This window comes from Bartonella sp. B41 (genome assembly GCF_053795765.1).
The window spans coordinates 807397-922739 of record NZ_CP200037.1; the positions used below are offsets into that span (position 1 = coordinate 807397).

The following is a 115343-nucleotide window of genomic DNA, read 5'->3' on the forward strand; positions in this document are numbered from 1 at the left end:
TTCATTCTACTGGTGCAAAGATTTTACGCCGCCATGCAGAACTTGTCGGCTTAAAAAGCAACTTCACGATTCTCGATAGCGATGATGTTATTCGTCTCTTAAAACATCTTATCCAAGCTGAAGGACTTGATGATAAGCGTTGGCCAGCTCGTAACTTTGCAATGATGGTGAATTCTTGGAAAAATCAAGGACTCCTACCAGAGCATATTTCAGAAAGCGATGCTCACTCCTTTGGAAATGGCATGGGACGCAATCTTTATCATATCTATCAGGATCGATTAAAAAGACTCAACGCTTGTGATTTTGGTGATCTTCTTCTTCATTCTATCTATATCTTTCAATATAATCCTGACATTCTTCATGAATATCATTCAAAATTTCGCTACATTCTTGTAGATGAATATCAAGATACAAACACAGCACAATATCTTTGGCTTCGCCTTTTGGCACAAAGACCCAAGGAACAACTCGTTAATCTTTGTTGTGTTGGCGATGATGATCAATCCATTTACGGATGGCGTGGAGCAAAAATTGATAACATATTACGCTTTGAAAAAGATTTTCCCCCCGCAAAAATTATTCGTTTAGAGCGCAATTATAGATCAACATCCCACATTCTCAGAACTGCTTCTCACCTCATTTCTCACAATCAAGGAAGGCTTGGAAAAGAACTTTTTCCTGATCAAATAGATACCAAAGAAGAGAAAGTAAAAATTCATTCAGCATGGGATTCACAAGAAGAAGCTCGTGCAATTGGAGAAGAGATCGAACAGGCGCAACAAGCAGGATACTCCTTAAATAATATGGCTATATTAGTAAGAGCATCATTCCAAACACGCGAATTTGAAGAGCGATTTGCAATAATTGGCCTTAATTATCGCATCATAGGCGGTCCACGCTTTTATGAACGAATGGAAATACGTGATGCTATAGCTTACCTGCGTGTTGTTATCCAACCAGCAGATGATTTGGCTTTTGAACGTATCATCAATACACCTAAACGAGGCTTAGGAGAAGCAACTGTACGCTATCTTTACGAGAGTGCTCGTACACGCGCTATTCCTCTCTTTGCTGCTGCTGCTGAAATAATTGAAACAGATGAACTAAAACCAAAAATACGAAATGCTCTGCGAAAAGTTATTGAAAATTTCTACCGTTGGCAAAATATGCTGCAATACACATCCCATAAAGAGCTCGCTGAAATAATTCTTGATGATTCAGGATACACAACTATGTGGCTAGAAGATCGCTCCCCAGAAGCATCAACGCGACTAGAAAATCTCAAAGAAATGATCCGTTCTATGGAACAATTTGAAAATCTTCATAGCTTTTTAGAACATATCGCACTTGTTATGGATTCTGAAAATGATGAAAATATGGATGCGGTTAATATCATGACTCTGCATTCAGCTAAAGGACTTGAATTTGATACAGTTTTTCTTCCCGGTTGGGAAGAAGGCCTGTTTCCTCATCAACGCTCACTAGATGAGGGTGGCCGTTTAGGATTAGAGGAAGAGCGACGCCTAGCTTACGTAGGACTTACAAGAGCAAAAAAACATTTACATATATGGTTTGTATCCAATCGAAGAATTCACGGATTTTGGCAATCTACGATTCCATCACGTTTTCTTGATGAATTACCAAAAGAGCATATAGAAGTAGCAGAAACAGAAACATCTTACGGCAATTATGGGAAACCATGTTTTAAAAATCAGAATCCCTTTTATGATGAATATTCAACACGAAAATGGAAGCACGTACAAAAAAACATTAAAAAAGAAGATTTTTCCCAATCGATATCTGATGTACCATCAAATTTTTCAATTAACGACCGCATTTTCCATATAAAATTTGGTTACGGTCATATTTTAGCAATAGATGGCCATAAATTAACAATTCTGTTTGAAAAAGCTGGAAAAAAACGTGTCCTCGACAACTTTGTAACAAAATCTTGAAGAATATTACGAATTTTCCCTTTCAAGAAAAGATTTTATCTCGTTTTGAACACTACCTCCATTTGCTGATAAAAATCTCGATTGGCAAACTTTGTATATCAGACAATGCGTTATAAATTTTATCCAACGGCCAATTCCACCAAGCCATATCCAAAAGTATCTGAATGACATTATCCGAAAAACGCATCCGCAGCAATTTTGCAGGAACACCCGCAACAATCGCATAAGGCTCAACATCCTTCGTTATAACGGCGTTAGCACCAATAATTGCACCATGTCCAATTTTGATTCCAGGTAGAACAACCGCACCACGTCCAATCCATACATCATGTCCAACAACAACACGATTCGCACATCGATCTTCCCGAAAAGAATGATCTAATTCTATATAGCGAAAATATTCATTAGGACGATATGTAACTTTATGCGTTGAAAGTCTCTCTACAGGATGCCTGAGTGCATTCAAGCATACATAGGATGCAATGGAACAAAAACGGCCAATATCACTGTAAATCGCTTCACTATTACGCTCAAAATAGGAAAAATCTCCAACAGTTACATCACGTAAAATAACCCGCTCATTTACTTTTACATAACGCCCTAACTTACAACCATGCAACCGCGCCGTCGTATTAATACTGGGTTCACTATCACGAAATCGAAGATCTTTCACAGTATTCATTTATCTCTACCAACTATTTTCAGCAATAATCAGAAGGAAAAATACAAACTAAATCAATAAAATCAACCCTGAAACAGAGATTGCAAAATCAATTCACAAATGCTATGATTTTGCTATATTTCGAGGAGTAAAATTATGAAAAACGTGGTGCGCATCCTAGGGCTGGCAATAGTATTCGTTGCCGGTGTCTTTGTTTATGATACATTAAGAAATAAACCTCTAGGTGACAATTTTACGCTGATCGATTCCAATGGAAACACTGTTACTGAGGCCAATCTTCGAAGTCAACCTTCAGCGGTTTTCTTTGGTTTTACCATGTGCCCAGAAAGCTGTCCTACAACGCTGACCAATCTTGATCGTTGGCTTACAGAACTTGGATCTGATGCCGATAAGTTAGGAGCATGGTTTATCACTGTTGATCCTGAGCGCGATACACCAGAAGTGCTACACGATTACCTTAGCAATTTTAACAAAAACATTGTTGGTATTAGTGGAGATCCCGAAAAAGTTCATAAAATGGTGTCTTCCTTTGACATCATTGCTGAAAAGGTTCCTGGAACTGGCGATAACTACACCTATAATCATACAGCCGCGATCTTTTTACTAAAAAAAGGTGGAAAATTAGCGGACGTCATCCCATACGAAATCGAAGATGGTGACAGTGGATTAAAGGATGAAATTGCTATCGAGAAACTAAAAAAGCTCATCTCAAACTAAATTTAAGCGCTTCTTAAAGAAAGGACAGCGTGTCACAGCAAGTTCGTTTATATTATACTGTTTGCAAAAGTGAAGCAGAGCGCCTTTATGCGCTTATGGAATTAGCTTTCGAAGAAGAGGGATATCCTCTTGCTATTACAGAAGTAGATGAAAAAAATGCCATATATGAGCTTTCACTGTATGTAGATAGCAAAAACCAAGAAAGTTCTTCTAGATACTTTGCCTATGTTCTTGCAGTAAATTCTGATAAAATTGGCGTAGAAATTCTACCTGATATTGATTGGGTTAAACGGAGTCTTGAAGGTTTAAAACCTGTACGTTGTGGCGCTTTTTTTCTTCATGGAAACCACAATAAAGATGATATTCCACCTGATGTTTTACCAATAGAGATTGAGGCTAGTCAAGCTTTTGGAACAGGACATCATGGAACAACATCTGGCTGTTTAGAAATGATAACAAAAGTAATGCAAAGTGAAAATCCACAAAATGCCCTTGATCTTGGAACAGGCAGTGGAGTATTAGCCATTGGTATAGCAATGCTCAAACCTATTTCTGTATTGGCATCCGATATTGATCCAATTGCTATTCAAGTTGCGCAACATAACATACAGCTCAATGGTATGAAAAAATATATCACAGCTGTTACTGCAACAAGTTTTGACAATGACAAAATTATATCATGCTCGCCTTTTGATCTCATTGTTGCCAATATTCTTGCCAATCCTCTTATTGAACTTGCACAAGAAATGATACAAATGCTTCAAAAAGGGGGATCACTTATACTGTCTGGAATTCTTGAAGAACAGCATGCCCATGTTCTAGAAACTTATGTAAAACAAGGTCTAAAACATATTGAAACATACTACCGTCAAGGATGGGCTGTTATACATCTGAAATAAAAAGGACGTTTTGTTTTATGTACCAATCTTTTGAAGCGATAGTAAGCCCATCTTGTGCTGAAAAACGCATTGTTTCTCTTCGTAAAGAACTGGTTCGACTTGAACTAGATGGTTTTCTTGTTCCACACACTGACGAACATCAAGGAGAATACGTCCCACCACACGCTCAACGGCTAAGTTGGCTAACAGGATTTACCGGATCATCTGGTATTGCATTAATTTTAAAAAAGCAGGCTATCATATTCACAGATGGACGCTACAAACTTCAAGTTCGCCAACAAACTGACCCACATATTTTTGATTACGAAGATTTAGCAATATGCTCACCAGCGCAATGGCTCGAGCAAAATGCACAAAATCTTTCAATTGGCTTTGATCCATGGCTTCACACCATCTGTGCTACAAATACATTAAAAAAAGCATTAGAATTGAATGCAGGTGGCAAATTTGTAGAAACCCAACCTAATCCTATTGATTTGATCTGGCATGATCAACCAAAATCACCGCAATCTTCCTTATCACTTCACCCTTTTAAATATACTGGACGTAAAACAGATGAAAAGCTCACATTAATTTATGAGAACATACAGAAAGCCAATGCAGACGCTTTTATTTTTACAGACCCTTCTTCTATTGCATGGATATTTAATATACGTGGAAACGATATTCCTAACACGCCTCTTACCCTTTGTTTTTCTCTTATTACAATTAAAGAAAAACCAATTTTGTTTATCAACAGCAAAAAACTTGGAATAGAACAAAAACAATATCTGAAACAATATGCACAACTATATGAACCAGAACAACTAATTCCAAAAATCAAAGAATATGTTCACAAAAAAATGATATTCGCTCTAGACCCATGGCTAACATGCGAAAAATTGCGCACAGTTATTGAAAAAGAAGGGCATGCTTTTATTCCCCTCACCGATCCTGCTGCCTTGCCACGTGCCATTAAAAATGACACCGAATTAAATGGTGCACGCAATGCACATTTATGTGATGGTGTGGCGCTTATTCGTTTTTTCTCATGGCTGGACAAACAAATACCTAGCACAATAAGTGAAATCGTTGCTGCTCAAAAACTAGAAGAGTATCGAATAACAACCGCAAAAGAAATGGGCAAAAAACTTGAAAGTCTATCGTTTGATACAATCTCAGCAACAGGTGCAAATGGTGCAATTGTTCATTATCGAGTAACAACAAACACCAACAAATTTCTAAAAAACGGTGAGCTATATCTTGTTGATTCAGGAGGACAATATCGTGATGGTACTACAGATATCACACGTACAATAGCCATTGGAGATATCGGAGAAGAAGAAAAACGCTGTTTTACTCTTGTCCTCAAAGGCATGATTGCTCTCTCAACTGCAAAATTTCCAAAGGGAACACGTGGACAAGACATTGATGTTTTGGCACGCATCGCATTATGGAAATCTGGTTTTGATTATGCCCACGGCACTGGTCATGGAGTTGGATCCTATCTCTCTGTTCATGAAGGCCCCCAAAATCTTTCGCGTCATGGAAGTCAAGAGCTAATCCCTGGAATGATTATCTCCAATGAGCCAGGATATTACCGTGAAAATGCTTTCGGCATTCGTATTGAAAATTTGATGATTGTAAAAACAGCACAAAAAATTACTGGTGGAGATATCGAAATGCTATCATTTGAAACACTTACAAATTGTCCTATTGATAAACGGTTAATCCTCACAAATCTTTTGACACCGCAGGAGAGACAATGGCTCAATGATTATCACTCTCACGTTTATCAAATCAACAAGCCTTACTTGAATGAGGAAGATAAAAAATGGGCAAAAAAAGCTACACTACCTCTTTAAATAAGCTAAAAAATATCATATCTTCTTTCTTATTCTACAATGATACCGCTATTTTTATTCTTGAGAAAAAATTCACACTTTCCATAAAAACATGAAAAGATATTTTTTATACAAATAGCTTTTTATAAGACATTATAAAATAACTTACAAAATAAAACACACTGTAGCAATTTTAAAAAATTCAGACACGATGTCCTTTAACCAACTGCAACCAAGTTTCTTCATCCATAACCTCAACACCTAATTCTTTTGCTTTAGCCAATTTCGATCCTGCTCCAACTCCTGCAACAAGAAGATCCGTCTTTTTAGAAATAGAACTAGATGTTTTAGCACCTAATCGTTCTGCTAATGCTTTTGCTTCATCACGTGACATATGCACCAAAGTTCCTGTAAAAACAATTATTTTTCCTGCTATCGATGAGGAGCCTATTACCACCGTTTCTTCGTGAAGAGGCGTTACTTCCTTAAGCAAAGCAGATAAAATCTCACGATTATGGATCTCTTGATAAAAATCAACAATTGCCCTACCAACACGAAAGCCAATCCCTTCAATGCTAGTAAGTTCCATCCAAGCTTCATTACCTTCCTGCTTCATCTCATCATACGGCATAACAGCCTCTATTGCTACTTTTTCAAAAATAGTATAGCTCTGATAAACACGTGCAAGACGTCGTGCATTAACTTCCCCGACATGACGAATTCCTAATGCAAATAAAAAACGACTTAAAGGAATTTTTCTACGATCATTAATCGCGTCATAAAGCTTACGAACAGAAACAACACCAAAACCTTCCATATTTTCTAAACGCGTCAAAGATTTTTCTTGACGCCGTTGTAACGTGAAAATATCAGCTGGTGTGCGAATACAAAGCGCCTTGTCCTGAACATGAAAAAAGAACTCAACCTGCTTTTTCCCAAAACCATCAATATCAAAAGCATCCCTTGAAACAAAATGGCGAATACGTTCAATCGCTTGTGCTTGACAAATAAGCCCACCTGTACATCGACGCACAGACTCTCCTACTTCACGAACAGCATGGCTCCCACAAATTGGACATAAATGAGGAAAAACAAAAGCATCTGCTTTTTTAGAACGTTTTTCAATAATAACATCAACAATCTGAGGTATCACATCACCAGAACGTTGCACAATAACTGTATCTCCAACTCGAATATCACGCCCTTCACGAATAGCCTCACCTTTATGGCCAACCCCCTTAATATAGTCTTCATTATGCAAACTGGCATTCGTAATTACCACCCCTCCTACAGTAACAGGAGAAAGGCGTGCAACAGGAGTTAATGCTCCAGTTCTACCCACTTGAATGTCAATTCCTTCTAGAACTGCTACAGCTCTTTCTGCTGGAAATTTATGAGCAACTGCCCAACGTGGCGCACGAGAAACGAACCCTAAACGTGTTTGTAATGCCAAGTCATTAACTTTATAAACAACTCCATCAATATCATAGCTTAAAGAATGACGACACTTTTCAACATCATGATAATATGAAATAATTTCATCTAATGTTTTAAAAACTTTTGTTAATGAGTTGATAATAAATCCATATTCTTTTAATTTTTCCATCATTTCCATTTGGCTTTTTGCGAGAATTTCACTTACTTCACCCCAAGCATAAGCAAAAAATTTAAGTTTTCTATTGGCAGTTATTCGTGAATCAAGCTGACGTAAAGAACCAGCTGCAGCATTCCTAGGATTAGCAAAAGCTAATTTTCCTTCTTCTAGCTGACTCATATTAAGTACCTGAAAATCCTCTTTCGCCATATAAACTTCACCACGCACCTCAATGATATCAGGAAATTTACCATGCAAAATTTGTGGAATATCTGAAATTGTTCGCGCATTCGCTGTGACATTTTCGCCAACAACCCCATCACCACGCGTTACAGCACGCACAAGCCTCCCTTTCTCATAGCGCAAAGATAGAGATAAACCATCAATCTTTGGTTCAGCCGTAATTTCGAATATCTGTGTTTTTGAAAATCGTAAAAAACGACGAACGCGCTCAATAAATTCATGAACATCTTCAGGACTGAATACGTTATCAAGAGAAAGCATAATCTGTGCATGCACAGATTTCTCAAATTTTTCAGAAACTGGTGCACCAATCCTATATGATGGAGAATCTGGTCGAATTAACTCAGGAAATAGAGCTTCAATATACGAATTGCGACGACGAAGAGCATCATATTGTGCATCAGAAATTTCAGGCTGATCATTATTATTATAAAGAACATCATGACGCGCAATTTCTTTTGCCAACCACTCCAACTCTTTTTCTGCTTCTGAAACAGTTAATTTTTTTACAACATCCTTATCCATAAGCACAATTTAAAATCATAAATAATATAACCATACGACTCTTAACTCCTATTACTCTTTAAAAAATTAAAATACGCATATGTCATCTGTACTTGCCCTGTTTATTAATTTATATCTGTGCCAAAAGCTTTTTAGCCGCCGCCCGCGCCTCTTTAGTAATATGTTCTCCCGCCAGCATACGCGCAATTTCCTCCTCACGTTCGTTTTCTGTCATTTTATGAACAGCGGTAACAAAATGCCCCTTATCACCACTTTCAATTTTTGAAATAAGAAAATGACTGTGCGCTTTAGATGCAACCTGCGGAGCATGTGTAATAGCAAGAACCTGAATGCCTTCTGATAAACGCTTCAATCTCTGTCCAATAGCAGCAGCAACAGCCCCACCAACACCCGTATCAACTTCATCAAAAATTAGCGTGGGAGCCGACCCACGATCTGATAAAACAACCTTTAACGCTAATAAAAAACGAGATAACTCACCACCAGATGCAACACTGAGCATCGGCCCAGCTCGTGTCCCAGGATTTGTTCGAACCCAATATTCAATACGATCTATACCCTCTGCGCTGCGTTTTTCAGAATCACTTTGTATCTCAACAATAAATTCTGCTTTCTCCAGCTTCAATGCAGGCAACTCAAGCATAATTTTTTCAGATAGGTGATTAGCAGCTTCCCTACGCTTTATTGATAATTCTCGTGCAAGTATATCATATTTTTTTTGTGCATCTTGTGCCTCATTTTCAATGCACGTCAATACTATCTTAGCTTCTTCAAAATCAGCAAGTTCAGTATTCATTTTATTGCGCAACGTAAATAGGTCATCCGAAGACACATGATATTTACGAGCAACTCCTCGAAGAGCAAAAAGACGTTCTTCTATCTGTTCTAATTCACCAGTATCAAAATCCAATGCCTGCATTGCCACTTCAATACCTTCTTGTGCAGCAGCAAGCGCACACAATGCATCATCAATGGATTTCACAACAGGTGTAATCAAAGATTGCGACTCAGGAATTTTTCGTTCTAAACGTCTTACTAAATTAGAAAGAATGGGAATTGGAGATTTTGAACCACTCAAAAGATCATCAGCATCCTTAATGTCCGTCGCTATTTTTTCTAACCTAAGCATATCTGCACGACGAAGAGATAAGGCCTCTTCTTCACCAACTTGAAAATCAAACTTGTCGAGTTCTTCTACACATGCACGAAGATAGTCAATCTCACACACAGCATTCGCTACTTTGATACGCTGTTGTTGCAAACGTTCTTCAATGGACTGCCACAACTGATAACATCGGCGCAACTCTTCTGTTTCATTCTCAAGACCACCAAAAGCATCTAATAACTGCCGATGAGTAGAAACATCAATTAACGCACGATCATCATGCTGCCCGTGAATTTCGACCAACAAACGACCAATTTCACGCATAAATGCAACACTGCTAACCCTATCATTAACGAAAACACGGCTACGACCATCGCTTGATTGTACACGTCGTAAAATAATATCCCCTTCATCACAAAAATCATTCTCACGAATAATCTTACGCACAGGATGCGATATAGGAACATCAAAAACAGCTATTACCTGCCCCTGCACAGCACCATGGCGAACAAGAGAAGCATCACCACGCCCACCAAGAGCCAACGATAAGGCTTCAAGTAAAATAGACTTACCAGCACCCGTCTCTCCTGTTAAAACAGATAAACCCTCTGTAAAATAAATATCAAGCGTTTCGATCAAAACAATGTCGCGGATCAAAAGCTGTACCAGCATATAAAATCAACGTTCCTTATTCTTATTATCACCCATAGTCCGCGAAATCCAAGAAGATTCATGATCTTGTGGTAATATACCACTCTTCTTTAACAAATTATAAGATAATTTGTACCACTCACTTTTTGGATAATAACGTCCCAAAATAGCCGCCGCCGTCTGTGCTTCTGAAACTAAACCAAGAGCAAGATTAACTTCCGTTAAACGAAAAAATGCCTCTTCAACCTGCTTTGTATCTGAGTACTCTTCAATAACCGTACGAAACCTTCTACTAGCTGCAAGATAACGCCGTTCATTTTCATAATAACGGCCAACTTGCATCTCATGACCGGCAAGCTGTTCACGCCCAAAACGTATCTTAGCCTTAGCATCCTCAGTATACTTAGAATTTGGATAACGTTCTATCAAAATCTGCATCGCAGCAATAGCACGTTTAGTCTCTTTCTGATCACGCGTAACATCAAGAATTTGTCTAAAAGAAGAAAGGCCAATTATATAATAAGCGTAAGCTGAATCTTCCGACTGCGGATAAAGAGTAATATAGCGCCGAGCCATGCTAATCGCATCATCATACTGAGCAAGCTGATAGTTTGTAAAAGCACCCATAACGAGAGACTTACGACCCCAGTCAGTGTAAACATACTGTTTTTCAATCGCAAGAAACTTTTTAGAAGCTTCCTTGAAGCGCCCATTATTTAGATTAGCGACCGCTTGACTATACAAAACATCCGGAGGATCTATTTTCAAAACATATGCTGACGAATTAAAGGTATGTTTATCTTCAAACAAACAACCCGCTAATAAGAAAGAACTTCCCAAAAAAATCCCACTTAACACTCTTCGTACAATGTCAAATTTCCTATATGCTATACCTTCAATATGTGCGTGAGATACTACCATAGTTTCTTAACCTCCAAAGAACACCACCCTAAGCAATGAAGGCGTTCATCAAAAACCCATACCAAATCATCCCAAAATCAACCAAGCAAGCTACAAATCCAAATTACCCACTCTCCCTGTATTAAGGGGATAAGCTTCAATATTTTTTTTTCAACTTTTCTTTTTATTTATCTACAAATAACTTTCTTCATAATGCGACCTATTTGCCAAAACGGCTTTAACTAATTGTGAATTAACCTTATGCCCACTGCAATATGAACGAAACAATCCAATAAAAGGCGCACCAAGTAAAGCAGTATCTCCAATTGCATCGAGCATTTTATGTCTAACATATTCATCATTCCAATAAGGGCCACATGGATTCATGACTTTATCGTTAAGATCAATAATAAGAGAATTTTCTAAAGAAGCGCCCAAACCTTTTCCTGAAGCCCATAATTTTTCAACATCTCTAACAAAACCAAAAGTGCGCGCACGCGATAAATCATCTCGGAATTTTTCTGTGGTAAGATCAAAACTTAAATGCTGTTTACCAATAGCAGCAGAGGAAAAAGAAATTGTTACATCAAACCTACACCCATCAAACGGTACAAACTCCGCAACACTATCACCTATCTCAACCCGCAATGGCTTTTTTATGATTAAATAGGAACGCAGCACATCCTGTTGCACAATCCCAACCTCTTCAAAACCTTGACAATATTGCCATGAAGAACCATCCAAAATAGGTATTTCATTATTTGTTACTTCAATAACTAAATTATCTAGATTATAAGCAGCAATTGCAGCCATTAAATGCTCAATTGTTTCTACTCTTACATCCCCGTGCCCAAGCACCGTCGATAGTTCGGTTGTTCCTATCTGCGATGCATGTGCTTGAAATACTTGTTCTACCCCATTCACTCCACAACGTTTAAAAATAATACCGGACCCAGTGTCAGCTGGACAAACTTTTACCACAGACAAACATCCACTATGAATACCGTGACCCTCAAATATCACTTCCTTTTTAAGAGTAGACTGATATTTTTGCATCAAATTCATAATGTCACTTCACTGATCTTTATACCTTTTAAAAATACTTAAAAGAACTTAAAAATCATATCAACAGCAAACAACAGATCCATTTATAGCAATGGATTTTTTTACAAAAAATACAAAAACTCTTCCAAATCATGAAAAAAGCATAAAACTTTTCCTCTTTAAATTCTCACTCAATTAACATTAATGTGCCTGACGACGCAAAAATGCTGGTATTTCTAGCTGATCTTCTTCACTTATAAAAGTACGCTGATCTTGGGGAACACGCGGATGCAATTCACCAGAACGACGAGGAACATAAACAGAAGAATCTTGAGAATTTTTATTATAAACGTGAGTATCTTGTGAATGAGAAGATCTCACAGCGGGCTCTAACCGAGCTTCTGGTTCTTCTTCACGAGATATTAGGCTATGTTTTAAACGCTGCCAAAGGTTGCGAGGACCTTGATTAGCAGCAAAAGATCTCTCACTTTGATTGCGCGCAATAGAAGGAAAATCCTTTAACTCCGGCATACGCATTGGCTCTGAACGAAGTTGCATCTGCTGCACTTGCCGCTCCTTTTGCTTCACAATTCCTGTCATCTCATCGAGAATATGCGACGTTTCCTCCATACTCACTGCTGCAGCCATAGATCCACGACCAACCTGCATACGTGATGTATGCAATGTCTGTCCATATGCAGCATTAGACCCACAAGAAGAAGCTGCAGTATTCATACTACGTGCAGGAGTCACATCTGCAGGTTGTGCAAAAATTTGACTTTTGGGACGAAATTGTGATTCAGGCGATTTTTCCATCTCCATCTCAAGCGCTTCTACTACCTCTACCATTGTTTCAGACCGCGATGAGGTAGGATGAGAATGAAAAGAAGATGACTGCACCCCGAGATCGCTCTTCCGAATAGGAGAAGCAGGTCTCTGCAATTTAGGATGAGAAGGCTGAACCACCTCACTAGTTTCTCTATCAATCCCAGTTGCAACAACAGATACACGAATAGTTCCCTCCAATGACTCATCATCGATAGCACCAAAAATAACATTTGCATCAGCATCAACTTCTTCACGAATACGATTAGCAGCTTCATCTACCTCGAACAAAGTCATATCACGACCCCCAGTAATAGAAATTAATAAACCTCTAGCACCACGCATAGAGGTATCATCCAATAATGGATTCGCAATAGCTGCTTCAGCAGCAGATAAAGCACGCCCCTCCCCAGAGGCCTCACCAGTTCCCATCATTGCACGACCCATTTCGTGCATAACAGAACGAACATCAGCAAAATCAAGATTAATCAAACCTTCTTTAATCATCAAATCTGTAATAGAAGCAACGCCAGAATAAAGCACCTGATCTGCCATTGCGAAAGCATCGGCAAACGTTGTTTTTTCATCTGCAATACGGAAAAGATTCTGATTTGGAATAACAATTAAGGTATCAACTGCCTTTTGTAACTCTTCAATTCCATTCTCTGCTGTCTTCATACGACGGGCACCTTCAAACTGAAATGGCTTTGTCACAACACCAACAGTTAAAATACCTTTTTCACGTGCAGCACGAGCGACAACAGGAGCTGCCCCAGTTCCAGTCCCTCCCCCCATACCTGCGGTAATAAAAACCATATGAGAATCTGCAAGATGATCAATAATTTCATCAATACATTCATCCGCAGCAGCTTGCCCAACTTCTGGCAAAGCACCCGCACCCAAACCTTCTGTAACTGCCGCACCAAGCTGAATCACACGCTCAGCCTTAGACATAGCCAAAGCTTGTGCGTCCGTATTGGCAACAACAAAGTCAACTCCCTGAAGACCAGCATTAATCATATTATTCACGGCATTACCACCACCACCGCCAACCCCAAAAACGGTAATGCGTGGCTTCAATTCCGCGATATCCGGCCGATGCAGATTAATCGTCATTTTTCTTTCCTTCTCATTAAGACATCGCAAGCCAAAGCGATGAAAATTAACTTTATTTGAACAGACTTACTTAAAAGCTTTCACGCAACCATTGACCAACACGCCGAAAATATCCACGTGCATTAATTGATGAATGCTTCACCGCAGCCTGTACTGTCTTTTCCTCAAAACCCACTAATTGTGGATAAATTAACAATCCAACAGCAGATGAAAATGCCGCCCCCTTCGCAAAAGAAGGAAGCCTCGAAACACCCAAAGGTCTCCCTATGCGAACATTTCTCCCCAATATAGTACACGCCATCTCTGGCAACCCTGTTAATTGGCTTGCCCCCCCTGTCAAAATAACACGCTTACCAATAATGTAGCCAAAACCAGAACGGTTTAAACAATCACGCACCATCTCCAATATTTCTTCAACGCGCGCACGAACAATACGAGCAAGAACAGCACGTGGATACTGTGTCTCACAACGCTCGCTCCCAATCTCCGCCACATCAATAATACACCTATCATCAGCACTCGCTGAAAGTACTGAACCATACACAACCTTTAAACGCTCTGCTTCCTCAATAGACATAGAAAATCCCCGAGCAACATCAAGAGTCACATGATGTCCACCAACCGCAAATATATCAGCATGAACAAATTTCTCTTCAGAAAACACTGCCACTGTTGTTGTTCCACCACCAAAATCAATACATGCTGATCCCAAACGCGCTTCGTCATTAGTCAAAACAGAAAGTCCACTTGCAAAAGGAGCGGCAACCATTGCCTCAACACTCAAATGCGCACGGTTAATGCAAGCTTCTAAATTTCGCAAAGACGCTGTCTCTGCAGTTACCACATGTACATCCACGCCCAACAATTCCCCCACCATACCAACCGGATCAGAAATTCCTCTATCCCCATCCAACACATAAGATACTGGAACTGAATGCAAAATATGACGTTCAGTATCAAAAATTTTACGAGAAACATCTGCTAATGCCATACGAACATCACGCATAGTAACTTCACAACCGTTTAAGTGTGCCATACCATTAACAAAAGAACTTTGTAATCGATTTGAAGAAAAATTTACAATTACCGAATCTACAACCAAACCAGACATTTTTTCTGCCGCATCAACAGCCAACCTTATCGATTGCTCGGCAGCAACAATATCCATTACAACACCAGACTTGATACCTCGTGAACGCTGCACTCCAAATCCTAAAATCTCCACTGAATACCTACGACCATGCAAATGCTGCGTATGCTTTAAAGGACGCAAACAAGCAATTAGACAAACAATCTTACTTGATCCAACATCCAGAACCGTTAGAAAACGTGCCTTTTTCCCTCCTACAGGGTATAATCCTAACGGTCTCATAAGCTCCCCGCCTTTCCCGCCTTCAAAATGCGTTCTTCTTCCGCTATAGAAACCTCACGACGCTTCAATGCTTCATCAGACAAAGAAACTGTGATCCGATCAGCAAGACGTAAATCAATACTCAAAACATCACGCAAAAAAATATCCTCTGCTGCACCCATCCTAATAAAAGAAGAGACCCTTTCAAGCGCATTATTTTCAGGCAACATAATTCGCATTCCGTTGTCTAACACAAGATCCCACCGTCTATCACCAATACGTACATAAGCGCGAACGTGCCGATGAAGCTTCGGATATACCGAAAGTGCCTGAATAAATTTTGCAGCATTTTGCGCACCATAACCGACAACAAGTGGCAAACCTTGAACACTCCTTCCCCGAAACGGCATAATCACCCGTCCTGCGATATCAACAATATCCATCATACCATCATGCTGCCAAATAGCATAAGGTTCACGCTCCACTAATGAAATACGTACACGATTAGGATAAATTTTTTGAACACTAGCAGACTGAACCCAAACCTGCTGCTCCAAAATAGAACGCGCTCTATCGACATCAAAAGCAAATATTGATGGAAAAGAATAAAACCCTAAAAGTTTCAAAATTTCCTGTTTTATCATACGATTATTGCCACTAATCTCAACATTAGTAATCACAAAGCCAAAATTTGATATTGCAGCATTCATACCCCCCCCCATACGACCACTTGATAAAACTCCATAAAGCACCGTAACAAGGAAAAAAAACAAAACTGCAAAAGAACCAAAATGGCGAGGTATATGAATCTTAACAAATACAAACTCAGATATAAATCTAAGGAAACGACGATAAAGACGCGGCCAAACCGGTACTGATAATACCATCGGAACATTTACTTTAATAACATTCAACGCATACACGACGCGTCCTCCACCATCCACCGAACAATATCGCTATAAGTACGACCGCCTGCCTTTGCAATATCAGGGAAAAGAGACGTTGATGTCATACCGGGCTGCGTATTAATCTCAAGCCAAACTAATTCTCCCGCTTCTTCATCAAAACGAAAATCAGAACGACTAACACCTCGACAACCTATCGCCTGATGTGCTGCTAAAGACATTCTTTGCACTTTTTGGTAAATATTTGATGAAAGTTGTGCAGGACAAATATGAAAAGAGCCACCAGGTTCATATTTTGAACTATAATTATAAAATTGAAAACGATTATCAAACAAGATTTCACAAACATCCAAAGCCTGATTTCCTAAAACAGCACAAGTAAGCTCACGACCAGGAATATATTTTTCAACAATTATCTCATCTGAGTAATCCCACTCACCATCCGCTATATCACAAGGAGGAAAAGCCTCATGCCCACCCACAATTACAACGCCAAAACTCGACCCTTCACATACAGGCTTAATGACATAAGGAGGATCCATCACATGCGCCTTCCCCAAAGAAAAGCGACTTATAACACGAGAGGGAGCAACAGAAACACCAGCATTAGCAACAATAACTTTTGCCCTCCCTTTATCCATTGCTATTGCCGAAGCCATTACCCCTGAATGAGTATAAGGAATTTTTAAATATTCGAGAACACCCTGAATACAACCATTTTCACCAAATGATCCATGCAACGCATTAAAAGCAATATCAGGCTGCAATCTTTCAAGAACAGACACAATGTGACTGTCAACATCCACACGACTTACACGATACCCCTGAGCTTCAAGATCGTTGGCACAAGCAATACCTGAAGACAAACTTACAGACCGCTCAGAGGAAGCCCCCCCCATCAACACAGCTATGTGCTTATCATTCATAGCGACCCATTCTCCATTTTATACTACTATATATAGACAGAACATAAATTACTAACACTATATAGAGAAAAAACTAAGTTTTATCCTTGCGAATCAATAACCTAGCACTTTCGCTAATGAATCAGACTCAAAGGCATGACGCAAGAGTTTTCCTGTTAATTTATTGATTCTTAATGAATTTTTTTTATTATCTCTTTGAAATGACTCAATTTTTTTAAGTCAATAAAGTTAATCAAAAAAAGGAACAACACGACCTTGCTCAAATTGACCAATACGCTGTATTTCCCATTGTAATAAATGAGCGGAGTGAGAAAAAACACGAGCACGTACCATTTCGCCCAACGTTTCAAGATCATAACCCGTTGCACAACCTATATTAATCATAAAATTACAGTGCATCTCACTCATCTGAGCACCACCAACCTGTAAACCACGGCACCCCGCTTCATCAATAGCACGCCATGCTGGTATATCCCTAGGATTTCGAAAAGTAGAACCACCTGTCTTTTCACGAATGGGCTGCACTGTTTCACGGTGAAGAGCAACTTCATCCATAGCAGCACGAATACTGTCTTTATTTCCCTTCTCCCCTTCTAACAAGGCAGAAGTAAAAACAAAATCCTCGGGCACATTACAATGCCTATAAGAATAGTGCATATCCGTTAAACCTAAAACATGACGCTGTCCTTTACGATCAAGAGCATAAACTTCAACCACACGCGCAGACGTTTCAATACCATTGGCTCCTGCATTCATTCTCAATGCCCCTCCAAGACCACCAGGAATACCATGATAAAAATGAAAACCTGCAATTTCAGCCTCTAAAGCTGCCGCAGCTAAATGCTTGACCGCTGTCGCAGCCCCAACTAAAAAACGCGTTGGAGAAACTTGCCGCACTTGTCCAAAACCCTTTGCTGAAAGACGAATAACAACGCCAGGTATGCCTCCATCACGCACCAAAAGATTAGAGCCAATCCCCACAATTGTTACTGGAATATATTTGGGAATAATTTTTAAAAATAAAGCCAAATCCTCTTCATCAGTAGGTTGATAAAAAAGCTCAGCAAATCCACCAGCGCGAAACCACGTAACCTTACGCATATCAACATTAGAGGCAATTTTCCCCTTTATACCACTTAATATCGGCTGCAACTGAACCAACAAAGCTTCACCATCAATTAACTGAAAATTTATCATCACCATCAAGTTCCGCTAACTGGTCAGGTAAAGCACAAGCCCATTGTGTAATACTACCAGCACCAAGAAAAACTACATAATCGCCAGGCTTAGCAAATGCAGATATAATCGAAACAACATCTTCAAAACAATTAATCATACGCACATCACGGTGACCTGCCATTTTAATATGTTCTACCAACTTTTTGGTATCAAAACCAGCAATTGGCTCTTCACCAGCCGCATAAACTGGTGTAACCATCACTGTATCTGCATCATTAAAACAGGAAGCGAAATCGTCAAATAAATCACGCAAGCGTGAATAACGATGCGGCTGCACAATCGCAATAACACGTCTTTTCGCACTTTCACGAGCAGCTCGTAACACAGCTCTTATTTCAACAGGATGATGCCCATAATCATCGAATATATCAACACCATGCCAACTTCCTGTTTGTGTAAAACGCCGCTTTACTCCACCAAACTCCGCCAAACCTTTTCTAATACATTCATTTGAAATGCCAAGTTCATGAGCGATAGCAATTGCTGCTGTCGCATTAGAAACATTATGCTGTCCAGACATAGGCAAAATCAAATTTTTAAACTCAGTTTCTTTACCCGTTTTCCGAGAGCGAATAAAAACATCAAAATGCGTTTTCTGACCGTCCATCAAAAGGTTTAAAAAACGGACATCAGCCTGTGGATTTGCACCATAAGTAATCACCCAACGATCATCAATACGACTTGCCAACGCCTGAACTTCTGGATGATCAAGGCACAAAACAGCAAAACCATAAAAAGGAACATTCTCTACAAATTTCCGAAAAGCATCACGCACAGCACCAAAACTACCATAGTGATCTAAATGCTCACAATCGATATTGGTAACAACAGCAATATCAGCAGGTAATTTTAAAAATGTGCCATCACTTTCATCGGCCTCAACCACCATCCAATCACCCTCTCCCATCCGAGCATTGGTCCCATAATCATTAATAATACCTCCATTAATCACCATTGGATCCAAATTACCAGCATCAAGAAGCGCAGCAACCATTGACGTAGCAGTCGTTTTACCATGTGTCCCACCCACAGCAATTGCCCGACGAAAACGCATCAATTCAGCAAGCATTTCTGCACGCTTCACAACAGGCAAATGCCTTTCCTTTGCAGTAATATATTCAGGATTATTGTTTTTTATAGCAGTAGAAATAACTACAACTTCTGCATTGCCTAAATTTTCAGCACGATGACCAATATGAACATCTATTCCTCGACCTCTTAAACGTTCAACATTTGCATTATTAACTTGATCAGATCCCTGAACTTTGTAACCAAGATTATGAAACACCTCAGCAATTCCACTCATACCAATCCCACCAATTCCAACGAAGTGAATAAGTCCAATATCGAGTGGCAACTTCATCAAAAATACCCTTTAATATCTAATAACTTTTTCCCTGCAATGAATGCTTCAGCCATATCAGCAAGGCGAATAGTTGCATTAGGTTGTCCAACTTTTTTTGCAGCAAGTGCCTGTTTTTTCAGCAAATGCGGTTCACAACAGACTTGCGTCAAAAGAGAAGCAAGATTTTGTGCATTTAAATCTTTTTCAGATATAATTTGTGCGCCATTTACTGCAGCAAGCAATTCAGCATTTGATGCCTGATCATGGTCTAAAGCATGAGGGTATGGAATAAGCAAAGATGGACGACCAATAACAGCTATTTCACAAACAGATGAAGCGCCAGCACGCGACATAATAAAATGGGATCGCGCCATACGTTCAGCCATATCATCAAAAAAAAGAGAAACCTCTGCTTTCACACCCATATCACAATAAGCTTTTGCCAACTTTTTAGCGTTATCCCGAACTTGTTGAACAATCCGCAAACGTTTACGTATATCATCGTCTAACAAAACAATCGCTTCAGGTACAACTTGTGCAAAAAAAGAAGCCCCTTGACTACCACCAAAAACCAAGAAATAAAATGGCTGTTTGTCAATAGATGGAGAATAAGGAACCTTTGCTGCTTCAAGAACAGCTTCACGAACAGGATTACCAATCAAAAATGTTTTATGAGCATAAGCACTATTTGGCGGCAACAAACCACCAGCTATCGCATGTACAAAAATTGCCAATATTCGATTTGCGCGTCCCATAACAGCGTTTTGCTCATGGATAAATGTTACGTGCCTTGTTAAGGCTGCAATAAAAAGAGGAGGGAAAGCGGGATAGCCACCAAAACCACCAACAAGAACAGGACGCAATTTATAAAAAAGCACAAATGATTGCCCCATTCCCTTCAGCAAATACCAAAATGTTTTTATCAATAAAAAAGGATTCCGCCGTGAAAAAGTTGCTGATGAAACGACATGAATATGCTCTTCATTAAAGTGATGCACAAAACGCTTCGCTCTACCATCAGTCACTAAATGAACATCATACCCACGCCGTTCTAATTCAACAGCCAATGCTTCTGCTGGAAAAAGATGTCCCCCTGTACCACCCGCAGCCAAAACAATAACCTTCTTACGTGTCATAAGCGACACCCGAAACAGCAGAAGAAGAAAAGGCTGAAAGACGCGCTTCTGGCCAGCGACGTGTCAAACTAAGCAAAATACCCATTGAAATAGCAATTGCCAACATAGACGAGCCACCATAAGAAATAAATGGCAACGTCATACCTTTTGGAGGCATTAAATGAAGATTAACTGCCATATTAATCCATGATTGAAGACCTATCATCATTGCCATGCCAGTAATACCAAGACGCGTAAATGAATCGCGCGTATTTAATGCTATATGAAAGGAACGGATAACGATAAAACAAAAAAGCATCATAATCAATAAACAGAAAATGATACCATATTCTTCAGCAGCAACAGAAAAGATAAAATCCGTATGGCTATCTGGAATAATGCGCTTTACCGTCCCTTCACCAGGCCCTTGTCCAAACCAGCCACCATGTAAAATAGCTTCCCGACCGACATCTACTTGAAAAGTATCACCTTCACCCATCAAAAACCCATTAATACGTTCACGCACGTGATGAAGAAAAATATATGCTAAAATAATGCCCACAATGATTAAAATCAAAAGTAATAAAACAATAGTGATGGATACACCTGAAACAAAAAACACACCACTCCATGCCGCACTAACCAAAAGTGTTTGTCCAATATCAGGCTGTAAAATAAGGAGTACACAACAAAAAGCACAAAGTGCAGTAGCCAATGTATAACCAGGAATGATGCTGCGCCGTACATGTTCTGAAAAAAGCCAAGCAGACATAATGATAAAAGCTGGCTTCATAAACTCTGACGCTTGCACAGAAATACCAAACAATGGAATCCATCTCCTAGCCCCCTTCAACTCTAATCCAAAGAGTAAAGTTGCAACCATAAGAACAAGCGTTATAATCAACAAAAAAGCACATAAACGACGAATATTGCGAGGTGAAAAAAAAGAAACAATAATCATAGTAAAAAATGCAGGAATACTGAAAATAATATGCCAACGAACAAAATGAAAATTATCGGGAAGCCCGATTTTTTTTGCAATTATGGGACTTGCCGCAAAAGACAGCATAATTCCAATTCCCATCAGGATCAAACAAGAAGCAAATATGGAACGATCAATTGTCCACCACCAATTAGCAATAGGATCTCGATCTGCGCGAGTAACCATCATATTTACTTTACCTTTCTCATCATCTTACTTGAAGAGATATTGTCCCATCATCTTTAGAAGACATTTCCGAAACCAAATTACACGAAAAAAGATTCTGGAATATTAACAAAAAATCATTTTTTTATAATTTGTTCTTCTTTTAACTGTGCAACAAAAGAAACGAAATTTTCTCCACGAATTTCATAATTTTTAAATTGGTCATAACTTGCACAAGCTGGTGAAAAAAGAACAACAGCCTCTTTAGAACTAGAACAAACCGCATCAACAGCCGCTTCATAAACTGCATTTTCCAAAGTTAAACTCATCGAAAAAGGAAATGAAGATCCAATAACACTTGCAAATTCTTCTGCCGCAGTCCCAATCAAATAAGCTTTTCGAATTTTATGAAAAAATCTTTTAAGAGTATCAATCCCACCTTTTTTTGCTTGCCCTCCAACAATCCAAAAAATATCATCAAATGCAGAAAGTGCAAAAGACGATGCATCCGCATTAGTAGCCTTACTATCATTAACAAACAAAACCGATCCAATTTTACGCACCTGCTGCATACGATGTGCTAGCCCTTTATAACTCCTCAAGTACTGCTCTATATTCAGATCATTAATTTTTAAAGCTTGCAATGCTGCTAACGCCATAAGAGAATTTTGCGCGTTATGATGACCACGCAATGCTGTCATCCCAATGAGATCTGCTAATATACGACGACGCCCATGGTTAACAAAAAAAAGCTTTGTTTCATCTGCATAAAAACCGTCTTTGATAAAATGTTCCGTTGAAATTGCCTCAACCTTATGACCCTTATGAAGCAACTGTTTATACAACATCCTACAAACTGCATCATCAACTGAAATTAAAGCATGAGAAGCTCCAGAAACTAAACGCTTTTTTGCTTGTATATAACTGGAAAAATAACCATGTCGATCAATATGATCAGGTGTTACATTCAATAAAAGACCAACTGTCGGTCGAAGAGATGGTGTAAGATCAATCTGAAATGATGAACATTCGATAACATAGATACGTTTTTTAATAAATGGTTTCAGCGTCAATATTGCAGTTCCAATATTTCCACCCATCTGCACATCATAGCCCATTTCCTCCAAAAGATGAGATAACAAGGCTGTCGTTGTTGACTTTCCATTCGTCCCAGTAACAGCAACAAACGGAACATCCTGATCACAAAAACCGTGATGCTGTAAATAATGATTACGCGCACGAACAAATAACTCAATGTCACCAATGATTTCTATATCTGCTCGACGTGCTCTATCAACAATCCAATGAGGCTTTGGATAAGTTAAAGGGACACCAGGAGCTAAAATCAACGCAACAAATTCTGACCAGTTTTCATTTCGAAGATTGCACGTTGGGATATTTTTTTTACAAGCTGCCTGCACGCATGAAAAATCATCATCCCATGCAACCACTTCTGCACCACCCTGAATCAATGCTTGTGCTGAAGATAATCCAGACTTACTCAACCCAAACAGAGCAACTTTTTTTCCTTTATAACACTCAACAGGAATCAAAATATCACCGCAACTTAAGTGTTGAGAGACCAATCAAGGCAAGAACAATTGAAATGATCCAAAAGCGTATCACAACCTGACTTTCAGTCCAGCCTTTTTTTTCAAAATGATGGTGAATTGGTGCCATAAGAAACACACGCCTTTTTGTTAACTTAAAGTAGCCAACTTGAATAACAACAGAAAATCCTTCAAGAGCAAAAAGTCCACCAATGAAAGCAAAAACGATTTCATGCTTAGTTGCTACAGCAATAACGCCCAACAGCCCCCCAAGCGCCAATGAGCCAGTATCTCCCATAAAAATAGCTGCTGGAGGTGCATTAAACCATAAAAAACCGAGACCAGCACCAACAACAGCTCCCAATAAAACAGCCAATTCACCCGTCCCAGATACATAATGAATTTGCAAATAATCAGCAAAATTCATATTACCAGAAAGATAAGCAATCAAAGCAAGAGACAAAGCCGCGACCATAACAGGAACGATAGCAAGTCCATCAAGACCATCAGTCAGATTAACAGCATTACCAGTTCCAACAATAACGAAAGCAGAAAAAGGAAAGAAAAACCATCCTAAATCAATAAAATAATCTTTCACAAAAGGAACAGCTAACCCAGCAGAGCTAACCTGTAAGATAATAAAAACAGCAATTATTGCGATAAAAAATTCTAAACTTAACCTCGCTTTACCAGAAAACCCCTTATCCGTTTGCTTCGTAACCTTCAGATAATCATCATAAAAACCAATTGCCCCAAAAGAAAGCATGACAAACAACGATACCCAAAAATAAATATTTAATAAATTACACCACAAAAGAGCCGATACCACGATACCAATTAAAATCATTAATCCACCCATAGTAGGCGTTCCAGCTTTTTTAAAATGTGTTTGAGGACCATCAGCCCGTATTGGCTGTCCTTTCCCTTGACGCACTTTGAGAGAAGAAATGATACTAGGACCAAACAAAAATACAATTAACCCTGAAGTAAGCAGGGCAGCCACAGTACGGAAAGTAATATAACGAAAGACATTGACACCTGGAAGAAAATCGCTAAGCGAAGAAAAGAACAACATCATAATATAAGACCTATTAAAATTATCAAGAAACCACTTTATAACGATCCAAAATCGCAGCAACAATATTTGATGAATAAGCACTACGAGATGATTTAACCATCATTAAATCCCCGTGTAAGATTTCTGAAAAAATAAGCGGCAAAATCTTTTCAACATTCTCAGCGTAATGAACTTTGACATAAGCAGACAAATCCTTGGCTAAAAATCTCATTGCCTCACCAAACAAAAAAACCAAATTAGCACCAGATCCACATATTGGCCTTACTAAATCACGATGAAGCTTCTCACTGTACACCCCCAATTCAAGCATATCACCTAAAACAGCAACCCGACGCCCCTTCTCTCCTACTGAGCCAAGAGAAAGAAGTTTCAAAGCAGCCTGCATAGAAGCAGGGTTGGCATTGTAACTTTCATCGATCAAATGAAACCAACCACCATTTGGTAGAGACAGCCGATAACAAATACCGCGACCTTTTCTAAGAGAAAAACCACTTAAAGCAAACGCAATACGTTCAAAATCAATACCAATTTCCCCACAAACTGCAAAAACACCTAGACTATTTTGTACCGTATGTCGACCAGGAGCACCAACTTTAACTACTATATCACGACCAGAAATATGAACAATCATGCGGGAAGCATCTGGCAAAAGACAAACTTCCCTCACTCGATAATTAGCACGCTCACATTCGCCAAAACTTACAATCTTTTTGACACTATATTCCTCTGCTTTTTGAACCAAATGAGAAAAAAAGTCATCATCTGCATTTAAAATAGCAATTCCTTTCTCATCTAGCCCCTCAAAAATTTCAGCTTTTGCATTTGCAATTTCTAAAAGATTTTTGAAAAATCCTATATGTCCAGCAGCAACACAAGTGATCAGAGCCACATTCGGACGAACCAATTTCACTAGAGATGAAATCTCATTCTTGTGATTCATACCAATTTCAAATATACCATAATCGCTATCTTCAGGCATCCGCGCTAAAGTAAGCGGAACTCCCCAACAATTATTCAAAGAATTAAGATTAGCATGAACCTTCCCAACAGATTCAAGTGCTTGTTTAAGAATGTCCTTTGTTGTTGTTTTTCCGACAGAACCAGTTATAGCTATTACCTTAGCTCTTGAGCGCTTACGTGCTGCTTGTGCCAGCTTCTCCAATGCCTGTAAAACATCAGAAACAACAATAAATGGAAGAGATAATTTTTTCATTTTAGGTAAATTATCTTGTGCAATCACAATAGCTCCAGCACCTCTTTCATAAGCCTGTACAGCAAAATCATGACCATCAAAATGATCGCCTTTAATACAAAAAAAAACATCTCCTTTTACAAGTGTACGGCTATCAATAGAAATGCCAGAAAAAAACTCCGGCAGACGCCCAATAGCAAAACCATTCATTGCAATCAAAAGCATCCGTTTATCCCATAATACAGTCATTAATACCGCTCCTTTAAAGCAGAAAGAACATGTAAACGATCTGAAAAGGGATATGTTTCATGCCCTATAATTTGACCATTTTCATGCCCTTTTCCAGCTATAATCAATGTATCTCCAGCTTTAAGAAGACTAACTGCATAAGAAATAGCTTCACCCCGATCAGCTATTTCTATTGCCCCAGGCGCTGCCTGTAAAACATCTTTTCGAATACTTTCTGGTATTTCAGTACGAGGATTATCATCAGTTACAATGACAACATCAGCACCATTGGCAGCAATCTTTCCCATTAAAGGCCTTTTTCCTTTATCACGATCACCACCACAGCCAAAAACAAGAATTAAACGTTTCTGTGTAAAAGGACGAACAGAAAACAATACCTGTTCCAAAGCCTCTGGTTTATGCGCATAATCTACATAAATAGGAGAATTATCTTCTGTTTTACCAACCAACTCTAACCGACCAGGAGCTCCCTTCAAAATTTCAAGTGAACGAAAAACTTTATCAGGAGAAACACCTGTTTCCATCGCCAAACCTGCTGCTACGAGTGCATTTGTTACCTGAAAATATCCAGCTAAAGGTAAATTAAATGTATAAATATTATTACCCATTCGACACTCAACACACTGCTTTGAACGTTGATGTTCAACACGAGTAATTGTAATAAATTCCCCTTTTCTTCCAATTGTTAATACGCGACGGCGCGCTTGTGTAACACAATCAATAACCCTTTGCGAATATACATCATCTGAAAAAATCAAAGCAGGTGCATCTTGTGGTAAAAGCGTATTAAATAACTTCATTTTAGCCTGTAAATAATCTTCTACATCTACGTGATAATCCATATGATCACGCCCTAAATTAGTAAAAGCCGCTGCTGCTAAACGAACTCCATCAAGACGACTCTGATCAATTCCATGGGAAGATGCCTCAAGAGCAACATGCGTTACCCCATCCCCTGTCATCTCACATAAAAAACGATGTAGAGCAACTGGATCTGGAGTCGTGAGCGATCCATAATCATTTCGCTTAGGAGAAACAATACCAACTGTTCCTATACTGGCTGCACAAAATTTAGCATATTTCCAAATTTGCTGAAGAAAAGATGCAACAGACGTCTTCCCACTTGTACCTGTCACTGCCACCACAATTTCGGGCTGAGAACTGTAAAAACGTGCAGCCGCTATAGCCAGACTATGACGAACATCAAAAACACGCAAAACTGGAACAGATAAACTCTCGTAAACAAAACTATAATCTGTAACAATTACCCGAGCACCACGCTTTATAGCATCATTGACATACTCTCTACCATCTCCCTTTTTCCCCTGAACAGCTACAAAAACATAACCAGGCAATATTTGCCGAGAATCTGCACTTATACCCGTAATTTCAATAAAACCGAGACTATCTTCTTTGATATATTCCGTGAATAATGCTCCAAGTAACATGATCAAATACCTAACATTACATTTATGTTAATTTTTTACTATTGCTTTAAATAATTCCTTTTTGCCATGCCTATCCAAAATTGACTCGTACTCTTTTTTAAAATCTGATTTTATTCCTAAAAAACTTGCTGAACGATAAATAATATTAGCAAGCATCGGTGCAGCATTCATTGCTGCTGTTGCAGATTTTTTTCCATCTTCAGGATGTGGTTCATCAATAATTGTTAAAACAACATAGGAAGGATCATCAATAGGAAAAGCAGCAAGAAAACTATTGAAGTTTTTTGTCTTAGAATACTTTCCATTTTCAACTTTTTCAGCTGTACCAGTCTTACCACCAATGCGATAACCATCCACTTTTGCGTTACGTCCAGAACCGATATCACTATTTAACTTATAAAGATAACGCATATCTTGACTTGTTTTAGCATGTAAAACCTGCTCTGCATGTTTCAAAGCCTGTGATTTTGTGCGTTTTAAAAATGTGGGCGCAATCAACAAACCACCATTCATTAAAGCGGCAGCACCTACTGCCGTTTGCAAAGGAGTTGTCGCCATACCATGCCCGAAAGAAATTGTCATAGAGTGAATGTCTTGCCAATGTCGCGGCGCAACAGGATGAGCAACTTCTGGTAATTCTATCGTCATCCGATCAAGCAAACCAAGACGCTTCAAAAAGTCGCGGTGCCCATCAATTCCTATTGCCAGTGCTTCTTTGGCAGAACCAATGTTAGAAGAATAAATAAAAACCTCCCACAATGTTAAAGGGCGATTTTTTCCATGAAAATCACGAATAAAATAATTTTTACTCACTTGAATGGGTCGTGAAGCATCAATAATACTGTTTAAATGAAAGATATCTGAATCAAGTGCCATCGCAGTTGTAAAACTTTTAATAATAGATCCCATTTCAAAAATTCCAGCAGTCATACGATTTAAGCGATCACTTTTTAAAGCATCAACAGGATTTCCAGGATCAAAATCAGGTACAGATGCCATAGCTAAAACTTCACCAGTATGTATATTTAAAATAACTGCTCCTGCAGCAATCGCTTTATAACGCTTCATAGCCATTATAAGTTCATCACGCACTATCGTTTGAATCCGCACATCAATGGAAAGTTGAACCGGCTTTAATATAGCCTCAGTTGCAAGACCAACAGAACGCAAAACACTCAAACCAGTATCATCAATATATTTTTCTATGCCTGCTATACCCTGATTATCAACATTAACCATACCAAGAATATGTGAAGCTACAGATCCACCTAGATAAAAACGACGTATTTCAGTGCGAAAACCAATGCCTGGAATACCAAGCGCCATAATTTTTGTTTTCTGAGTTGGCGTTAACCCACGCTGAATCCAAGAGAATCCAGATTTTCTTTTTAATCTCTTGTATGTCTCCTGCCAATTAAGATTAGGCAAAACTGTTGAAAGTAGCTCTATTGTCTCATCAACATCAACAATGCGTCTTGGTTCAGCAAAAAGCGAATAAGTCGTAATATCTGTGGCCAACAAACGACCATTACGATCAATAATATCAGGACGCGCAGCCAACGAAGGTACCATCGGCCCCTTCGCTTCTTCAATTTGACCACCCTCAAGCCCATAAGAAACAAGAACCACTCCTATGACACCATAAAGCATGAAAAAAAAGAGTAAAGAAAAAAGCAGTCGTGCATAACCAGAATGGTGAGAATAAACAGATTTTTTTTTAGAATTTAATGAACTATTTAAGTGCTTTCCCTTCAAAGAAAATAGTTTCATTATCGCATACCCTTTTGAATAATATCACTCATATTTGAAATACGGTTATTGGCCAAAAAACCTTTACTCTCCTCTTCAAAAATATGTTGTTTTATCACTTCTTCAATTGGATCATATACACGCGCAGGAATATCTTCCAATCCGACAATTTGACGAGGCTGAATCGCCTCCAAACTGAGCTCTTTTTGATAACGTTTTGCAAGCCTTTGTATACGTGAAGGTTCTATCATCACGGCCCACTCAGCACGAAGCAAATTAACCATATTTTTTTCTGCAAAAATTTCGTGTTCAAGACGACGAACTTCGCCAACTCGTTTTTGAACATCATACTTCACCTTATAGGTAAGTCCTGCCATACAAATCATGATCATAACTAAAATCATATCCAATGTACGAAAAACTGTCATTTCTTTTTGTCTCCAAAATGGGCAATCTCTGCTAAACCAAACAGCTTCATATCTTCATCAGAACTATCTACTTCCGTACGTATACCAACACGCAACCTTGCAGAACGTGCACGAGGATTTTGTCGTAATTCGTCTTCGTTTGCTGTTATCCCGCCTTTAAACAAAGGAAAAAACGTTGCTGGAACTGTTTTAATCTCTGGAAGATAACGTGATCCCCTATGCCGTCCTGAACGATTTAAAAAAAATTTTTTAACCATACGATCCTCGAGAGAATGAAAACTTACAACACCTAAACGGCCTCCTGTTTTCAAAACACGTTCAGCTGCAAACAAACCGCGTGCAAGTTCGTTCATCTCATCATTAACGTACATCCGAAGAGCTTGAAACACGCGCGTTGCAGGATGAATTCGCTCTCTCGGATTGCTGCCAACAAGCGCTTCAATAGAATGAGCAAGATCACCCGTACGCAAAAAAGGACGAATACAACGGCGTTTTTCAATCATCCGTGCAATTCGTCCAGCATACCGCTCTTCTCCAAAGACCTTAAATATCCGAATTAAATCATCCACTTTTAAACAATTAACAACATCTCCAGCTGTAAAACCAGTTTGAGACATGCGCATATCCAACGGACCATCTTTTTTAAAAGAAAAACCTCTTTCAGCTTCATCAAGCTGCATTGAAGATACACCAATATCTAAAATAACTGCATCCACCTTTGTTTTAACAGCACGATCCAACTGTGAAAATGGAAGCTGTACTAAACGCAGGCGGGGAAAAAATTCATCAACAAGCTGTTGTCCATCACGAATTGCATTTGGATCACGATCAAGAGCGATAACATCAGCCCCCTCATTTAACAAAGCACGCGTATAACCACCAGCACCAAAAGTACCATCAATTACTTTCGCTCCAACTAATGGTGCAAGCTTAGCCAAAACTGGCCGTAACAACACCGGAATATGGCGCTCAACTCTATTCCCCTGTCCTGTCACAATAACCCGCCTTGATTTATATTTTTTCAAATCAATAACCATTAATGATAACTGATATCGTCACAACTTAAGACTAAATTCTCATATTGAATACTATGAAAAAAAATAAGCCGAAGTTAACCCAATGCACATATTGGCGCATTATACTTAAGGAAATGTTATGATTTAAAAAACACTTTCTATTTAGGCATGCAATCACACTATTTAAGCACGCAACAAAAAACACAAGCATCCACAAAAACTTACATGCAGAAAAGCTGCACATGTCACATTTTACATAGGCATCAGTCGGCCTGTAAGCCGGGTTCTGTATTGTAAAGCTTGCACCTTACATGGCAGCCATTCATCTAGGACGGATGTTACCATCCGCCTCGTGCAACCTACCCGAATGACTCGCCTGGAAACTGGCTGCAAGTCAAAACCTGCACGTCATTTCTATTTGGTCTTGCTCCCAGTGGGGTTTACCCTGCCACATTCATTACTGAATGCGCGGTGGGCTCTTACCCCACCCTTTCACCCTTACCTACAAAGCAGGCGGTTTACTTTCTGTGGCACTTTCCCTAGGGTCGCCCCCGCCGGGTATTACCCGGCACTGTTTTTCCATGGAGCCCGGACTTTCCTCACTTGTTTCCTTTGAGTACTAAACAAGCGCGGCTGCCCAGCCGACTGACCGATTGTTTATAAAATATTTTTCGTCAAGTGAAAATAGCCCCTTTGAGATATTTTATATATTAAACTACAAAACAAAACACCCTATCGTTTTAATGAAGCAAGATAAGTTTTAACTTTTGAGCAATATTTTGCTGAAATAGAGTTCATTTTTTTTGCAGCATGACCCGCGTTATATTTTAGGATCGTACCACATGTATTACCACCACTTAATTTGTACGCCTGTGCCAAATAACGCATACCATATTCAAGATTTGTCGCGGGATCATAAAGATCTTTCACAGAACCATTAAATCCAAGACCGCGTGCAGTGGAAGGTTTAATTTGCATTAACCCTATTTCACCAGCAGCCCCTTTGATACGAGCTTTATAACTACTCTCAACACTGACAACAGCATGCGCTAGATTAACAGGAACATTGTATTTAACTGCGAATTTTTGAATAAGAGACTCATAAGGACGAACAGGAGTCCCGTAAGTAACAATTACTGAACTTTCATTTGACCCAACAACATTTAACACCGCATGAGCAAAACTTCCATTAAATATAAAAAATACAGCAAATACTACAATAAAACTGATTTTTGAAAACCGCATTCTCTCTCTCTTTATTAAAAAAAATTCGGATAAAAACCGTAACAACTTCGCTGGCGCATTGTACGTAAAAAAATAGCTAAAGAACGGCCTGAAAATGAAAATATTAAGACAATTTCAAGATAACTTTTCGTGCAGTATAAAGACTAAGTGATATACCAATTTTATGTTTTATGCATCACAAAATGAAAAATTATAATCAATATTTAAACATACTCAACCAAAAACCAAACATACAAAAATATCAAATGCTAAATAGTTTTTAATGCCTTATCATAATTGATTTAACTCAGAATGCTATCATCAATAAATGCCACGCATACAAAAAAACCCGACTGAGGAAATCCCCAATCGGGCCAGACAATCTAAGGGATCCACGCGGGGGGGGGGGAGGAGGTTCCCTGACTGCCTTCCTGCACCAATCACCAAAGGCAATATGGTACAATACTTTCCCTATGAAATAAAATATTCTAAACAACAAGAAATTCTTATCATCTTTAGTAGAAAAAAATATAAAAAAGCTATAAACTGCCAAAAAATGAAAAAAATTAGGCAAAAAAATATTCAAAATGATCCAATTTGACGCAGACTTGTTTTAAAATATTCACAAAACATTCTCTACTCATGTCAACTTTTATTATAAATTTGTTAGGAAAACCTATCGCTATGAAAATGTCAAAACGACGTAAATCTGAAAATGCCTTTTAATTTATCAAAATCGTAGTAAAAAATGGATCATTGCATAAACTTACTCCAAATCATCTGGCTATAGTCATTCAAAATGATTGCTGATATGTTCGAAACAACCAACTGTTACAACACGACGACGATATAAAAGCAAATATCCCTTTCATTGCCATTGCTTTAACCAAACAAGTGAAGCGATAAAACAGCCAATTCCTGCAATATACTATCTAATTTAATGCACTCAACACTAAAATGAAATAAGGAAATTACCTTCCTTTTCCCGTAACGTAAGTAAAATGTTTTCAGTATGATTATACAAATTCTACCTTTTTTATCGTTTATATAATCTACAAGTAAATGTTGATCTACGCAAACCAAAGATCAACCGCACCCCTTCCACTGTTTTCATTTTATAAATTAGCGGAAAACAGCTTTTTAAAAATAACACCAATATTTTAAGCCATTGTTTTATTTTTGAATCTGAAATTTACAAAGCACATGATGATAAAAACGCAAATACCCTGATTCAGAGAAAACAGAGTATACAACCAAAAATGCTCATTTGTATGTAAAACATCCGCACTACATGTAATTTAAAAGTAATAATTTCCCACATACATCATCAACATTTTCTAATAAATCTCAAATAAAACAAGCAACACTAACGTGTCAATGGCTTATAATTAACACGCTTAAAATTAAGGGCATCTGAGCCAAAACGGCGAACCTTATCAACCTCATATTCCGCAAAATTGCCCTCAAACCACTCTACGTGACCGTTCCCCTCAAAAGCCAAAATATGAGTAGCTAATCGATCAAGAAACATACGATCATGCGATATAATAACTGCACATCCCGCAAAATTTTCTAACGCATCTTCCAACGCGCCTAATGTTTCTGTATCAAGATCATTAGTCGGTTCGTCGAGCAGAAGAACATTACCTCCCTCTTTCAAAAGTTTAGCTAAATGAACACGATTTCGCTGCCCACCCGATAAATTTGCTACTTTTTGCTGTTGATCTGCACCTTTAAAATTAAAGGCACTACAATAAGCGCGACTGTTCATCTCATATTGACCAAGCTTAATAATATCATTTCCGCCAGAAATTTCCTCCCACACTGTTTTATCACCGGCTAACGAATCACGACTCTGGTCGACATAACTCATCCGAACAGTTTCCCCTATGAGAACTTGACCAGAATCTTGCTGTTCACTCCCTGTTAATATTTTAAACAAGGTAGATTTCCCCATACCGTTAGCACCAATCACTCCAACAATACCACCAGCTGGAAGTTTAAAAGAAAGAGAATCTATCAACACACGCTCACCATACGCTTTTGACAAATTCTCAACTTCAATGACAACTTGTCCTAACCGCTCACCAATAGGAATAATGATTTGTGCTTCTCCTGGACGGCGTTCATGTGCAATCTGAACCAACTCATCATAAGCTTTAACTCGAGCCTTTGACTTTGCTTGTCGTCCTTTCGGGCTAGAAGCAATCCATTCCCTCTCACGCGACAATATACGCTGAAGAGCAGCATTTTCACGCCCTTCTTGAGCTATACGCTTCGCTTTAGCTTTTAAATAAGTAGAATAATTTCCCTCATAAGGAATACCTTTACCACGATCTAATTCTAAAATCCAACCCGTCACATTATCAAGAAAATAACGATCATGTGTAACTAAAAGAACAGCACCAGAATATTCGCGCAAATGCCTCTCAAGCCAAGATGTAGTTTCAGCATCCAAATGATTCGTTGGCTCATCCAACAATAATAAATCAGGTTTCGATAAAAGAAGTTTACAAAGTGCAACTCGCCTTTTCTCTCCTCCTGAAAGTTTTGTTACACTCTCATTTGCTGGTGGACAACCGAGAGCATCCATAGCCATTTTTACTTGTTCTTCTAAATCCCAAAGATTCTGACTATCAATAACATCTTGAAGCTGTGCACTTTCATCAGCTGTTTCTTCGCTATAATTCATCATCAACCCATTATAACGCTCTAAAATCGCCAGCTTATCTGCAACACCTTCCATTACATTGCCGCGTACATCCTTACTTGAATCAAGAATTGGCTCTTGCGGCAAATAACCGCAACGCGCCCCATCAGAAAGCCATGCCTCTCCTGTATACTCCTTATCTAACCCAGCCATAATACGTAAAATCGTTGATTTACCCGCACCATTTGGTCCTAAAATACCGATTTTTGCATCTGGATAAAAAGACAGATGAATATTTTCAAGAATTTTCTTATTGCCATGAACCTTATTGACTCCAGCCATATGATAGATAAATTTATGTCCCATAAACTTCTCTTTACACAAATTAAACATGCAACTTGCATTATTGAATGCATTAAAATAAAATTTAAAAAAACTTCGCTTTTCTCAAATTTTGCAGTAAGAAATACTTACATTTTAGTTAAAAACCTTTCACCTTACACTGATGTACATTTCCAATCTCAAAATCTTTACTAAAATTTAAATGCGAAAAATGACCCTTTCAAAGAGTAAAAAAATTCCCTTAATCATTCCTGAAACGTGTTATCAGCCATCATTTCTTTTTTCTATCCCCAATGTAAAATTATATTCTTATCGTATTAATCCAACCTTCCGATGCGATCCGATAACACAAAAAAAAACAATTCTCTATACCCCATCTCTTTTTGTGTTGTGGGCTTTACATTATGCCGTAGAAAATCCACATCTATTTTCATCACTTTTGTGTTATGGGAAACAATGGGATTCCTCTTTCGCCTTGATATACCTCAAATTACGCTTACAAAATGAACGCCATCTTTTGGGATCAGATGTACCAAGTCCTACGGTCATGAAAACCCTGCTCAAACACGTAGAGATTAGTAACTACAGCGCACTTCCTATAGGCAAATGGCTAAAATTAGTAAAAAATTATAAAACTAATTATAAAAAATTATCCATCCCTCTCTTTTGGCTCGATGATTATAAAAATAACACTGACTTTCACCAAATCATTTCAAAACTTTAAAATGGAACATAATCTTTAAAATCTAGCACCAAAAGAAAGCTGTTCATAGGAATATATTCATGGAAAAAGAAGCTTTACTTGTCATTGATGTTCAAAATGATTTTTTACCGGGTGGAGCACTTGCAGTACCACACGGAAACACCATTTTACCTGCTGTCAATAACCTTATAGACAAGTTTTATCACATCATTCTAACCCAAGATTGGCACCCAAGAAACCATTGTAGTTTTGCTTCTTCTTACCTTGGAAAAATGCCCTACGACACAGTAAATCTTGACTATGGCCCCCAAATACTGTGGCCTGATCATTGCATACAAGGAACACAAGGAGCAGAATTTCATAAATCTCTTAAAATTGAAAAAGCGCAACTTATTCTTCGAAAAGGATACAATCAAAAAATTGACAGCTATTCTGCCTTTTTTGAAAATGATCAAAAAACACCAACTGGTCTAGAAGTTTATCTTAAAGAAAATGGTTTTACAAAACTATTTGTATGCGGCTTGGCAACTGATTTTTGTGTCGGATTTTCTGCACTTCATGCAATACAATGTGGCTTTAAAGTAAGCATTTCATTAAACGCCTGTGCTGGAATTGATCTAAACGGATCACTTAAGACAATGCTTACAACCATGAATGAAATTGGCATAGAACTCCTTATGGGCTCGTAAAAGGATCCATCTTTTCATCTCATCTGCCCAAACAAAGAAAAATTTTAACCCATCTAAGCCAAACACGTTCATTTATCAACACGTTCATTTAAATGATGGTACTTAAAGCGAAAAGAAGAATAAAAAGCCATTCCGATAATACAAATACCAACCAGCCCTGTTAACACTTCAGGAACTGACATAATAATTTGCAGATACATGATCACTGCAAGTATCAAAATTGCATAAAAAGCACCGTGTTCTAAATAGCGATAATGCAATAACGTTCCTGACTCAACCAGCATGATCGTTATAGAACGAACATACAATGCGCCTATACCAAGTCCAATTGCAATAATAAAAAGGTTGTGTGAAAAAGCAAAAGCACCAACAACCCCGTCAAAAGAAAAACTAGCATCTAGAACTTCTAGATAGAGAAATGAACCTGCTCCTCCCTTAGCAACTCCAATTAAAACATTTTTTGAAGAATCCAAGAAAGATCCTATTATATCAATAATTATGAACGTCAAAAGCCCATAAAGCGCAGCAAACAAAAAAGTCATTCTATCTTCTACCGCAATCAATTCTAAAAAAAGCAAAATAAAAATTAGAATAATTACGGTATCAACGCCAGCAAAAGCTCCAAGCTTTTGAGCATTTTTTTCTATAAAAGCTAGCCAATGCACCTCTTTTCTTGGATCAAAAAAATATTTAAGACCAACCATCATGAGGAAAGTTCCTCCAAAAGCAGAAATACCTGTGTGAGCATCCGTTAAGATTGCAGCATATTGGTACGGTTCCCATATCGCTAATTTTATTGCTGAAATTGGGTTGCTCCCAATAGCAATAGCAACCACTAACAATGGAAAAACAATACGCATCCCAAATACTGCAATTAAAATTCCCCACACCAAAAAACGACGGCGCCACAGCTTATCCATCCTCTCAAGGATACGCGCATTGATAATAGAATTATCAAAAGACAAAGAAATTTCTAAAATTCCTAAAACACAACAAATGAAAAAATACTTAAGAAAACCGACAACAGTCCCTGTCTCAAACCAACCAATAATCCCACCCGCAAAGACACCGATAAATGTGAAAAAAAATGCCCACCCAAAGTAACTTAATAAGGGCATGATCTGTCCTTTAAATTTATTTTTTCAATTCATTTTATTTGTGCAAACCGAAAAATTATATCTATTCATACACAAATAAAACGCGCACAAAAAAATATATGAAATTTTTCAAAGAAAAAACAAGAAAATAATTGTTTAAGTATATCTTTCAGTTAAAATGAAGCTTGATTATTAGATAATATGCAATTTAATAAATTGAAAACTATTTTTTATACACTAAAATTAAAAAATAAATAAAAATAAAAGTTATGAATATTGACATTGCATAATGAGATATTAATACATAGTGAACCTTTATTGGCCAAAGCTTATACCATGATGATTTAATGAGGGAGATAATTCGTGGCACGTCCTGAAACTGAAGCAAAAACTATATTTGGAAAACGCTTACGTTACATACGCCTCGCTTTAGGAGATCCATCGCGCGAAGCACTTGCTAAAAGTTTTAGTATGACAAAAAACTCTATCGCTTTTTATGAGCGTGGAGAAAGAGAACCAAATCTTAGTGTATTACAAACATACCGCACATTATATGGGGTCAATATTAATTGGCTCTTAACTGGACAAGGCAAAATGTTTGATACAGAATACGCTAAGGGGGATTTTGATTGGAACTATTTTATCAAAAAAATTGAAGGGCTGGAAGAAATTCTCGCCAATAGTAACCATGGCGAAAAACCAAACAAAAAAATAGTTGAGGGTTCTTATGAAAAATTACAGCAATATCTGCTAATGCAAGGCTCATCCAATGGCCCGAGTCAAAAAACTGCAACCTCGCTAATTGACATGAAGTCAAAGATGACTAATTCTTATACACTCAGCCTGTTTATCGACCTACTTATTCGCAGCATATCACAAAAAGAGGTTATTGCTAACCAATAAATTCCTGTACTGCGAATAAATAACAAAACAAAGCCAAAAACCTTACCAGCATTCAAAGGGAAATATTCTGATTTTCTGCGTGCTGATAAGGTTATGGTTTTTGGAAAAGTTGCTTCTATAGATCTCTTAATAAAATTACAGTAAAATATACTGAATACATCTATATAATAAAAGTAAAATCTTTTTACTATAAATAAAGATACAATATAATCCTATATCTTATTGACAATTGATGTTTTTTATTACAAAATGTAACTTTCATAGAAATTCATTGTGAGATCAAAAAAAATAAGAAAAATATGTTGACTGCGTATTGTAGAGACATACTTAATTCCCATAGATCGGATGGGTTAATACTTATCTTGTAATCAGTGACTATTTATGAGGTAGGGAGCATGTATTTTGAAGTGTTTCAAGGAGTTCACAATCAATGGTACTGGCGTTTAATATCAGGCGATGAACAAAAAATTGCCTTTTCTAGTAAAGGTTATCCGACAAAACAAGATATCTTAGTAAATATTGAAATGATAAAAAAGATTACGTATACAGCCGTTATTAAAGAATTATAATCTTAATATTGTTTACAATTAAAATAAAAAATTTGTTCGATATATTGAATTATCGTTGTACTTTTATAGCATAGAAAAGAAGAATATCTTTGGGAAGTGGGGTATGTCGTTCTGCAATTGCCGCATACTTAAGAAATAACTAAAGAAAATCTTCTATAGTAATACATTTGGATCAACAAACAGGGCTATTACCAATAACCATCGATTAGATGATCGCCACACCAGTTGTTATCTTAAGGAATAACAAGACATTTTCGTCTTTTGTATAGTTTGTATAAAATGTTGCTTATTGTCTATAAAATTTCTTATTACAATACTCTTCTCATGCCGAAAATACGACAAACGAACCAAGAAAATAAACTCCATCCAAAAAGCGTGGGCCCGGAGGGACTCGAACCCCCAACCAAGCGGTTATGAGCCGCTGGCTCTAACCAATTGAGCTACAGGCCCCACGGAGCTTTTCTCTCTAAACTAAAATATTCTAGAACACAAGATCCTGCTTAAACTATAAACTATATTTTTATTTTTTTATCGGTTTTTTTCTGTAGCACTCTAATTTCTTTACAAAAATGCCAGAAAATGAGAAGTTAATACATTCATGAATAGAAGGAACAGACATGACAATAATTTTCCAATCATTAAACAGCCACTGGATTAGGGCGATTGTTATAGCTATAACATTGCTAACCACTTCACTTACCATACAGGCTGAAGAAAGAAAAGTAGGCCTCCAAACAATCACTGTGACCGCAACTGGCGAAAGCCAAGCAGCACCAGATATGGCAATTATTAATCTAGCTATTATTACAAAGGACAAAACTGCGCAAAAAGCACTAGCAGCCAATAATAAATCTATGAATGATGTGATAAATGCTTTTAAAAACAACGGAATTTCAGCAAACGATTTACAAACGTCAGACTTGTCTATTTACCAGTCTAGCCTGGATGGAACTCAAGATAAAAATGGCAAGGAAAACCTTTATAATGTTTCAAATTTTTTAACTGCACGCATTCGTGATCTTTCTAACGTTGGTAAAATATTTGATCAAGCAATGGCTTTAGGTGTTAACGCAGTTAATGGTATTATTTTCACAAATTCTGATACAAAGCTATTTTACCAAGAGGCACGTAAAAATGCCATTGCTGAAGCTATTGAAAAAGCAAGAACTATAGCACAAGCAGCCAATTTAAAACTTGGAAAAATCATTGAAATTACCGAAAGCGAAGGGAACAATAACCCAACTCCACGTTTTTTAATGAGTGCTGCAAAGAGCTCTTCAGAAACAAATTTCTTAAGTGGAGAAATGAATTACAACGTTAATGTTACCGTAGTATTTGCTATCGACTAAAGCTCACATCTCTACATAAAAGGAAATGTCATCGGACTTTACACAAAAGGCCGGTGATGTGCTATGAATAGGTCTCTTCAAACAACACTTTATCTTCATGAATTTCTATTTGTTCACGTGCAGAAAATTGCGTTGTATGTACCGTCTGACAATCCCCTGAAACCAATGGATGCCACCATTGAAGATCTTTTACTTCATAAATTAATCGATAAGCACAACTTTCTGGAAGCCAGCGAGTTACTTTAATCGTTTTCACATCCAACGATATACAATCTGGAATAATTGATGTGTGGTTAACATAATCCTTACACCGACAAGTTTCCTCATCCAAAAGACGACAAGCTACACTAGTTGCATAAACATCGCCAGTATCATCATCTTCCACTTTGTGTAAACAACAGAATTCACACCCATCACAAAGGCTTTCCCACTCAGAAGTAGAAATTTCTTCCAATTTCCTTACCTTCCAAAAAGGAGTCTCTTCGTTCATAAAAATAATCATTCCTTTTCAAAAAAAACACAAAAAACGTAGTATGCACTCTGAGAAATACATAAGTGCAAATAATACATTCAACCAATAAAGATTGCACACTTGGAAATGTGCAATCAAGAATCAAGAAAACTGCGCAGCTTACGTGAACGGCTTGGATGTTTCAACTTACGAAGTGCTTTTGCCTCAATCTGGCGAATACGCTCCCGTGTAACTGAAAACTGCTGCCCAACTTCTTCTAAGGTATGATCAGTATTCATCCCTATACCAAAACGCATTCGCAAAACACGCTCCTCTCGCGGTGTTAATGAGGCAAGTACACGTGTTGTCGTATCTCGTAAATTAGCTTGAATGGCCGCATCAATCGGCAACAACGCATTCCTATCTTCAATAAAATCACCTAAATGAGAATCGTCTTCATCACCAACAGGTGTCTCAAGAGAAATAGGCTCCTTTGCGATTTTAAGAACTTTTCGTACTTTTTCTAAAGGCATAGAAAGCTTGCTTGATAATTCCTCTGGCGTTGGCTCACGCCCAATTTCGTGTAAAATCTGGCGTGACGTACGAACAATTTTATTAATTGTCTCAATCATGTGAACAGGAATGCGAATAGTGCGTGCTTGATCAGCAATTGAGCGAGTAATTGCTTGACGAATCCACCATGTAGCATAAGTTGAGAACTTGTACCCACGCCGATATTCAAATTTATCCACAGCCTTCATCAAACCAATATTTCCTTCTTGGATAAGATCAAGAAACTGCAAACCACGGTTAGTGTATTTTTTTGCAATTGAAATCACAAGACGCAAATTAGCTTCTACCATTTCTTTTTTTGCAATTGTTGATTCACGCTCACCTTTTTGCACCTGTGTAACAATTCGACGAAATTCACCAATAGAGATGGCAGTTTCCTGTGCAAGATTTTGTATTTCACTGCGCAATTTTTGAATTGTTTTAGCTTCACGCCTTGAAAACTCTTTCCAACTATTCCCAGACAAAGTTGCAATATAATCTACCCAGTCAGCATCTAATTCACGACCTTGATATTCTTTCAAAAATTCCTCATGACCAACGCCATAATCATTAGCAATCCGCTTTAACTTACCTTCATTATGAATAAGCCTCTTATTGATATCATAAAGTTGCTCAACTAAAGCATCAATACGATTCTGATTTAAAGAAAGAGACTTAACTGCCTGAACTAATTCGCTCTTCAACTGAGTATATTTCTTTCTTTGAAGAGGCGAAAGAGCCCCCTCTTTACTCTCTGCCAAACTGCTCTCAACATGCTGATCTTGTAATTTGCGCAGTTTTACATAAGTTTCAGCAATAAAATCTAATGTTTCCATAACTTGAGGACAAAGCTCATTTTCCATTGCAGCAAGTGATAAGTTTGCCTCATCATCTTCGTCTTCATCATCCTCAATCCCCACATTGTCTTCCACATCTTCCATGCTACGGGAAGCAGAAAAGGACTTTTCTTTTTTTATTTTTTCAACTTCACTCCGTTCAATAACGGGAGCCTGCTTTGCTTCTGGACCGGCATAGGTCATTTCAAGATCAATAATTTCACGAAGAAGAACACGCTGCTCTTTCAATTCTTCACGCCAAATAATGAGAGCCTGAAAAGTTAAAGGACTTTCACAAAGCCCTGCAATCATCGTCTCACGCCCAGCTTCAATGCGCTTAGCAATAGCAATTTCACCTTCCCGTGAAAGTAATTCAACAGCTCCCATCTCACGCAAATACATACGCACTGGATCATCAGTACGATCTGTTGTTTCACGCTTAGATGTCGTAGCAAGAGCACCACTGGTAACCTCAACTAAATCACTGCCCTCTATTGAAGATTCCTCTTCATAACGCTCAGACTCGATCTCATCCTCATCATCCACAACATTGATACCCATCTCAGAAAACATAGCCAAGATATCTTCAATTTGTTCAGACGTAACCTCTTCTGAAGGAAGAACTGCATTCAGTTCATCCATCGTCACATAGCCATTTTTTTTGGCAAGTTTAACCATTTTTTTTATGGCATCATCAGAAAAATCGAGAAGAGGGCCATCCAAATTAATCTGCCCCGTTGCTTCTGTATTATCTTTCTGTTTAACCTTTGTGGCCATACCATCAACTCCACTTAATCACCACGCAACTCACGCATGACAAGCTTTTTGCATTCTCACTCAGCGTATCGACAATTTCTTACACGTAGCCCCTCTTAGAGGCACCTTACCTATCGGAAAAAACATACTTTGTACACGCTTTTCATTCACACAAAAACGCGGAAAAGCTTCAGAAGCTTCCCCGACACCTCTCAGCTTTTCTGAGATAATCTTTGCACCATATAGTAAGAACCAATTTCCCGCTTTTCCTAAAATTCAGTCGACACCCTTCACAAGTCAATCGCCACTTTCCATCAAAATGTCGATCTCAGCAAATTTCCTCATACTAAGCTTTAGGTGACTGATTCGCTTCAAAAAAGCGAATCATTTTATCTCATTTTGCTCATTCCCATCTATTTCTTCACAAAACCACTTCCAAATCCTTCAATTAGTGCTTCTATCGCTTGAATTTTCTCTAATTCTATTTTTGTCTCACGAAGAAGATCAAAAACTTCACTATCAGGATTTTCGACAAGTTGCTCTTCAATATCTTGTAATCTCTTATGTAGGTGGTGTTCCTTAAGATGCAAGTAGATAGCCTGTTTTAATACAGCACGAACATCTTCTATAGAAGATCCAACCAAAACAGCACGCATACCGATATTTTGTGCGAGTCTCCTCATACTCTCTAAAAGAGACTTTTGTCCCTTTTTTTCTAATAAACTGATCATTATCTCTTTATCGTGAAGCTGCTTACTTCCAAGAATTTCTAGCATTGATTGATGAAAACCCATTAATTGAGCATTTTGTAACTCTAGCTCAGCAAGAACTTCAAAGTTTTCATACCATAACTCGGGATAGTGAGCTAAAATCAGCAAAATGACCGCCTCGCGCAAAGGAATAGAATGCGAAGACGAATTGCGTACCATATCAGAATTTGCCAAGGTAGAAAAAGATTGATCTTTTAGAATCCCATTTTTTTGACCTTTCTGATATTGGCTAACACCTCTTCTTCTTGAAAAGGATGGACGAAAAAAATCAAAGAGACGTTTCTTTATATCTTGAAAATAATAACGGCGTATATCCTCATCTTTAATTGTAAAAATTTGCTGCTTAAGCTGTTTTTCTAGAGCTGCTCGCGCTTCCGGAGTCTCAAAATGCTTTCCGTAAGTAGCACGCAACCATAAAAGCTCAATTAATGGAATTGATTTTTGTAAAAAAGAAGCAAAAAGCTGCGCACCACCATTACAAACAATTTCATCTGGATCCTTTCCTTGCGGCAGTAAAACAAAGCGTACCGATACACCAACTTTTAAAAGTGGCAACACGCGGTCAGCAGCACGAAAAGCAGCTCTTAAGCCAGCATCATCTCCATCAAAGCACAAAATTGGATCAGGCCTTATCTGCCATAAAAGCCTAATTTGCTCTTCCGTCAAAGCTGTTCCCAATGGCGCTACTACCCCCTCAAAACCAACCTTATTTAATGCAATTACATCCATATAACCTTCAACAACAAGGACAGAATGCAATATATCACTATCACCAAAACGACAATTTTTGCGGACAGAAGCTGCATTGTACAATATGTTCCCTTTATGAAATAGAACTGTTTCAGGACTATTAAGATATTTTGCCCGCGTATCTTTATCCAACGTACGCCCTCCAAAAGCTATGACACGCCCGCGCAAATCTTCAATGGGAAACATAATACGATTTCTAAATCGATCATAAGGAACCATACCATCCTCACCCGATTGTAAAAGTCCACAGTCTTCCATTTGCTGTGTCGAAACACCACGCGCACCCAAAGCATCCCTTAAAGCCGTTTGCCTTGTTGAAGCAAAACCAATCTTAAAACGATCAGCTATCTTTGGAGTTATCCCACGCTCATAAAGATAACGACGTGCCTGAACACCTCCTTCATCACGTAAATTATGCTGAAAAAAATCAGCAGCCATCTTCATAACATTATAAAGATTATCCCTTTCTATTTGATGCTGATAATTCTGTGAATCAGAAGCGGGCAATTTAACACCCGCAAGGTCAGCTAAACGCTCCACGCTTTCTGAAAAACGCAACCCATCAAGCTCACAAAGGAAGGTGAAGATATCACCATTCGCTCCACAGCCAAAACAATAATAACGACCTTTATGATCATTACAATGAAAACTAGGAGTTCTTTCACTATGAAATGGGCAACAACACCAAAAATCTCCCCTCGAAGACTTACTTTTTTTGGAATCAAACGTTACCCTTTTGCCAATAACAATTGAAATTGGTAATCTGGTACGAATCTCATCAAGAACATCAGGTAGAAAACGCATTATCTCTCACAGAGTTTGAAATTATTTTTTCATGTTTAACTACTTTAAAATACAATTCTAATACTTCATCTTAGATCGTCGACGAATTTGCAAATGATCGATCCACAAAAAATTATATATGGAGACAAAAAAGTGACCAAATTTCTTGTTCAATATCCATTGCTAGAAACCATTGCTTGGCTCATTATTCTTACGCTTGTTGCACTTTTAGTCAATTTCTTAGCACGAAACCTTCTTGTCAAAGCAACAAAACGTCTTTCTACTTTTTTACCAAAAGATACAACTTCTGATATTGAATACTCCATACAATGTATAGCTCACATCGCTTCGATTCTTATTATTTCAGCCGGTGTCAATTTTGTACCAACACTGCCCAATGTACTGAGTACTATCATCCGCAATACTCTCAACGCCTTAATAATCTTTATCGTTGTCTTGATAATATCCGCTCTTTTCAATGTCATTAACACTCTTTATGAAAAACGACCAACAGCACGATTAAAACCAATAAAAAGTTATATTCAAATCGCTAAAATTACACTTTTTGCCATCGGCGCCATCTTAATGATAGCCACACTTCTCGACCGCTCACCCCTCATTCTCCTTTCCGGTCTTGGAGCAATGGTGGCTGTCCTTATACTAATTTTTCAAGATACACTACTTTCTCTCGTTGCAGGCATCCAAATTTCATCAACTGACATGGTACGTGTCGGAGATTGGATTGAAATCCCAAATCTCGGTGCAGACGGAGACGTCATTGAGATTGCACTCCATACTGTTAAAATTCAAAATTTTGATAAAACGATTGTTACAGTCCCTATCCGTAAACTGGTAACAGATCCCTTTAAAAATTGGCGTGGGATGGAAGAAGCAGGAGGAAGACGCATCAAAAGATCCTTGTTCATTGATCAATCTAGCATCCGATTTTACACAGAAAAGGAACTGGAATATCTCACACAATTTAATTTACTGGAAAACTATTTTACACAGAAAATACCAGAAATCAACGAATGGAATTCTCAATTAGATAAAAATAGCAATGTGCCAGCTAATACCCGTCGTTTAACCAATATTGGAACATTCCGCACTTATGTTTTAGCTTATTTGCAAAAGCACCCAAAGATCAAACAAAACATGACCTTGATAACACGACAATTGCCCCCCACTCCAAATGGACTACCTCTAGAAATCTATTGTTTTACTAATACAACCGTTTGGAAAGAATATGAGCAAATTCAATCTGATATTTTTGATCATCTCTACTCTATTCTTCCAGCTTTTGGTCTAAAAATTTTTCAAAATCCGAGTGGATATGATTTGGTACATACACTTGCAACACAGTAAAATAATGAATCAAACCGCTACAATCCGAAACCTATCTCCTATTCATAATATCAACGACAAAGAGACAAAACTACAAGCAATCTGAGCTTCTTTTTCATTTTACAAGATTATTAAATGTTATCAAGCATCCTTTCTTATTTGTTTGGATCACACGCACGACACATACTTCCTAGATCATATCCCCTAAACTTTAAAGAAATTTATATGTTACATTTCATCAAAAAATTTCTCCATAAATATTTATGCTCCCCAATGCCCACGAAATACCTCCTTTTTACGAAAAATTACAACATAAGTGATTTTCAACATCGTACATGAATTAATATTTAGTATATTGATGTTTATTTGTGAATTCGCAGATAAAATTTTAATGCATAACATATCAGTTTAAAAATCAGAAAACCTTGATCTTTACAAAGATCACCCTAGATAGAGTGAACAGTTGAGATTTAGGCAACAGGAGGGTGTAATGGAAAACATAAATGGCTGGATTGTAGCTATCGTCATCGGTGGTCTTGCGGGTTTTGCAGCTCAGTACTTCATGAAAAGCAAAACGGGGGTACTTTTAAACATTATCCTAGGTATTGTCGGAGCTGCATTAGCTAGCTTTGTATTTAGTCTTTTTGGCGTTAATTTCGCTGGCTGGATTGGTTACCTCATCTCAGGCTTTATTGGAGCTTGCATTCTTATATGGATCGGACGACGAGTTCGACTATAAAGAATTTACTCGTCTAAAAAAATACCTTTTGGAACTACTCGAAACTGCTGAAATATTTTCTCAACAATCTTGAAAATCATAGCAGTTTTTCAAAAGAATGAGCATTACTCTCGCATTTTGGCATCGCTATCATCACAATGCGAAGCAAATATGAGAAGCCCTTAGGCCCTTAGGACAGCATTTATCATACTTCCGTGTTATAAAAATTATACTCAATTGTTTTCAATTGTTAATAACAATACTTAACATATAGTTCATACAACATATTATCTTCTTATAATCCAAACTCAAAGGTCATCGCTCTGAGTGTAAAATATTCACACATTTCATTTCGATAATCAAATTAATTCAAAATCCTGTAAAAAATGAAATTTCTTTAAAATTAACATCAAAATAAAAAGTAATATGCTCTTCCTTCAAATCTTTCTGTTTGGAATCTTGCCGCACTTTCATTTTTACATTACAATTAAAGCAACACTGTATCGTCCAAAACAATATGTGAGCACAGATTAGGTGTAAAATGGAATGATATCTGATACTAAAAGCTCTATCTTTCCACATCTTAAGTGGATATCTGACCAAGATCCTCCCGCACCAGCTGATATACATGACTGGCTAATGGAACTTGGATCAATGACACATCGACTTAAAAATTACTGTGATCGTATACAGATTGAACCGCAACGTGAATATTTTATCACACGTAACGAATTGAAAGAGGAAGCTAAACATCTCCCTAGTAGTTCACTCTACTGGTTGCGCGAAGTTATACTGTTTGGAGACAACCAACCTTGGCTTCTTGGACGAACTGTAATCCCGCAGGAAACCCTCTCCGATCATAACCAATCATTGATGAGTTTAGGAACGAAACCATTAGGACATTATTTATTTAATAGTGGAAAACTAACCCGCGACTACATTCATATCGGTCAGAAGGATGAACTATGGGCGCGCCGCTCTCGCCTGAGATTAGCAAACAAACCATTGTTGCTAACTGAACTATTCTTAGCTGCTTCTCCACTATATAAAAACTGCACAAATAACAAAATTATACATTCGAAAAAAGTATGATTTAAAAATAGGTACCTTGTCGTCCCATTGTCAAAAGACACTTATTTTCCTAACCTTAACCTTTCACCTAAAACAGTCTTTTAAAGCGAACACCTTTTACAAATATTTCTGCTTAAATACCTTTTAAATAATTTGGTAAGATTCTTTGCAATTTTTCACGCAAACTCCTACTAACCTTAGAGAAATTTATTTGCCCTGCGTAATTCTCTTTTAGCCATGCCATAACCTTACCCACATCACGCAATCCCTTAGCCCTTGTTTGCATTAAAGCTTCATAAAGAGCTTGCTCAACTTCCAATTCATCAAACTGATGAGGAAGAAATTCAAGAATAATCTCTATTTCCTCTTGTTCTTTTTCTGCTAACTCCAAACGTCCAGATTCCTTATAAATACACACCTGCTTTTCACGCTGCTCAATCATTTTAGCTAAAACAGACTGCACTCGGAAATCATCAACCCCCATCTTCCCTTCATTACGATAAAGAATATCACGATCCCTTATAGTAACATCAATTAGACGAAGAGTAGAAACACGCGCCTTATCCTGCACCTGTAAAGCAACCTTAAGTGCCATATCGATCTGATCACGCAACATAAATTTACCCGTAACGTTTCTGTTCAAACCGAAAAGTAGATTTTAACTAATCCTTATACATTTTACAATGCATAATGAAAAATAATGAACTCACAGATATGAGAAAATCCCAAAACAGGACTTTACCTCTTCATAGAATATACCTATATTGGGTTACCCGTACTCTTAAGCATAAATGAAACATTACAATAATAGCACGCACAGCGCCTAATTTATGATTTTACTTTTTGTGCAATGCTGGATGTTGTGTTTTTCAGATAAAAATTATGGACACCACCATGACACAAGCTATCTCATCTCTCAATTCTTGGAGCGTGAACAAACCTACCGCCCTCTTAGTATTGGAAGACGGAACGATTATAAGAGGAAAGGGGGCAGGTGCCACGGGCATTGCAGAAGCTGAAGTGTGTTTTAACACTTCTATGACGGGCTATGAAGAAATCCTAACAGATCCATCGTATAAAAAACAAATCGTTAATTTTACTTTTCCCCACATCGGCAATGTAGGCACAAATAATGAAGATGTCGAAGACCTTACGCCTCATGATTTTCATGGCGCAATCGGTGCTATTTTCAAAGCAGATATCACTCAGCACTCCAATTATCGTGCGAATAAAGGTCTTAATAAATGGCTTAAAATGCGTAAAATTATTGCGCTCTGTAATATTGATACGAGAGCATTAACTATTCTCATTCGAAATAAAGGTGCGTTAAATGCTATAATTGCCCATGATCCAAATGGAAACTTTGATGTCAAAGCTCTAAAAGAACGTGCACAAAAGTGGACTGGTATTATCAATCTTGATCTTGCGAAAGAAGCAACGTTAAAGCAACCAATGGAATGGAATGAACAACCATGGATATGGAATAAAGGCTATAGTATAAACGACAAACGCAATTTTCATGTTGTCGCAATTGACTACGGTATTAAACGCAACATTCTTCGCATCATGGCTGCACATGGCGCACGCATAACCGTTGTACCTGCAAAAACAAGTGCTAAAAAAATTTTAGAAATGAAACCTGATGGTATTTTGCTTTCCAATGGACCGGGAGATCCAGAAGCAACAACCGATTATACCGTCCCAACTATTAAAAATCTCATTAAACACAATATACCGCTTTTCGGTATATGTTTCGGACACCAGCTTCTCGCTCTGACTGTTGGAGCCAAAACAATAAAAATGCACCAAGGACATCATGGCTCAAACCATCCTGTTAAAGATCTAGCCACTGGAAAAGTTGGAATTGTCTCAATGAACCATGGCTTTACTGTAGATAGAGAATCTTTACCAAAATATGTCGAGGAAACACACATTTCCCTCTTTGACAACTCAAATTGTGGAATTCAACTCACTGGAAAACCAATTTTTTCTGTTCAATATCACCCAGAAGCTTCTCCAGGGCCACAAGACAGCCACTATCTATTTCAACGTTTTTACAACTTTATTATGGATTACAAGAAAACACATTAACCGCACAGCTCAATCATTCAAGATTTTGAACCTTTTTTAAGCATCGTAACACATCACTTTAAATAACAAAATAACTCATCCCATCTCTTGAATTATGAGTCTTTTTTCATTTTCAACTGCTAAGCATAATACTTTTTACTTAGGATTTGTAATCTTAAATACAGAATATACCTGTATTATTAGTTATGTATAAATAGTATAAAATTACGAATGAAACATACTTTATTTATAAGTATAAGAATTATATTTATTGCAAGCAAAATAATTACATTACATGTTGTATGTATAATATTGAAATGAAACTTATATTGCATTTAACCTATGCTGTGATTTATTATTGTAACTATCAGTTCAAAAATAACTTTCTCAATACAGAAAAATACCACTTTTGTTGGATACCAACCGATTCATTATTAATTCAAAAACGGTGAATGGCATGCAAAAAGCATTTCAACTAATTTTAATATCAATATTGATCACAGGATGTGAAGTTCAAAATTCTGATATAAAAAAAAATAGTTTAGAAGACAAAATAGAGATACAATACACAGACCCAATAAATCTAGATCCATATACCTTAAACAAATTAAACTCTCTCCTTGTAGAACGCTCTAAGACTAATTACCATGAAATTGGAAAAATAATTGACATGCTGTCTTCAGCTTTTTTAGGAACACCCTACCAAGAAAATATGTTGCATGGATCAGAAAATATACCAGAAAAATTGATAATAGACTTTAGAGGTTTAGATTGCTTTACTTACTTGGATTATGTTGAAGCATTGCGAAAATCAACATCACAGACAGAATTCATAGAAAATGTTATTCGCACTCGCTACGTTGATGGAAATATTAGCTTTTTAAACCGGAAGCACTTTTTTACCGATTGGGCTCACAGACAATACCGGATTGCCGATGACGTTACCACAAAAATAAGCCCGAATACGGTAAGTATTGAAAAATATCTCAATAAAAAAGATGATAGCGGAAATTTCCTTCCTGGACTACCGGTTGTGAAACGCAATATAACTTATATTCCAAGTCGTTTTATTGATGAAAACGTTATAAGCCGTTTACAGTCCGGTGATTTCATCGGTATTTATACAAACCTTTCTGGATTAGACGTAACCCACGTCGGTTTCTTTATCATGACAGATAATGGTCCAATGTTACGAAATGCTTCCTCACGAAAGGAAAATAAGAAAGTGGTAGATTCTCCCTTTATGGAGTATGTAACAAAAACACCTGGAATTATTATCTTAAGAGCTCTAAAGTAATCTACACTGGGACAGAAATGTCCCACCTGCTCTCAAATACCTACTCAAATAAATTCTCAAATCACCTAGTAATATCATCCAAATCATTTAGAAAATGAAAATAGGACTCCTTTGTTTACGATTCAGTCTCATATATCCGTAAACTGATAAGCGTAGTACAGGTGCTTTCTTACTGCCATCAGTTTATAGCATCACATCCGCTATTATCTATACATTACACATAAAAAATTCTTGATTTTACCCATCATTTTTAAAGTCTCAATTTTTCTGTAAATAACTCTTGAATCTATACTTTAATAAGAACTATTTGTTTTTATTATAAATAATAATATATTTTATACGTAAACTGATAAAAATAAAAAACATTAAGCTTCAATCTTATGAAAAAATCATGGAAAAGGAATTTTATAGCTTACTTTCTTTGTATATTAACCTATAAAACGATCTTAGCCTAAAATTTTGAATATTTTGCTACTGTAATCATGCACAGATATTCGTCATAGGAAAAGCTATGCCAAAACGTACAGATATAAAATCCATTCTTATCATTGGAGCAGGTCCAATTGTTATTGGCCAAGCATGTGAATTTGATTATTCGGGGACACAAGCCTGTAAAGCACTAAAAGAAGAAGGGTACCGAATTATTCTGGTTAACTCTAACCCTGCTACCATTATGACAGATCCCGATTTAGCTGATGCAACTTATATTGAACCTATAACCCCTGAAATAGTTGCAAAAATCATAGCCTATGAGCGCCCCGATGCTATCTTACCAACGATGGGAGGACAAACAGCACTCAATACAGCTTTATCACTAAAACGGATGGGAGTTTTAGACCGCTATCATGTTGAAATGATAGGCGCAAATGCTGATGCTATCGATAAAGCTGAGGATCGTGCTTTATTTCGCAAAGCCATGTCAAAAATTGGCTTAGAAACACCGCGCTCTATGATAGCCAATGCAACTGAACTCAAAGAGGAGAATCGCCAACTACATGCAAAAAAGCGCGATCAACTAAAATCAAATCTTTCCGGAAAAACACTAGATAAGGCGCTAGAAGAACTTGAGCATGATTGGCGTCATACCGAAACTGATCGTAAGCAACATTATATTGCACATGCTACTGCAAAAGCTGTCCAAGCTCTCGATATTATTGGCCTTCCAGCGATAATCCGCCCCTCATTTACACTTGGTGGGACGGGTGGTGGGATTGCGTATAATCGCTCTGAATTTTATGAAATTATTGAACGTGGACTTGAAGCGTCTCCCACAACAGAGGTTTTGATTGAAGAAAGTGTTTTAGGATGGAAAGAATATGAAATGGAAGTTGTTCGTGATAAGAACGACAACTGTATTATCATTTGTTCTATTGAAAATATTGATCCTATGGGAATTCATACTGGTGATTCCATTACTGTAGCCCCTGCTCTCACCTTAACAGATAAAGAATATCAACGTATGCGAAACGCTTCAATTGCTGTGCTACGTGAAATTGGTGTAGAAACTGGTGGATCCAATGTACAATTCGCTGTTAATCCTGAAAATGGCCGTCTTATCGTCATTGAAATGAACCCTCGCGTTTCCCGTTCTTCAGCGCTTGCCTCAAAAGCAACAGGATTTCCTATTGCTAAGGTAGCTGCCAAACTTGCAGTTGGCTACACACTTGACGAATTAAAAAATGACATTACAGGTGGCGCTACACCAGCATCATTTGAACCTTCTATTGATTATATTGTAACAAAAATTCCTCGTTTTGCTTTTGAAAAATTTCCCGGTTCATCACCAGTCTTAACGACTGCAATGAAATCTGTAGGAGAAATCATGGCAATAGGTCGTACTTTTCAAGAATCGTTACAAAAAGCACTACGTGGACTCGAAACAGGTCTTACAGGTCTTGACGAAATCATAATTCCTGAACATGCTGAAGGTGACGAAAAGAATTCCATCCGCTCTGCAATTGCGATACCCAGCCCCGACCGCCTGCGCTATATAGCGCAAGCAATACGTGCTGGTTTACCTATAAATGAGATTTACCAAATTAGTAAAATTGATCCGTGGTTCTTAGAACAAATAGCATCCATCATTGAAATGGAACAGCGTATCCGTGTTCACGGATTACCAAAAGATTCAGATAATTTGCGCATGCTGAAGTCCATGGGTTTTTCGGATGCACGATTAGCAACCCTTACTAAACAGAAGGAAGAAGATATTACTGCTCTACGTAAAGTGCTTAATGTCAAACACTTTTTCAAACGTATTGATACTTGTGCAGCTGAATTCTCTTCTCCTACAGCATATATGTACTCAACATATGAGAACCCTCTTACAGGTATAGAAAATTCCGAAGCACATGTTTCTGAACGCAAAAAAATTGTGATTTTAGGTGGCGGAACAAACCGCATTGGACAAGGTATCGAATTTGACTATTGCTGTTGCCATGCTGCTTTTGCACTGCGTGATGCGGGATTTGAAGCAATCATGATTAACTGTAATCCTGAAACAGTCTCAACTGACTACGATACATCTGATCGTCTTTATTTTGAATCTTTGACAGCAGAAGATGTTCTGGCTATTTTAGAAACAGAACAAGAAAAAGGTGAATTGGTTGGAGTGATTGTCCAATTTGGTGGGCAAACACCGTTAAAACTAGCTAAAAAACTTGAAAAACACAAGATCCCTATCTTGGGAACCTCCCCTGATGCTATCGATTTGGCGGAAGACAGAGATCGCTTTCAAAAATTATTATTTAGACTTAACTTAACACAACCAAAAAACGGCATTGCTCATTCTGTTGAACAAGTATACCTCATCGCTCATGAGCTTGGTTTCCCACTTGTTGTACGACCTTCTTACGTTTTAGGAGGACGGGCGATGCAAATTATCCGCGATGAACGCGACCTACAAAATTATTTACTCGAAATAATACCCGAATTAGTACCAGAGGAAATTAAAACCCATTTTCTTAATGATAAAACAAGCCAAATCAATATGTTGCTTGGTAAAAATCCACTTTTGTTTGACACTTATTTAACAGAGGCTGTTGAAGTTGATGTTGATTGTTTATGCGATGGAGAAAAAACATTAATCGTTGGCATCATGGAACATATTGAAGAAGCAGGAATCCACTCTGGAGATTCAGCATGTTCTTTACCTGTTCGCACACTTTCACATAAATTGGTAATTGAATTAGAACGTCAAACAAAAGCTTTAGCGCAAGCACTTCGTGTTCGTGGTCTTATGAATGTACAATATGCCATTAAAAATGACACGATTTATGTATTAGAAGCCAACCCTCGTGCATCACGCACTATCCCGTTTGTTGCGAAAACAATTGGCCGCCCAGTTGCTAAAATAGCGGCACGTATTATGGCAGGAGAAACACTCCCAAATGCCTTAGAAGCTTACGGTGGATTGCCATTGGTAAAACAAAAACCGCATATAGCTGTTAAAGAAGCTGTTTTTCCTTTTTCTCGTTTTCCAGGAGTTGATACACTTCTTGGACCAGAGATGCGTTCAACCGGTGAGGTAATGGGTATCGATTATGAATTCGCCCTAGCCTTTGCTAAAGCTCAGCTTGGAGCTGGCGTTGAACTTCCGCAAGAAGGAACTTTATTTGTTTCTGTTAGAGATGAAGACAAAAAGTATATATTAAATCCTGTTAAACGCTTAATGGATATTGGATTCTCTATTTTAGCAACAAGTGGAACGCAAAAATTCCTTGCTGAGCATAATATAAAAGCAGAAAAGATCAATAAAGTTCTAGAAGGACACCCTCATATCGAAGACGCCATTCGTAATCGACAAATTCAATTAATTTTTAACACAACCAACACTGCCAGCGCTATATCAGATTCTAAATCATTACGACATGCAGCACTAATGCAAAAAGTTCCCTACTACACAACAAGAGCTGGAGCAGAATCTGCAGCACAAGCCATCGAAGCTTTAAAGAAAAGCAATCTTGAAGTACGCTCATTACAAAGCTATTTTACATAGAATTTTCCTATATAAGTTTCTACACTATAGAGAACACTATCCTTTTATATAAAATACATCAATTAAGGCTTGCTTTTTATCGCAAAAACCTCTATACGAGTTTCATCGGACTTTCGGTTATGTGACTTTCTTTCCTGTGCATCTGGCACTTTCGATGAAACTTCTCCCACCTAATTTCGATTTAAAGTGGTATTGTTGTCTTTTTGCTTCAGTACATAGTGTTATATATTTTAAGGAGTTTCCTATGCCTACAGGAACAGTTAAGTGGTTTAATACAACAAAAGGTTTTGGATTTATTCAGCCGAGTGATGGAAGCGCAGATGTATTCGTACACATTTCTGCTGTTGAATGCTCTGGCCTAAGCAACCTTAATGAAGGACAGAAAGTCTCTTACGATGTTTTACAAGATCGTCGTTCAGGAAAATCTGCTGCAGGTAATCTTGCAACCCTGTAATTTTTGAAGTTTTTTATTTAATGAATAAGTCCTCGTCCACTAAGGCGAGGATTTTTCGTTTTTTAATGATCTAATTAATTTACCTTGTACAATTATTTAAAATTTTTTACATTTCTTTTTCAAATTTTCTGCAGTACACAAAAACCGATTTTTCATCAAATATTCAAAAGCAGTAATATAAAACTTATATTTAAAGAAAGTTCCTAAGAACTTCTTCACAATTTTTTATTGCGTGCAAAATAATCTCTTATAGAATATCTTTAGATAAATAATATTTGCTTACTATCCACAAGGAATTGAAATTATGGCTCTTATTGCTGATAAACTTTCTCGCATCAAACCCTCTGCCACAATCAGCATTTCTCAAAAAGCGCGTAACTTAAAAATTCTAGGTCGTGACGTGATAGCTTTAAGCGCGGGAGAGCCAGATTTTGATACACCAGACAACATCAAAAATGCTGCTATCGAAGCTATTCAACGTGGAGAAACAAAATACACTCCCATATCAGGAATTCCAGAACTACGTCAAGCAATCGCAGAAAAGTTTAAAAGAGAAAATAATCTTATCTATAAACCAGAACAAATCATTGTTGGCACCGGTGGTAAACAAATCCTCTTTAATGCATTGATGGCAACTCTGAATAAAGGAGACGAAGTTATCATTCCATCTCCATATTGGGTAAGTTACCCAGAAATGGTTACCATAAATGATGGTACACCTGTTTTTGTAAAAACGAAATCCGAATTTTCCTACAAACTTCAACCACAAGATCTAGAATCTGCCATAACAAACAAAACTAAATGGTTTATTTTTAACTCTCCTTCAAATCCGTCAGGAGCCACTTATACGCATGATGAATTAAAAAAATTAACAGATGTCTTAGTGAAATATCCCAATATATATATCCTCACAGATGACATATATGAACACCTCACATATGAAGATTTTACCTTTGTTACTCCAGCACAAGTAGAACCAAAACTGTATGATCGCACACTCACAATGAATGGTGTTTCTAAAGCTTATGCCATGACAGGATGGAGAATTGGATATGCAGGTGGACCACAAGAACTAGTTAATGCCATGGATATTATTCAGGGTCAACAAACATCCGGCACAAGTTCAATTTCACAGTGGGCAGCCGTTGAAGCACTTAACGGATCACAAAACTTTATCACTAAAAATAAAAGTATTTTCAAAACACGCCGTGATCTTGTCGTCTCTATTTTAAACAAAACACCTGGCATCAATTGTCCAACACCTGAAGGTGCTTTTTATGTTTATCCTTCTTGTGCGGATCTCATCGGAAAAAAAACACCTAATGGTAAGGTTATTATCAATGATGAAGACTTTGTAATAGCGCTTCTAGAAACAGAATCTGTTGCTGTAGTTCATGGATCTGCTTTTGGACTTGGCCCAGCATTTCGCATTTCCTACGCGACATCAGAAAAGTTGCTTGAAAAAGCATGCCTACGTATTCAGCGTTTCTGCAGCAGCTTGATCTGAAATTCTAAATATGAATTTATTGTAACAATTTTACTCCGAATGCTACTATTTTGGTTATGTATTCAGCAACTGAACACAAAAAGGATAAGCAAACTTTATAAAAACACTGTTCCAGTAAAGTTGTATAAAAAATATCAACTTCAAGAACAGAACAACTTCTTTGAAATTCTGAGTATATTTCAATTTTCAAATGCTATTTCAAAAACAAAAAAGGCCGGACAAAAGTCCGGCAAGTTTGGAAAATCCCCAGAGAAAAAACCAATCTCATAGATCTTCACAAGGGAACACTCAAGAAAATGCAATGGGAGGCAACATAATCAAGAGATAGTATTTTATGTCACTTTACGGAGAAAAGCACAATAAAGACTTAAGCGCATCTGCTATGCAACAAACACATAACTCGAAAATACCATTCTATTAAAAAGACCATTGACGAGCTTTCAGAAAAATATAATCTCGAAAAGCATTTAGCTTTGCCAAATTCTTTAAAGCATCAGGATAACAAAAAAAGGTATCAAAGGAAGGAATATCAACCAAATCAGGGAAAAGACGTACAAGACGCTCATCATTATTCACGATATAATCAGGGAGAACAGCAATACCAAAATCACGCATAAGAGCATTTTTAATTGAAATTATATTATTTATTTGTAATACTGAAAGGCGTAAAGATCCATCACTCCTTCCAGCCTTTTCTAGCCAATTCAAACCAGCTAAATAAGGTGGAACAGGTTCTCCAAATGAGATGATACGGTGCCCATCCAACTCGGACAATTTTTCTGGCTTTCCGTAATTTGCAACATAATTTGCTGAAGCATAAACATGCATATGAATCGTAAATAACTTTCTTTGGATAAGACCAGGCTGTTGAGGCTGGTGCAAACGAACAGCACAATCTGCACGACACATCATCAAATCAATTTCATCATCATCAAGTAAAAGTTGGATCTGCATGTCAGGATAAAGATTAAGAAATTCTGGCATACGCTCTGCAAGCCATCCTGCTCCCATTCCAAAAGTTGATGTAACACGTAAACGCCCTGTTGGCTTTTCATTGCTCTCACTTAATTTCAAACGTGCATTTTCAAGTTTCATCAACACATCATGAGCGGTGCGATAAAGAACTTCTCCTTGTTCTGTTAAAACTAAACCACGTGCATGACGTTGAAATAGAGACACACCAATATCTTGCTCTAAAGCTGAAACTTGTCTCGAAATCGCTGATTGTGACAAATGGAGCCTTTGGGCTGCATGCGTAAAAGACCCCGCCTCTGCAACAGTATGAAAAACTCTTAATTTGTCCCAATCCAAAGGTGGTGTCACAATACTACCTCATATTTCCTTTACCCTTAACAGATAACAACTAAGTGTTAATGTTATAGATCCAAGAAACGTTCTGCTTCTAATGCCGCCATACACCCCATCCCCGCTGCCGTAATGGCTTGACGAAAAGTGTCATCAGCAACATCTCCTGCAGCAAAAACACCAGCAACACTTGTTGCAGTTGAGTCAGGTGCTGTCCACAAGTAGCCATTTGACTTCTGTTTTAATTGTCCTTCAAATAAAGAGACTGCAGGATCATGTCCAATGGCAATAAATATTCCATCTGCATCCACATTAACCTCTTGTCCAGTTTGAACATTTTTAAGTCGTGCACCTGTCACAACGGATCTTACCGAAGCACGAGCTTGTAAGCCAACAATCTCTTCTACCACGTGATTCCAAATAACATGAACATTATTACAAGCAAACAATCTATCTTGCAAAATTTTTTCTGCCCGAAAATGATCACGCCGATGAACAATTTTTACACTTTTGGCTAAATGCGATAAGTACAACGCCTCCTCAATGGCTGTATTTCCTCCTCCCACAACCATAACATCTCTATCACGATAAAAAAAACCATCACACGTAGCACAAGCAGAAACACCACCACCCATAAATATCTGTTCACTTTCTAAGCCAAGCCAACGAGCTTTTGCCCCCGTTGCAATAATTAATGCATCACAACAATACTGCATTCCAGAATCTCCATATAAGATAAAAGGACGCTTTGACAAATCGGCTCTTATAATGACATCCTGAACAATCTTTGTACCCATATTTTCAGCTTGTTTTGCCATTTGTTCCATCAAAAATGGTCCCTGAATAACATCGGAAAAACCTGGATAATTTTCGACATCAGTTGTAATTGTTAGCTGTCCTCCCTGTTGAAATCCAGTAACTAAAACTGGTTTTAGCATCGCTCTAGCTGCATAAATTGCCGCTGTATAGCCAGCTGGCCCAGAGCCGATAATGAGCAAGCGAATATACAACTGTTCCATAAAAAATCCTTCGTTTTGTTTCTTAATTACTTGTAGACCACAACAACCTGTAGCCCTAAAAAAAACATTTTCCAACAGCTTAGGGTATAGTGTATACGTATTTTTTCAAATTCTGCCAAGAAAGTTGATAACTAATTTGCTAAGCATACTTAACATAATAAATTAAACTTTATTTCATGAGCAATACGTGAATAATATGAAGAAAAAGTTCTAGTAAATATTAAGGTCGTAACAAAACAAAACTTAAAAAGATAGGGAACAACAATTTTTCAATTTATTACCAATATCTGTGCACGTTTTGCTTTAATCATGGGAGTAGCAATGCTTTTGCCTGCTCTTGTGGATTTGCACAATGGCAGCCATGAGGGAGTAGCCTTTCTCTATTCTTTTACCATAACCACCATGTTAGCGACACTCATCCTTTTAGCAACGAGAGGTGCCACTTGTTGTTTTTCAACGAGGCTCGGCTTTACACTAACTGTTTGCCTTTGGCTAACAGGAAGTGTAGTAGGTGCCTTACCCCTTTATCTTTCTCCTCTAAAAATTTCTTTAGCAGGAGCAATTTTTGAATCTGTCTCTGGAATCACAACCACAGGATCCACGGTAATCACCGGCCTTGATAACTTACCACGAAGCATTTTATTATGGCGTTCTATCATATGCTGGATTGGAGGAATTGGCTTTATCGGCTTAGCCTTGCTTCTTTTGCCTTCTCTTCGTGTTGGAGGAGTACAGCTTTTTCATATGGAATCATCCGATAAATCTGAAAAAATACTACCTCGCATAAACCAAATAGCAAATGGAATTATCATAGCTTATGCTGGACTAACACTTACTTGTATGCTCTCTTATTTTGCTTCCGGTATGACCTTATTTGACGCCATAAACCACGCAATGAGCACAATAGCAACAGCTGGTTTCTCTACTCATGATGCTTCCTTTGGCTATTTTTTTGATAAACCTGCCATCTTGATTGTTGCAACAATCTTTATGTTGCTCTCCGCTTTACCCTTCATACTCTACGTTAAATTAGTGCTTCCAAGCCATTCCAAACGTTTTATTGATCCACAAGCAATCGTTTTTTTAAATATTGTTTTCATCTTTAGCTTTGCCTTAGCAGCGTGGTTAAAATTTCATGATAATCGTGCCTTTCATTGGATTTTTTTTGATGTAATTTTTCACCTTTCATCCATCATAAGCACCACTGGTTACAGTGCCGAAGACTATCAACTTTGGGGACCTTTTGCACTTGGTATCTTTTTCATTGTTTCTTTTATCGGTGGGTGCGCTGGTTCTACCTCTGGCGGAATAAAAATCAACCGTTTAATTATCCTCTGGCGTATCGCCAAAACAAATATGGAAAAGCTTCTCTCTCCCAATGTTGTTGTAAAAGCGCGCTATGATCACTCACAAATATCAAGCGATGTTGCTAAAGCAGTTCTGTTTTTTGTATGTCTCTATATGTTCTGTCTTCTTATCGGCACTGCACTTCTTCTTACCACAGGCCTTGACTTCACATCTTCCTTTACGGGTGTTTTAACCGCCCTATCAAACATCGGCCCAGGTTTTGGGGAAATCATTGGTCCAGCTGGAAATTTCTCTACAATTAATGATAACGCACTATGGATTTTGAGTTTTCTTATGCTAGCTGGACGTCTTGAAATTATAACAATATTCGTTCTTTTTATCCCCGCCTTTTGGTCTGAATAAATCTCAGTTTATCGTAGTACTTCATTCTTGCAATAAGTAATGATAAAAAATTCATAGGATTAAAGTAAGAATCACAACAAAAATACCTTATTTTTAAATAGCAACAGTACCATAGGAGATGTATTTAATATCTCCTATTTCCCTCCCAAAAAACAATGTGATACGTGGTATAATCAACAATGCAAGCTTCATAATTTCCTCTACAAACAAATTAGCAAGAAAAGAACCTCTAAACAAATTCTCATACATGCATCCATCTGCAATAATTTTATCCACATTAGTGATCAATCACTTGATAAAATGCCTACGATATCACCAATAACGGATATAAAGAGAAAGTTAGACTTCATTCGTAAAATAATCACCCCAAAATCCTATCAAAAACAGGAGCAAACAAATCTTTCGGTAATCCAAAACTTCCAAAATTACCACAAACACAATAAATTATCGTTGCAATAATAAAGTAAACTATAAAACTGCAGACGTTACTCTTTATAAATTCCTTTTAAAAATGATAAGCGATACTCCCTACCTCTTTCAGAGATATATGCATAATAAATTAGATATACTGAACCTTAATAATTTCATAATTATGTGAACCACCTGGAGCATTTACTTCCACTACATCACCTTCTTGCTTACCAATAAGCGCACGAGCAATAGGTGAAGAAATAGATATTTTACCAGTTTTCACATCAGCTTCTTGGTCACCAACAATCTGATAAACCTTTTTTTCTTCAGTATCTTCATCCAAAAGATTGATAGTAGCTCCAAATTTAATTTTATCACCTGAAAGGCGTGAAACATTTATAACTTCTGCACGTGCAATGTAATCCTCAAGCTCATTTATACGCCCTTCATTATGACTTTGTGCCTCCTTAGCAGCGTGGTACTCAGCATTTTCTGATAAATCACCATGCGCGCGTGCCTCAGCAATTGCCTCAATAATTCTCGGACGTTCCTGTTGTTGACGCCAACGTAATTCCTCCTTTAGACTTTCAAAACCAGCTGTAGTCATCGGAACTTTTTCCATAATCCGTCCCTTTCTGTCACATGAAAAGTTTAAATAAAAAACAAAAAACGGCTTCCAAAATTACTTTTGGAATCCGAAAACCACAATCTTCCTTATTATATAGTACAGCATCCCCGTTTTCCATACAAAAATAAAAAAGGATATGAAGTACCCAACAGATTATTCCAAAATTTTCAATCCATTTCCAATACATCAAAAAAAGAATCGTATGGACAATACATATAGAAAAATTGTATATTTTTCGATTTTATAATGCCCTAAGAAGAGTTTTCTAATATCCAAGAATGACTTAATATTTTTAATGGTAACCAATGAGAAGGATTTTTTGAGTAAAGGAAAGAGATGGAGAAATTAGTAGTTTTTTTTGCGTTTGTCTCTCTCTTTTTGAGCGTGACATCTGCCAAATCAACAAATGCCATTGTCGTAAGAAATTTAAATTTTAGAGTCGGGCCAAGTATTCAGTACGAACTTCGTGGCTTAATTCCTGCAGGGCAGTCGATATTTGTAAAATTCTGTAGAAATAACTGGTGCAATGTCAAATATAATACTCAAACAGGTTGGGTGTCATCTCGTTATCTTTCATTCAGAAATTCAGATGATCTATACCACACATACAAGATAGTTCCCAATACATAGTGGGAAACGCGTACAGAGTTATTTCGACTGAAATACTTACGGCAATAGATATTATACATGGATAATTTTGATAAAACTTCAAACATAGGAAATCATATTTGTCACAACGCTAAAAATATCCCCAAAGTCCAAAGAAACTAATCAAATATCTCACCAAATAGGCTATAGTATGCTTCCTAAGTAATTTTTCTCCATTCGTTCATTTGATCAAATTTTATGATTTAGAATTTCCTTTAAAACAACAAACACTTTCACAACAAAGAATACAACAATGAAAAATGGTGTTACAGCAACAGTTGAAGCTCTTTCTGCACTCATTGCTTCAGGCAACCCTCTCTTCAAGAATGGGCAATTATGGACACCCCACCGACCAATTCATCCTGAAAAATCTGAAAGTGGCATCCCATTTCAACTCCAAACCTCCTTTAAACCTGCTGGAGATCAACCTAAAGCGATTCAAACTTTGGTTGAAGGAATTGAAAGAAATGAGCGTACCCAAATTCTTCTAGGCGTTACTGGATCAGGAAAAACCTATACAATGGCGAAAGTTATTGAAAAAATGCAGCGCCCAGCTCTAATCTTAGCACCAAACAAAACTCTAGCAGCACAGCTTTATGGAGAATTTAAAAGCTTTTTCCCTCATAATGCCGTTGAATATTTTGTTTCTTACTACGACTACTATCAACCAGAGGCCTATGTTGCACGATCTGATACCTATATCGAAAAAGAATCCTCTATTAATGAACAAATAGATCGGATGCGACACGCTGCAACACGTGCTGTACTTGAACGTGATGACGTCATTATCGTTGCATCTGTGTCCTGTATTTACGGCATTGGTTCAGTTGAAACATACACCGCAATGACATTCCGAATACAAAAAGGAGATAAAATCAATCAACAGCAATTACTAGCCAATTTAGTTACTCAACACTACCATAGACAAGACACAAACCTCGTTCGTGGTTCTTTTCGGGTTCGAGGCGATGTAATCGAAATTTTTCCCACTCACTTAGAGGACCGTGCTTGGCGCATTTCACTGTTTGGTGATAACGTAGAAACGATTACCGAGTTTGACCCTCTAACGGGACAAAAAACAAATAATCTTCAATTTATTAAAATTTACGCTAATTCACACTATGTAACGCCGCGCCCAACATTAAATCAAGCAATAAAATCCATCAAAAAAGAATTATCTCAGCGCCTTGAAGAATTGAACGCAGCCGGACGCCTCTTAGAAGCACAACGTTTAGAACAACGCACAATTTTTGATTTAGAAATGCTAGAAACCACTGGATCATGCCTCGGCATCGAAAATTATTCACGATATTTAACAGGACGAAACCCTGGTGAACCACCTCCCACCTTATTCGAATATATTCCGAGCAACTCTCTTATTTTTATTGACGAAAGTCATGTTACCATCCCTCAAATTGGCGGTATGTATCGGGGCGATTTTCGACGTAAAGCTACCCTAGCAGAATATGGGTTTCGCCTACCTTCCTGTATGGACAATCGTCCTTTACGCTTTGAAGAATGGGATGCTATGCGTCCACAAACTATTGCAGTATCAGCAACACCAGGACGCTGGGAAATAGAACAATCCAACGGTATTTTTGCCGAACAAATCATTCGACCAACTGGACTTGTTGACCCACAAACAGAAGTCCGTCCAGCCTGTACTCAAGTCGACGATGTTGTAAATGAAATTCATAAAACAATTCAAAAAGGCTATCGTACATTGATAACTGTCCTAACAAAGCGTATGGCCGAAGACCTAACTGAATATCTCCATGAACAAGGTATTCATGTGCGTTATATGCACTCCGACATCGATACTTTAGAACGAATTTCAATCCTTCGTGATCTACGTCTTGGAACTTTTGATGTCCTAATTGGCATAAACCTTCTCCGAGAAGGACTAGATATTCCAGAATGCGGTTTTGTTGCCATCCTAGACGCCGACAAAGAAGGTTTTTTACGCTCGGAAACCTCACTTATACAAACAATAGGACGAGCTGCACGTAACATCGATGGCCGAGTTATTCTTTATGCGGATAAAATTACTGGTTCAATAGAACGGGCTCTACAAGAAACCCAAAGACGCAGGCAAAAACAAATAGCCTATAATGAAAAACATAATATCACACCTACAAGTATCAAAAAAAATATCAACAATATTCTTGATTTAGGATGCGAAAACAACCAGACATCCGAAAATATTCCTGATCTTATCATGCAAAATAGCATAACAAGAAAAAATTTAACTGCTCGTATTCAATATCTTGAAAAATTGATGCATGAAGCAGCCACTGATCTTAACTTTGAGGAAGCAGCGCGACTTCGTGATGAAATTAAACAACTGAAAAAAATAGAATTAACAATAACCAATGATCCTTTAACACAACAATCTAGAATTAATCCATAATTATTAGCGTTTTTAAACTCAATAAACACAAAGATCTTAAAATGCTCATAATATTGACAATATTAATTGATAGCATTACCTGTATTTGTGGTTTTTGAGATCTATAATAGCGAGAGTATATCTTAGTATAATTTTCTGATATCTAGATCTTATATGATTGTGCAACTAAGGGGTATGAAATACTATTTAGTATAGAATTTAACTACTATCTACCAATGAGCAAAGGCTAATAAATGTTAGTATCGTTGGCTAATTCAAGTATAAGGTGTTTTTTAAAAACTAGATTTTAACTCAATTTTCTTTATATTTTTGCATTTTATTTTCAACCAAACGGCTTCTTTATTCGTTCTATAAGAAAAAAGTTTTAAATCGTTCAGCCTCCATTCAGCTTAGAACATTTAGAATGCCAGTAATATAAATCTGTATACTAAGGAGTATTGCTATGACAAAATTAGCCAAATTAGCAGTGTTATCAGCAGTATCAACTGCGACGATTTTGACACCGTTAACAACAGCATTGGCCAATTCGACGGTAGTCTATGATGAACAAACGACGCGAAGCATAAGAACTAGTCCTTCTGGCTCTTCCTCAATTGACAGTCGCTACTACCCCTACGCTGACCGAAGAACACGAACACAAAACAGCTATCACATTGAACAAAAAACTCACCGTTACACAGAACACAAGACACATCGCCATGTTCATCAACATGTAGGAGTTCCTAGAAACACTGGGGATACTTTGGCTGCTGGTGTTCTCGGACTGGCTGCAGGAGCGATCCTTGGTAACGCTCTAAAACAACCAGAACAACCGCAAGTAGTCTATCAAATCCAACCTCAAAATCAAATTGTCTATCAAGCACAGCAGACGCCAACCCAACAACCTGGAACAGACGAGTGGCTGAGATATTGTAAAAAAACATACCGTTCATTCAACCCTCAGACAGGTACTTTTCGAGGACATGATGGTTTAGATCACTTTTGTTATGCCCCAATAAAATAATTTAGACAAAACCTAAAAACCCGCTTTAAAGCGGGTTTTTGTACACTCATATTAATTTTCATTCTACTGTTTTAAATTTAAAGGATAAATATTTTACCCCTATGAATAACACTTTCAACTTTTTACAGTAACACGTTTCACTACATAAATATCACTAAACTAATAGATACAATTCCCTGTTACGATATCAACAATCACGTCACTTTGTATTTACAAAAGAGATATATATGCTCAAAATACCCAAACTGCTCTCGCAACTTAACAAAAGTCAAGACAACGCACCAACAGGATATTTCTTTTGCCCTTTATCACAAAAAATCTTATTCAGACACAATAAAGAAAGATTCAATTGAACGATAACTTTCTAAACATAATTTTAAGCATTCCCAACAGTTTCAAACAAAGTGTATTGCAATGCTTTGTAGGCACTTTCACCAGCCCAAGCAACCATCTGAAATGCGGCATAATGACTTTCACAAATTTTAAGCGCATGTATCAATAATGCTTCAACTTGTACGTGAGATGGATGAACACCACCAGCTAAAAGCAAACCTTGGCGATAAATGACTGAATTATCTCCATGCCAATAATCAAAGTGTCCCAACAGCAATTTTTCATTAATTGCCAGCAACAAACGATGCATTTCTGTCGTGTGAGAATTTTCAATATAAAGATCAAATGCACAAGATAAATGAAGAGCTTCCTGCTCTTCCATCCATGAAAAAGCAAGACGATAATTTGCCCGTTCTCCTTCTACACAAACACTAATTTCATCTTCCACATTCCGCTCAAAAGACCAATCGTACTTACAAGCAATCTGCTCAATGAAGTCAACAGGATGCTCTTCCCTTTCTGTGGCGCAAAATGCAAGCCTCATAATTAACCCTCAATAATATGAACAACGTTATCAACAGAATAAAAAAACCAAATCGCAACAACACCCGCTACAATAAAATCCTTCTATACCAACTAAATACACATAAAAAATAACAGAAGCACGCGAGACCAAGAAACAAATAACGTTCCCAAGCCAATAACTCGATAACCATAAAACGAATCACTAAGAATTTTCAGTGTATTGATACAATTTCACAGCACCAGCCCCCAAACACAAAAAAAAACACTTTTTTTAAAAAAAACACGAAAACAAGCACAAAATACACTCTAACAGACTCATGATTAAGCATTTTTCAGTTTTACACGTTACACTGAAAAATTGGGGATATTTTTTAGAGAACTGTAACTTTCCTACAGAATCCACTTTATTTTTTCTGAATCTGCATTTTTTCTAGATCATCGAGACGTTTTTTCAAATCAGCATTATCAGCGTGTACTTTTAATAGCATCTCCCTAAACATTTCAAATTCTTCTCGTGAAACGAGATCGAGTCTACTTGCTATTTTTTCAGCCTGAAAACGAAAAACTGTTTCAGCTTCACGCCGTATACCTTGTGCAATATCGACCGCATCTGTCGTTAATTTTGCTAATTCATCTAGAATGCGGTTTGGTCCATTATGCATATCTCTTTCCCTTAATTTGAATTTACACACACACTATAGCGCATTATAATAATATTTAGATACCGTATTTGTTTCCTTAGCACTATAAATTTTTCTTGAATCTCTTTACATTCTTTTTATCATTACAGTATAAACTCACTAATTTCTTAGCTTGACCATTGTATGTCCATCTGGCGTTCCTGATTATCATGCAACCTTAATGTAAAGCAGCTTGCCCATGAACGATTTATTTTGCCCTGCTATTCCTTTTCCAACCTTTTTCGATCCTATCATCATACAACTTGGTCCCATAGCTCTACATTGGTATGGACTTGGCTACGTTATAGGCATCCTTTTTTCTTGGTGGTATGCACAAAAATTACTAAAAAACCGATCTCTTTGGCACACAAACCAACCTCCTATGAATCAGGAAAAAATAGGAAATTTTGTTATCTGGTCAGTCATCAGTATTGTTGTCGGTGGTCGCTTAGGACAAGTCCTTGTCTGGGATCTCGCTTATTATTTTAATAACCCAAGTGCTATCATCGCAGTATGGAATGGGGGGATGTCCTTTCATGGAGGCTTCATTGGCATAGTTATTGCAATGATCTTGTTTGCGCGTAAAAATGACATTAACACACAATCAATGTTTGATATAATCGCGGCCGGTGCTCCCGTCGGGATCGGCATTGTACGAATATGCAATTTTATTAACCAAGAACTGTGGGGCAATATAACCACAATATCTTGGGCTGTTTGTTTTCCAAGAGATCCACAGTATTTACCGCGTCACCCAAGTCAACTTTATGAAGCACTAATGGAGGGCTTTCTTCTTTTTATTGTCTTATTCATTACTACTTTTGTTTTTAAAGGATTTAAACGCCCTGGCGCTACAGCAGGAACATTTATTATTGGCTATGCAATAGCACGAATCACTGCAGAAATCTACCGTGCACCTCAAGAAGATCCAGAATGGTTTTCTACCCTTTTTCATTCCACTGGATTTACCTATGGCATGGCTTTATCTTTTCCTATGCTTCTTTTGGGTACCTATCTTCTTCTCAAATCCTTCAAATACAAATCTATAAAATAATGGATACTCTAAAAGAAAAAATTAAAGATATTATCGTTCTAAATGGATCGATCACTGTAAGCCAATATATGACGTTGGCATTAACAGATCCAGAATTCGGTTATTATCATATACAAACACCCTTTGGACGCACCGGTGATTTCATCACTGCACCTGAAATAAGCCAATTGTTTGGAGAGATAATTGGAATCTGGATTCTTGCAAATTGGAAAACCAAAGGTTGTCCTCATCCTTTCATTTTGGCTGAAATGGGCCCAGGACGTGGAACCCTTATGGATGATATTTTGCGGACTATCAAAAAATTATGCATCAAAGCATTTAATTCCACTGAAATTTTCCTTATTGAAATAAGCCAACGCCTTATAAACGAACAGAAAAATCGTCTTTCCCACCATCAAAAACAAATTCATAATATTAAAAAATTTAATCAACTCCCCTCCGCTCCTCTTTTTTTAATTGCTAACGAATTTTTTGATACACTCCCCATAGACCAATACATAAAAATCAATGGAGAATGGAGAGAGCGTTGTATTACAATGAATAAAGGCGGAGACTTCATATTTGTCGTTGGTTCACGTAAACTTCCTCCTTCTTACTTAAAACCCCATAATACTGAAATACCTGATGAAACAATTTTTGAACATTCTCCTTCGCGACATCAACTTATGCAACAAATCAGCACCCGCTTAATGCAAACAACAGGCTCTGCATTGCTCATCGATTACGGTGCTCGCGATCTCGCGTTTGGTGATACATTGCAAGCTGTTTCAAAACATAAATTTCGTAATATTTTCGACGCCCCCGGCGAACATGACCTAACATCACATGTTGGCTTTTCCTTTTTAAAAAAAATAGCTCTTGAACACGGCTGTTTTGCAGAAATTTTTGAACAAGGAGAGTTCCTATTAAAAATGGGGATACTAGAACGTGCACAACAACTTGGAACCAATAAAAATGCTGCACTACAAGATAAAATCCGCCAAGATGTTGAACGGCTAATAGACTCAGATCAAATGGGAAAATTGTTTAAAGTTTTACATGTGAGTGATAAAATGTACACCTATCTTTAGATAGTAACAATTAACATCATTAGCGAACAATGATATTTTACGATGTCATCCCCGTTAAAAATAGTAGTAATAAAGAACTTTTATAATGCTTTCTCCAATCCCTATATTCGTAAAAAATCTTTCTTCTTTCCACACATGTGGGATAGAATACGGTTTTTTTACACGTCAAGGCGGCGTTTCAGAAAACCTTTACCAAAGCCTCAATGTGAGCAGAAACTCAAACGACCATCCAAAACGTATTTTGCAAAATCGTACTTTGGTTGCCAGTTACTTTGGGATTACAGAGAAAAATTTGGTCACAGTCAATCAGGTACACTCCTGTGAAGTAGTTATCGTTGATAAAGCTTTCACCAATGAATATCCTAAAGCAGATGCTCTTGTTACAACAACAAAAAACTTAGCAATCGGCATTCTCACAGCAGATTGTGGCCCCATTTTGCTTTTTGATTTGCAAGCTGGTGTCATCGCTGCTATACATGCCGGTTGGAGAGGCAGCTTAAACGGAGTTGTTGAAAAAACAATTTCCTGTATGGAAAAACAAGGCGCTCAACGACAAACGATAACAGCAATCCTCGGTCCTTGTATTGGCCCTTGCCACTACGAAGTAACGAGTGAATTCTACAATGAATTTGTTAATTATAACAGCAAATTCCATAAATATTTTTTAAAAATAGATAAAGTAAATCACTTTCATTTTAACTTATGGGCGTTTATTACAAATCAACTAAAGGAAGCAAAAGTCAATGCTCATTGTCTAAATATTTGCACTTATCAGGACGAGGAGCGTTTTTTCTCTTATCGCCGCGCAATACACAGAAATGAACCCGACTATGGACGACAAATTTCTGCTATTATGTTAAAAAATTAAGGATAAGACTCTTTTTAAAACAGAACTATAAAGCGAAAATATCACACTCATCCAAGTGTTCAACAGAATAATTAGAGCGGAAATGAATAAAATCGTAACTTTTTGCAATTGTTTCCTTGCAATCTTACAATAAAAAATTAAAAACCATGTCATATTTTATTGTGATTATTCAGAGGTTCTATCATGAAGCTTTTCTGCGGCAATTCCAATCCACGCCTTGCTGAAAATGTTGCAAAATATTTAAATATTCCATTAGGTAAAGCAACCGTGAAACGCTTTTCTGATCAGGAGATTTTCGTGGAATTACACGAAAATGTCCGTGGACAAGATGTATTTGTTTTGCAATCTTCATCATATCCAGCAAACGATCATCTGATGGAGCTACTCATCATGATTGATGCCCTTCGCCGTTCTTCCGCACGTCGTATCACAGCCGTTATACCCTACTTTGGTTATGCACGCCAAGACCGCAAACTTGAACCAAGAACTCCCATTTCTGCAAAACTTGTTGCAAATCTAATCACTGAAGCCGGGGCTCACCGCGTTCTAACATTGGATCTTCATGCTGGACAAATTCAAGGTTTTTTTGATATTCCAACAGACAATCTTTACGCTGTTCCAACAATTTCTCGCGATATAAAGATACATTATTCTCTTGAAAATATTATCGTTGTTTCACCAGATGTCGGTGGTGTAGTGCGTGCACGATCCTTAGCTAAGCGCTTAAATAGTTTGCTAGCCATCGTTGATAAGCGCCGTGAACGTGCCGGTGAATCGGAGGTAATGAATATTATTGGAGATATATCTGGAAAAGACTGTCTTTTACTTGACGACATTGTTGATTCAGCTGGAACCCTATGTAATGCAGCAAGCGCCCTTCTGAAACACGGTGCAAACAGTGTAACAGCTTATATCACCCACGGTGTTTTTTCTGGAAATGCTGTTGAACGCATTACAAAATCAGACATGAAGGAACTGGTCGTTACTGATTCAATCATGCCAACCAAAGAAATTGAAGACGCGCATAACATCCGTGTTTTGCCAATTGCTGATTTAATAGGAGAAGCAATTGCAAGAACAGCAGCAGAACAATCTGTTTCCAGCCTATTCGGTTAAATTAAGTGCTATTAAACTCTCCAATAAATACCTTAAGATCAACAACAATTTAATAAAGTTACATTTTTAAATATTAGTTAAAAGACAAAATATTCATGAATTAAAGAGAGGATCTCAACCCTCATAACATTTCCAAAGCTAAAATGTTAATATGCTGCATAGTATCAACACGCTATTTATCCGTCTGCATAATATTTTACCTTTAAAAAAATAGAAATAATCAATTTTTCCTGTAACTATTGCATCTACTAAGAGTTTGAATTATAGAAAAGTCTTCTACGTAGACACCCTTGGAGGCAACGTAGTATGGAGCAATCGCTGTTTCACAGCATATATCTCCACATTCATGCAAGAACTGTTGTTGGTTTTTGATAGATCTCCAATCATGTAATAAGGACTCAAACATGAGCAAAAGCTACACTCTTAAGGCCGAGACACGCGAACGGGTTGGTAAGGGGTCCTCCCGTGAACTTCGCCGTAACGGTCTCATTCCAGCCATCATTTATGGTAACAAACAACCTCCCTTAGCAATCGCAGTTCCCTATAAAGAAATCTTTTATAAAATTCATGCAGGTGGCTTTCGCACCACCATTGCAACAATCACAGTTGATAACCAGAAAATTCTTGTTTTACCAAAAGATTATCAGCTTGATCCAGTTCGTGATTTTCCAATACATGTAGATTTTTTGCGTATTTCAGCGAAGTCAGTAGTGGATGTTAATATTCCGGTTCACTTCCTCAATGAAGATACAGCCATCGGTATAAAACGAGGAGGTGTTTTAAATATTATTCGCCACGAAATTGAATGTACAGCACCAGCAAATGCTATACCAGAAGCGATTGAAATTGACCTTTCCAGCTACTCTATTGGTGATTCTATACATATTTCAGCGGTGAAATTACCTGAAGGAGTTACTCCAGTTATTCAAGATAGAGATTTTACCATTGCAACCATTTCAGCTCCTGCTGGTGCAGATATTCACGATGATAATTTAGAAGATGGAGCCGAAACAAAATCTGGATAAACTTCAACGAGCAAGCGGGATTTTTCCCGCTTTTACTTAAATATTAAACTTCTACACTTTACTAAAAGCGCACATGTGGCTCATTGCTGGTCTTGGTAATCCTGGTTTACACTACCAAAATAACCGTCATAATATTGGGTTCATGGCTGTTGATGCTATCTATCAATCCTTCTCTTTTTCTTCTTGGTCGAAAAAATTCCAGGCTGAGATTTCTAGTGGATTTGTAAATGATAAGAAAGTTTTTCTTGTAAAACCTCAAACTTTCATGAATTTGTCTGGTCAAGCTATTGGTGAAATTTTACGATTTTATAGATTAGAAGTAAAAAAATTGGTTGTTATCCATGATGAACTAAACCTCTCACCTGGAAAAGTGCGTGTGAAAATTGGAGGAGGAAATAACGGACACAACGGTCTAAAATCCATCGATGCTCATTGCGGCACAGAATATTGCCGCATACGCTTAGGAATTGGGTACCCTGCTTCCAAGGAGTTTGTTAATCAACATGTTTTAGGAAATTTTGCAAAGTCTGATCAAGAATGGTTACACCTTCTATTAGATACAATTGCAACAAATATTGCTTTTTTAATAACAGGAAACATCAGTCTTTTCATGAATAAAGTTTCACAAACAATACAAAATAAAAACACATGATAACAGACCAAATTTCTCTGGTTCACGAAAAAACATCGCATCTCCAACAGAACATCTTTTGTGCATAGATTCACTTCTTAAAAGAAACAAATTACTGATAAAAACCAAGGTTGAACTAACAAAACCCATAAAAATCAACTAACTAAAATTAAAATAATTCACTCATACTAGCAGTTGATAGAGATGAATTCTTAATACCTGAATCTGATTTTTGAACCAAAGCACTAGATGCACTCCCATTGGATACATTCTCATTATCATTCTGTAATACAATCACACGAGAACCTATGGGAACACGATCATAAAGGTCAATCACATCTTGATTCAGCAAACGAATACACCCACTGGAAATAGCACGACCAATTGACCATGATTCATTTGATCCATGAATACGAAAAAGCGTATCCTGTTTATTTTTGAATAAATAAAGTGCTCGTGCTCCCAATGGATTATCAGGACCCGGTGGCATTCCCTTCCCTAAATGACCATAACGCTCTGGCTCACGAGCCATCATTGCCTCAGTAGGAGCCCAACGCGGCCAATGACGCTTTCTTTCTATAATTCCTGTACCTTCAAATGCCAAGCCTTCCTTACCAACACCAATACCATAACGCAAAGCCCTGTCATTCTCACCAATTAGGTAAAGAAAAAAATTCTGAGTATCTACAACAAGTGTGCCAGGAGGATAAGGCGTATGGTAGATTACTTCTTGACGCCAAAATTTTGGATCAATTGTCGAAAGATCAACAGCAGGCAATGGATAAGGTTCATCAATCACAGGCCCGTATAAAGCCTGTATTTCTCCTGGAACACGCCTAACTTGTCGAGAAGAAACAAGAGACATATCCGACTGGCGAGAAACACATCCAACCAAAGAAAAAAGAAATAAAGTTAAAAAAGCATGGCGAAACAACACTCTTATATTTTCTCCAAATAATTCATCACGCAAGCCTACATATTATGAAAAACTTAGCATAATGTTAACATTAACTTCAGCTATTTCTTATAATTTAAACAGGAAACACTTAAAACAAGTCAGACCATTTCTTGGGATAGTTTTTTATTCCTTAACAACAAGTGAAGACTATAACTCTTATCAAAATATGTTATAGAAACTTCGAAGAAGCTTTATCTTAATCATAATAACAAGCAGAGAAGAAGATCTATGGGTTTCAAATGTGGTATTGTAGGATTGCCCAATGTCGGTAAATCAACTCTTTTTAATGCCTTAACAAAAACGGCTATAGCACAGGCTGCCAACTATCCTTTTTGTACAATTGAACCAAACACAGGTGAAGTTGCTGTTCCAGATCTGCGAATGGAAAGAATTGCATCCATCGCGGGTTCAAAAGAAATCATTCCCACACGCATTAGCTTTGTTGACATTGCTGGCCTTGTACGTGGCGCTTCGAAGGGCGAAGGTTTGGGAAACAAATTTCTTGCTAATATTCGTGAGGTAGACGCTATCATTCATGTTTTACGCTGTTTTGAAGACGAAAATATCACCCACGTAGAAGGAAAAATTGATCCCATCTCTGATGCCACAATTGTTGAAACAGAACTTATGCTTGCCGATCTTGAAAGTCTTGAACGACGAATTTCACAAATCCGTAAAAGGGCAACAGGAAAAGACAAAGAAGCTTTAAAAGTTCTTCCTATAATGGAGTCTGCATTGAATTTACTGCAAAAAGGGAATCCAGTCCGATTGTTACTTAAAGATATTTCTCCTGATGAACAAAACATACTTTACGATTTAAATCTTTTAACTTCTAAACCCGTACTTTACGTTTGCAATGTGAACGAAAACGACGCCGCTCGCGGAAATAGTTTTACAAAAATGGTTGAAAAAATGGCGATAGAACACAATGCTCAAAGCATAATTATTTCTGCTTCTATCGAAGCAGAAATCACTCAACTCAATGATCAAGAATCTACAGAATATCTTAACGCCTTAGAACTTTCTGAGCCAAGCCTGAACCGTCTTATTCGCTCTGGATACCACTTGCTAAACCTAATTACTTATTTTACTTGCGGTCCTAAAGAAACACGAGCATGGACAATTGTGCGTGGCACCAAAGCACCACAAGCAGCCGGCGTTATCCATTCAGATTTTGAACGCGGCTTCATTCGTGCTCAAACCATAAGCTATGAAGATTACATAGCTTTAGACGGAGAAAATGGAGCTAAAGAAGCAGGTAAAGCCCGTGACGAAGGAAAAGAATACATTGTACAAGATGGTGACATTTTACTATTTAAGCACAATATTTAAATATACTTCATTTAAAGATTTTATACCCTTCAAAAAACTAAAACGGCTTCCTTCGTTAAAGCCGTTTAAGAACCTTCAGGAAGTGCTACCGTAATACATGATAACAATTCCCGTCTATAAATAAAGGAAAGAAACGCAAAACTTAGCGTGCCCAATGTCCTTCATATTTAAATGTTGGAGCTTCTTTTAAAGAATCCTTCGTCGCATTGATGATAAGTTTCCATTTGCCATAATCATTTGTCATCTGGATCGTCTCTGGTGAAACGACCACATAACGCTCTCCTATACCAAGAAACCCTCCAACAGCAATAACAATCCCCGCCATGCTGTTTTCACGCAGAATAATATCTTTTACTTCTCCAATATTTTCGTTTTCTACATTATACACACTTGTGCCAATAAGGCTTGATGCAACAAAATCAGTTGCTGAAGGTGTAACATAACGCGTAGAAACATCGGAACCAACCTGCACAACCCCCATAGACGAAATTACTTCAGGCTCAGCAGGAACTGCAACAGACTCAGCATAAACGCTAGAAGCCATCAAAACTGACAGAAGAGCAGTAGTAAATAAAATTTTTTTCATTTTAACATCTCCGTTTTTACTTTACAAAATCTCAATGCATCATAATCGAATTTGTTCCCTAAGCTCTCTCAAGATCAGAAATCTGAGCTCTTTATCTCCTTTAATTTTTCAATTTTTTTACAAATTCCTTTTCCAAACTGCATCAGATTTAACTCTTTAAATCCCTCTTAAAATGATTAAAGATAAAATAACGAAAAGACTTTTTATATGAACATCCATATCTGGATCACCTACTAACATCAAAAAGACAATACATCACACTTATAATGTTCAACAATTTCTAAAATTTAATTCTCATACGAAACAAGGTTCCTATTCAAAAAGTACCATAATTAGTACAATATTCCTTGCAATCAATTATGAAAATAACCAGAAATTTATGTTTTCCAGTTCTTTTAAACATTCTATTAGATTTCTATCACCTTTTGAAAAGTTGCGTTAAAATATCAATTTTTTCAAGCTACAATAATTTAGAAATAGGTTTGTATTTGCAACTGTTTTCCTGAAATTCTGGATGAAAAACAGCTAAATCAAAAATATGTATTCTACAAATGATATTTTTAGAATAAGCTACGAAGATCCCCTTTACAAATCATAAGAAAAAGCTTTACCATCAAAGGAATGACCCTTCACATTGCTCTTTTTCAACCTGATATCGCTGGTAATACCGGAACGATTTTACGTCTTAGCGCTTGTTTTGGTCTTCATGTACACATTATTGAACCTACAGGCTTTAGTCTTTCAGATCGCAGTCTTAAACGAGCAGGAATGGATTATCTCGAATATGCTTCGTTAGAACGGCACGTTGACTGGCAACATTTTATGAATGCAGTAAAACATCTCAATCGCCGTCTTTTGCTTTTGAGTACCAAAGCCAAAAAATACTACACGAATATATCTTATCAAAAAGATGATATCTTACTCTTTGGTCGTGAGACATCAGGAGTTCCAGATTATGTCCACAAAGCAGCAGATCACACATTGAAAATCCCCCTATTACCACATGCACGCTCTTTAAATCTCGCAATGAGCGTAGCTATAACGACAGGAGAAGCACTTCGCCAGATTGGTTATAACGGAATATGATAAAAGAGAGGAGGCTTTATGAAAAAATAATAAAAGCATGCACGTAAACTCAATGCTATAAATTTATTTTTTCTAATAATTCGTTACGACCTATAGAAAATCCACTTTCAATCCATACCTTCTCCAACTCTTTGAGTTTTTTTCCTAAGGTTACTCCTTTAGCTAGACCTTTTCTTATTAAATCCTTGCCACTAATAGGAAAAGCAGGAACCTGCCATTTTTGAGCAAAGCGATAAAGCCTCATATAATCAGCTGCTTTTTGCGAAGCTTGTCCTTCTTTTAGAGCATCAACATGTGCCGCAGCCACAGATAAAGATAACTGGTCTAAAACAGGCTGTTGACCATGAAAATAAATCATTTTTTGTACAAGATTATCTGAACAATTTTGATTGATTACATCCAATTCTGCCCATTTTTTCAATCGTATCGCCTCCTTATTAGATAAGCGCAAACGAAGCACCATTTCATTGAGACGCGCAAGATCAGGAGGTAGAATGCTTTCTAGTCGTAAAAGAGGATCTATTTTCCATCCGAAAATTTGTTCTACTTTCACAAGTGAGTGGATCGCATCAATGCCCCATTTCTCTGTTTCTGGAAAAATAAGCGTTAAAATTCCACTTTGGCGCATCCATAAAAGAGCACGTATCGGATTAGGAGCAGAAAAAAGTTTTTTTATCTCTTCCCAAATACGCTCAGATGAAAGTCTTTGCAGACCTTTCTTTAAAAAAACGCATGCCTTTAATCCCTGAGCATCTGGGCGCCCAACCCCATACCAAGCAAAAAAGCGAAAAAACCGCAAAATACGCAAATAATCCTCATGAATACGATTTTCCGCAATACCAATAAAACGCACTGTTCGGCTAGCAATGTCATCTAATCCTCCCACCACATCATAAAGATTACCAACCGCATCACAATAAAGTGCATTAATCGTAAAATCTCGTCTCTCGGCATCCTTTTTCCAATCACGACCGAAGACTACCTTTGCATGACGACCATCTGTTTCAAAATCAGAACGAAGAGTCGTAACTTCATAAGAACATTCTCCAGCAATTACCGTCACTGTACCAAACGCAATACCTGTAGGAATAGCTTTAAATCCTGCTTTTTCTACACGCTCCATAACCTGTTGCGGCAAACAAGTTGTAGCAATATCAATATCACTAATAAGCTGCCCTAGCAATTGATTGCGTACTGCTCCACCAACAATACGCGCCTCTTCACCATCAACAGATAAAATATGAAGAAGTGTTTGTACACTTTCACGCTGTAACCAATCAGCATTTTTTAAATTTTGTATTACGTCCACCCTTTCACCTCTCAAACAATAACTATGTCTCTAAGCTAACATCCTTAAAGAATAATATTTTCAATATATCTACCTACAAAACACACTATCTCTTCATTTAAATATTATCGCTCTATTTGTGCGTAAATATCAAAAATCCGCGTATTACATTCCTTCTATTCTCATTTTTTGCTGCAAATCATAAAATATTCATTATCATATAAAAAAGTTCTCAGTTTCATGATAAATGCCTTAAGGAAGAAATATGAGTCAAAAAAACACATTATCTAATTCTATTAAAAAGACCAATATTGATAATGAAGCAAAAATAATCATTAATGATATTGATACCGTACACAAAGAATTGGATATTCTACAAAAAGAAATTAACAAAGTTATCTTTGGTCAAAGTCGTGTAATTGAGTATGCCTTAACAACAATTTTTGCTGGCGGACATGCCCTTCTCATCGGTGTTCCAGGACTTGCTAAAACATACCTTGTTGAAACATTAGCAACAGTATTAGGACTTGATGGAAAACGCATCCAATTCACACCTGACTTAATGCCATCAGACATTATTGGTTCCGAAATTATGGATTCAGGCGAAGATGGTAAACGCTCTTTCCGCTACATTCAAGGTCCTATTTTTACTCAGCTACTCATGGCCGATGAAGTCAATAGAGCCTCGCCACGTACTCAATCTGCCCTTTTACAAGCAATGCAAGAGCATCACGTCACTGTAGCCGGAAACCGTTATGATTTACCACAACCTTTTCATGTTCTTGCAACCCAAAACCCTCTTGAACAAGAGGGAACATATCTATTACCTGAAGCGCAACTAGATCGCTTTTTAATGCAAATAGATATTGATTATCCTGATTTAACTACGGAACGTCGTATTATTCTAGAAACAACAGGAGGAAAAAATCAAAAGGCAATGCCAATTTTATCTACAAAAAAACTCCAAAAAATTCAAAAAATTGTTCGCAAAATGCCCATATCAGAAAGTGTTGTCGAAGCCATTTTAAAACTGGTTCGTTCAGCCCGCCCCCATAAACACAATACCCTTGCTAACACTTATGTTGCTTGGGGACCTGGACCTCGAGCATCACAAGCATTTTCGCTCTGCACTCGTGCTCGTGCTCTCTATCATGGACGATTAGCTCCCTCACTTGATGATATTGAAGCACTAGCTCACCCCATATTGCAACATCGCATGGCACTCAATTTTGCAGCACATTCTGAAAGTATAACCATAAAAGATATTATTAATAACCTTATGAAAGATATTCTTTAATGGCCATTGGAAGAAAAATTTCGAAAATACCCCCATTATCACTCGCTACAAGACTGCACAAAGATGCAGCTAATATGCCATATTTTCTTCTACAAGCACACCTTATTTCCAATAAATTAACATCTGGATGGCATAGACAACGGAAACGTGGTGACGGGGAAAGCTTTTGGCAATTTCGCCCTTATGTTGTGGGAGAATCTATTGCAAATATTGATTGGAGACGCTCTGCCAAAAGCGAACAGACCTATCTGCGCGAACGCGAGCTAGAAATAGCACAAACAGTTTGGATTTGGCCTGATCAAAGTGCTTCTATGCATTACTGTTCACGCTTTTCACAAGTTTCTAAAGGAAATTATTCCATCATTCTTACCCTCGTACTAGCAAAACTTCTTGCACGAAACGGCGAACACATTGCTATTCCAAATTTAATGCCGCCAACAATGGCATCAAATGTAATAGAACGTGTAGCACTAGCCTTGACAAATCATCAAGATGAAAACCCATTTCCAGATTTTTCAACCATAACACGTTTTTCACACACCATTATAATGAGCGACTTTCTTGATCATTATGATACAATCATCCAACATTTAGCAATTTTGTCTGCAAAACAAGTCATAGTTCATTTGATTGAAATCGCTGACCCCGCAGAAGAGAACTTCCCTTATAAAGGTCGCACAGAGTTTTTTGATCCCGAAACAAAAGAAAAATGCATTTTGGGGAAAGCGGAAGATCTGCGCAAACGCTACTGCAAACTGTACCAAGAAAGGAGAAAAAAATTAATAAATTTTTGCTCACAACAGGGATGGAGCTATCATGTAAGTACAACAGAACAACCCTTAACAAAAACCATTTTGCGACTTGCAACTGAAATAAGAAGTACTCGATCTTATGCAAGGAGAGCATTTTGAATTTTGCTGCCCCCTTACTTTTATTAGGACTGTTATCCTTACCAGCTATTTGGTGGCTGCTACGGATAACTCCCCCTACCCCACGAAAAGAGCTTTTTCCTCCTTTACGTTTTTTACCAAAATCAACTAATCAAAAAGAAGTTGCAAACCATACACCTCAGTGGTTGTTACTATTACGATTAATGATAGCAGCACTCATCATTATTGCTTTAGCACAACCGACTTTGAATCAAAATCCGACCACATTCTCTGGATCTCAACCACTTGCACTTATTATCGATAATGGATGGGCATCTGTAAAAGAGTGGAAAAAACGTATTATTGTTGCCGAAAACCTTCTTGAACAAGCAGCAAAACAACAAAAAAGTATCTATCTTCTTGCCACAGCTGAAAATGATCCTCTCAACATTGGTCCATTTTCTATAGAGACTGTAAAACAATATTTGATGTATTTAAAACCCCGTCCATGGCCTACTAACCGAGTACATGCACTGGAAAAACTTGTTGAAATAACAAAAGGTAAACCTATTGATATAGCTTACTTAAGCGATGGATTACAAACGATCGAAGATAATCAAGCTTTCAATATAATCAATAATTTGAAACCAAAAACATTTTTGTGGTACTTATCGGATATTTCAGATCTTACAGGAATAACAACTATAAAAAATGACGATAAAAACATCGCAGTACACGTTATTCGTGCAAAAAAATATGAAAAAACTTCAATAACACTAAGCCTTTATGATTTAAATAATAGACTACTCGAACGTTCAACAACAAATTTCAAAGAAGGAGAAACAACAACTCTCGTTCCTTTTAATTTACCACTTGAATTACGCAATAATATTGCATGGATAAAAATCGAAAATCAGGAACATGCGGCCGCAACATTTTTGATTGATCATCGCAATCGAATAAATCGTGTTGCTCTCCTGTCACCAAACATTAACGAAATGGCACAACCTCTACTTTCTCCATTTTACTACATTATCAAAGCATTACAGGAACGTACGGAGCTTATAACAACGAAAGGAAAAGAGCTCTCAACTGACATTGATATCTTACTTAGACAAAATCCATCTGTTTTTATTATGGGTGATGTTGTTAATATATCAAAAGAAGCAGAAAAAAAATTATCAGATTTTGTAAACAAAGGAGGAACACTCATTCGCTTTGCTGGCGAAAATCTAAGTACTACAGAGCACCATGATAGCCTGTTACCTGTACTCTTACGACCTAGGAAACGTCTACTTGGAGGCATCATGTCTTGGACAAAACCACAAAAAATTGCACCGTTTGCAAAAAACAGCCTCTTCTCTGATCTTCCTTTCCCAGAAGATGTTACTGTCTTTCACCAAATATTAGGAGAACCAAGTCCAGATCTCTTTGAAAAAACATGGCTCAGTCTTGCCGACGGAACTCCTCTTATTACAGCAGCTAGCCACGGCAAAGGAATACTCATTCTCATTCATGTTGCACCAGATCCTACATGGTCAAATCTTCCTCTTTCTGGATTTTTTGCACAAATGCTGCAAAAATTAATCACACTCAGTTCCTACGAAAACAGAAATTCAATACATACAAAAACCAAAAAAATACAAAATCCTTGGCGAACTTTGAATATTGACGGGCAGCTACAAATCCCACCCTCTTTCGTTATTCCACTCATCATTGATGAAAAAAGCCCTCTCCTTCCTTCTTATCATACTCCTCCTGGACTTTATGGTTCAAAAAATAATCTCTATGCTCTCAATCTCTTAAATCATTCATCACACTTCATAAAACAATCAATACCTCTTGCCTCATTAGGAAAAAATCCGCTATCCTATGATACGGAAGAGAAATATCTCATAGGTCCACTTTTAGGACTAGCTGCTTTATTATTTGCTCTTGACAGTTTTTTAGTTTTGTGGATGAGGAATGCTTTTTTTCTTAATCGAAAAAACAAAATAATCCTTTTTCTTCCCATCGCAATAAGTCTCATAACATTATTTACACATATACCAATCACCTACGCACAAGGGACAAAAAATTATGATAAGGTCATGATACAAGTAGCTGGCGCTACACATCTTGCTTATGTCGTGACAAATAATCGCGAAATCGATGCTACCAGCAAAAGTGGATTAGAAGCGTTAAGTCAATTTATCAAAGAGCGTACAATGCTTGCACCCAGTTCTGTGATAGCACTGAATCTAGACAAGGATGAACTTGCCTTCTATCCCCTCATTTACTGGCCAATTGATTCTAACAGTTCTATGCCAACACAAAAAAGCCTTGAAAAAATAAACAGCTATATTAAACACGGAGGTGCAGTTTTATTTGACACACGTGATCAAATAAATACCAATCTTAATCTTGAACGAAATAGCACACCAGCTATGAAGAGATTACAAGATATATTGAAAAAATTAAATATCTCAAACCTTGAACCGGCATCGCCTAAGCATGTTGTTTTTCGCTCTTTTTACATAATGCCAGATTTCCCTGGTCTTTACCGTGGTTCCCCCTTATGGGTTGAATCATCATCAATGACTAAAAAATCACCTACTACTAATGATAATGTAAGCTCTCTCCTTATCACAGCAAATAACTTTGCTGGAGCTTGGGCGCAAGATAAAAAAGGAGCTTGGAAATATCCCCTAATTCCCAATGATCCAATGCAACGTCTGTGGGCATTTCGTGCTGGATTAAATATAGTCATCTACGTTCTTACAGGAAATTATAAAGCTGACCAAGTCCATGTTCCTGCACTGTTAGAGCGCTTTAACAAGGAAAGAAGGCAATGAAACCGTTATTCACTTTTCAGCCTTTTTTGCCTATCTATTTGCTGTTACTACTAGGAAGCATATCTGCGCTTTTCATAATCATTGGTCTCATTACACAATGTAAAGGATCTTCATTACGTCTTATGGCATTCCTTTCCCTTATCTTTGCACTACTCAATCCAATGCTCATAAAAGAGCAACGAGAACCGCTCAAAAGTACTGTGGGAATTGTCATTGATCGTAGTAAAAGCCAAACATTTGGTACACGTACAAGCGACAGTAACGAAGCATACACACAGTTAAAAGCTGTATTTGCTCGCTATCCACAATTCGAACCACGCTTTATTGAAACTGGAAAATTGATAAACAATAAATACACCCCCTCAACAAATCTGTTTACTGCTTTAACAGAAGCAATATCTGACGTATCACCATCTCGTTATGCAGGCACAATTTTTATTACCGACGGACAGGTACATGACATTCCGCCATTATCAAACCTTTACCATACAGCTCCTATCAACATCCTCATAACAGGAAAACCAGACGAATTTGATCGCCAAATCAAATTGATTTCTCCTCCTCGCTTTGCCCTTATCAACAAGCCACAAATGCTCTCCATTTTAGTGGAAGATAAAGGTCAACCCAAAGAATTTATATCAAAAAATGTGAATATTACCGTCAGCATCAATGGAAAAATTGTTGGAAATTATTCTGCAGCTTCCGGTGTTATTTTTCAAACTGAAATCACCCTAACTCACGCTAAAAAAAACATTATTCAGGTTTCAACCGATATACAGAAGGGTGAATTAAGCTCTGAAAACAACAGTACAACAACTATTATTGAAGGAATCAGAGAAAATTTACGTGTTCTCCTCATTTCTGGAGCACCTTATAACGGCGAACGTACATGGCGAGATCTTTTAAAAGGAGATTCTAATATTGATCTTGTTCATTTTACTATTTTGCGTCCTCCCGATAAAGCAGACAATACACCATCAAGCCAATTATCGCTTGTAGTATTTCCTACAACAAAATTATTTGTTGAGGAAATTGATAATTTTGATCTTGTCATCCTTGATGGCTACCAACATTCTCCTGTTTTTCCATTAATATATTACGATTATATCGTTCAATATGTGAAAAATGGTGGTGCATTACTTCTGGTAACAGGGCCTGAATTTACCCAACAATATTCTCTTGCTAAAACACCTTTAGTAAGCATCCTTCCTGCATTACCAAGCGGCACCATCATCCAAAAGCCTTTCCGTCCCACATTAACTAAGGAGGGTAAGCGTCACCCTGTTACAAGAGATCTTTCAACACCTACTCATCCATCTTCTCAATGGGGACAATGGCTACGACAAATTTTAATTAAAAATGCAAGCACAAATAAAAGTATCGCTCTTATGAAAGGAGCCGATGCACAACCACTGCTACTTCTTTCTCGTGTTGATAAAGGACGTGTAGGTATGTTACTTTCTGACGAAAGTTGGCTCTGGGCAAGAGGATTCGAAGGAGGAGGTCCATACGCTGCACTCTATCGTCGCATCACCCATTGGCTTATGAAAGAACCAGAGCTTGAAGAAGAAAAATTAAGTACCACAAGTGACCATTATCAACTAACAATTCGCCGACAAACTCTTAAAGACCACCCAGAACCAATCGAAGTCACTTTCCCTTCTGGAAAGAAAAAAAATATTACCCTTACTAAAGAACAAGAGGGCGTGTTTACCACAACTATCAATACCGATGAAACAGGAATTTTTACCATAAAGAATGGAAATTTTACGGAACTTGCTTCTGTAGGCATACCCAACAATATCGAATTAACAGATTTAATATCAACAGAAGAAAAACTCACCCCCATCAGCAAACACACAGGCGGGAATATAATGCGCCTTCATAATGAAAAACAAAAAAACATTCACCTACCCTCTATCAAATTGATCCGATCACAAACAAAGAAAGAATCATCTCTTGCCCATTCAATCATTCTGAAAGAAGCAACAGCAACTCGTTTAATCAATACTTTCTATTTTTCTATTTTTTCTGGCTTCTTTGCTCTCTTCACTTGTCTTCTTCTATTTATTAGTATGTGGTATCGTGAAAGCCGATAAACCAAAGTAATTACCATACAAAAGATCTTTCTAAAAAACATTTTTATAATTTCAAAAAATAATAGAGAATTAATTTTAAAAAAATATCTATCGTTTCAATAAATTATTTTTATTGCACAGCTCTCTCTTACTTAAAAAAACACAGTGGCTTGTATTATCTTGATTTGTATTGCCTTATTTTTTATTGCCTAAATTGTTTTCAACGCTATGCTAGTTTCTATGTTTTATCTTGCTCACATATCAGATGTACATCTTTCACCCCTACCATCCCTCTCTTTATTTGAACTCTTTGGAAAACGTCTTACTGGCTATCTGAACTGGCAAAAAAAACGCAAAGACCAGATGTCAACAAGTGTCTTAGAAGCTTTAATAAAAACATTAAAAAAGAAAGAACCTGACCATCTTGTTATTTCCGGTGATCTTGTTAATCTTTCTTTAGATAAAGAATTTGAACAAGCACGCAACTGGTTGCTTAACCAAGGAGACCCTCAAAACATTTCTTTAACTTTTGGAAATCACGATGCCTATGTTCGCGGAGCATTTCAAACAGCGTGTACTATTTTTAAACCTTGGATCATAGGAGATTTTCCCCCCAAAAATTCCCTTCCCTTTCCTTATATGCGTGTTCGCAAAAATGTAGCTATTATAGGCACCTCATCAGCCATTGCTACACCACCTTTTCAAGCCTCTGGATACTTCGGAGAACGACAAGCACAAACTCTATCACAATTTTTAGATGAATCTACAAATTTAAATCTTTTTCGAGTTGTAATAATACATCATCCTCCTTTCTACCATGCAACCTCTTGGCCTAAAAAATTATGGGGTATAAAACGTTTCATGGATGTTATCAAATACCACGGATGCGAACTTATTCTTCACGGACACACCCATTTACCCACATTAAATACCATTGAAGGAAAAATGGGAGAAGTTCCCATTGTGGGTGTTTCTTCCACATCTCAGATTTTTGGTGGCAAAAAACCACCTGCAAGTTTTAACTTATTTTCTATTGAGCATTCTAACCACAAGTGGCACTGTCAATTACAACGTTATAGCATTGTAAATAAAAACAATCATATAACATGTACTGAAACAATCGATCTTTAATTTTTTTGTAAAAATTCCTTATACAAAGGGAACAGCTGTCGTTCCAGAAGGCAGTTTTGCTTCCTCTTCTGGCTCTATATGAATGGAAACACACAAATTGTTGAATTCTTTTTCAAGCGCGTCCTCAATCCTATTGCAAATCCTATGCGCTTCTCCTACTTGCATGTCAGACGGAACAACCAAATGAAACTCTATAAAAATAGCGCGACCAGCAACACGTGTGCGCAAATCATGTACTTCAAGTGCACCCTGTGCATTTGTAGAAATTAGATTACGAATCTGCATAGATTCATTCAATTCAACGCCAACATCCATTAACCCCTGAACAGCATTGTTCATTACTTTCCATCCCTGCAAAAGAATATTAATAGCAACGATTATTGCTAAAATTGGATCCAAAATAGCCCATCCACTTAAAAAACCGGCAATCAATCCCACTAAAATACCAAGCGAAGCAAAAACATCTGTTATAAGATGCGCTCCATCAGCCTTAAGAGCTGGTGAACGATGAATTTTTCCCTGCTTGATGAGAATAATTCCCCACACACAATTTATGATACTTGCTATGAGTTGAGCAACAATCCACATTCCAGGTTTTTGCAACGATTCAACGTTCGAAAAAGCTACCCACGCTTCTCTCAAAATCATAATTGCAGCAATAGTAATCAATGCACCTTCAAGAATAGCAGAAAAATACTCTGCCTTATGATGTCCAAAAGGATGACCTTGATCTGCGGGCTTCATACTCACCTTCACAGCCCACCATGCAACCACTGCAACCAGTATATTAACAACTGCCTCTAACGCATCAGAATAAAGTGCAACCAAACCAGTAATGTGATACGCCCAATATTTTAAAACAAAAACAACGCAAGCGACAAAAATAGAACACAGAGTCAAGCTGTTATATATTTTAACTTTTATATCCGTCACCACACACCATCTTCTTTAGATAAAAAAGCAACAATGCTTTCAATCACACACATTATAGTATAGTTTGGTCTCATCATCAGAATTTTCCTGATAATATGTAATCTTAGAATACAATGAAAAGATACCTACACCCCTCTCACCATTATTGCTTGTATAAGTTACTTATACGCCGCAACACAACAAGCATATAACATAGATATTTCACAAAAAAACAAGCGCACCAACATAAAGCACAAAAAACTGTTCGTCATTCTGCTATAATCTCATCGCTTATACTGCGCTAAAACACGGCCACTATCAAAATGGCCTTAGAAATAATCCCTAGGAAAAAAGAAAAAATTTAATATCCCCAAAAAAAAGAATCTAGGCATTGGGGACCCAGATTCTTTTCCCTTAATAATTAAGGATGTGCAGAGCTTAGGAAATAGCGGGGACCTAAGACCCTGCACCCGATACGAAGACAACACGTTGTGCCACACTCGGTATTTTGTTATTACATCTATAGTTGTATTTTGTCAAGAAAAATTCTACTATAAGTTTAAAATTATTTTTTTTCCCCACTTAATAACAAAAATACCCCAAGCTATAAGAAAAATTCCTTCAACTTACGCATTTTATTTGTAAGAAATAACTTTTTGTAATTATGATGAAACCGTCATTTTTGTTCCTAAATTGCACAAAACACGTTTTAACATCGCTTCGGCACCCGCAGAACGTTCTGAATGTGTAATAAATCCACCTCCAAGAACACGCGCCTCATTGCTATTTTTATCGTAAAGAACACAAGCTTGCCCTGGTGCTACTCCACTTTCGTATTCTAATAGATCAACAAAAAAAACACCTTCTCTATAATGCAAACGAGCGGGATGTGGAGAACATGTTGAGCGAATTTTTACAGCAACCTCAATACCACAAGATGGAAAATCATCTAATCGCTCATCACCAAGCCAATTCATATCACGCAAAAAAATTTTATGTGTTTCCAACATTTCACGTGGGCCAACAATTACGCGCGCGTTTTCTACATCAAGATAAATTACATAAAGCGCTTCACCAGTTGCAACACCAATGCCACGACGTTGACCAACAGTATAATTAACAATTCCTGAATGTTTTCCTAAAATCTGCCCATTTACGTGCATAATGATCCCAGGATTTGCAGCTTCTGGATGTAATTTTGTAATGACATCAGAATATTTCCCCCTCGGAACAAAGCAAATATCCTGACTATCATGCTTATCTGCAATAGCAAGACCCATTTCTGATGCTATCTTACGAACATACGCTTTTGAAAAGTCACCAAGTGGAAAACGCAAATAATCAATCTGCTCTTGTGTCGTAGCAAAAAGGAAATAACTTTGATCACGATCAGAATCAAAAGGGCGAAAAAGTGCCCGACGCGACCCCACAAGACGACTACGAATATAGTGCCCCGTTGCTAAAGCATCTGCTCCTAATTCGCGTGCAGTTGCCAATAAATCAGCAAATTTCACAGTCTGATTACATGCAACACACGGCACAGGCGTTTCTCCATGAGCATAACTTTTTGCAAAAGGTTCAATAACAGCCTTACGAAACCGTTCTTCATAATCAAGAACATAATGTGGTATTCCCAAAGTCTCTGCTACACGGCGCGCATCTTCAATATCCTGTCCAGCACAACAAGATCCTACCCGATGAGTCGCAGCACCATGATCGTAGAGCTGCAATGTAATTCCAACTACATCATAACCTTCTTTTTTTAAGAGCCCTGCAACAACTGACGAATCAATTCCACCAGACATTGCAACAATAATGCGGGAATCCTCAGGACATCCTGGCAAATCAAGACTATTCAAAACCATGTACTTATTCTCACTTTAACATATACAATCGGTTCATGCACTCACCACTCACCACTCACCACTCACCACTCACCACTCACCACTTCTCATACTGTTTTTTAATCTTTTAAACAAACAACAAAATACTGTTAAGGAAGCACAAAAAAACGAAAAAAGATCATAGAAACATGAAGCTATAAACTATTTCACTTATCTCATTCTAATATTTTTTATTTGTTGAATTGCTTTATTAACTTTTTCTTTCAATAAACTTAGCTTTTTTTTAAAGTTCATGTATTACAAGAGAAACAAGTCCTTAACTAAAAGTGGAAAATACGTAAAAAATACAATGACTGACTTGATAAAAACACAAATGAAATACGTTATTGGACCTGATGGAAGTCCACTTACACTCTCTGATCTGCCATCAAAAACAACAAGGCGCTGGGTAATCCGTCGTAAAGCTGAGGTTGTTGCGGCCGTTAGAGGTGGATTATTGAGCCTTGATGAAGCATGTCAGCGCTATACTTTAACCGTAGAAGAATTTCTTTCATGGCAAAGTTTGATAGCTGAGCACGGCTTAGCAGGGCTACGGACGACTAGGATTCAGCGCTACAGATATTAATCAAATTAAATATCTGTTTACAAAACTACCTAAAACAGCCAAACTCTTCGTTGAATCTGGCTGTTCTTTCTTCTCACACATAATTTAAAAAAAATTATCTCAAAATTGCAATTTTTATTACCCTGTCATAGAATTAGACTGTGCAAAAACACGATCATCACCCGCCTCTATCCCAATTTCATTCTCCTCAAGAAGCTGCACACATCTCAATTCAGTACTAATTTCTCGTAAGGCAATTTCAGCGTTTTCTTTCTGAAATTGTAAATCATGAATCGAATTTACAAGGTTATCACGCCTCTTCCGCGCTGAATAAGCAAAGGACGAATACGCAAAATGATGAACATCACTAATTCCAGATTTACGTTCTTCATTAATAATCTGCGCTTCTAACTCCAACACCATTTTCTTAAATTCTGCTATCATCATCTCAAGCTGTGCGATTTCACGACGCTTCCCACGCGCTTGAAACATCTTTAATCGTACCATACCCTCTCGTGGCTTCATACTCACTACTCCCTGATTGTACCCAAACTCAAAAATTTGTTCGCATTACTGCTCATAACTCCTAGCTACCGGATTTTGACAAAAACAGACCACATCAACAAACTATGTCTCTTCTTCTCATCCCAACTATAAAATGAAGAGATTTAAAGCTCGGTAAATAAATACTACAATCCAGAAAAGAATAATTGAGATTTAGAAAAATCCATTATCCAATTTTTAACGCTAAAAATTTATAAAATAGACACTTCATTTTTTCACTTCTCCTTGGAACAAGCGATTTTTTAAAATAATTTTGTTAACCTCTTTTAAAAATAAAAATATTTTGTTAACCACTATCATAGATAGTAGAAACTTCGGTAGTAGTTGTTGCGTGTACTGCTGAAACATTCATGAACACTTTTATGATAAGTGTTTGTTTTATGAAATCATTTTTATAAACATACAGGTTTACCAACTGTTATAGAGCAAAGTAGCTCCACCTGATTCGGGAAGAGCGAAGTGAGGGATCTAAAATGCGCGTATTATTAATTGAAGATGATAAAGTAACCACTCAAAGCATTGAATTAATGCTAAAGTCAGAAAATTTTAATGTCTATATCACCGATTTAGGTGAAGAAGGCGTCGATTTAGGCAAGCTTTATGATTATGATATCATTCTGCTTGATCTAAATTTACCTGATATGTCAGGCTATGATGTATTACGAACCCTAAGACTAGCAAAAATTAAAACTCCTGTTCTCATCCTTTCTGGAATGAGTGCTATTGAAGACAAGGTTCGCGGATTCGGATTTGGTGCTGATGACTATATGACTAAACCTTTTCATAAAGAAGAGCTAATTGCACGTATTCACGCGGTTGTACGTCGCTCAAAGGGGCATGCACAATCAGTTATTGTTACTGGCGATCTTACCGTTAATCTCGATGCTAAGACCGTCACAGTTGCTGGACACCCTATTCACTTAACTGGTAAAGAATATCAAATGCTAGAATTGCTCTCTCTGAGAAAAGGTACAACCCTTACTAAGGAAATGTTTCTTAACCATCTTTACGGTGGAATGGATGAGCCAGAACTTAAAATTATTGATGTTTTTATCTGTAAACTGCGGAAAAAGCTGGAAGCAGTATCTTCTGGTGTAAACTATATTGATACCGTTTGGGGACGCGGCTACGTACTGCGTGATCCAGTTGAACAAAATGTCCGCAAAACCGCTTAAGAGATAAGGCAAATATTCAAAATCTCGGAGTAGCGGACCGAGATTTTATCCTGTTAAAGAAATATCTTTAACATAAAGAGGCGTTCACCAACAAAAAAGCTTAAAAGTAATCTCCTATAAATCATAAACATAGTATAAATTATCTTTATACTTATTCAGATTTAGCAATTTCATCTAACAGAGAAGTCTTTCACACCTTCTAAAACAATACAACCGTCAGCTTCATTAACATTTATTTTCATGCCCGTTGTTTCGGCAAGAAACAGTGTATAGTAGAATTGTATTACATGAGCGTCAATAAGATCTTCATGAAATTTTCCGTCATATAACTCAATAAAGTGAACGGGAAGATGTAAAGTTTCGCCATAAATCTCAAATCGAAAAGAACGCTTTTTTTCATCTTGTAGAATTATAACAACTATTTCACCACCACGAGAAGCTGTTGCATTTGCAATCAATAATAAATTGAGCAACAGCTTAACTTCATCTTTTGGCAAAAAAAGTGTAGGAACCTGCCATTTTAAAATTGCCTTTTCTTCTTTCATATACTGTTGAGCAACCTTCTCAGCAGAACGCGTATCTATTTGACATTCAACAGCCCCAGAAAATCCAAAGGCCAACCGTGCAAATTGTAAACGTGCAGAAGCATTTGCGACAGACAAACGTACCAATTGTAAAGCATCTTCATCAACCCCTCCCTCATCGTAGAGCTCCATTGCATTTTGGATAGCACCAATCGGTGAAATCAAATCATGACAAATACGGCTACAAAGCAAAGCAGCAAGATCAACGGACTTTAAAGAAACAGCTAATGTCATAATTATTGATCACTCCCAAATTAAAAAATAATACCCATGTTGAAGCAAAATTCTTAAAGTAAAATATTTGCATATATATGGAATATTAAAAATTATGCTAATTTTTTTTCAAAGCAAATTCAAAAATTTAAATAACCTAGCAACATATTTTTATTTGAATCGAACAAAAATCTTAATATTATTTTCCCTTCTGTAATCAACGATAAAAGGAAAAATCTCATGACCTCTTCCTATCTGCTACGCCTGTATAAAAATATTATCCCTTCAATATTCCTTTTATTTGTAGTGGTTAGTACAGCATATTCTCAAAAAGCAAAACAAGACATACCGCATTATTCGTTACAAGAAATTATCGAATCTGGCCGCGAATTTTTTGGTAACACAGCAGGTGGCATAGCAGTAGCAATTGAGAATATCTTTTCTAAATACGGTTATCCAAATGCTTATATTTTGGGTGAAGAAGCTTCTGGTGCTTTTTTTGCTGGATTAACTTACGGCGAAGGAAATGTTTTTATAAAGGGTGACAACCAACAGAAGGTCTTTTGGCAAGGCCCTTCTTTTGGATGGGATTTTGGAGGTCAAGGTTCTCGTTTAATGATCTTAGTTTATGATCTCAACAATATAAATAATTTATGGGGACGCTATGGCGGTATTTCAGGTTCGGCCTATTTAATTGCAGGTGTTGGTTTTCATGTCCTAAAACGCAATAACACATTGCTGGTTCCAGTACGCACAGGAGTTGGCGCACGCCTTGGAATAAATGTAGGATATTTAAAATTGACACGCAAACCAACATGGAATCCATTTTAAATGGATTCTCATTTAAAAGGGAACTTATGCTCATCCAATCACTTCTTTTCTTTATTCTTGGAATTGCTTTGGCTTCTTGGTTATTAGTGCTTTTTTCTCCTATTATTTGGAGCAGAGCCGTTCACTTTGCGCATAAATTTGTTTCCGCACAAATTCCATCATCATACGCTGAAATACAAGCAAACTACGACTTTCTCCGTGCCAAACATAGTACGGAATTGGCGCGTAATGAACAAAAATATAACTCCCTACAAGAAAAATACGCCAAACAAAAGATACAGCTCAGCCAAACTAAGGAACAGCTGTACCAATTATTTTTTCCTAACCATCCTGCACCTTCCCTTTCCAATAAAAAGAGAGCTACTACCATAAAGGATGAACAAAATGCTTTCATAAAAAATACCTTTGTAATAGAAACTAGAATTATGCGTGAAAAAATTGCATATTATCGGAAGCGTCTGCAAGAAATTCAGCTCGATGAACTTGATGCTGTTTCTAGCCTTCAGCTTTTGAGCGAATTACGTGAAGAAATACAAGAATTCTCTGCAACATTAGCTGCAAAAATAGCACTGCAAGAAGGTAAGAATTCACCCATAAACACACTAACCAAAAATTCTAAAAACAAGAAAGATCTAGCATACCGTATTCACAAAAAAATACACTACACTAAAAAAACACCCCTTACATAAATTACCTGTTTAATAAAGTTCATTATGTATTGTAACATTATTTTCTTGCCAGAACAAAATACCTGCAAAGAGATGAGAAACATGTTATTAAAAGGAAATAACACTAAGAAAAGGGATTTTCTCAAGAATGGTAAAAATCTCTTATTCTCTGAATAACCATATCCTGATCATTTCGTGTCAAGTATGGATGCATAGGTAAACTTAAAACACAATCTGATAAAGAATCAGAAACAGAAAGAGAACCCTTTAAATAAGAAAAATGTTGATACGCTGGCTGCTTATGTAGTGGAGTTTTGTAATACACCATCGTAGGAATGGAGTTTTCGTGTAAATATTTCTGTAATCTATCACGACTTTTCGCTTTAATGGTATATTGTGCATAAGCGCACCGAGACCCACTCTCTACTTCCGGAACGGTAACAATATCTTTTAAATTATTGGAATAATACTGAGCAATTTCTACACGCTTTTCCATCTCATCTTCGAAAATGGCGAGTTTCTCTAGCAAAATAGCAGCTTGAATTGTATCTAAACGTGAGTTTAATCCAATACGTACATTATCATACTGCGTCTTACCTTTGCCATGAAACAAAATAGAACGTAGAAGTTCCGCCAAATTATCATCATTAGTCATCATAGCACCTCCATCACCGTAACACCCCAATGGTTTTGCTGGATAAAAGCTAGTTGCAGCAACATCACCAAAAGCACCACACATAACATCGCCAATCTTACCACCTATTGATTGAGCACTATCCTCAATAATTAAGAGATTTTCCCTAGCAGCTATCATAGAAATTTGTTTATGATTTGCAGGAAGCCCAAATAAATCAACAGGAATTATTGCCTTTGGTTGAAGACGTCCCTCTTTTTTAACCATTACGATCGCTTCACAAATTTTTTCAACATCAATATTAAATGTATCAGGCATAACATCAACAAAGACAGGTTCTGCTCCTACCAATGCAACAACTTCAGCAGTTGCAGAAAATGTGAAGCTAGGACAAAAGACAGCATCACCTGGACCAATATTTTTAGCCATAAGGGGCATCTTCAACGCATCAGTTCCATTCGCACAAGCAATCACATGCTTAACACCAAGATAATCTGCCAAACGCTCTTCAAATTCTGTTACTTTCGGACCCAAAATATACTTACCGCTAGCAACAACATGCGCAACCGCAGCGTTAATTTTATCCTCAATGCGCGCACGCTGAGCCCCAAGGTCAATGAATTGCATATTAACTCCATGATAATTACAATAATGCAGAATCGCTGCTTACCTCTTTCATTTACGATAATTGACACCAGCAGCAGTTAAAATCCGTAAAACAGCAACAGCATCATCACCACCTGTACGAGGCGATTGACGCGTTTTAATACAATGAAGAAAATGCTGTAATTCACAAGTGAGCGGCAAACCTTCATGAATATCAATATAACTCGGCTCATTCACATTAAAAGCAAATCCTTTATCTTCCTTCCAAACTGCAAAACTATGAAGCGCCAACTTACGACTCCACGGTTCCATATCATCAAAAACAAGCGTAGCCTTTGTACCAACAACCGTCAAACGCCTCTCACGATAAGGACTAAGGCGTGAAGTAAAAAGATGACTACGCACACCATTGGGAAAAATTAAGTGAATATGGGAAAAATCAGAAAGTCTATCAACTACAGCAGCTCCCTCCCCCCAGACTTCGGAAGGCTCACACCCTGTCAAAGCTAAAATCATTGAGAGATCATGAGGGGCAAGATCCCATAAAGCATCACTCTGAGTATGAAATTTCCCGAAGCCTAATCTATGAGAATAAATGTAGCGTATATCGCCAAGATCTCCCTCAGCCACCAATTCACACATTTTTTCAAAAGCAGGATGAAATCGTAAAATATGACCTACCATAAAAATTCGTCCACATTCATTAGCAACTTGGACTTGGTACTCAGCGTCAGCCACATTTAAAGCAATTGGTTTTTCAACTAAAACATCTTTACCATTTTGAACAGCATGCAAAGCATTTTCTGTATGAAATTGCGGAGGTAATGCCAACACCAATGCATCAATATCTGCATGAACAAAGAGATCCTTCGGCACAATAGCTTCAATACCATAAGCACGTGCAAGAACCATAGCACGCTCAATGTCTACATCAGAAACTGCCGCCAAAGACCCAAGATCACGGAGTGTTCGTACATGATTTTCACCCCAATAACCACATCCTAAAACCGCCACACGTGGCAACATTCTTATGCCTTACCCTACTAACTATAAAAAAATATACTTCTAAGTATTTTCATATCGAGGATAAAACAGAATGACAAGTAAAAAGCTCAAAAGCGACGCTTGACATATCACTATTCTACCCCTTATATCCGACAAGAGCAAAGTGAGCTGTGTAATTGTTTATTCATTTTGGCGGAGTAGCTCAGTAGGTTAGAGCAGAGGAATCATAATCCTTGTGTCGGGGGTTCAAATCCCTCCTCCGCTACCGTACCCTTCTTTACAGTATATTTTAGTGTCTTACCTTGCTGCAAATTCTCTTACAATCTACAAAAAATTTTTTGTAAAAATCAAAAAAATCTCACTTTTAACGATTTTATCGTCATTAGTTTACACAGTTTCGATAATAATAAAAAAAACAGCTAGAATAACTTTTATTTATAGTTAGAAATTTTCTATAAAACCCTCTTCCTTTTTTTAAAGACAGAACTTAAAACAGAAAAACTTCATTATCTTCTCTGCTAAATCTTATCACATTCTTTCTTTTCTATGAGAAATCGGAGCAATACTGGCTTCAAAAAACATTTTTGTATAACCATTTTTTGCACGCAAATTGCGCAAATCATTATTGCTAAGCTCTTCAAGAATAACCCCCTGATGCATAATCCCAACACGTTCACATATATGAGCAATAACAGCAAGATCGTGTGATACCATCAAATAAGTCAAGTTCTTTTCTTCCCGCAGAGATTTCAATAAATTCAAAATTTCAGCCTGCACAGACACATCCAAAGCGGATGTTGGTTCATCAAGTAACAAAACCTCGGGTTCAATAATCAAAGCCCGTGCTAAAGCAATACGCTGACGCTGTCCTCCTGACAATTCATGAGGATAACGATAAAGAAAAGAAGAATCTAAACCAACAGAACCCAAAATATTGTATACTCTTTCTTTTCGATTACCTATATTATAAATTGAAAGAGGTTCAGAAAGCACAGTATGCACCATTTTTCTTGGATGGAGCGAAGAATAAGGATCTTGAAAAACGATTTGAATACGACGTAAAAAAGATTTGCTTCTTTTTCGTAATATTTCTTCTCCGTCAAAGATAAAAGTTCCATTATAATGAGAAATTAACCCTATTAATGCATTCAAAATTGTTGATTTTCCACAACCTGATTCACCAATCAAACCGTAAGCTTCGCCACGCTTAATATGAAAATTAACATTTTTAACAACTGTTACAGCCCTATATCCACTCCCAAATGTCACAGACAAATCAGAAACATCAATAATATTTTCATAATTTGTCATTGAAAATCCCTTCAACACCATTAACAATTGTTGGACCATATACCCAATCAGAATTTCGTTCAGGAACAGCCAAAACATCAACCGGCTTATCAAGCCGTGGCAAACTATCTAGCAAAGCCCTTGTATAAGGATGACACGCTCGTGATAAATCTCGAGCAAGCAACTCTTCCACAATGCGACCAGCATACATAACCAAAACACGATCGCAAAAATCAGCAATCATATTCAAATCATGACTAATAAAAATAAGTCCGGCACCAGATTGTGCCACAAGCTCATCTAACACAGATAAAACTTGACATCTTACAGTAATATCGAGAGCAGAAGTTGGCTCATCTGCAATAATCAAGTCAGGCTTTGGAATAAGCATCATAGCAATCATAACTCGCTGTCCCATTCCACCTGATATTTCATGAGGAAATAGCCGCATAACATTTTCAGAGTTACGAATATGAACCGACTCTAGCATTGCAGTTGCTTTTTCCCACGCCTCCGCTTTTGAAACACGATTATGAATACGGTAAGCCTCCATAATCTGATCCCCAATCCGAACCAATGGATTCAAAGAATACTTAGGATCCTGTAAAATCATTGAAATACGTTTCCCCCGAATTGTTCTCATCTCAGATTCACTTGCCGCCAATAAATCAACATTATGAAAACGCATTTTTCTTGCTTTGACAATTGCTAAACTTGGACTCAGTTTCAAGATCGCACGCCCAGTTATTGATTTCCCAGATCCTGATTCTCCAACAATTCCAATTTTTTCTTTTCCAACAGAAAGATTAACACCACGCACAACTTCTGAAACTCCACACGACGTAGGAAAAGAAATGCGTAAATCTTCTATCTCTAATAATTTCTTATCCATTGCGTGGATCCAATACATCACGAAACCCATCACCTAAAAGATTAAATCCAAGACTTGTCAACAGTATCGCACAGCCTGGTATTGCAGCCAACCACCAACTTGTCATCATAAATTCACGACCAGCAGAAAGCATAGCACCCCATTCAGGACTTGGAGGCTGAGCACCTAAACCCAAAAAGCCAAGACCCGCGGCTGTCAAAATAATCCCAGACATATTCAATGTTAACCAAACAATAACTGAAGGAATACACATTGGCGCCACATGAAACAGAATAATCCGCAAAGCCGACGCTCCTTGTAAATAAACAGCCGCAACATAGTCAGAAGAACGTATAGTTAAGGTTTCAGCACGTGCCAAACGAGCTATCGGTGGCCAAGCCGCAATTGAAATTGCAATCGCAGCATTCTCAATCCCTGGACCTAAAGCTGCTGAAAAAGCAAGCGCCAAAATTAAACTTGGAAATGCAAGAAAAATATCAACTATACGCATGAAAACAGTATCAACTATTCCCCCCACATAGCCAGAAACAATACCAACAATAAGCCCTATCGGTCCAACAATAACCGTAGTTAAAAAAACAATATAAAGAGTGATACGCGCTCCAAAAATTAAACGGCTGAAAATATCACGCCCTAACTCATCTGTTCCAAAATAATGCAGCATAGATGGAGGCTGCAAACGATCACCAAGATCATTTTTTAAAATGTCATGCGTAGCAATCCAAGGAGCAAAAACCGCACACAAAACAACAATAAAAACAATTGCCATACCTAATAAAGCAGAAGGATTATTAGAAAATTTGACCAAAGCATAATAAAATCTCTGCACATTTGCTTGAAATGCTGACTGTGGAACGGATCCATCCACCCAACACTTTAAAGAAGATAGTAAATTAAATTTATTATGAATGATTGCCATATTCAACGTGTCCTCGGATCAAAAATACGATAAAGTAAATCAGAAAATAAATTAATGACGACAAAAGAAAATCCTACAAGCAAAGTGCATCCCACCACCGCATTCATATCCCCTGCTAAAAGAGCATTGGTTAAGTACCGTCCAAAGCCAGGCCAAGCAAAAACCGTCTCGGTCAAGACAGCGCCATCTAATAAAAAGGCATACGAAAGAGCAACGACAGTAATAGTTTGAACAATCGTATTAGGAAAAGCATGCCCCCAAACTGTTCGCATCCACGATAATCCTTTAACACGAGCAGTAATAATGTATTCCTGATTGAGCTGTTCAATCATAAATCCACGAGTCATACGACTAATATAAGCCATAGATCCAAATGCAAGGATTAAAGCAGGCATAATGATATGGCTAAAAACATTACCAAAAACTTCCCATTGCCCTTGCCTAGCAGTATCCCAAAGGAAAAATCCTGTTTTAGGTTCAAAAGAGTATTCATATATAAAATCAATACGTCCTGGAGAACCAATCCAATTAAGCTTAACATAAAAGACCAATAACGCCATCAACCCAAGCCAGAAATTTGGTATTGAATAACTAAGTAATGTGAAAATACGAACAAAATAATCAATGAATGAATTACGATACATCGCTGCAAACACACCCAATGGAACACCAAAACTCGTACCAATAATAATAGCAACCGTTGCCAACTCTACTGTTGCAGGAAACACTCGCGCAATATCTGTCAAAACAGGATATCCAGAAGTCAAAGAATCTCCAAAATCAAACATGAAAACATTTTTAAGATAATGCCAATATTGAACAATCAAAGGCTGATCAAAACCCAATTTATGAAACATTGCATCATAAGCTTCTTGACTAATATTGTCACCAAGGATAGCAAGAATAGGATCTAAAGGAAGAATGCGACCAATAAAAAAAGTAATCGTCACCAAACCAAGCAACGTAATAAAAATAGATACCAACAGCTTAAACACCTTGAGGAAAACGAACCACACCAGAAGACTTCTCTTCTCAGATGAAACGACTCTTTCTGATTTCAAAAATGGAAAAGCCATTATAATAATCCCCTCAAAACTGTAAGATACGAGCTTAACGCTTCTTTGCACATAATCAAATAAATTTAATCGGACATTATTCGTAACATACTTACACCTATTTTTGTATCTTATCATAATAAGTTCTATAGCTGTTCCAAACCCACTTTTTTACAGAGGCTCCCATACCAACGATGTAATATGTCTGAAATAAATAAACCATAGGACCATGATTAAACATATAAAGCTGCAAATCCTTATATTGCTTAAGACGTCTATTTTGATCTTTCTCAAACCAAGCATCCATTACCATTTTATTTGCTTTTTCATCATAATAACCAGCGCGCAAAGCCAAATACATACCATGCTTCTTAGTAAAAGTTGGATCAGGATTAAAAACACTGTGCAACGAAGAAGGATGTGCATCAGGATCAGCTGAATTCCATCCCATAATAGCCATGTCATAATTTCCACCACGAACACGCCTAAGTAATTGAGCTTGCGCCATTTTTTCTATCGTGAGCTTAATTCCAACTTTGCGTGCAGTTACTTGGATAGACTGCGCAACAGGCGACATATAAGAAAGACTACCAATCAAGAGATTGGCTTCAAAACCATTAGGATAACCCGCCTCGCTTATCAAGCATTTGGCTTTCTCTAAATCCAATTTAAAGGGTAATCCTTCCTTTTCATCCAAAGCGCCAAATACACCCAGTGGCATATAACTCGCACGTGGAATTGCGATCCCTTTTAAAACAGTTTTGCCAAGTTTGTCATAATCAACCAAATAACGTAAAGCTAATCTCACTTTTTCGTTGGATAATGCTGCATTCCTATTATTTAACGACAAGTAAACAGACTGAGGACGCAAAACACGGGAAATTTTAATTGCTCCATTCCTTTTTTCAAGATCTAAAATATCTTCGGAAGAAAGATCCCTCGCTACATCCACATCACCCTTTTCTAAAAGCAATCTCTGACTTGCTGGTTCAGCTACATGAAGCACCGTAATCTGCTTAATTTTTGGCTCATCACCCCAATAATGCTGATTAGCCCGCAACACAACCTTATCACTTGGAACCCATCTCACCAATTTATAAGGCCCAACACAAGCTGAATGCGTGGTTAAATATTTATTGCCCATATCGCCATTAACACTGTTCGCCTCAAGAGTTTGTCGATCAAGTAACGCAGACGCGTAAGACTGCCCAATAACGCTTAAAACCAAAGACACGGGATAAGGCTTATCAAATTTCAACTGCAAAGTCGTTTCATCAATGGCCTGAATATTTTTTTCGACATTATCTTTAGTCAAGCCATAGTCTATTAAAGACTGTGCATAACTATACCCTAATTTAACAATCCGCTGCATTGACCAAGCAAGATCATGTGCCGTTGCCTTTCTTCCATCACCAAATTTCAAATTGTGACGAAGATGAAAAATTATTGTTTTCCCATCATCTGAAACATCCCAAGACTGAGCCATAGCAGGACGAATTTTTGCAGCATCACGCTGATCAAACTGCACTAACGCACTGCACATATTCAGCAATAATTCACTCGTTATAGTCGTAAGCGCCTGTGCCGGATCAAAACTACTGACTGCATCTATGTTCCACGCCATCACCAACGTATCTTTGGGTGGTGCACCAAAAGATAATGACATAAATATATTCAAAAAACTGAATGAAATATAAAATCTTTTAAATACTTCTTTCACTTTCATCTCGTTCCCAACCTTTGCATTTTAGCTCTTTCTGCACAAACGAAGGAACTATGCTAACTTCTATCTGAGATTGAAATCACCAACAAACTCATCAAACATTCTGGTATCAACATTAATTCAATGCACAAAAATTATACTTTGAACAAATAATAGCCCATACAACATCCCAACCTAGTTTCTCCAATACAGAAGCACTTCTTCATTATCCGTATCTTATTATCACTCTATTTCATAGAGTCTAGAACACATACTTACTTCTCAATCAAATTATAGAAAATATGCGGCCCATTATTCCAAACCCACTTTTTAACGGAAGGGGCAATAGATGCCCTGCTGTATCTTTGATAAATAAAAGCATAAGGCCCTTTTTGCATAAGTTCACGCTGTAAATTAGCATATTTTTCTATTCGTTTTTGCCGATCTTTTTCAAATAAAGCACCTTCAACCTTCCGATTCATATCAGCATCAAAATACCCATGTTGCCAACTAGGATAGGCTGTATTTTTAGCCTCAAAACGATTATCAGGATTGAAAATAATACGTGAAGCCATCGTATGAGGATCAGCTGAATCATTATTCCATCCAACAAAAATTGTATCAAAAGTGCGGGCATAAAGCTTTGAAAATAACTGCGAACCTGCTAAACGTTCGATTTTAAGGCGCACTCCCACTTTTTCTGCATTATTTTGAATCGACTGTGCAAGTTCCAAAGCATAAGGAAACGCTGGCACTAAAAAATTTGCTTCAAATCCATTTGGATAACCCGCTTCAATTAAAAGTTGCTTAGCTTTCTGAATATCAAACTTAAAGGGTTGTCCCTCTTTTTCACTCAAAGCTCCTAAAATACCAATAGGAATAAAACTCGCGCGCGCAACAGCACCATCTTTAAGTACCGTCTTTTCCAAACCGTCGTAATCAATAAGATAACGCATAGCTAAACGTACTTTTTCATTGGCAAAAACAGGGTTTGTCATATTAAACCCCCAGTACATCATAGAAAACTCTAATACCTTTTCAACTCTGACATCTGTTGTCGCTTGAAGATCAGCTAAATCATCAGGTGTTAAATCACGTGCAACATCGACATCTTGTTTTTGCAACAATAAACGCTGCGTACTTGGCTCAGAAACATGGCGAATTAAAATTTTCTTAAGCTTAGGCGCCTCACCCCAATAATAAGGGCTAGCATGCAACAAAACCCCTTCATTAGGACGCCAACTTTTCAACTGATATGGTCCAACACAAGCAGCATGAGCAGCCAAATACCGGCTTCCCAAATCACCATCCTTTTCATGCTTCATGATTGTTTCACGATCAAGCAAAATAGCAACTGGACGAGACATAACATGATCCAGAAGAAGCTCACCAGGATAGGGTTTATCAAATTTCATCACTACAGTTTTATCATCCGGCGCCTGAATAGCATCATCGACTGTCTGCGCCGTAATACCATAATCGATAAATGTAGACGCACCAGCCATCTTTAATTTTATAACCCGTTTCATACTCCAAACAAGATCACTTGCGCGGGCAGTACGACCATCAAAAAATTTTAAATTATCGCGCAAATGAAAGGTGATTGTCGTGCTATAATCATCACTCGAGATATCCCAACTTTCTGCAAGACGTGGCACTAATTTAGTTACATCATTTGGATCAGAACTAACTAAGGTGTCACAAACATTGGTAATAATTTCGCTACTATAAACATCATTCACTTGTGCAGGATCAAACGAAGTAATAGCATCTATGTTCCAAACCATTACAAGTGTGTCAACAGGTGTCTTTGCCGATGCGTCTGATACCTGCTGTAGAAATGCAACTGCGGCAAAAAAAGCAGAAACAAAATAACTATTACCTCTCAATATTTTTTTCTTCAAATTCATAAATCTTCCCTCTTTAATGTCGTCACACCAACCAATTATCCTTAAAAGAATAATAAATTCATAGCAGTAAAAACTGAACAAGACGCAATTCACAACCTAAACATAATCGCTTTCCTACCAGCATATTGAATGCATCTCAACTAGATCTTTAAATATGTTACACACGAGAAAACCACCGCACAAAAATCATAAACCAACCGTTTCACTCCCTTAAACTATATTAGAAATACAAACGGATAAACTTCAAAAGAAATAGCACTCCTCAAGATACACAATCCAAAGTTAGCTCTTATCTTGACCATATCATCGTGATAAATTAAGCAATTTGTGAAGCATAAAAACCTTGGTAAATGTTACCTAAAGCTTACCAAAGTTAAGTATCTTTTCTGAAAAATTCCCAAAATACATAAAATCTAATAACTCCTCAGTAGAGGAACTATCAAATAACAAAGAATAATACAAGCATTCTTAAGAAATTTAATATCAATTTAATTTAATAAGAAAACAAAGATTAAACCAGTTAAAGTCCCTCTCTGTTCAACCAGTCAACAATAAACAAGATTCATACATGATAAGAGAATTCAAGCGATATTTAACGACAAAAACATCCTTCAAGATGACCATTAACCATTCCTATTGCTTGCATAAAAGAATAACAAATTGTTGGTCCAACAAATGTCCAACCCCGCTTCTTTAAATCTGCAGCCAAATGGAAGGAGGGAAACGGGATAGAATTATCCGTTAAAACTTGCAAATTCACCGCCTGATGGTACTGAATTTTTGGTAATTGAAAAGACCAAAAATAACAGGATAAACTGCCTAATTCTTCAACAATCTTTAATGCTTTTAAGGCGTTATTAATCACTGAACGAATCTTTCCTTGATGACGAACAATACCTTTATCCAACATCAATATTCTAATTTTTTCCTCGTTGTAATGAGCAATCTTTTCAAAATCAAAACCATCAAAAGCTTTACGAAAATGAGGAATCTTTTTTAAAATTGTTAGCCAAGAAAGCCCTGCTTGAAAACTTTCAAGACAAATTTTCTCAAACAAAAGACGATCATCAAAAACAAGCTTGCCCCATTCATTGTCATGGTAGGCACAATAAAGCGGATCAGTTCCAGCCCATGAGCAACGAATTTTTCCGTCTACTCCTATCAAAAGTCCCTTATCAAGCAATGAATTCATCTCATTAAAAGAGCGTTCCTTGATCATCTTTTTTTGACTTTACCCGCTTAAATATTGAAGATCGATTAAGAGCACGATCGTGTACTGAAACATTAATTTCACCATCAAAAAAACGTAAATTTACCGGCTCTGTTTGAGGGAACTGCGTCAACCGTTTAATTGGTTTATTATCTTGCCCTAAAGCTAAAACGAAACCACGCTCCAAAATATTTTGATACGAAGTACTTCGTAAAAGTCTAAATACACCCTCTATATGAGTACGTTTCTTCTCAACATTATGTAAAAATGCATAATGGAGACGTGCAGTATATTCCTTTGTAGTGCGTTGTGCTTTTTCAAAATTTAATAATCGAGGTAAAAAACGCGGGCTAAGTAAATGAAAATAATTTTTTTTTCTATCATAACTCACACAAAGAGAACGCTGTAAACGACTCGATATCTCGTTTAATTGAGCACGTTTTTTTTCAACATTGTGCAAAAAAACGTGATGGAATCGTGAAGTATATCCCTTCACATTATATTTAGCGCTTTCAAAATTTAACAAACGAGGTAAAAGACGCAATTTAACTGAATGAAAATAAAAATGTTTTTTATCATAGCTTACACAAAAAGCACGTTGCAAACGACTTGATGTTTCATCAAATTTTCGTCGTGGTAAAGCAAACAGTTGATCGGCAGTAGGAAGTGCGCGCGCAAGTGCGCGCAATTTTTGCTGATTAGAATCAAAATAACGCACCATTCCCTTGTGTAAACGTGCTCCAAGAGACGCTACCTGCATTGTGAGATCAATTTTAACAGGAACAGCTCGTTCTGCTGCCCCTGTTGGAGTTGGAGCACGCCAATCAGAAACATAATCAATTAAAGTCCAATCCGTTTCATGCCCCACAGCAGAAATAACTGGGAGGATAGATGCATAAACAGCACGAACAACAGATTCATCATTAAACCCCCATAAATCCTCTAAACTGCCTCCACCACGCGCCACAATAATAAGATCAGGCCTAGGAACAATACCATCCAAAGGCAACGCATTAAAGCCTTCAATAGCAGCAGCTACTTCCAAGCCGCTTGTTTCTCCCTGAACACGTACAGGCCAAACCAAAATATGCAAAGGGAAACGATCCGATATGCGGTGAATAATATCACGAATAACAGCGCCTGTCGGCGACGTCACGACGCCTATAATTCGCGGCATATAAGGCAAAGGCTTCTTCTTTTCTTGATCAAATAAACCCTCATCAGCAAACTTCTTCTTGCGATCTTCTAAAAGTTTCATCCAAGCGCCAACACCTGCTGGCTCAAGAGATTCAATGACAATTTGATATTTCGATGATCCTAAATAGGTCGTAAGTTTTCCTACAGCAACCACTTCCATCCCTTCTTCAGGAAGAAGTTTGAACTTTTTCATAGACCCACACCAAATAACAGCCTCTAACCGTGCTTTATCATCTTTTAAAGCAAAGTAAGCATGTCCTGAAGAATGAGCACCACGGTAACCTGATATCTCTCCACGCACGCGTACATAACCAAATTTTTCCTCAACAATACGCTTTAAAGCTACAGATATTTCAGAAACACTAAATTCTGCTACATTTGTTGTGACTGTTTTTTTACTAAACAAATTCATATTTTTTTTCAATTAATGAAGTTAACATCTACTACGAACACACTCTAACTAAAAGATAATTTTAGCAAATATTTCCATATAATTACGATGGAAATCTTAATTTTCGTATTTTCATTTTATCTTGCATATTTTGCAAAATAAATGCGCAATGCGCAAAGATTCACAATAACTAATCTTTTCTACTAATCTCTTCGAAAAATTAAACGACATAAAAAACCTGTACTTACAGCTACAAATACCGCAATTATACCATATAAAAAACTGTGTTTATGAGCTCCATCGAAAATTGTATAGGCAATATGGGCTTTAACAATTTCAAGGGTTGTAGCTGCACTGTCAATACACTGACCGTCGCGAAAAAGATAAGCACGAACCTTATAATTCCCTACAGGAATATTCGCCGGCAATTGAAAATGTGCCGTAAAGAGTGTACCTGAACCAAAATGAACACCACCAATTTCTTCATTATAAAGTTTTTTAGCTTTTTGCAATTTTATAAGTTCATCCCGAAAAATTTGTATTTTTGCTTGGTTCTGTTCATCCGTTTTCAGTAAAAAATTGGACAATCCAAGCCCAAAATATTTATAATTTTCAGCACTGGTAATATCGTTAATTTCACGTGTCGTTACCACTGAGTAAAAAAGAGGAGCATTTTTAAAAATAAGGGAATCTGCATTAATCCAAACCCCAGCATTGCGCTTCTTTTCTCTCATGACTACCGGTTTAGCTTGTCCCTCTAAGCTAACAACAACATCATAGCGATGCTCTTGAGAATACGACGAATCAATATTTTCTAAAACACCCGCAATATAAAGATCGCCACCATCAAAATATGCGTCAATTGTAATTATATTTGTTGTTACAATAATTTGGATAGTCTCGTGATCAGAAGATATAGATTCCTTACTAATATGCGCCAATGTAGAAAAAGAAACGACGCAAAACCAGCTTACAACCATGCATAGAGAAAAAAATCTACCCATTTTTATCTCATAAGAATATCTAGAGAAAAAAGGTTATCAGGACGTATAAATAATTGAAAAGCCAAACGCATACACACAATTAATACCAAAAATGCAAGTGCCATACGCAATTGCTCAGCCTTGAATTTTTGTCCAGCTCGTATTCCATATTGCACTCCAACACTTCCTCCAAGCATCAACAAAAAAGCCAAAACAATATCAACAGATTGATTGCTTACACTTTGTAAGACCGTAGTAAAAGAAGATACAAATGTAATCTGAAAAAGTGAAGTTCCAATTACCACACCCGTTGGAACACGCAAAAGGTAAATAAGTGCCGGTACCATGAAAAATCCTCCACCAATCCCCATAATAGAAGACAGCAACCCGACAATGAAACCAATCCCTAAAACTGGGATAAGACTAACATAGATCATTGATGTTCGAAAACGCATTTTAAATGGCAAGCGATGGATCCAATTATGTCTTCCAGCAAGGCGAACAGAAGCTTTTTTTTCCTTGTGCTGCCGTACCATGTTGCACCAACTTTCAACAATCATTAAACTCCCAACACTCCCAAGAAGAATCACGTAAAGAAGCGAAATAATCAAATCTAACTGACCTAATTTTTTCAGAACAGAAAAAATTTGAACTCCAATTAAGGAACCAACTCCTCCTCCAATAACTAAAAGAATACCAAGTTTGATATCAAGAGTACGTCTTTTAAAATGTGTAATTGCCCCCGTTACAGATGATGCAATCATCTGATTAGCTCCTGTGCTAACAGCAACAGCAGGAGGAACATTATAGAAAATTAATAAAGGTGTAATCAAAAAACCACCACCAATACCAAAAAGACCAGAAAAAAAACCAGCAACCACTCCCATACCAATCAAAATCAGCATGTTGAGAGACATTTCAGCAATTGGCAAATAAATACTCACTTACAGAACCTTCAATATAGTTTTGAATTTGTTTGGAAATTTCAAAGCTCTTCTTCGACAATCTTGGTCACGTTTTTTATAGCAATTTTAGACGCACTCTATTCTATAATGTCGTCACACCAACCAATTATCCTTCTTTGCAAAGTCATAAATTGTTCCCACCATTCTCATATTTGTTGACCTAACGTTTGTTGACCTAACGGAAACATCATAAAACTAAAAAAAACGCCACCCTTCTAAAAAACCATAAAAACATAGCGCTATCGTCGCCATAAATGCAATAATTAAAAGACATTTAAAAGTTTTTTTAAAAAAATGACCTAAAGAAAAAAGAACCCCACAAAGCTCCATTTTGAAAGAATCCACAAGTTGATCATCTCCAACACAATCACAAAAATCCTGAATATGAGAATAACCTTCTTTCATTTCTGAATATTTTATAAACTTCTCCGCATCTTTTTCAGAAGACTCCATAGAGCTATTTTTCAGCAAATAACTTTCCAGACTTTGTTGCGACTCATTTCCAGCACCCACTTTCCCAGTGTTCATTTGGATCGTATTCGCGCTATTTTTTTCTGAAAAGTGCACATCTTGGAGTGAAAAACATCCATCGTTTTCTTCATACGTTGTACGCGCAAGATGATGAATGACAGAATCTAGAGATTTTGAATGAAACGTGCGCCTTGCTGTCGTATTTTCTTTTGATCTTTTTTTCTCATCATGCAATCCTTGAATAAGCACTTTAATCTGCTCTAAATGTACAAAAAACTCTTTTTCTTTCTGACGACGAGTATAATACTCAACTAAAATTGCCCGACTAATATCATCCAAATAAGATTTGAAATTATCATCTACAGAGCTTGGATATGTGACTTGATGATATGGACGCACCATCTTCATTTGTGCATAAACAGAGCGCAATTTTGCAGCAATTTTCAACATGGTTACTTCAGAAGGCGCATTTATTTCCTCTTTTTTTTCAAGACCGCAAGCAGAAGATGTGTCGTACACAACCTGATTTATAGTATTACTCTTTGTATTCACAAACGCTACCCCTCATGTCCTTTACTCAAAAAATTGCCCGAATGAATGCAAAGTATTCTCTATTTTGGTAAATATAGCTTTAAAAATTACCCAAAATGTTTAAAATAGAGGAAATCCTGCATCTACTCTCAACATTTAAATTGAGCAATGCCTCCTCTCACTATTGTACCATTACATTGCAATATACTCATGATAAGCTATGTATATGGAACTAAAAGAGGAATCTTGATTTTTTATTCACACACTATCCTCACTTCTTTTGTTTCCAGTTTTTCTTATAATGCTGTTTCACAAATTGTGGTAAATGAGTTCAACTTTTAAATTGATACTTTTATTTTTATTCAAATGAAGGACACCATTATAAAAGAAAGAAAAATATCTTATAATAACAATAAAAGAGTACACGCAAACGTAAGAAAGCTTATATAATTTAAAAATAGTACAGTAAAGATTCATTTATCCATAATTGAATCTCTTACCGGTTATAACTACAAATTCGTAATCGTATAAATCAAAGAGGATCATCATGAAAGTAATTGTCGCTGTCAAACGTGTTGTTGATCATAATATCAAGGTACGCGTCAAATCTGATGGCACAAGTGTTGATCTTTCCCATGTGAAAATGTCTATGAACCCTTTTGACGAAATTGCCGTAGAAGAAGCAGTTCGACAAAAAGAGGCTGGAAAAATTTCAGAAATCGTTCTTATTTCAATTGGATCAGAATCAGCCCAAGAAACTTTGCGAGCAGGACTTGCAATGGGAGCTGATCGAGCTATCATCGTAAAAACTGAAGAAACACTTGAGCCCTTGATAATCGCTAAAATTCTTAGAGTTATTATTAATGAAGAAAAACCAAACGTGGTATTTTTGGGTAAACAAGCCATCGATGACGACAGCAATCAGACGGGACAAATGCTGGCTGGCCTTCTTGGTTGGGGACAAGCCACTTTTGCCTCACATATAAACATAGAAAATAAACATGTCACCGTCACTCGAGAAGTAGATAATGGAACACAAACTATTTGCCTCCCCCTTCCCATAGTCATAACAGTTGACTTGCAATTAAACGAACCTCGCTACACTTCTTTAGCAAACATTATAAAAGCGAAAAAAAAACCAATTGAACAAAAAATGCTTTCTGATCTTGGTATAGACACACGATCCCGTTTAAAAGTACTTCGCGTTGAGGAACCATCTCCCCGTAAATCTGGTGTAAAAGTTGCTAATGTAGCAGAACTCATCAAGGCACTCAAACAAACAAATCACTTTAATATTCTGTAACTGATAGATCAAAAAATGCATAAAAGGGCAAAAACCTATGGCAATTCTTTTATTGGGTGAACACAATATAGAGGAAACTGCAAAAGCGCTTACTGCTGCTAGAGCAATTAACGATGATATAGACATATTAATATGCGGAACAAAAATTTATGAACTAGCTGAAAACTTCGCCAAATTAGATGGCGTACGGCAAATTTTCATTGCTGAATCCGACTATTTAACTCACCAATTAGCTGAACCTGTTGCAGACACAATTCTCAAATTAGCAGGTAACTATAATACAATCATGGCAGCCTCTACCAGCACTGGCAAGAATGTAATGCCACGTGTAGCTGCTCTTCTTGACCTGATACAAATTTCAGATGTTATTTCAATTGTCGCACCTAATATCTTTAAGAGACCAATTTATGCAGGAAATGCTGTCGAAACTGTGCAAACTAATGACGATAAAGTCGTTATAACAATTCGCACAGCCTCCTTCTCTCCAACGCTCTTCCAAGATAAAACTGCTCCTATTAAAAAAATAACACCAGCTCCTAATCCAAACCTTTCTTCTTTCGTCAAAGAGGAAACCAATGAAAGTGACCGCCCCAACATTACCTCAGCGCGAGTCATTATATCAGGCGGACGTGGTCTAGGTTCTCAAGAACAATTTATGGCACTCCTTTTACCCCTTGCAAACAAGATGAAAGCTGCTTTAGGAGCTAGCCGAGCAGCGGTTGATGCAGGCTATGCTCCTAATGATTGGCAAATTGGACAAACAGGTAAAATTGTTGCTCCAGAATTGTATATTGCCGTAGGTATTTCTGGTGCAATACAGCATTTAGCAGGCATAATGGATTCACAAATTATCGTAGCCATTAATCAAGATGAAAAAGCCCCCATTATGCAGGTTGCTGATTATGCTCTTGTAGGCGACCTTCACCAAATTATTCCAGAATTAGAGAAAGCTTTATAAACCATGAGTTCACCCATGCACCACAAACGAGAAAGCATGGAATTTGACGTAGTAATTGTAGGAGCTGGACCAGCAGGACTCTCCGCTGCAATTCGTCTAAAACAAATTAACCCAAAACTTTCTGTTACCATCGTCGAAAAAGGTTCCGAAGTTGGTGCCCATATTCTATCTGGTGCAATCGTTGATCCCATCGGCATTGATACACTTTTACCGGAATGGAAAAATGAATACGATCATCCTTTTAAAACACCTGTTACGGATGATCAATTTTTTTTTCTGAAACAAAAAGGGGCAGTAGCATTTCCAAATATACTTCACCCCAAAATCTTATCAAATAACGGTTGCTATATTGTCTCGCTTGGCGATGTATGCCGTTGGCTCAGCAAAAAAGCTGAAGCGCTCGGCATCGAAATCTATCCAGGTTTTACCATATCACACACTATCCAAAATGATAACGGAGCCATCACTGGTGTTCTCACAGGTGATATGGGTCTTGAAAAAGATGGAACACCTGGGGAAAATTATATGCCAGGTATGGAATTATTAGCAAAATATACGCTAATAGCAGAAGGAGCACGCGGCTCAATTACAAAGCAACTAATCCAAAAATTTGATCTTAGCAAAAACCGTGAACCACAAAAATTTGGCCTCGGTCTCAAGGAGCTATGGGAAATTGATCCACAAAAACATAAGCTTGGTCTAGTCCAACATTTCATTGGCTGGCCACTAGACAATAACACCAGTGGTGGTGGTTTTCTATATCATCAAGAAAACAATTTAATCTCTGTCGGTTTTGTTGTGCATTTAGATTACAAAAATCCTTATCTCTCTCCTTTTGAAGAATTTCAACGTTTTAAAACACATCCAAAACTATATGAAATTTTTAAGGAAGCAAAACGACTCTCTTATGGAGCGCGCACTATAAGTAACGGTGGCTGGCAATCTGTACCAAAACTTACCTTTCCAGGTGGAGCACTTATTGGCTGTGCTGCAGGTTTTGTTAATTCTCCGCGTATCAAAGGATCACATAATGCCATCTTATCAGGAATATTAGCAGCCGACAAAATTGCTTTAGCTATCTCTCAAGGTCGCTCCCACGATGAAATAAAAGAAATAGAAGAAAATTGGCGCAACAGCCCCATTGGACAAGACCTTTATAAGGTACGCAACGTCAAACCACTCTGGACAAAATACGGCACAAAATATGGGATTCAACTTGCTGCTTTTGACATGTGGTGGCAACATTTATTCGGATTTTCTTTCTTTAAAACACTGCCCCATGAAAAAGAAGATTATGCGTGCCTCGAACCAGCAGAAAAATTCCAACCCATTCTTTATCAAAAACCAGACGGTATTGTAACCTTTGACCGGCTCTCAAGTACCGCACTTTCTAATACACACCATCAAGAAAATCAACCTTGTCATCTAAAAATAGAATCCTTAGAAAAACAAGAAAACTCTGAATATAAAATCTACGGAGGCCCCTCAGCACGCTATTGCCCTGCCGCTGTCTATGAATGGTTGGATTATAATGATCGCAAAACTTATGTTATCAACGCCTCAAATTGCTTACATTGTAAAGCGTGTGATATCAAAGATCCAAACCAAAATATTAATTGGACATGTCCACAAGGAGGTGAAGGACCAATTTATCCAAATATGTAATCATTTTCTTCCAAAGTCTAAATCTATCAAAATTAGACAAATCCTATCATATCTTCTCAAACAAAAATTTTATCCTTTATAACTGAAAATACACTGCACCTCAGTCATCCAATAATTAAAACCTTCCAATGACTCCATGAAATTTTTCATAAAACCTGTATTTGAAATTAAAATTCTAAGTACCAATCCAACACAAAAATCCCCTCGCAAAACAGTTTTGCAAATTCGGTATTTATTTAGCAAATACAAACATCCCTTATCCGAATCATAAGAAAAAACATTGACCGAATTTCTAATTTTTAGATAAAGTTTTCACTCTTTGCAAAGTAGTTTCAAGAGCTATTTTTAAAGCCGCTGTCCCTCCTTGATGAGAAAAACAATTTGATAAAAGTTCGTTTGTTCCACCCTTTGTTGAAAACTCCTTCTCAAGCAGTGCAAAATCAAGAATTTTATAACAATCACCTGCAGCCATTTTGCACATTTCATCAGTAAGATTTCTGAACATCATAGAAAGAAAAACAGCCGATTGTTCTTTCTTTAACCCTTGCGACATAAACCACTGATGTGCCGTTTCCATAAAATTAAAATAAACTCCCATCAATGAACCAGCAGTCATGAAAAGGTTAAACTGATCTTCTGTATCCAATACCAGTGTACCACCTAATGC

93 protein-coding genes, 2 tRNA genes, 1 other RNA gene and 2 pseudogenes (2 of these 98 only partly in view) are annotated in these 115343 nt (G+C 37.3%); 42 read left to right on the top strand and 56 right to left on the bottom strand.

Annotated features, from left to right (window positions below):
- On the top strand, positions 1–1955 hold the 3' portion of the coding sequence (locus tag V4P54_RS03505; RefSeq protein ID WP_455476676.1) for an ATP-dependent helicase. Its footprint begins 361 nt before the window's first position; the window shows 1955 of its 2316 coding nt (coding positions 362–2316); its start codon lies off the left edge, out of view; its stop codon occupies positions 1953–1955.
- A 52-nt stretch (positions 1956–2007) separates the two neighbouring features.
- On the opposite strand, the gene V4P54_RS03510 is transcribed toward V4P54_RS03505, so the two are convergent.
- Positions 2008–2637, bottom strand: a complete 630-nt coding sequence (locus tag V4P54_RS03510; protein ID WP_455476677.1) for a DapH/DapD/GlmU-related protein — start codon at positions 2635–2637, stop codon at positions 2008–2010.
- Between the two features lie 135 nt (positions 2638–2772).
- Here V4P54_RS03510 and V4P54_RS03515 point away from each other — a divergent pair, with 135 nt between their 5' ends.
- The 3 genes from V4P54_RS03515 to V4P54_RS03525 are packed head-to-tail and all read left to right on the top strand — an operon-like array spanning position 2773 to position 6097.
- Entirely contained in the window at positions 2773–3354 is a 582-nt protein-coding gene (locus V4P54_RS03515; protein ID WP_455476678.1) for an SCO family protein, read from the top strand.
- 29 nt (positions 3355–3383) lie between these two features.
- Positions 3384–4253 (top strand): 50S ribosomal protein L11 methyltransferase, encoded by an 870-nt coding sequence (locus V4P54_RS03520; RefSeq protein ID WP_455476679.1) that lies wholly within the window; start codon positions 3384–3386, stop codon positions 4251–4253.
- 17 nt (positions 4254–4270) lie between these two features.
- Positions 4271–6097 (top strand): aminopeptidase P family protein, encoded by a 1827-nt coding sequence (locus tag V4P54_RS03525; RefSeq protein ID WP_455476680.1) that lies wholly within the window; start codon positions 4271–4273, stop codon positions 6095–6097.
- A 181-nt stretch (positions 6098–6278) separates the two neighbouring features.
- On the opposite strand, the gene ligA is transcribed toward V4P54_RS03525, so the two are convergent.
- From ligA to ettA, 22 genes are all read right to left on the bottom strand, one after another.
- Positions 6279–8438 carry an NAD-dependent DNA ligase LigA gene (gene ligA, locus V4P54_RS03530; protein WP_455477678.1) on the bottom strand — a complete coding sequence of 720 codons (2160 nt, stop codon included), beginning with the start codon at positions 8436–8438 and terminating at the stop codon, positions 6279–6281.
- Between the two features lie 109 nt (positions 8439–8547).
- Positions 8548–10215, bottom strand: coding sequence for a DNA repair protein RecN (recN, locus tag V4P54_RS03535; RefSeq protein WP_455476681.1), 1668 nt, complete (start codon positions 10213–10215; stop codon positions 8548–8550).
- Positions 10216–10221: 6 nt separating this feature from the next.
- A complete protein-coding gene (locus V4P54_RS03540; RefSeq protein ID WP_455476682.1) occupies positions 10222–11115 on the bottom strand; it encodes an outer membrane protein assembly factor BamD in 894 nt (297 codons plus the stop codon).
- 171 nt (positions 11116–11286) lie between these two features.
- Positions 11287–12159, bottom strand: a complete 873-nt coding sequence (lpxC, locus tag V4P54_RS03545) for a UDP-3-O-acyl-N-acetylglucosamine deacetylase (protein ID WP_455476683.1) — start codon at positions 12157–12159, stop codon at positions 11287–11289.
- 180 nt (positions 12160–12339) lie between these two features.
- Positions 12340–14079: a cell division protein FtsZ gene (gene ftsZ, locus V4P54_RS03550; RefSeq protein ID WP_455476684.1), complete on the bottom strand. Its 1740-nt coding sequence runs from the start codon at positions 14077–14079 to the stop codon at positions 12340–12342.
- Between the two features lie 70 nt (positions 14080–14149).
- A complete protein-coding gene (ftsA, locus tag V4P54_RS03555) occupies positions 14150–15451 on the bottom strand; it encodes a cell division protein FtsA (protein ID WP_455476685.1) in 1302 nt (433 codons plus the stop codon).
- Positions 15448–16353 (bottom strand): cell division protein FtsQ/DivIB, encoded by a 906-nt coding sequence (locus V4P54_RS03560; protein WP_455476686.1) that lies wholly within the window; start codon positions 16351–16353, stop codon positions 15448–15450. Before V4P54_RS03560 ends, ftsA begins: the two co-directional genes overlap by 4 nt.
- Positions 16341–17261: a D-alanine--D-alanine ligase gene (locus tag V4P54_RS03565; RefSeq protein ID WP_455476687.1), complete on the bottom strand. Its 921-nt coding sequence runs from the start codon at positions 17259–17261 to the stop codon at positions 16341–16343. Before V4P54_RS03565 ends, V4P54_RS03560 begins: the two co-directional genes overlap by 13 nt.
- A 228-nt stretch (positions 17262–17489) precedes the next feature.
- Positions 17490–18458, bottom strand: coding sequence for a UDP-N-acetylmuramate dehydrogenase (gene murB, locus V4P54_RS03570; RefSeq protein WP_455476688.1), 969 nt, complete (start codon positions 18456–18458; stop codon positions 17490–17492).
- The gene (murC, locus tag V4P54_RS03575) at positions 18436–19863 is read right to left on the bottom strand and encodes a UDP-N-acetylmuramate--L-alanine ligase (RefSeq protein WP_455476689.1); all 1428 of its coding nucleotides are present in this window, start codon (positions 19861–19863) and stop codon (positions 18436–18438) included. Before murC ends, murB begins: the two co-directional genes overlap by 23 nt.
- Positions 19863–20981 (bottom strand): UDP-N-acetylglucosamine--N-acetylmuramyl-(pentapeptide) pyrophosphoryl-undecaprenol N-acetylglucosamine transferase, encoded by a 1119-nt coding sequence (locus V4P54_RS03580; RefSeq protein ID WP_455476690.1) that lies wholly within the window; start codon positions 20979–20981, stop codon positions 19863–19865. Before V4P54_RS03580 ends, murC begins: the two co-directional genes overlap by 1 nt.
- The gene (locus V4P54_RS03585; RefSeq protein ID WP_455477679.1) at positions 20971–22128 is read right to left on the bottom strand and encodes an FtsW/RodA/SpoVE family cell cycle protein; all 1158 of its coding nucleotides are present in this window, start codon (positions 22126–22128) and stop codon (positions 20971–20973) included. Before V4P54_RS03585 ends, V4P54_RS03580 begins: the two co-directional genes overlap by 11 nt.
- Before the next feature lie 116 nt (positions 22129–22244).
- Entirely contained in the window at positions 22245–23660 is a 1416-nt protein-coding gene (gene murD / locus V4P54_RS03590; RefSeq protein WP_455476691.1) for a UDP-N-acetylmuramoyl-L-alanine--D-glutamate ligase, read from the bottom strand.
- A gap of 4 nt (positions 23661–23664) precedes the next feature.
- Positions 23665–24735 carry a phospho-N-acetylmuramoyl-pentapeptide-transferase gene (gene mraY / locus V4P54_RS03595; protein WP_455476692.1) on the bottom strand — a complete coding sequence of 357 codons (1071 nt, stop codon included), beginning with the start codon at positions 24733–24735 and terminating at the stop codon, positions 23665–23667.
- Between the two features lie 22 nt (positions 24736–24757).
- On the bottom strand, positions 24758–26176 hold the full coding sequence (locus V4P54_RS03600; protein ID WP_455476693.1) for a UDP-N-acetylmuramoyl-tripeptide--D-alanyl-D-alanine ligase: 1419 nt from the start codon (positions 26174–26176) through the stop codon (positions 24758–24760).
- Positions 26176–27624: a UDP-N-acetylmuramoyl-L-alanyl-D-glutamate--2,6-diaminopimelate ligase gene (locus V4P54_RS03605; RefSeq protein ID WP_455476694.1), complete on the bottom strand. Its 1449-nt coding sequence runs from the start codon at positions 27622–27624 to the stop codon at positions 26176–26178. Before V4P54_RS03605 ends, V4P54_RS03600 begins: the two co-directional genes overlap by 1 nt.
- 27 nt (positions 27625–27651) lie before the next feature.
- A complete protein-coding gene (locus V4P54_RS03610) occupies positions 27652–29394 on the bottom strand; it encodes a peptidoglycan D,D-transpeptidase FtsI family protein (RefSeq protein WP_455476695.1) in 1743 nt (580 codons plus the stop codon).
- Positions 29394–29801 carry a cell division protein FtsL gene (gene ftsL, locus V4P54_RS03615; RefSeq protein ID WP_455476696.1) on the bottom strand — a complete coding sequence of 136 codons (408 nt, stop codon included), beginning with the start codon at positions 29799–29801 and terminating at the stop codon, positions 29394–29396. Before ftsL ends, V4P54_RS03610 begins: the two co-directional genes overlap by 1 nt.
- Positions 29798–30838: a 16S rRNA (cytosine(1402)-N(4))-methyltransferase RsmH gene (rsmH, locus tag V4P54_RS03620; RefSeq protein WP_455476697.1), complete on the bottom strand. Its 1041-nt coding sequence runs from the start codon at positions 30836–30838 to the stop codon at positions 29798–29800. The genes ftsL and rsmH overlap by 4 nt, the downstream gene beginning before the upstream one ends.
- 238 nt (positions 30839–31076) lie before the next feature.
- Positions 31077–31466: RNase P RNA component class A (gene rnpB, locus V4P54_RS03625), an RNA gene on the bottom strand.
- An 83-nt stretch (positions 31467–31549) separates the two neighbouring features.
- Positions 31550–32062 carry a lytic transglycosylase domain-containing protein gene (locus V4P54_RS03630; RefSeq protein ID WP_455476698.1) on the bottom strand — a complete coding sequence of 171 codons (513 nt, stop codon included), beginning with the start codon at positions 32060–32062 and terminating at the stop codon, positions 31550–31552.
- A 1345-nt stretch (positions 32063–33407) separates the two neighbouring features.
- Entirely contained in the window at positions 33408–35057 is a 1650-nt protein-coding gene (ettA, locus tag V4P54_RS03635) for an energy-dependent translational throttle protein EttA (RefSeq protein ID WP_455476699.1), read from the bottom strand.
- A 178-nt stretch (positions 35058–35235) separates the two neighbouring features.
- Between ettA and V4P54_RS03640 the strand changes: the two genes are divergently transcribed.
- Both V4P54_RS03640 and pncA read left to right on the top strand, forming a co-directional pair.
- Positions 35236–35757 (top strand): hypothetical protein, encoded by a 522-nt coding sequence (locus V4P54_RS03640; RefSeq protein WP_455476700.1) that lies wholly within the window; start codon positions 35236–35238, stop codon positions 35755–35757.
- 59 nt (positions 35758–35816) lie between these two features.
- Positions 35817–36425 carry a bifunctional nicotinamidase/pyrazinamidase gene (pncA, locus tag V4P54_RS03645; RefSeq protein ID WP_455476701.1) on the top strand — a complete coding sequence of 203 codons (609 nt, stop codon included), beginning with the start codon at positions 35817–35819 and terminating at the stop codon, positions 36423–36425.
- Positions 36426–36493: 68 nt separating this feature from the next.
- Here the strand turns inward: pncA and V4P54_RS03650 are convergent, their stop codons facing one another.
- The gene (locus V4P54_RS03650; protein ID WP_455476702.1) at positions 36494–37543 is read right to left on the bottom strand and encodes a DUF475 domain-containing protein; all 1050 of its coding nucleotides are present in this window, start codon (positions 37541–37543) and stop codon (positions 36494–36496) included.
- A 342-nt stretch (positions 37544–37885) separates the two neighbouring features.
- On the opposite strand from V4P54_RS03650, the gene V4P54_RS03655 reads away from it, so the two are divergent.
- Positions 37886–38425, top strand: a complete 540-nt coding sequence (locus tag V4P54_RS03655; protein WP_455476703.1) for a helix-turn-helix domain-containing protein — start codon at positions 37886–37888, stop codon at positions 38423–38425.
- Between the two features lie 395 nt (positions 38426–38820).
- Positions 38821–38994 (top strand): YegP family protein, encoded by a 174-nt coding sequence (locus V4P54_RS03660; protein ID WP_455476704.1) that lies wholly within the window; start codon positions 38821–38823, stop codon positions 38992–38994.
- Between the two features lie 376 nt (positions 38995–39370).
- Here V4P54_RS03660 and V4P54_RS03665 read toward each other — a convergent pair.
- Positions 39371–39444, bottom strand: a tRNA-Ile gene (locus tag V4P54_RS03665).
- A gap of 167 nt (positions 39445–39611) precedes the next feature.
- Between V4P54_RS03665 and V4P54_RS03670 the strand changes: the two genes are divergently transcribed.
- On the top strand, positions 39612–40343 hold the full coding sequence (locus V4P54_RS03670) for an SIMPL domain-containing protein (RefSeq protein ID WP_455476705.1): 732 nt from the start codon (positions 39612–39614) through the stop codon (positions 40341–40343).
- Positions 40344–40404: 61 nt separating this feature from the next.
- On the opposite strand, the gene V4P54_RS03675 is transcribed toward V4P54_RS03670, so the two are convergent.
- From V4P54_RS03675 to dnaG, 3 genes and pseudogenes are all read right to left on the bottom strand, one after another.
- The gene (locus tag V4P54_RS03675) at positions 40405–40833 is read right to left on the bottom strand and encodes a YcgN family cysteine cluster protein (RefSeq protein ID WP_455476706.1); all 429 of its coding nucleotides are present in this window, start codon (positions 40831–40833) and stop codon (positions 40405–40407) included.
- 116 nt (positions 40834–40949) lie between these two features.
- Entirely contained in the window at positions 40950–42959 is a 2010-nt protein-coding gene (gene rpoD, locus V4P54_RS03680; RefSeq protein ID WP_455476707.1) for an RNA polymerase sigma factor RpoD, read from the bottom strand.
- A 363-nt stretch (positions 42960–43322) separates the two neighbouring features.
- A pseudogene (gene dnaG, locus V4P54_RS03685) lies at positions 43323–45262 on the bottom strand (DNA primase).
- 132 nt (positions 45263–45394) lie between these two features.
- Here dnaG and V4P54_RS03690 point away from each other — a divergent pair.
- The 3 genes from V4P54_RS03690 (at position 45395) to ubiC (ending at position 48395) form a co-directional block, all read left to right on the top strand.
- Positions 45395–46606 carry a mechanosensitive ion channel family protein gene (locus V4P54_RS03690; protein ID WP_455476708.1) on the top strand — a complete coding sequence of 404 codons (1212 nt, stop codon included), beginning with the start codon at positions 45395–45397 and terminating at the stop codon, positions 46604–46606.
- 469 nt (positions 46607–47075) lie between these two features.
- Positions 47076–47324, top strand: a complete 249-nt coding sequence (locus V4P54_RS03695) for a GlsB/YeaQ/YmgE family stress response membrane protein (RefSeq protein ID WP_455477680.1) — start codon at positions 47076–47078, stop codon at positions 47322–47324.
- Between the two features lie 525 nt (positions 47325–47849).
- Entirely contained in the window at positions 47850–48395 is a 546-nt protein-coding gene (ubiC, locus tag V4P54_RS03700; RefSeq protein WP_455476709.1) for a chorismate lyase, read from the top strand.
- Between the two features lie 112 nt (positions 48396–48507).
- Here the strand turns inward: ubiC and V4P54_RS03705 are convergent, their stop codons facing one another.
- Positions 48508–48990, bottom strand: coding sequence for a GatB/YqeY domain-containing protein (locus V4P54_RS03705; protein WP_455476710.1), 483 nt, complete (start codon positions 48988–48990; stop codon positions 48508–48510).
- Positions 48991–49268: 278 nt separating this feature from the next.
- Here V4P54_RS03705 and carA point away from each other — a divergent pair, with 278 nt between their 5' ends.
- The 5 genes from carA (at position 49269) to V4P54_RS03730 (ending at position 57699) form a co-directional block, all read left to right on the top strand.
- Positions 49269–50465, top strand: coding sequence for a glutamine-hydrolyzing carbamoyl-phosphate synthase small subunit (gene carA, locus V4P54_RS03710; RefSeq protein ID WP_455476711.1), 1197 nt, complete (start codon positions 49269–49271; stop codon positions 50463–50465).
- Between the two features lie 436 nt (positions 50466–50901).
- Positions 50902–51741 carry a DUF1460 domain-containing protein gene (locus V4P54_RS03715; RefSeq protein WP_455476712.1) on the top strand — a complete coding sequence of 280 codons (840 nt, stop codon included), beginning with the start codon at positions 50902–50904 and terminating at the stop codon, positions 51739–51741.
- Between the two features lie 511 nt (positions 51742–52252).
- Positions 52253–55738 (top strand): carbamoyl-phosphate synthase large subunit, encoded by a 3486-nt coding sequence (gene carB / locus V4P54_RS03720; protein WP_455476713.1) that lies wholly within the window; start codon positions 52253–52255, stop codon positions 55736–55738.
- Positions 55739–55982: 244 nt separating this feature from the next.
- A complete protein-coding gene (locus V4P54_RS03725) occupies positions 55983–56192 on the top strand; it encodes a cold-shock protein (protein WP_455476714.1) in 210 nt (69 codons plus the stop codon).
- 304 nt (positions 56193–56496) lie between these two features.
- Positions 56497–57699, top strand: a complete 1203-nt coding sequence (locus V4P54_RS03730) for a pyridoxal phosphate-dependent aminotransferase (RefSeq protein ID WP_455476715.1) — start codon at positions 56497–56499, stop codon at positions 57697–57699.
- A gap of 417 nt (positions 57700–58116) precedes the next feature.
- Here V4P54_RS03730 and V4P54_RS03735 read toward each other — a convergent pair whose 3' ends face one another.
- Positions 58117–59022: a LysR family transcriptional regulator gene (locus tag V4P54_RS03735; RefSeq protein ID WP_455476716.1), complete on the bottom strand. Its 906-nt coding sequence runs from the start codon at positions 59020–59022 to the stop codon at positions 58117–58119.
- 53 nt (positions 59023–59075) lie between these two features.
- Positions 59076–60023, bottom strand: coding sequence for a thioredoxin-disulfide reductase (trxB, locus tag V4P54_RS03740; protein ID WP_455476717.1), 948 nt, complete (start codon positions 60021–60023; stop codon positions 59076–59078).
- A 321-nt stretch (positions 60024–60344) separates the two neighbouring features.
- Here trxB and V4P54_RS03745 point away from each other — a divergent pair, with 321 nt between their 5' ends.
- Entirely contained in the window at positions 60345–61733 is a 1389-nt protein-coding gene (locus V4P54_RS03745; RefSeq protein WP_455476718.1) for a TrkH family potassium uptake protein, read from the top strand.
- 93 nt (positions 61734–61826) lie between these two features.
- Here the strand turns inward: V4P54_RS03745 and V4P54_RS03750 are convergent, their stop codons facing one another.
- Positions 61827–62009 (bottom strand): hypothetical protein, encoded by a 183-nt coding sequence (locus tag V4P54_RS03750; protein WP_455476719.1) that lies wholly within the window; start codon positions 62007–62009, stop codon positions 61827–61829.
- 283 nt (positions 62010–62292) lie between these two features.
- A complete protein-coding gene (greA, locus tag V4P54_RS03755) occupies positions 62293–62766 on the bottom strand; it encodes a transcription elongation factor GreA (protein ID WP_455476720.1) in 474 nt (157 codons plus the stop codon).
- 342 nt (positions 62767–63108) lie between these two features.
- Between greA and V4P54_RS03760 the strand changes: the two genes are divergently transcribed.
- The 3 genes from V4P54_RS03760 to V4P54_RS03770 all read left to right on the top strand — a co-directional run bounded on the left by V4P54_RS03760 (position 63109) and on the right by V4P54_RS03770 (position 66833).
- A complete protein-coding gene (locus V4P54_RS03760) occupies positions 63109–63402 on the top strand; it encodes an SH3 domain-containing protein (RefSeq protein WP_455476721.1) in 294 nt (97 codons plus the stop codon).
- 271 nt (positions 63403–63673) lie between these two features.
- Positions 63674–65830 (top strand): excinuclease ABC subunit UvrB, encoded by a 2157-nt coding sequence (gene uvrB / locus V4P54_RS03765; protein WP_455476722.1) that lies wholly within the window; start codon positions 63674–63676, stop codon positions 65828–65830.
- 442 nt (positions 65831–66272) lie between these two features.
- Complete coding sequence (locus tag V4P54_RS03770; protein WP_455476723.1) at positions 66273–66833, top strand: BA14K family protein; 561 nt, start codon at positions 66273–66275, stop codon at positions 66831–66833.
- A 376-nt stretch (positions 66834–67209) separates the two neighbouring features.
- Here the strand turns inward: V4P54_RS03770 and V4P54_RS03775 are convergent, their stop codons facing one another.
- Both V4P54_RS03775 and V4P54_RS03780 read right to left on the bottom strand, forming a co-directional pair.
- A complete protein-coding gene (locus V4P54_RS03775; protein WP_455476724.1) occupies positions 67210–67710 on the bottom strand; it encodes a YbjN domain-containing protein in 501 nt (166 codons plus the stop codon).
- A 385-nt stretch (positions 67711–68095) separates the two neighbouring features.
- Entirely contained in the window at positions 68096–68353 is a 258-nt protein-coding gene (locus V4P54_RS03780; protein ID WP_455476725.1) for an accessory factor UbiK family protein, read from the bottom strand.
- A 217-nt stretch (positions 68354–68570) separates the two neighbouring features.
- Between V4P54_RS03780 and lgt the strand changes: the two are divergent.
- The 6 genes and pseudogenes from lgt (at position 68571) to pth (ending at position 74156) form a co-directional block, all read left to right on the top strand.
- Positions 68571–69450, top strand: a pseudogene (gene lgt, locus V4P54_RS03785) (prolipoprotein diacylglyceryl transferase).
- Positions 69425–70495: a class I SAM-dependent methyltransferase gene (locus V4P54_RS03790; RefSeq protein ID WP_455476726.1), complete on the top strand. Its 1071-nt coding sequence runs from the start codon at positions 69425–69427 to the stop codon at positions 70493–70495. The pseudogene lgt and the gene V4P54_RS03790 overlap by 26 nt, the downstream one beginning before the upstream one ends.
- An 85-nt stretch (positions 70496–70580) precedes the next feature.
- The gene (pgeF, locus tag V4P54_RS03795) at positions 70581–71363 is read left to right on the top strand and encodes a peptidoglycan editing factor PgeF (protein WP_455476727.1); all 783 of its coding nucleotides are present in this window, start codon (positions 70581–70583) and stop codon (positions 71361–71363) included.
- Positions 71364–71546: 183 nt separating this feature from the next.
- Positions 71547–72479, top strand: coding sequence for a ribose-phosphate pyrophosphokinase (locus V4P54_RS03800; protein ID WP_455476728.1), 933 nt, complete (start codon positions 71547–71549; stop codon positions 72477–72479).
- A gap of 404 nt (positions 72480–72883) precedes the next feature.
- Positions 72884–73504: a 50S ribosomal protein L25/general stress protein Ctc gene (locus V4P54_RS03805; protein WP_455476729.1), complete on the top strand. Its 621-nt coding sequence runs from the start codon at positions 72884–72886 to the stop codon at positions 73502–73504.
- Positions 73505–73577: 73 nt separating this feature from the next.
- The gene (gene pth / locus V4P54_RS03810; RefSeq protein ID WP_455476730.1) at positions 73578–74156 is read left to right on the top strand and encodes an aminoacyl-tRNA hydrolase; all 579 of its coding nucleotides are present in this window, start codon (positions 73578–73580) and stop codon (positions 74154–74156) included.
- 148 nt (positions 74157–74304) lie between these two features.
- On the opposite strand, the gene V4P54_RS03815 is transcribed toward pth, so the two are convergent.
- Positions 74305–75072, bottom strand: coding sequence for a L,D-transpeptidase (locus V4P54_RS03815; protein WP_455476731.1), 768 nt, complete (start codon positions 75070–75072; stop codon positions 74305–74307).
- Positions 75073–75321: 249 nt separating this feature from the next.
- On the opposite strand from V4P54_RS03815, the gene ychF reads away from it, so the two are divergent.
- Positions 75322–76425: a redox-regulated ATPase YchF gene (ychF, locus tag V4P54_RS03820; protein ID WP_455476732.1), complete on the top strand. Its 1104-nt coding sequence runs from the start codon at positions 75322–75324 to the stop codon at positions 76423–76425.
- 142 nt (positions 76426–76567) lie between these two features.
- On the opposite strand, the gene V4P54_RS03825 is transcribed toward ychF, so the two are convergent.
- On the bottom strand, positions 76568–77011 hold the full coding sequence (locus V4P54_RS03825; protein ID WP_455476733.1) for a PRC-barrel domain-containing protein: 444 nt from the start codon (positions 77009–77011) through the stop codon (positions 76568–76570).
- 621 nt (positions 77012–77632) lie between these two features.
- Between V4P54_RS03825 and V4P54_RS03830 the strand changes: the two genes are divergently transcribed.
- On the top strand, positions 77633–78097 hold the full coding sequence (locus tag V4P54_RS03830; RefSeq protein WP_455476734.1) for a tRNA (cytidine(34)-2'-O)-methyltransferase: 465 nt from the start codon (positions 77633–77635) through the stop codon (positions 78095–78097).
- A 55-nt stretch (positions 78098–78152) separates the two neighbouring features.
- Here V4P54_RS03830 and V4P54_RS03835 read toward each other — a convergent pair whose 3' ends face one another.
- Complete coding sequence (locus V4P54_RS03835; RefSeq protein ID WP_455476735.1) at positions 78153–79406, bottom strand: CCA tRNA nucleotidyltransferase; 1254 nt, start codon at positions 79404–79406, stop codon at positions 78153–78155.
- Positions 79407–79650: 244 nt separating this feature from the next.
- Between V4P54_RS03835 and V4P54_RS03840 the strand changes: the two genes are divergently transcribed.
- The 5 genes from V4P54_RS03840 to V4P54_RS03860 all read left to right on the top strand — a co-directional run bounded on the left by V4P54_RS03840 (position 79651) and on the right by V4P54_RS03860 (position 87594).
- Positions 79651–80682: an AAA family ATPase gene (locus V4P54_RS03840; RefSeq protein WP_455476736.1), complete on the top strand. Its 1032-nt coding sequence runs from the start codon at positions 79651–79653 to the stop codon at positions 80680–80682.
- On the top strand, positions 80682–81593 hold the full coding sequence (locus V4P54_RS03845) for a DUF58 domain-containing protein (RefSeq protein WP_455476737.1): 912 nt from the start codon (positions 80682–80684) through the stop codon (positions 81591–81593). The genes V4P54_RS03840 and V4P54_RS03845 overlap by 1 nt, the downstream gene beginning before the upstream one ends.
- Positions 81590–84385, top strand: a complete 2796-nt coding sequence (locus V4P54_RS03850) for a DUF4159 domain-containing protein (RefSeq protein ID WP_455476738.1) — start codon at positions 81590–81592, stop codon at positions 84383–84385. Before V4P54_RS03845 ends, V4P54_RS03850 begins: the two co-directional genes overlap by 4 nt.
- Positions 84382–86484: a hypothetical protein gene (locus V4P54_RS03855; RefSeq protein WP_455476739.1), complete on the top strand. Its 2103-nt coding sequence runs from the start codon at positions 84382–84384 to the stop codon at positions 86482–86484. Before V4P54_RS03850 ends, V4P54_RS03855 begins: the two co-directional genes overlap by 4 nt.
- Positions 86485–86691: 207 nt before the next feature.
- Positions 86692–87594: a metallophosphoesterase family protein gene (locus tag V4P54_RS03860; RefSeq protein ID WP_455476740.1), complete on the top strand. Its 903-nt coding sequence runs from the start codon at positions 86692–86694 to the stop codon at positions 87592–87594.
- An 18-nt stretch (positions 87595–87612) separates the two neighbouring features.
- Here the strand turns inward: V4P54_RS03860 and V4P54_RS03865 are convergent, their stop codons facing one another.
- Together V4P54_RS03865 and mnmA are read right to left on the bottom strand one after the other, a co-directional pair.
- Entirely contained in the window at positions 87613–88518 is a 906-nt protein-coding gene (locus V4P54_RS03865) for a cation diffusion facilitator family transporter (RefSeq protein ID WP_455477681.1), read from the bottom strand.
- A gap of 650 nt (positions 88519–89168) precedes the next feature.
- Positions 89169–90371 carry a tRNA 2-thiouridine(34) synthase MnmA gene (gene mnmA / locus V4P54_RS03870; protein ID WP_455476741.1) on the bottom strand — a complete coding sequence of 401 codons (1203 nt, stop codon included), beginning with the start codon at positions 90369–90371 and terminating at the stop codon, positions 89169–89171.
- 328 nt (positions 90372–90699) lie between these two features.
- On the opposite strand from mnmA, the gene sciP reads away from it, so the two are divergent.
- Positions 90700–90975: a CtrA inhibitor SciP gene (gene sciP, locus V4P54_RS03875; protein WP_455476742.1), complete on the top strand. Its 276-nt coding sequence runs from the start codon at positions 90700–90702 to the stop codon at positions 90973–90975.
- Between the two features lie 117 nt (positions 90976–91092).
- Here the strand turns inward: sciP and V4P54_RS03880 are convergent, their stop codons facing one another.
- Positions 91093–91479 carry a flagellar export protein FliJ gene (locus V4P54_RS03880; protein ID WP_455476743.1) on the bottom strand — a complete coding sequence of 129 codons (387 nt, stop codon included), beginning with the start codon at positions 91477–91479 and terminating at the stop codon, positions 91093–91095.
- Positions 91480–91991: 512 nt separating this feature from the next.
- Between V4P54_RS03880 and ctrA the strand changes: the two genes are divergently transcribed.
- Positions 91992–92693, top strand: coding sequence for a response regulator transcription factor CtrA (ctrA, locus tag V4P54_RS03885; RefSeq protein ID WP_455476744.1), 702 nt, complete (start codon positions 91992–91994; stop codon positions 92691–92693).
- A gap of 170 nt (positions 92694–92863) precedes the next feature.
- Here ctrA and chpT read toward each other — a convergent pair whose 3' ends face one another.
- Entirely contained in the window at positions 92864–93511 is a 648-nt protein-coding gene (chpT, locus tag V4P54_RS03890; protein WP_455476745.1) for a histidine phosphotransferase ChpT, read from the bottom strand.
- Positions 93512–93730: 219 nt separating this feature from the next.
- Between chpT and V4P54_RS03895 the strand changes: the two genes are divergently transcribed.
- Positions 93731–94321, top strand: a complete 591-nt coding sequence (locus V4P54_RS03895) for a DUF1134 domain-containing protein (protein WP_455476746.1) — start codon at positions 93731–93733, stop codon at positions 94319–94321.
- A 26-nt stretch (positions 94322–94347) separates the two neighbouring features.
- Positions 94348–95010, top strand: coding sequence for a hypothetical protein (locus tag V4P54_RS03900; protein ID WP_455476747.1), 663 nt, complete (start codon positions 94348–94350; stop codon positions 95008–95010).
- 121 nt (positions 95011–95131) lie between these two features.
- Here the strand turns inward: V4P54_RS03900 and V4P54_RS03905 are convergent, their stop codons facing one another.
- Positions 95132–96250 carry a DegT/DnrJ/EryC1/StrS family aminotransferase gene (locus tag V4P54_RS03905; protein ID WP_455476748.1) on the bottom strand — a complete coding sequence of 373 codons (1119 nt, stop codon included), beginning with the start codon at positions 96248–96250 and terminating at the stop codon, positions 95132–95134.
- A 48-nt stretch (positions 96251–96298) separates the two neighbouring features.
- Positions 96299–97255 (bottom strand): Gfo/Idh/MocA family protein, encoded by a 957-nt coding sequence (locus tag V4P54_RS03910; RefSeq protein ID WP_455476749.1) that lies wholly within the window; start codon positions 97253–97255, stop codon positions 96299–96301.
- A 170-nt stretch (positions 97256–97425) separates the two neighbouring features.
- On the opposite strand from V4P54_RS03910, the gene V4P54_RS03915 reads away from it, so the two are divergent.
- Positions 97426–97499, top strand: a tRNA-Met gene (locus V4P54_RS03915).
- Positions 97500–97762: 263 nt separating this feature from the next.
- Here the strand turns inward: V4P54_RS03915 and V4P54_RS03920 are convergent.
- The 11 genes from V4P54_RS03920 to V4P54_RS03970 all read right to left on the bottom strand — a co-directional run bounded on the left by V4P54_RS03920 (position 97763) and on the right by V4P54_RS03970 (position 110771).
- Positions 97763–98545, bottom strand: a complete 783-nt coding sequence (locus V4P54_RS03920) for an ABC transporter ATP-binding protein (RefSeq protein ID WP_455476750.1) — start codon at positions 98543–98545, stop codon at positions 97763–97765.
- Positions 98532–99416, bottom strand: coding sequence for an ABC transporter ATP-binding protein (locus V4P54_RS03925; RefSeq protein WP_455476751.1), 885 nt, complete (start codon positions 99414–99416; stop codon positions 98532–98534). Before V4P54_RS03925 ends, V4P54_RS03920 begins: the two co-directional genes overlap by 14 nt.
- On the bottom strand, positions 99409–100335 hold the full coding sequence (locus tag V4P54_RS03930; protein ID WP_455476752.1) for an ABC transporter permease: 927 nt from the start codon (positions 100333–100335) through the stop codon (positions 99409–99411). Before V4P54_RS03930 ends, V4P54_RS03925 begins: the two co-directional genes overlap by 8 nt.
- Before the next feature lie 2 nt (positions 100336–100337).
- A complete protein-coding gene (locus V4P54_RS03935; RefSeq protein ID WP_455476753.1) occupies positions 100338–101411 on the bottom strand; it encodes an ABC transporter permease in 1074 nt (357 codons plus the stop codon).
- A 97-nt stretch (positions 101412–101508) separates the two neighbouring features.
- Positions 101509–103116: an ABC transporter substrate-binding protein gene (locus tag V4P54_RS03940; RefSeq protein WP_455476754.1), complete on the bottom strand. Its 1608-nt coding sequence runs from the start codon at positions 103114–103116 to the stop codon at positions 101509–101511.
- A 251-nt stretch (positions 103117–103367) separates the two neighbouring features.
- Positions 103368–105002, bottom strand: coding sequence for an ABC transporter substrate-binding protein (locus V4P54_RS03945; RefSeq protein ID WP_455476755.1), 1635 nt, complete (start codon positions 105000–105002; stop codon positions 103368–103370).
- Positions 105003–105594: 592 nt separating this feature from the next.
- Positions 105595–106221 carry a DNA-3-methyladenine glycosylase I gene (locus V4P54_RS03950; RefSeq protein ID WP_455476756.1) on the bottom strand — a complete coding sequence of 209 codons (627 nt, stop codon included), beginning with the start codon at positions 106219–106221 and terminating at the stop codon, positions 105595–105597.
- Entirely contained in the window at positions 106199–107821 is a 1623-nt protein-coding gene (gene xseA, locus V4P54_RS03955; RefSeq protein WP_455476757.1) for an exodeoxyribonuclease VII large subunit, read from the bottom strand. The genes V4P54_RS03950 and xseA overlap by 23 nt, the downstream gene beginning before the upstream one ends.
- 182 nt (positions 107822–108003) lie before the next feature.
- On the bottom strand, positions 108004–108804 hold the full coding sequence (locus tag V4P54_RS03960; protein WP_455476758.1) for a TIGR02186 family protein: 801 nt from the start codon (positions 108802–108804) through the stop codon (positions 108004–108006).
- A 2-nt stretch (positions 108805–108806) separates the two neighbouring features.
- Positions 108807–109727, bottom strand: a complete 921-nt coding sequence (locus tag V4P54_RS03965) for a sulfite exporter TauE/SafE family protein (protein ID WP_455476759.1) — start codon at positions 109725–109727, stop codon at positions 108807–108809.
- A 216-nt stretch (positions 109728–109943) separates the two neighbouring features.
- On the bottom strand, positions 109944–110771 hold the full coding sequence (locus V4P54_RS03970; protein ID WP_455476760.1) for a hypothetical protein: 828 nt from the start codon (positions 110769–110771) through the stop codon (positions 109944–109946).
- Positions 110772–111297: 526 nt separating this feature from the next.
- Here V4P54_RS03970 and V4P54_RS03975 point away from each other — a divergent pair.
- From V4P54_RS03975 to V4P54_RS03985, 3 genes are read left to right on the top strand one after another with little or no spacing between them, the layout of a single operon-like run.
- Positions 111298–112053 (top strand): electron transfer flavoprotein subunit beta/FixA family protein, encoded by a 756-nt coding sequence (locus tag V4P54_RS03975; protein WP_455476761.1) that lies wholly within the window; start codon positions 111298–111300, stop codon positions 112051–112053.
- Between the two features lie 37 nt (positions 112054–112090).
- Entirely contained in the window at positions 112091–113011 is a 921-nt protein-coding gene (locus V4P54_RS03980; protein ID WP_455476762.1) for an electron transfer flavoprotein subunit alpha/FixB family protein, read from the top strand.
- A 3-nt stretch (positions 113012–113014) separates the two neighbouring features.
- Positions 113015–114676, top strand: coding sequence for a 4Fe-4S dicluster domain-containing protein (locus tag V4P54_RS03985; RefSeq protein WP_455476763.1), 1662 nt, complete (start codon positions 113015–113017; stop codon positions 114674–114676).
- Between the two features lie 292 nt (positions 114677–114968).
- On the opposite strand, the gene V4P54_RS03990 is transcribed toward V4P54_RS03985, so the two are convergent.
- Positions 114969–115343: the final stretch of a pyrroline-5-carboxylate reductase gene (locus V4P54_RS03990; protein ID WP_455476764.1), read on the bottom strand. Its footprint extends 417 nt past the window's final position; 375 of the gene's 792 nt are visible here — the last part of the coding sequence; the start codon falls outside the window, past its right edge; its stop codon occupies positions 114969–114971.

Bases quoted from the DNA above. Each gene is read 5' to 3' on its own strand.
- V4P54_RS03510 (WP_455476677.1), bottom strand. From the start codon at position 2,637: ATGAATACTGTGAAAGATCTTCGATTTCGTGATAGTGAACCCAGTATT.
- V4P54_RS03515 (WP_455476678.1), top strand. From the start codon at position 2,773: ATGAAAAACGTGGTGCGCATCCTAGGGCTGGCAATAGTATTCGTTGCC.
- V4P54_RS03525 (WP_455476680.1), top strand. From the start codon at position 4,271: ATGTACCAATCTTTTGAAGCGATAGTAAGCCCATCTTGTGCTGAAAAA.
- ligA (WP_455477678.1), bottom strand. From the start codon at position 8,438: ATGGATAAGGATGTTGTAAAAAAATTAACTGTTTCAGAAGCAGAAAAA.
- recN (WP_455476681.1), bottom strand. From the start codon at position 10,215: ATGCTGGTACAGCTTTTGATCCGCGACATTGTTTTGATCGAAACGCTT.
- V4P54_RS03540 (WP_455476682.1), bottom strand. From the start codon at position 11,115: ATGGTAGTATCTCACGCACATATTGAAGGTATAGCATATAGGAAATTT.
- lpxC (WP_455476683.1), bottom strand. From the start codon at position 12,159: ATGAATTTGATGCAAAAATATCAGTCTACTCTTAAAAAGGAAGTGATA.
- ftsZ (WP_455476684.1), bottom strand. From the start codon at position 14,079: ATGACGATTAATCTGCATCGGCCGGATATCGCGGAATTGAAGCCACGC.
- ftsA (WP_455476685.1), bottom strand. From the start codon at position 15,451: ATGAGACCGTTAGGATTATACCCTGTAGGAGGGAAAAAGGCACGTTTT.
- V4P54_RS03565 (WP_455476687.1), bottom strand. From the start codon at position 17,261: ATGAATGATAAGCACATAGCTGTGTTGATGGGGGGGGCTTCCTCTGAG.
- murB (WP_455476688.1), bottom strand. From the start codon at position 18,458: ATGATAAATTTTCAGTTAATTGATGGTGAAGCTTTGTTGGTTCAGTTG.
- murC (WP_455476689.1), bottom strand. From the start codon at position 19,863: ATGAAGTTGCCACTCGATATTGGACTTATTCACTTCGTTGGAATTGGT.
- V4P54_RS03580 (WP_455476690.1), bottom strand. From the start codon at position 20,981: ATGACACGTAAGAAGGTTATTGTTTTGGCTGCGGGTGGTACAGGGGGA.
- V4P54_RS03585 (WP_455477679.1), bottom strand. From the start codon at position 22,128: ATGGTTACTCGCGCAGATCGAGATCCTATTGCTAATTGGTGGTGGACA.
- mraY (WP_455476692.1), bottom strand. From the start codon at position 24,735: ATGATGTTGTTCTTTTCTTCGCTTAGCGATTTTCTTCCAGGTGTCAAT.
- V4P54_RS03600 (WP_455476693.1), bottom strand. From the start codon at position 26,176: ATGACTGTATTATGGGATAAACGGATGCTTTTGATTGCAATGAATGGT.
- V4P54_RS03605 (WP_455476694.1), bottom strand. From the start codon at position 27,624: ATGTTACTTGGAGCATTATTCACGGAATATATCAAAGAAGATAGTCTC.
- V4P54_RS03610 (WP_455476695.1), bottom strand. From the start codon at position 29,394: ATGAAACTATTTTCTTTGAAGGGAAAGCACTTAAATAGTTCATTAAAT.
- ftsL (WP_455476696.1), bottom strand. From the start codon at position 29,801: ATGACAGTTTTTCGTACATTGGATATGATTTTAGTTATGATCATGATT.
- rsmH (WP_455476697.1), bottom strand. From the start codon at position 30,838: ATGGTTATTGATTTGAAAAAATATAAATCAAGGCGGGTTATTGTGACA.
- V4P54_RS03630 (WP_455476698.1), bottom strand. From the start codon at position 32,062: ATGCGGTTTTCAAAAATCAGTTTTATTGTAGTATTTGCTGTATTTTTT.
- ettA (WP_455476699.1), bottom strand. From the start codon at position 35,057: ATGGGACATAAATTTATCTATCATATGGCTGGAGTCAATAAGGTTCAT.
- V4P54_RS03640 (WP_455476700.1), top strand. From the start codon at position 35,236: ATGCGAAAAATGACCCTTTCAAAGAGTAAAAAAATTCCCTTAATCATT.
- pncA (WP_455476701.1), top strand. From the start codon at position 35,817: ATGGAAAAAGAAGCTTTACTTGTCATTGATGTTCAAAATGATTTTTTA.
- V4P54_RS03650 (WP_455476702.1), bottom strand. From the start codon at position 37,543: ATGCCCTTATTAAGTTACTTTGGGTGGGCATTTTTTTTCACATTTATC.
- V4P54_RS03660 (WP_455476704.1), top strand. From the start codon at position 38,821: ATGTATTTTGAAGTGTTTCAAGGAGTTCACAATCAATGGTACTGGCGT.
- V4P54_RS03670 (WP_455476705.1), top strand. From the start codon at position 39,612: ATGACAATAATTTTCCAATCATTAAACAGCCACTGGATTAGGGCGATT.
- V4P54_RS03675 (WP_455476706.1), bottom strand. From the start codon at position 40,833: ATGAACGAAGAGACTCCTTTTTGGAAGGTAAGGAAATTGGAAGAAATT.
- rpoD (WP_455476707.1), bottom strand. From the start codon at position 42,959: ATGGCCACAAAGGTTAAACAGAAAGATAATACAGAAGCAACGGGGCAG.
- V4P54_RS03695 (WP_455477680.1), top strand. From the start codon at position 47,076: ATGGAAAACATAAATGGCTGGATTGTAGCTATCGTCATCGGTGGTCTT.
- ubiC (WP_455476709.1), top strand. From the start codon at position 47,850: ATGATATCTGATACTAAAAGCTCTATCTTTCCACATCTTAAGTGGATA.
- V4P54_RS03705 (WP_455476710.1), bottom strand. From the start codon at position 48,990: ATGTTGCGTGATCAGATCGATATGGCACTTAAGGTTGCTTTACAGGTG.
- carA (WP_455476711.1), top strand. From the start codon at position 49,269: ATGACACAAGCTATCTCATCTCTCAATTCTTGGAGCGTGAACAAACCT.
- V4P54_RS03715 (WP_455476712.1), top strand. From the start codon at position 50,902: ATGCAAAAAGCATTTCAACTAATTTTAATATCAATATTGATCACAGGA.
- carB (WP_455476713.1), top strand. From the start codon at position 52,253: ATGCCAAAACGTACAGATATAAAATCCATTCTTATCATTGGAGCAGGT.
- V4P54_RS03725 (WP_455476714.1), top strand. From the start codon at position 55,983: ATGCCTACAGGAACAGTTAAGTGGTTTAATACAACAAAAGGTTTTGGA.
- V4P54_RS03730 (WP_455476715.1), top strand. From the start codon at position 56,497: ATGGCTCTTATTGCTGATAAACTTTCTCGCATCAAACCCTCTGCCACA.
- trxB (WP_455476717.1), bottom strand. From the start codon at position 60,023: ATGGAACAGTTGTATATTCGCTTGCTCATTATCGGCTCTGGGCCAGCT.
- V4P54_RS03745 (WP_455476718.1), top strand. From the start codon at position 60,345: ATGCTTTTGCCTGCTCTTGTGGATTTGCACAATGGCAGCCATGAGGGA.
- greA (WP_455476720.1), bottom strand. From the start codon at position 62,766: ATGGAAAAAGTTCCGATGACTACAGCTGGTTTTGAAAGTCTAAAGGAG.
- V4P54_RS03760 (WP_455476721.1), top strand. From the start codon at position 63,109: ATGGAGAAATTAGTAGTTTTTTTTGCGTTTGTCTCTCTCTTTTTGAGC.
- uvrB (WP_455476722.1), top strand. From the start codon at position 63,674: ATGAAAAATGGTGTTACAGCAACAGTTGAAGCTCTTTCTGCACTCATT.
- V4P54_RS03770 (WP_455476723.1), top strand. From the start codon at position 66,273: ATGACAAAATTAGCCAAATTAGCAGTGTTATCAGCAGTATCAACTGCG.
- V4P54_RS03775 (WP_455476724.1), bottom strand. From the start codon at position 67,710: ATGAGGCTTGCATTTTGCGCCACAGAAAGGGAAGAGCATCCTGTTGAC.
- V4P54_RS03780 (WP_455476725.1), bottom strand. From the start codon at position 68,353: ATGCATAATGGACCAAACCGCATTCTAGATGAATTAGCAAAATTAACG.
- V4P54_RS03790 (WP_455476726.1), top strand. From the start codon at position 69,425: ATGGATACTCTAAAAGAAAAAATTAAAGATATTATCGTTCTAAATGGA.
- pgeF (WP_455476727.1), top strand. From the start codon at position 70,581: ATGCTTTCTCCAATCCCTATATTCGTAAAAAATCTTTCTTCTTTCCAC.
- V4P54_RS03800 (WP_455476728.1), top strand. From the start codon at position 71,547: ATGAAGCTTTTCTGCGGCAATTCCAATCCACGCCTTGCTGAAAATGTT.
- V4P54_RS03805 (WP_455476729.1), top strand. From the start codon at position 72,884: ATGAGCAAAAGCTACACTCTTAAGGCCGAGACACGCGAACGGGTTGGT.
- pth (WP_455476730.1), top strand. From the start codon at position 73,578: ATGTGGCTCATTGCTGGTCTTGGTAATCCTGGTTTACACTACCAAAAT.
- ychF (WP_455476732.1), top strand. From the start codon at position 75,322: ATGGGTTTCAAATGTGGTATTGTAGGATTGCCCAATGTCGGTAAATCA.
- V4P54_RS03825 (WP_455476733.1), bottom strand. From the start codon at position 77,011: ATGAAAAAAATTTTATTTACTACTGCTCTTCTGTCAGTTTTGATGGCT.
- V4P54_RS03830 (WP_455476734.1), top strand. From the start codon at position 77,633: ATGACCCTTCACATTGCTCTTTTTCAACCTGATATCGCTGGTAATACC.
- V4P54_RS03840 (WP_455476736.1), top strand. From the start codon at position 79,651: ATGAGTCAAAAAAACACATTATCTAATTCTATTAAAAAGACCAATATT.
- V4P54_RS03845 (WP_455476737.1), top strand. From the start codon at position 80,682: ATGGCCATTGGAAGAAAAATTTCGAAAATACCCCCATTATCACTCGCT.
- V4P54_RS03855 (WP_455476739.1), top strand. From the start codon at position 84,382: ATGAAACCGTTATTCACTTTTCAGCCTTTTTTGCCTATCTATTTGCTG.
- V4P54_RS03860 (WP_455476740.1), top strand. From the start codon at position 86,692: ATGCTAGTTTCTATGTTTTATCTTGCTCACATATCAGATGTACATCTT.
- mnmA (WP_455476741.1), bottom strand. From the start codon at position 90,371: ATGGTTTTGAATAGTCTTGATTTGCCAGGATGTCCTGAGGATTCCCGC.
- sciP (WP_455476742.1), top strand. From the start codon at position 90,700: ATGACTGACTTGATAAAAACACAAATGAAATACGTTATTGGACCTGAT.
- V4P54_RS03880 (WP_455476743.1), bottom strand. From the start codon at position 91,479: ATGAAGCCACGAGAGGGTATGGTACGATTAAAGATGTTTCAAGCGCGT.
- ctrA (WP_455476744.1), top strand. From the start codon at position 91,992: ATGCGCGTATTATTAATTGAAGATGATAAAGTAACCACTCAAAGCATT.
- chpT (WP_455476745.1), bottom strand. From the start codon at position 93,511: ATGACATTAGCTGTTTCTTTAAAGTCCGTTGATCTTGCTGCTTTGCTT.
- V4P54_RS03895 (WP_455476746.1), top strand. From the start codon at position 93,731: ATGACCTCTTCCTATCTGCTACGCCTGTATAAAAATATTATCCCTTCA.
- V4P54_RS03900 (WP_455476747.1), top strand. From the start codon at position 94,348: ATGCTCATCCAATCACTTCTTTTCTTTATTCTTGGAATTGCTTTGGCT.
- V4P54_RS03905 (WP_455476748.1), bottom strand. From the start codon at position 96,250: ATGCAATTCATTGACCTTGGGGCTCAGCGTGCGCGCATTGAGGATAAA.
- V4P54_RS03910 (WP_455476749.1), bottom strand. From the start codon at position 97,255: ATGTTGCCACGTGTGGCGGTTTTAGGATGTGGTTATTGGGGTGAAAAT.
- V4P54_RS03920 (WP_455476750.1), bottom strand. From the start codon at position 98,545: ATGACAAATTATGAAAATATTATTGATGTTTCTGATTTGTCTGTGACA.
- V4P54_RS03925 (WP_455476751.1), bottom strand. From the start codon at position 99,416: ATGGATAAGAAATTATTAGAGATAGAAGATTTACGCATTTCTTTTCCT.
- V4P54_RS03930 (WP_455476752.1), bottom strand. From the start codon at position 100,335: ATGGCAATCATTCATAATAAATTTAATTTACTATCTTCTTTAAAGTGT.
- V4P54_RS03935 (WP_455476753.1), bottom strand. From the start codon at position 101,411: ATGGCTTTTCCATTTTTGAAATCAGAAAGAGTCGTTTCATCTGAGAAG.
- V4P54_RS03940 (WP_455476754.1), bottom strand. From the start codon at position 103,116: ATGAAAGTGAAAGAAGTATTTAAAAGATTTTATATTTCATTCAGTTTT.
- V4P54_RS03945 (WP_455476755.1), bottom strand. From the start codon at position 105,002: ATGAATTTGAAGAAAAAAATATTGAGAGGTAATAGTTATTTTGTTTCT.
- V4P54_RS03950 (WP_455476756.1), bottom strand. From the start codon at position 106,221: ATGATCAAGGAACGCTCTTTTAATGAGATGAATTCATTGCTTGATAAG.
- xseA (WP_455476757.1), bottom strand. From the start codon at position 107,821: ATGAATTTGTTTAGTAAAAAAACAGTCACAACAAATGTAGCAGAATTT.
- V4P54_RS03960 (WP_455476758.1), bottom strand. From the start codon at position 108,804: ATGGGTAGATTTTTTTCTCTATGCATGGTTGTAAGCTGGTTTTGCGTC.
- V4P54_RS03975 (WP_455476761.1), top strand. From the start codon at position 111,298: ATGAAAGTAATTGTCGCTGTCAAACGTGTTGTTGATCATAATATCAAG.
- V4P54_RS03980 (WP_455476762.1), top strand. From the start codon at position 112,091: ATGGCAATTCTTTTATTGGGTGAACACAATATAGAGGAAACTGCAAAA.
- V4P54_RS03985 (WP_455476763.1), top strand. From the start codon at position 113,015: ATGAGTTCACCCATGCACCACAAACGAGAAAGCATGGAATTTGACGTA.